General features: G+C 44.3%; 91 protein-coding genes and 1 riboswitch (2 of these 92 only partly in view). Of the genes, 77 read left to right on the plus strand and 14 right to left on the minus strand.

Annotated elements, in window-relative coordinates:
- Together AC3WTJ_RS02950 and AC3WTJ_RS02955 are read left to right on the plus strand one after the other, a co-directional pair.
- Positions 1 to 1,064 carry the 3' portion of a hypothetical protein gene (locus tag AC3WTJ_RS02950; protein ID WP_492520494.1) on the plus strand. It extends 232 nt beyond the left edge of the window, so 1,064 of the gene's 1,296 nt are visible here — the last part of the coding sequence; its start codon lies off the left edge, out of view; it ends in the stop codon at positions 1,062 to 1,064.
- Between the two features lie 170 nt (positions 1,065 to 1,234).
- Positions 1,235 to 2,038: a polysaccharide deacetylase family protein gene (locus AC3WTJ_RS02955; RefSeq protein ID WP_492520495.1), complete on the plus strand. Its 804-nt coding sequence runs from the start codon at positions 1,235 to 1,237 to the stop codon at positions 2,036 to 2,038.
- Between the two features lie 128 nt (positions 2,039 to 2,166).
- Here AC3WTJ_RS02955 and AC3WTJ_RS02960 read toward each other — a convergent pair whose 3' ends face one another.
- Positions 2,167 to 3,099, minus strand: coding sequence for a helix-turn-helix domain-containing protein (locus tag AC3WTJ_RS02960; protein WP_492520496.1), 933 nt, complete (start codon positions 3,097 to 3,099; stop codon positions 2,167 to 2,169).
- 358 nt (positions 3,100 to 3,457) lie between these two features.
- Here AC3WTJ_RS02960 and AC3WTJ_RS02965 point away from each other — a divergent pair, with 358 nt between their 5' ends.
- The 22 genes from AC3WTJ_RS02965 to AC3WTJ_RS03070 all read left to right on the plus strand — a co-directional run bounded on the left by AC3WTJ_RS02965 (position 3,458) and on the right by AC3WTJ_RS03070 (position 33,710).
- Positions 3,458 to 4,144, plus strand: coding sequence for a GntR family transcriptional regulator (locus tag AC3WTJ_RS02965; RefSeq protein ID WP_127454932.1), 687 nt, complete (start codon positions 3,458 to 3,460; stop codon positions 4,142 to 4,144).
- A gap of 18 nt (positions 4,145 to 4,162) precedes the next feature.
- Positions 4,163 to 5,323: a Gfo/Idh/MocA family protein gene (locus AC3WTJ_RS02970; RefSeq protein ID WP_492520497.1), complete on the plus strand. Its 1,161-nt coding sequence runs from the start codon at positions 4,163 to 4,165 to the stop codon at positions 5,321 to 5,323.
- Positions 5,324 to 5,378: 55 nt separating this feature from the next.
- On the plus strand, positions 5,379 to 6,338 hold the full coding sequence (locus tag AC3WTJ_RS02975; protein WP_492520963.1) for an ABC transporter permease: 960 nt from the start codon (positions 5,379 to 5,381) through the stop codon (positions 6,336 to 6,338).
- Positions 6,339 to 6,351: 13 nt separating this feature from the next.
- The gene (locus AC3WTJ_RS02980; RefSeq protein WP_157318891.1) at positions 6,352 to 7,212 is read left to right on the plus strand and encodes a carbohydrate ABC transporter permease; all 861 of its coding nucleotides are present in this window, start codon (positions 6,352 to 6,354) and stop codon (positions 7,210 to 7,212) included.
- Positions 7,213 to 7,290: 78 nt separating this feature from the next.
- A complete protein-coding gene (locus AC3WTJ_RS02985) occupies positions 7,291 to 8,922 on the plus strand; it encodes an extracellular solute-binding protein (RefSeq protein WP_492520498.1) in 1,632 nt (543 codons plus the stop codon).
- A gap of 231 nt (positions 8,923 to 9,153) precedes the next feature.
- Positions 9,154 to 9,915, plus strand: coding sequence for a GTP cyclohydrolase II (locus AC3WTJ_RS02990; protein WP_492520499.1), 762 nt, complete (start codon positions 9,154 to 9,156; stop codon positions 9,913 to 9,915).
- Between the two features lie 106 nt (positions 9,916 to 10,021).
- The gene (locus AC3WTJ_RS02995; protein ID WP_492520500.1) at positions 10,022 to 11,209 is read left to right on the plus strand and encodes a cation:proton antiporter; all 1,188 of its coding nucleotides are present in this window, start codon (positions 10,022 to 10,024) and stop codon (positions 11,207 to 11,209) included.
- A 257-nt stretch (positions 11,210 to 11,466) separates the two neighbouring features.
- Positions 11,467 to 13,296, plus strand: coding sequence for a cache domain-containing sensor histidine kinase (locus AC3WTJ_RS03000; protein WP_492520501.1), 1,830 nt, complete (start codon positions 11,467 to 11,469; stop codon positions 13,294 to 13,296).
- A 27-nt stretch (positions 13,297 to 13,323) separates the two neighbouring features.
- Positions 13,324 to 14,907 carry a response regulator transcription factor gene (locus AC3WTJ_RS03005; protein ID WP_492520502.1) on the plus strand — a complete coding sequence of 528 codons (1,584 nt, stop codon included), beginning with the start codon at positions 13,324 to 13,326 and terminating at the stop codon, positions 14,905 to 14,907.
- Positions 14,908 to 15,108: 201 nt separating this feature from the next.
- Complete coding sequence (locus AC3WTJ_RS03010) at positions 15,109 to 15,963, plus strand: ABC transporter permease (protein WP_379174195.1); 855 nt, start codon at positions 15,109 to 15,111, stop codon at positions 15,961 to 15,963.
- A 2-nt stretch (positions 15,964 to 15,965) separates the two neighbouring features.
- Positions 15,966 to 16,835 (plus strand): carbohydrate ABC transporter permease, encoded by an 870-nt coding sequence (locus AC3WTJ_RS03015; RefSeq protein ID WP_492520503.1) that lies wholly within the window; start codon positions 15,966 to 15,968, stop codon positions 16,833 to 16,835.
- A gap of 77 nt (positions 16,836 to 16,912) precedes the next feature.
- Entirely contained in the window at positions 16,913 to 18,493 is a 1,581-nt protein-coding gene (locus AC3WTJ_RS03020) for a type 2 periplasmic-binding domain-containing protein (protein ID WP_492520504.1), read from the plus strand.
- Between the two features lie 75 nt (positions 18,494 to 18,568).
- Positions 18,569 to 21,232, plus strand: coding sequence for a glycosylhydrolase-like jelly roll fold domain-containing protein (locus AC3WTJ_RS03025; protein ID WP_492520505.1), 2,664 nt, complete (start codon positions 18,569 to 18,571; stop codon positions 21,230 to 21,232).
- Positions 21,229 to 22,137: a nucleoside hydrolase gene (locus AC3WTJ_RS03030; protein WP_492520506.1), complete on the plus strand. Its 909-nt coding sequence runs from the start codon at positions 21,229 to 21,231 to the stop codon at positions 22,135 to 22,137. The genes AC3WTJ_RS03025 and AC3WTJ_RS03030 overlap by 4 nt, the downstream gene beginning before the upstream one ends.
- Before the next feature lie 245 nt (positions 22,138 to 22,382).
- Entirely contained in the window at positions 22,383 to 27,881 is a 5,499-nt protein-coding gene (locus AC3WTJ_RS03035) for a glycerophosphodiester phosphodiesterase family protein (protein ID WP_492520507.1), read from the plus strand.
- A gap of 104 nt (positions 27,882 to 27,985) precedes the next feature.
- The gene (locus AC3WTJ_RS03040; protein ID WP_315951944.1) at positions 27,986 to 28,534 is read left to right on the plus strand and encodes a glycerol-3-phosphate responsive antiterminator; all 549 of its coding nucleotides are present in this window, start codon (positions 27,986 to 27,988) and stop codon (positions 28,532 to 28,534) included.
- A gap of 220 nt (positions 28,535 to 28,754) precedes the next feature.
- Entirely contained in the window at positions 28,755 to 29,633 is an 879-nt protein-coding gene (locus tag AC3WTJ_RS03045; protein WP_492520508.1) for an HAD-IIA family hydrolase, read from the plus strand.
- A gap of 11 nt (positions 29,634 to 29,644) precedes the next feature.
- A complete protein-coding gene (locus AC3WTJ_RS03050) occupies positions 29,645 to 30,967 on the plus strand; it encodes an ABC transporter substrate-binding protein (protein WP_492520509.1) in 1,323 nt (440 codons plus the stop codon).
- A 124-nt stretch (positions 30,968 to 31,091) separates the two neighbouring features.
- Positions 31,092 to 31,985, plus strand: coding sequence for a carbohydrate ABC transporter permease (locus tag AC3WTJ_RS03055; RefSeq protein WP_492520510.1), 894 nt, complete (start codon positions 31,092 to 31,094; stop codon positions 31,983 to 31,985).
- A gap of 15 nt (positions 31,986 to 32,000) precedes the next feature.
- Complete coding sequence (locus tag AC3WTJ_RS03060) at positions 32,001 to 32,816, plus strand: carbohydrate ABC transporter permease (RefSeq protein ID WP_492520511.1); 816 nt, start codon at positions 32,001 to 32,003, stop codon at positions 32,814 to 32,816.
- 15 nt (positions 32,817 to 32,831) lie between these two features.
- Positions 32,832 to 33,566 (plus strand): glycerophosphodiester phosphodiesterase, encoded by a 735-nt coding sequence (locus tag AC3WTJ_RS03065; RefSeq protein WP_492520512.1) that lies wholly within the window; start codon positions 32,832 to 32,834, stop codon positions 33,564 to 33,566.
- A gap of 6 nt (positions 33,567 to 33,572) precedes the next feature.
- Positions 33,573 to 33,710 carry a hypothetical protein gene (locus AC3WTJ_RS03070; RefSeq protein ID WP_492520513.1) on the plus strand — a complete coding sequence of 46 codons (138 nt, stop codon included), beginning with the start codon at positions 33,573 to 33,575 and terminating at the stop codon, positions 33,708 to 33,710.
- Positions 33,711 to 33,779: 69 nt separating this feature from the next.
- Here the strand turns inward: AC3WTJ_RS03070 and AC3WTJ_RS03075 are convergent, their stop codons facing one another.
- Entirely contained in the window at positions 33,780 to 34,160 is a 381-nt protein-coding gene (locus AC3WTJ_RS03075) for a hypothetical protein (RefSeq protein WP_492520514.1), read from the minus strand.
- 148 nt (positions 34,161 to 34,308) lie between these two features.
- Here AC3WTJ_RS03075 and AC3WTJ_RS03080 point away from each other — a divergent pair, with 148 nt between their 5' ends.
- The 3 genes from AC3WTJ_RS03080 to AC3WTJ_RS03090 all read left to right on the plus strand — a co-directional run bounded on the left by AC3WTJ_RS03080 (position 34,309) and on the right by AC3WTJ_RS03090 (position 38,417).
- A complete protein-coding gene (locus tag AC3WTJ_RS03080) occupies positions 34,309 to 35,877 on the plus strand; it encodes a spore germination protein (protein WP_492520515.1) in 1,569 nt (522 codons plus the stop codon).
- Positions 35,867 to 37,057, plus strand: a complete 1,191-nt coding sequence (locus tag AC3WTJ_RS03085) for a Ger(x)C family spore germination protein (protein WP_492520964.1) — start codon at positions 35,867 to 35,869, stop codon at positions 37,055 to 37,057. The genes AC3WTJ_RS03080 and AC3WTJ_RS03085 overlap by 11 nt, the downstream gene beginning before the upstream one ends.
- A 247-nt stretch (positions 37,058 to 37,304) precedes the next feature.
- The gene (locus AC3WTJ_RS03090; protein ID WP_492520516.1) at positions 37,305 to 38,417 is read left to right on the plus strand and encodes a GerAB/ArcD/ProY family transporter; all 1,113 of its coding nucleotides are present in this window, start codon (positions 37,305 to 37,307) and stop codon (positions 38,415 to 38,417) included.
- Between the two features lie 3 nt (positions 38,418 to 38,420).
- Here the strand turns inward: AC3WTJ_RS03090 and AC3WTJ_RS03095 are convergent, their stop codons facing one another.
- Both AC3WTJ_RS03095 and AC3WTJ_RS03100 read right to left on the minus strand, forming a co-directional pair.
- Positions 38,421 to 39,980 (minus strand): response regulator, encoded by a 1,560-nt coding sequence (locus tag AC3WTJ_RS03095; protein WP_492520517.1) that lies wholly within the window; start codon positions 39,978 to 39,980, stop codon positions 38,421 to 38,423.
- Entirely contained in the window at positions 39,973 to 41,763 is a 1,791-nt protein-coding gene (locus AC3WTJ_RS03100; RefSeq protein ID WP_492520518.1) for a sensor histidine kinase, read from the minus strand. Before AC3WTJ_RS03100 ends, AC3WTJ_RS03095 begins: the two co-directional genes overlap by 8 nt.
- A 423-nt stretch (positions 41,764 to 42,186) precedes the next feature.
- Here AC3WTJ_RS03100 and AC3WTJ_RS03105 point away from each other — a divergent pair, with 423 nt between their 5' ends.
- The 4 genes from AC3WTJ_RS03105 (at position 42,187) to AC3WTJ_RS03120 (ending at position 50,535) form a co-directional block, all read left to right on the plus strand.
- Positions 42,187 to 43,380: an ABC transporter substrate-binding protein gene (locus AC3WTJ_RS03105; protein WP_492520519.1), complete on the plus strand. Its 1,194-nt coding sequence runs from the start codon at positions 42,187 to 42,189 to the stop codon at positions 43,378 to 43,380.
- An 84-nt stretch (positions 43,381 to 43,464) separates the two neighbouring features.
- Complete coding sequence (locus AC3WTJ_RS03110; protein WP_492520520.1) at positions 43,465 to 44,334, plus strand: carbohydrate ABC transporter permease; 870 nt, start codon at positions 43,465 to 43,467, stop codon at positions 44,332 to 44,334.
- 23 nt (positions 44,335 to 44,357) lie between these two features.
- Positions 44,358 to 45,179 carry a carbohydrate ABC transporter permease gene (locus AC3WTJ_RS03115; protein ID WP_492520521.1) on the plus strand — a complete coding sequence of 274 codons (822 nt, stop codon included), beginning with the start codon at positions 44,358 to 44,360 and terminating at the stop codon, positions 45,177 to 45,179.
- Between the two features lie 76 nt (positions 45,180 to 45,255).
- Complete coding sequence (locus AC3WTJ_RS03120; protein ID WP_492520522.1) at positions 45,256 to 50,535, plus strand: S-layer homology domain-containing protein; 5,280 nt, start codon at positions 45,256 to 45,258, stop codon at positions 50,533 to 50,535.
- Between the two features lie 60 nt (positions 50,536 to 50,595).
- Here AC3WTJ_RS03120 and AC3WTJ_RS03125 read toward each other — a convergent pair whose 3' ends face one another.
- Positions 50,596 to 51,876 (minus strand): voltage-gated chloride channel family protein, encoded by a 1,281-nt coding sequence (locus AC3WTJ_RS03125; protein WP_492520965.1) that lies wholly within the window; start codon positions 51,874 to 51,876, stop codon positions 50,596 to 50,598.
- A gap of 95 nt (positions 51,877 to 51,971) precedes the next feature.
- Positions 51,972 to 52,032: riboswitch (Fluoride riboswitch) on the minus strand.
- Positions 52,033 to 52,202: 170 nt separating this feature from the next.
- On the opposite strand from AC3WTJ_RS03125, the gene AC3WTJ_RS03130 reads away from it, so the two are divergent.
- From AC3WTJ_RS03130 to AC3WTJ_RS03145, 4 genes are all read left to right on the plus strand, one after another.
- Entirely contained in the window at positions 52,203 to 53,213 is a 1,011-nt protein-coding gene (locus AC3WTJ_RS03130) for a LacI family DNA-binding transcriptional regulator (protein ID WP_407868776.1), read from the plus strand.
- Positions 53,214 to 53,430: 217 nt separating this feature from the next.
- A complete protein-coding gene (locus AC3WTJ_RS03135) occupies positions 53,431 to 54,699 on the plus strand; it encodes an ABC transporter substrate-binding protein (protein ID WP_492520523.1) in 1,269 nt (422 codons plus the stop codon).
- Positions 54,700 to 54,764: 65 nt separating this feature from the next.
- Positions 54,765 to 55,631 carry a carbohydrate ABC transporter permease gene (locus AC3WTJ_RS03140; RefSeq protein WP_407868774.1) on the plus strand — a complete coding sequence of 289 codons (867 nt, stop codon included), beginning with the start codon at positions 54,765 to 54,767 and terminating at the stop codon, positions 55,629 to 55,631.
- Positions 55,631 to 56,452, plus strand: a complete 822-nt coding sequence (locus tag AC3WTJ_RS03145) for a carbohydrate ABC transporter permease (protein ID WP_127454895.1) — start codon at positions 55,631 to 55,633, stop codon at positions 56,450 to 56,452. Before AC3WTJ_RS03140 ends, AC3WTJ_RS03145 begins: the two co-directional genes overlap by 1 nt.
- Before the next feature lie 178 nt (positions 56,453 to 56,630).
- Here AC3WTJ_RS03145 and AC3WTJ_RS03150 read toward each other — a convergent pair whose 3' ends face one another.
- The gene (locus tag AC3WTJ_RS03150) at positions 56,631 to 57,095 is read right to left on the minus strand and encodes a VOC family protein (protein ID WP_492520524.1); all 465 of its coding nucleotides are present in this window, start codon (positions 57,093 to 57,095) and stop codon (positions 56,631 to 56,633) included.
- 93 nt (positions 57,096 to 57,188) lie between these two features.
- Between AC3WTJ_RS03150 and AC3WTJ_RS03155 the strand changes: the two genes are divergently transcribed.
- From AC3WTJ_RS03155 to AC3WTJ_RS03180, 6 genes are all read left to right on the plus strand, one after another.
- Positions 57,189 to 58,130, plus strand: a complete 942-nt coding sequence (locus tag AC3WTJ_RS03155; protein WP_492520525.1) for a helix-turn-helix transcriptional regulator — start codon at positions 57,189 to 57,191, stop codon at positions 58,128 to 58,130.
- Positions 58,123 to 58,728, plus strand: a complete 606-nt coding sequence (locus AC3WTJ_RS03160; RefSeq protein ID WP_492520526.1) for a pentapeptide repeat-containing protein — start codon at positions 58,123 to 58,125, stop codon at positions 58,726 to 58,728. Before AC3WTJ_RS03155 ends, AC3WTJ_RS03160 begins: the two co-directional genes overlap by 8 nt.
- Before the next feature lie 146 nt (positions 58,729 to 58,874).
- Entirely contained in the window at positions 58,875 to 59,972 is a 1,098-nt protein-coding gene (locus AC3WTJ_RS03165; RefSeq protein WP_492520527.1) for a sugar ABC transporter substrate-binding protein, read from the plus strand.
- A 75-nt stretch (positions 59,973 to 60,047) separates the two neighbouring features.
- A complete protein-coding gene (locus tag AC3WTJ_RS03170) occupies positions 60,048 to 61,553 on the plus strand; it encodes a sugar ABC transporter ATP-binding protein (RefSeq protein ID WP_492520966.1) in 1,506 nt (501 codons plus the stop codon).
- Position 61,554: 1 nt separating this feature from the next.
- Positions 61,555 to 62,541, plus strand: coding sequence for an ABC transporter permease (locus tag AC3WTJ_RS03175; RefSeq protein ID WP_492520528.1), 987 nt, complete (start codon positions 61,555 to 61,557; stop codon positions 62,539 to 62,541).
- A gap of 270 nt (positions 62,542 to 62,811) precedes the next feature.
- Positions 62,812 to 63,324 (plus strand): hypothetical protein, encoded by a 513-nt coding sequence (locus AC3WTJ_RS03180; protein WP_492520529.1) that lies wholly within the window; start codon positions 62,812 to 62,814, stop codon positions 63,322 to 63,324.
- Between the two features lie 207 nt (positions 63,325 to 63,531).
- Here AC3WTJ_RS03180 and AC3WTJ_RS03185 read toward each other — a convergent pair whose 3' ends face one another.
- Both AC3WTJ_RS03185 and AC3WTJ_RS03190 read right to left on the minus strand, forming a co-directional pair.
- Positions 63,532 to 64,509: a hypothetical protein gene (locus AC3WTJ_RS03185; protein WP_492520530.1), complete on the minus strand. Its 978-nt coding sequence runs from the start codon at positions 64,507 to 64,509 to the stop codon at positions 63,532 to 63,534.
- Positions 64,502 to 64,702, minus strand: coding sequence for a hypothetical protein (locus tag AC3WTJ_RS03190; protein WP_492520531.1), 201 nt, complete (start codon positions 64,700 to 64,702; stop codon positions 64,502 to 64,504). The genes AC3WTJ_RS03185 and AC3WTJ_RS03190 overlap by 8 nt, the downstream gene beginning before the upstream one ends.
- Positions 64,703 to 65,159: 457 nt before the next feature.
- Between AC3WTJ_RS03190 and AC3WTJ_RS03195 the strand changes: the two genes are divergently transcribed.
- The 11 genes from AC3WTJ_RS03195 to AC3WTJ_RS03245 all read left to right on the plus strand — a co-directional run bounded on the left by AC3WTJ_RS03195 (position 65,160) and on the right by AC3WTJ_RS03245 (position 75,240).
- Positions 65,160 to 65,453, plus strand: coding sequence for a DUF2325 domain-containing protein (locus AC3WTJ_RS03195; RefSeq protein WP_127454868.1), 294 nt, complete (start codon positions 65,160 to 65,162; stop codon positions 65,451 to 65,453).
- Positions 65,454 to 65,947: 494 nt separating this feature from the next.
- Complete coding sequence (locus tag AC3WTJ_RS03200) at positions 65,948 to 66,505, plus strand: helix-turn-helix domain-containing protein (protein WP_492520532.1); 558 nt, start codon at positions 65,948 to 65,950, stop codon at positions 66,503 to 66,505.
- 313 nt (positions 66,506 to 66,818) lie between these two features.
- Positions 66,819 to 67,799 (plus strand): Gfo/Idh/MocA family protein, encoded by a 981-nt coding sequence (locus tag AC3WTJ_RS03205; protein WP_492520533.1) that lies wholly within the window; start codon positions 66,819 to 66,821, stop codon positions 67,797 to 67,799.
- Positions 67,796 to 68,758, plus strand: coding sequence for an ABC transporter permease (locus AC3WTJ_RS03210; protein ID WP_492520534.1), 963 nt, complete (start codon positions 67,796 to 67,798; stop codon positions 68,756 to 68,758). The genes AC3WTJ_RS03205 and AC3WTJ_RS03210 overlap by 4 nt, the downstream gene beginning before the upstream one ends.
- Positions 68,758 to 69,639, plus strand: a complete 882-nt coding sequence (locus AC3WTJ_RS03215) for a carbohydrate ABC transporter permease (protein ID WP_492520535.1) — start codon at positions 68,758 to 68,760, stop codon at positions 69,637 to 69,639. The genes AC3WTJ_RS03210 and AC3WTJ_RS03215 overlap by 1 nt, the downstream gene beginning before the upstream one ends.
- A 35-nt stretch (positions 69,640 to 69,674) precedes the next feature.
- Positions 69,675 to 71,189 carry an extracellular solute-binding protein gene (locus AC3WTJ_RS03220; RefSeq protein WP_492520536.1) on the plus strand — a complete coding sequence of 505 codons (1,515 nt, stop codon included), beginning with the start codon at positions 69,675 to 69,677 and terminating at the stop codon, positions 71,187 to 71,189.
- A gap of 23 nt (positions 71,190 to 71,212) precedes the next feature.
- Complete coding sequence (locus AC3WTJ_RS03225) at positions 71,213 to 71,575, plus strand: cupin domain-containing protein (RefSeq protein ID WP_127454844.1); 363 nt, start codon at positions 71,213 to 71,215, stop codon at positions 71,573 to 71,575.
- 22 nt (positions 71,576 to 71,597) lie between these two features.
- Positions 71,598 to 72,359, plus strand: coding sequence for a sulfite exporter TauE/SafE family protein (locus AC3WTJ_RS03230; RefSeq protein WP_492520537.1), 762 nt, complete (start codon positions 71,598 to 71,600; stop codon positions 72,357 to 72,359).
- 32 nt (positions 72,360 to 72,391) lie between these two features.
- Positions 72,392 to 73,144 carry a sugar phosphate isomerase/epimerase family protein gene (locus AC3WTJ_RS03235; protein ID WP_492520538.1) on the plus strand — a complete coding sequence of 251 codons (753 nt, stop codon included), beginning with the start codon at positions 72,392 to 72,394 and terminating at the stop codon, positions 73,142 to 73,144.
- Between the two features lie 28 nt (positions 73,145 to 73,172).
- On the plus strand, positions 73,173 to 74,402 hold the full coding sequence (locus tag AC3WTJ_RS03240; protein ID WP_492520539.1) for a Tm-1-like ATP-binding domain-containing protein: 1,230 nt from the start codon (positions 73,173 to 73,175) through the stop codon (positions 74,400 to 74,402).
- 7 nt (positions 74,403 to 74,409) lie between these two features.
- On the plus strand, positions 74,410 to 75,240 hold the full coding sequence (locus AC3WTJ_RS03245) for a phosphoenolpyruvate hydrolase family protein (RefSeq protein ID WP_492520540.1): 831 nt from the start codon (positions 74,410 to 74,412) through the stop codon (positions 75,238 to 75,240).
- 114 nt (positions 75,241 to 75,354) lie between these two features.
- Here AC3WTJ_RS03245 and AC3WTJ_RS03250 read toward each other — a convergent pair whose 3' ends face one another.
- Positions 75,355 to 77,268, minus strand: coding sequence for an endonuclease MutS2 (locus AC3WTJ_RS03250; protein WP_492520541.1), 1,914 nt, complete (start codon positions 77,266 to 77,268; stop codon positions 75,355 to 75,357).
- 435 nt (positions 77,269 to 77,703) lie between these two features.
- Here AC3WTJ_RS03250 and AC3WTJ_RS03255 point away from each other — a divergent pair, with 435 nt between their 5' ends.
- From AC3WTJ_RS03255 to AC3WTJ_RS03315, 13 genes are all read left to right on the plus strand, one after another.
- Entirely contained in the window at positions 77,704 to 80,019 is a 2,316-nt protein-coding gene (locus AC3WTJ_RS03255) for an AraC family transcriptional regulator (RefSeq protein ID WP_492520542.1), read from the plus strand.
- A gap of 186 nt (positions 80,020 to 80,205) precedes the next feature.
- Positions 80,206 to 81,165, plus strand: coding sequence for an ABC transporter permease (locus tag AC3WTJ_RS03260; protein ID WP_492520543.1), 960 nt, complete (start codon positions 80,206 to 80,208; stop codon positions 81,163 to 81,165).
- 25 nt (positions 81,166 to 81,190) lie between these two features.
- Positions 81,191 to 82,072 (plus strand): carbohydrate ABC transporter permease, encoded by an 882-nt coding sequence (locus AC3WTJ_RS03265; protein ID WP_127454831.1) that lies wholly within the window; start codon positions 81,191 to 81,193, stop codon positions 82,070 to 82,072.
- Between the two features lie 64 nt (positions 82,073 to 82,136).
- On the plus strand, positions 82,137 to 83,279 hold the full coding sequence (locus tag AC3WTJ_RS03270; RefSeq protein WP_492520544.1) for an enolase C-terminal domain-like protein: 1,143 nt from the start codon (positions 82,137 to 82,139) through the stop codon (positions 83,277 to 83,279).
- Between the two features lie 53 nt (positions 83,280 to 83,332).
- Positions 83,333 to 84,859, plus strand: a complete 1,527-nt coding sequence (locus tag AC3WTJ_RS03275) for an extracellular solute-binding protein (RefSeq protein ID WP_492520545.1) — start codon at positions 83,333 to 83,335, stop codon at positions 84,857 to 84,859.
- 87 nt (positions 84,860 to 84,946) lie between these two features.
- Positions 84,947 to 85,798, plus strand: a complete 852-nt coding sequence (locus tag AC3WTJ_RS03280) for an aldo/keto reductase (protein WP_492520546.1) — start codon at positions 84,947 to 84,949, stop codon at positions 85,796 to 85,798.
- 117 nt (positions 85,799 to 85,915) lie between these two features.
- A complete protein-coding gene (locus AC3WTJ_RS03285) occupies positions 85,916 to 87,160 on the plus strand; it encodes an MFS transporter (protein ID WP_492520547.1) in 1,245 nt (414 codons plus the stop codon).
- Between the two features lie 547 nt (positions 87,161 to 87,707).
- Positions 87,708 to 89,021, plus strand: a complete 1,314-nt coding sequence (locus AC3WTJ_RS03290) for an ABC transporter substrate-binding protein (protein WP_492520548.1) — start codon at positions 87,708 to 87,710, stop codon at positions 89,019 to 89,021.
- Between the two features lie 97 nt (positions 89,022 to 89,118).
- Positions 89,119 to 90,039 carry a carbohydrate ABC transporter permease gene (locus AC3WTJ_RS03295; protein WP_492520549.1) on the plus strand — a complete coding sequence of 307 codons (921 nt, stop codon included), beginning with the start codon at positions 89,119 to 89,121 and terminating at the stop codon, positions 90,037 to 90,039.
- Positions 90,040 to 90,050: 11 nt separating this feature from the next.
- The gene (locus tag AC3WTJ_RS03300) at positions 90,051 to 90,869 is read left to right on the plus strand and encodes a carbohydrate ABC transporter permease (RefSeq protein ID WP_492520550.1); all 819 of its coding nucleotides are present in this window, start codon (positions 90,051 to 90,053) and stop codon (positions 90,867 to 90,869) included.
- Between the two features lie 18 nt (positions 90,870 to 90,887).
- Positions 90,888 to 92,711 (plus strand): sensor histidine kinase, encoded by a 1,824-nt coding sequence (locus AC3WTJ_RS03305; RefSeq protein ID WP_492520551.1) that lies wholly within the window; start codon positions 90,888 to 90,890, stop codon positions 92,709 to 92,711.
- Positions 92,712 to 92,721: 10 nt separating this feature from the next.
- The gene (locus AC3WTJ_RS03310; RefSeq protein WP_492520552.1) at positions 92,722 to 94,287 is read left to right on the plus strand and encodes a response regulator; all 1,566 of its coding nucleotides are present in this window, start codon (positions 92,722 to 92,724) and stop codon (positions 94,285 to 94,287) included.
- A 29-nt stretch (positions 94,288 to 94,316) separates the two neighbouring features.
- Positions 94,317 to 95,636, plus strand: a complete 1,320-nt coding sequence (locus tag AC3WTJ_RS03315; protein ID WP_492520553.1) for an ABC transporter substrate-binding protein — start codon at positions 94,317 to 94,319, stop codon at positions 95,634 to 95,636.
- Positions 95,637 to 95,674: 38 nt separating this feature from the next.
- On the opposite strand, the gene AC3WTJ_RS03320 is transcribed toward AC3WTJ_RS03315, so the two are convergent.
- Complete coding sequence (locus tag AC3WTJ_RS03320) at positions 95,675 to 96,340, minus strand: MgtC/SapB family protein (protein ID WP_127454815.1); 666 nt, start codon at positions 96,338 to 96,340, stop codon at positions 95,675 to 95,677.
- A 180-nt stretch (positions 96,341 to 96,520) separates the two neighbouring features.
- Here AC3WTJ_RS03320 and AC3WTJ_RS03325 point away from each other — a divergent pair, with 180 nt between their 5' ends.
- Together AC3WTJ_RS03325 and AC3WTJ_RS03330 are read left to right on the plus strand one after the other, a co-directional pair.
- Positions 96,521 to 97,186, plus strand: coding sequence for a methyltransferase family protein (locus tag AC3WTJ_RS03325; RefSeq protein WP_492520554.1), 666 nt, complete (start codon positions 96,521 to 96,523; stop codon positions 97,184 to 97,186).
- Between the two features lie 350 nt (positions 97,187 to 97,536).
- Positions 97,537 to 98,097, plus strand: coding sequence for a YdcF family protein (locus AC3WTJ_RS03330; RefSeq protein WP_492520555.1), 561 nt, complete (start codon positions 97,537 to 97,539; stop codon positions 98,095 to 98,097).
- 97 nt (positions 98,098 to 98,194) lie between these two features.
- On the opposite strand, the gene AC3WTJ_RS03335 is transcribed toward AC3WTJ_RS03330, so the two are convergent.
- Positions 98,195 to 99,064 carry an AraC family transcriptional regulator gene (locus AC3WTJ_RS03335; RefSeq protein ID WP_492520556.1) on the minus strand — a complete coding sequence of 290 codons (870 nt, stop codon included), beginning with the start codon at positions 99,062 to 99,064 and terminating at the stop codon, positions 98,195 to 98,197.
- A 113-nt stretch (positions 99,065 to 99,177) separates the two neighbouring features.
- Here AC3WTJ_RS03335 and AC3WTJ_RS03340 point away from each other — a divergent pair, with 113 nt between their 5' ends.
- Complete coding sequence (locus AC3WTJ_RS03340; RefSeq protein WP_492520557.1) at positions 99,178 to 100,701, plus strand: glycoside hydrolase family 31 protein; 1,524 nt, start codon at positions 99,178 to 99,180, stop codon at positions 100,699 to 100,701.
- Between the two features lie 52 nt (positions 100,702 to 100,753).
- On the opposite strand, the gene AC3WTJ_RS03345 is transcribed toward AC3WTJ_RS03340, so the two are convergent.
- Both AC3WTJ_RS03345 and AC3WTJ_RS03350 read right to left on the minus strand, forming a co-directional pair.
- Complete coding sequence (locus AC3WTJ_RS03345; protein WP_492520558.1) at positions 100,754 to 102,838, minus strand: acyltransferase family protein; 2,085 nt, start codon at positions 102,836 to 102,838, stop codon at positions 100,754 to 100,756.
- Between the two features lie 527 nt (positions 102,839 to 103,365).
- On the minus strand, positions 103,366 to 103,842 hold the full coding sequence (locus tag AC3WTJ_RS03350) for a glutathione peroxidase (RefSeq protein WP_492520559.1): 477 nt from the start codon (positions 103,840 to 103,842) through the stop codon (positions 103,366 to 103,368).
- 233 nt (positions 103,843 to 104,075) lie between these two features.
- Between AC3WTJ_RS03350 and AC3WTJ_RS03355 the strand changes: the two genes are divergently transcribed.
- Complete coding sequence (locus AC3WTJ_RS03355) at positions 104,076 to 104,528, plus strand: MarR family winged helix-turn-helix transcriptional regulator (protein WP_492520560.1); 453 nt, start codon at positions 104,076 to 104,078, stop codon at positions 104,526 to 104,528.
- A 112-nt stretch (positions 104,529 to 104,640) separates the two neighbouring features.
- Here the strand turns inward: AC3WTJ_RS03355 and cyoE are convergent, their stop codons facing one another.
- Complete coding sequence (cyoE, locus tag AC3WTJ_RS03360) at positions 104,641 to 105,561, minus strand: heme o synthase (RefSeq protein WP_157318808.1); 921 nt, start codon at positions 105,559 to 105,561, stop codon at positions 104,641 to 104,643.
- Positions 105,562 to 105,931: 370 nt separating this feature from the next.
- Between cyoE and AC3WTJ_RS03365 the strand changes: the two genes are divergently transcribed.
- The 8 genes from AC3WTJ_RS03365 to AC3WTJ_RS03400 all read left to right on the plus strand — a co-directional run.
- Entirely contained in the window at positions 105,932 to 107,467 is a 1,536-nt protein-coding gene (locus tag AC3WTJ_RS03365; protein WP_492520561.1) for an extracellular solute-binding protein, read from the plus strand.
- A gap of 128 nt (positions 107,468 to 107,595) precedes the next feature.
- The gene (locus AC3WTJ_RS03370) at positions 107,596 to 109,914 is read left to right on the plus strand and encodes a helix-turn-helix domain-containing protein (RefSeq protein ID WP_492520562.1); all 2,319 of its coding nucleotides are present in this window, start codon (positions 107,596 to 107,598) and stop codon (positions 109,912 to 109,914) included.
- A gap of 33 nt (positions 109,915 to 109,947) precedes the next feature.
- Positions 109,948 to 111,033: a mandelate racemase/muconate lactonizing enzyme family protein gene (locus AC3WTJ_RS03375; protein WP_492520563.1), complete on the plus strand. Its 1,086-nt coding sequence runs from the start codon at positions 109,948 to 109,950 to the stop codon at positions 111,031 to 111,033.
- A 20-nt stretch (positions 111,034 to 111,053) separates the two neighbouring features.
- On the plus strand, positions 111,054 to 112,007 hold the full coding sequence (locus AC3WTJ_RS03380) for an ABC transporter permease (protein WP_157318803.1): 954 nt from the start codon (positions 111,054 to 111,056) through the stop codon (positions 112,005 to 112,007).
- A 12-nt stretch (positions 112,008 to 112,019) separates the two neighbouring features.
- Positions 112,020 to 112,895 (plus strand): carbohydrate ABC transporter permease, encoded by an 876-nt coding sequence (locus AC3WTJ_RS03385; protein ID WP_127454788.1) that lies wholly within the window; start codon positions 112,020 to 112,022, stop codon positions 112,893 to 112,895.
- Positions 112,896 to 113,059: 164 nt separating this feature from the next.
- Positions 113,060 to 113,806, plus strand: coding sequence for an IclR family transcriptional regulator (locus tag AC3WTJ_RS03390; RefSeq protein WP_492520564.1), 747 nt, complete (start codon positions 113,060 to 113,062; stop codon positions 113,804 to 113,806).
- A gap of 157 nt (positions 113,807 to 113,963) precedes the next feature.
- Positions 113,964 to 114,731, plus strand: coding sequence for a fumarylacetoacetate hydrolase family protein (locus tag AC3WTJ_RS03395; protein ID WP_492520565.1), 768 nt, complete (start codon positions 113,964 to 113,966; stop codon positions 114,729 to 114,731).
- Positions 114,732 to 114,757: 26 nt separating this feature from the next.
- Positions 114,758 to 115,343, plus strand: partial view of a malate synthase G gene (locus AC3WTJ_RS03400; RefSeq protein WP_492520566.1) — the start only. Its footprint extends 1,598 nt past the window's final position; the window shows 586 of its 2,184 coding nt (coding positions 1-586); the start codon lies at positions 114,758 to 114,760; the stop codon falls past the right edge of the window.

Here is a 115,343-nt window from a genome sequence, read left to right on the forward strand (position 1 = left end):
GCACGGCAGCTTTCGACAAGTGTCCCGACATCGCGCTCGAACAGCTGACGAATCAAGTACTCGATTCCGCAAGCACATTAAGCTTGTTAGTTGCGTTGTTTGAAGTGGTGAAGCCGGCTCAGTTGGAGGCCATCGACGATTATTTGCAGCGAGCGCAGCCCCTTGTTGACGAGCCGACCATCATGATGCTCCGGCATCAGCAACTTGACCGGCAGATGCAAATCGACTGGGGCCAATCAACCGTCACGGAGCTGCTTCAATCCGCGTCGGAAGAGGAACGCCGGGATGCTGAGAAGTGGAGTTCGCTTCTCGAGAATTCGCTGCAGCGAGCTGGTGGCGTCAGTGGTACGGAGCCACGGACGGAGCATGAGCCCTCAATGCCCGAACCAGCCGTTTCGTTTGAGCTGCCGAATATTTCGATCCGGGACAGCCGTTTTAAGACAAACCGGCGCAAGTTCGACGGAATGACGTTCGAGGACAACGACGCAGGCCGGCTTGAGGCGATGATGCTGCACAGGTTTTATGAAATGACGGCAACCGAGGCGCTCGCATACATCTATTTCAGTGCGGATAGCAAGCCATGGGCCTTTCATTACGATGTGGCTCGCCATCTATGGGACGAGGCCCGTCATTCCTGGTTCGGGGAAGCTGCGTTACGGGCGAAAGGAAGGAATGTTTACGACATTCCCAATTGGATTGGTTTTTACGAAATGTGCGTAAACGAATTTGATAGTATTGACGAAGCTTATACCCACCTTACGATTGCCATAGAAAAGGCGGCCATGAAATATCCTCCGGGGAAGAGGGAAGAGTGGGAGTTTTGTCGCGATAAGGTTCAGGATCCGTTGATGACGACGTTTCAGGATTTCGATTGGGCAGACGAAGTCGTTCATGCAGGATTCGGACAAAAATGGATCATTCAAGATGTGCATCAAGGGGATCAGGATCAAGCGCAGTTGGCAGCAGCCGTTACGCAGGAGAAAAGAACGAGGTTTATGGAGCGGGCGGCGGGGCAGGCGGCTTCTGACAAGCAAGTCACCGACCGTTTTGCTGGTGGTTACTAGGTTAATACCAACTAAATTGTACCCTATCGAGAAGATACCTGACTCGATAGGGTCATTTTTTTTATACCATTTAAAATGAGAAATATAGTACATAAATATAAACATTTATAGTATATTTAATTAGTTGTCTGAGTTTAGCAATTAGAGTGGCAGAAAGAAGTGGTACAAAAATGAAAGTTAATCTAACAGCACTATTCCTATTTGGTATATTAGGAATGACCGGGTGCAGCCATTCCGTGCAACCTGAAAGTCTAGTTTCTTTACCTAATACACAAGTCATCTCACCTGTACACATAGAACCCCAACAAAAAGTGATAAAGAAAATAGATGATTCTAATAGTGAGCAAAAAAGTGAAAGTGCTGAAGTCATCAATAATGTGAAAAAAGACGGGCTTAAAGTGGCTTTAACTTTTGATGACGGGCCTGATGAAAAATATACGCCGCTCATCTTGGACATATTGAAGAAGGAGCAGGTGAAAGCGACTTTCTTCGTAGTCGGAGAACATGCGAAAGAACATCCGAAAATGTTGAAAAGGGTTGTAGATGAAGGTCACGCTATAGGTAACCACTCATGGGATCATGCCAATCTTTCCGAAGCGACTGCCGATAAGATTGAGAGTGAAATTGGATCAACGGATGATATGATTAAGCAAATTACCGGTGTGACCCCTACCTTATTCCGGGCACCTTATGGTGCGGTTTCTCCGCAGGTTCTTAACGCATCTATGAAATCTGGCCATAGAGTGATTGGTTGGTCCGTAGATACTTTAGACTGGGATGGGAAAAGTGTTCCGCAAATTCTAAGCAATGTACGAAAAGAAGTTGGACCAGGCGCAATAATTCTTCAGCACTTTGCAGGTGGGAAACATGGAAAACTCGGTAATACGGTTGAGGCGCTTCCTCAAATTATCTCCTATCTGAGACAAAAGGGTTATACCTTAGTGACAGTTCCAGAACTACTTGCTGCCAATTAATTTTACCTTATTTCAAGGCTGTTAGACTGCGATATTTAGCAGGCTAACAGCCTTTTGAGTCGTGTAGGAGGCTGCCGGTTATCGACATTGGGGAATGTAAATCATCAAGGCTTTTGTGGTCGTTGGTTTTAAGTTTTCTGAGGAGATGGAGGTTTCAGAGGGGGACTTTCGTCCATTTCGGCAGTGCCTCTATAAACAGATGGCGCAATCCCGATCCAACGCTTGAATTGACGGCTGAAGTGGGCGCTTGTTTTATACCCGAGTATCATGGCTATATGATCGATGGACAGGTCAGTCTGAAGCAGCAGGCGTTGTGCCTCGCTTAACAAAATTTCCGACATATATTTGCGGGGAGCTTTCCCGTATACCTGTTGAAATACCCGATTCACCTGGGAGGGACTGAGATTCAGGGATTCGGCAATATCTTGGACGAATTTTCTTTCGTTATCTTCGACTTGGCCATGAAGCAGGCTGCTTCGGATTGAAGATCCAATGTTTTCGGCGATGCGGCTGGCCAGTAATTCCTTTTTCGTAAGCACGACGTTGTCGGTTTGGGACAGTTGTTCCACCAACGTTCCCAAAAGCTCAAACACGGCTGCGTACATTTTCATGTTTTTTGCAGCAGAAAGCGATCGGTTTTTGTTTTCAGTGGCAAAATTGCATAATTCTGTTAAGAATGGAGCCAATTCTTTGACAAGGGGAGAGGAAGCTTCGTAGCAGGTGGCTTGACGGCGCTCCAGCTCTTTGGAGAAAGCGGGATCTGCTACGCTGAAATGGATGCAAAAATAAGTGAAGCCACGAGAGCCTGCGGACTTGCATGAATGAATGATTCCCGGACGTATGAAAAGCAGATCTCCCTTTTTTTGATCATAAATTTGACCTTCAATCATCATCTTCATGTCCCCTTCGATCACCCAATGAAGCTCGTACATCGGATGTTCATGGGATGGATAGGTCCAACTGGGACCCACATCGCGAACATGCAGCCCCATCAGGTGAAAGGACATTCGAACGTCGGGAAGCCTGCCTATTTCAACCATATCGGCGATCATTTCAGACATTGTATACGTCCCCCCTTGCTTTTCGATCTATTCTACACCATTTATACAGCGCTTTCAATCGGGAGGGAATGCAAGAAATGGGTAAATGTTGTAAACGATTAGCGCATCGTCAACTCCAATATAGTAGTGGTATGTTAGTATTATCACAGGTCAAAGGCAGCTAATTATGCAATCGCAAGGCATCGTCAGCATATGCTGGCTGGATGAACGAATCAGAGGGTGGCCGATTTAGTAAAGCGATCCGGCTCACTGTAATCAAGCTGGTATACTAGGGTAACTAGTCATCTTATATTTTTGTAAGCGCTTTTTTGAAAGTGCTTGAAAGATGAATGGCGGCTCGTCGGGCTGGAGGAATCTTATGAGTATTCAAATTGACATTTCAAGAGACAAAAGAGGACTAATCCGGGATTTCGTTTACGAAACCTTGAAAAAAAACATCATGGAGCTGCGACTCGAACCGGGACGGTTTATCTCGGAGAAAGAACTGGTCGAAATGCTCCAAGTGAGCAGAACGCCGATTCGGGAAGCATTGGTTAAGCTGACTCAGGAAGAATTGATTGAAACGACTCCTCAGAAGGGCTCCATCATATCGCTGATCGATTTGCAGCATGCGGAAGAATCCAGATTTGTCAGAAAAACTTTGGAATCCGCCGTTGTTAGAGAAGCGTGTGAGCTGCTTGACAAGGAACAGGTGCTTCATCTGCAAAATCTCATCTCGCTGCAAGAACTGTGCGAATCCGAACAAAATTATGGGCGTCTGTTTGAGCTCGATGAAGAGTTTCACAAATCGATTATGATCGGCTGCGGCCGGGGCCGTACGTGGGGACTTATTCAACAAATGGCAACGCATGACAACCGCATTCGGATTTTACGGCTTGCTTCCGATTCCGACTGGAAAATCATATTGGCCCAGCATCATGGCATTGTTCGTGCCATCAAGGAGAAGGATCCCGACCAAGCGGAGAAAATGATAAGAGATCATTTGGAGCTGCTCTTGATTGAAAAAGAAAATTTGAAGCTGAAGCACACCAAATTTTTCAAATAATCAAAGGAGTGAAAGACGATGATAAAAGTAGCCGTGATCGGTGCCGGCGGTATCGCAAATGCGCATTTGGAAGCGTATGCAAACTCGTTCAAAGGTAGATGCGAAGTCGTTGCGTTATGCGACATTTACAGGGAAAAGGCAGCCCAGCATAAAGAGAAATTTCAGCTCGATTGCAGAGTTGAAGAGGACTATCGTGAACTGCTGGACAGCGATATTGATCTGGTGTCGATCTGCACCCCGCCATATACGCATGCGCAAATCGCTATCGATTTTTTGAGAGCTGGCAAGCATGTATTGGTTGAGAAGCCGATGTCATCTTCCTTGGAAGAATGCGACCGCATGTTGGAAGCGGCTTCAGAGTCGGAGCGTATACTGTCCGTTATTGGGCAAAACCGGTTCAGGGATCCTATCATGAGGCTGAAGCGCACGCTCGACACCGGAAAGGCAGGCAAAGTCGTGCATGCACAGGTTGATTCCCACTGGTGGAGAGGGCACTGCTATTACGATTTGTGGTGGAGAGGCACTTGGGAAAAGGAAGGCGGCGGCTGTACGCTGAACCATGCCGTTCATCATATTGACATGCTGCAGTGGACGATGGGAATGCCGGATAAAGTCCAGGCGGTGATGAGCAATACTTCGCATGATAATGCGGAAGTCGAGGACATCTCCATAGCTATTCTTTCTTACGGTAACGGAAGTCTGGCACAAATAACAAGCTCTGTCGTGCATCACGGAGAAGAACAGCAGCTTATATTCCAAGGGGAAAAGGCGAGAATTTCCGCACCCTGGAAGGTTTATGCCTCCACCTCCAAGGAAAACGGATTTCCGATTCGGAACACGGATCTCGAGGAAGAGCTTGAGAACACATACAACAGCATGGAAGACCTCCCGTATACCGGGCACGCCGGACAAATTGACGATGTAATGAAGGCGATCGAAAGCGGATCACTGGAGGTACTCATTGACGGCCGTGAAGGACGCAAAACGCTCGAGCTCATTACCGCCATCTATGAAGCGGCGACTACAGGCAAGAGTGTAAGCCTGCCTTTAACGAAAGACAGCGTATTCTATTCAAGAGACAGCTTGCTCGCGAATGCACCGCATTTTTACGAGAAGACCTCATCGGTTGTTTCCTTCTCGAAGAACGACATTACTCTCGGCAGCGATTATAAGAAGTAACTGTTCTGGGCAAGTTGAGAAATCAGTGAAAGGGAGGTAGTCGTTTATGCAGGCAATGAACAGTAGTGTTGCTCTGGATAAGAAGGAAAGCGTTGCCATACCGCAGCAAAAAAAGAAAGGCTTATCGTATTATATAAGACTTGATTACATGCTTTACCTGATGTTGCTAGTTCCTATTGCATATATCGTGACATTTAAATATGCACCTATGTATGGCATACAAATTGCTTTTAAGGATTACAACATTTTTCAGGGCGTCAGCATGAGTCCATGGAATAATTTCGAAACCTTCAGGCAAATCTTTTCCTCACCACAATTTTTTCAAGTTGTTAGAAATACGTTGTTGCTGAACTTTTTGGATTTGCTGTTGGGATTTCCAGCACCTATTATTTTGGCCATTTTATTAAATGAACTGGTATGGAATAAGTTCAAAAAGATTAGCCAGACCGTATTGTATCTGCCGCATTTTCTTTCCTGGGTTATTATTGGCGGCATTGTTACTCAGCTGCTTTCTCCCACAGGTATGTTAAACTCCTTAATTGGCCATATGGGTGGGCAAGCGTTACCGTTCCTCACGAACAAATTTGCATGGGTTGCAACTTATTCTTTAATTGGCGTATGGCAGAACGCTGGATGGGGGACAATTCTGTATCTTGCTGCTATGACGGGAATTGACAAACAGTTATATGAAGCCGCAGATGCAGACGGAGCAGGAAGATTAAGAAAGATATGGCATATTACGCTGCCAGGTATCCGTCCAACCATTGCAATTCTTCTTATTCTGCAGCTCGGTAATATTATGGCTATTAATTTCGATCGTCCATTCAACATTCAAAACAACCTAGTTATGGATTATGGGGACGTTATCAGTACCTATGTTTATCGTGTAGGGATTCAATCTGCGAACTTTTCAATTGGTGCAGCTGTGGGCTTGTTCCAGTCTGTTATTTGCTTAATATTCTTGGTAACCTCTAATTTTATTTCCCGTAAATTAGGGGAAAACGGAATATGGTGAGGAGGCATCGACAATGTCACATACGTTTAAGAATAGAATGATTGACTATACAGCAGCAACGGTTATACTAATTGCGGTTTTTATATGTCTGGTTCCTTTTCTTTATATTCTCTCCCAATCACTTAGCTCTAACACGGCGATTATATCCCAAGCTGTTACCATCTACCCCATAGACTTTAATATAGAAGCTTATAAAGTTGTTTTCAGGGATGCTGGTATGTTGTACTCCTTGTTTTATACGATAATTCTGACGGCCGTATTTGTGCTCGTATCTTTGACCGTTACCATATTGGCAGCGTATCCGTTGACCAAAAAGAGGCTTAAAGGCAGAAATGTTTTATTGTTATTGATGGTGTTTACCATGTATTTTAGCGGCGGGTTGATTCCGGACTACCTCAATGTAAAGAATCTGAGCCTCTTGGACACGCCATTGTCATTGATTCTCCCGGGTATGATGAGCGTATATTACATGATCATATTGAAATCGTTTTTTCAAAGCTTGCCTGAAAGTTTGGAGGAAGCTGCACACCTCGACGGATGTAATGAGCTGCAGATTTTGATCAAGATCGTGCTGCCTCTTTCCAAACCGGCACTTGCTACGGTCAGTTTACTGTATGCCGTATTCCGGTGGAACTATTTTCAGGATGCTCTTTTCTACATTACAGACCAGAAATTCTATACCATACAGCTTAAGCTGTATAACGTTATCAATCTCTCACAGCAGATGTCCGGCGAGAATCTCATTGTAAATCTGCCTTCCGAGGCGTTGAAAGCAGCAAGTATTATGTTTGGCACAATTCCGATTCTTCTTGTGTATCCATGGCTTCAGAAGTACTTTGTATCCGGTATTATGATTGGTGCCGTTAAAGGCTGATATGGGTTTGTGAAATGGATGATTTCATCTATTTCGCGAGTTTATATACGATTAATTTAAAAAAGGGAGTTGGGTTCTTTGAAGGTAAAGACAGGAAGATCTATCGGTTTTTCTTTGGCCGCCCTATTGCTTGCTTCTACATTATCCGCCTGCACGAGTAGTTCACCAGCCGGCACAAACGCCACTGCTACAGCAAGCGCTGGCACACAAACGGCTGCAGCAGGTTCTACAAAAGAACATCGAACATTAACTGTCGAAGTTTTCGACAGAGGTAAACCCGGACAGCCGGATTTGAATGATAACTTTTGGACGAAGTATATCAACGATAATTTCGGCAAGCAGTTTAATGCCACAGTAAAATTTGTTTCCGTTCCTAGAGCACAGGAAGTAGACAAATTAAACGTGTTGATGGCATCCGGCCAGGCACCTGACATTACGTTCACGTACAACCAGGGTGTTGTTTACAATTATGTACAGCAAGGTGGCTTGGCAGAATTAGATCCAGTTCTCAAGCAGTATGGATCTACACTCACAAAATATCTGGGCGATGATGTATTAAAATATGGAAAGTTTAATGGCAAGCAATATTCTATACCGGGCAAGAGAACTGTTCTTGCAAGTTCAAACACTTTTATCCGTAAAGATTGGTTGGATAAATTGGGGCTTCCTGTTCCTACTACACCGCAACAATTCTATGACACCATGGTTGCATTTAAAGAGAAGAATCCTGGTAATGTAAGCGGCGTCATTCCGTACGGTTATTCCCTGCAGCCTTTAAATCCTGGATTAAGTTTCATACCAGAAGCCTTTAAACCATCTAATCTTACGGAAGAACAGTTTGCTACCCTTCAGCCGCAATCGATCTGGTTGGCCAACTGGAGTATGCCGGGATTTGATAAAGCGGTTGGGTATGTCAACAAAATGTATAATGCCGGCTTGATTAGCCCGAACTTTGCAACTGACAAAGATGGAAAACTGCTGGACGCCGATATTTCCAATGGAAAAGTGGGAGCATTCCAAACGAACTGGGATGGTCCGTACAGAACGGCTCCCGGCACCTATGCCAATTTGGTTAAAAATGTTCCTGGTGCTCAACTTGTTCCAATCGATCCATGGCAAAATGATGCGGGCAAACATCCTAAGAACGGGTACAGCCCAAATGGTATGTATATCATCATCCCTAAAACTAGTAAAAATGTTGACCTTGCCGTACAATACCTCAACTGGATGAGCGACCCTAAGGTAACCCTCTTCCTCCAGAACGGTCAGGAAGGCGTAGACTACAACATGGTGAATGACGTTCCAAAACAGACAGGGACGACAAATACCGGAGATAAAATGATGACGGTTGCTAACAACCTTGACTATGACATCCTATCCAATGGGATTGAACTTGGTGATCAGAAAAAGAATGATGCAGCCATTTCTACAGGATATCCCGGTTATGAAAAGGATGCAGAGAATGCTTTGAAAGTAAGTATGGTGGACTATTATGCCGGCTACTTCTATTCCATACCGAATGCAGCTGATGCCAAAAACAACGCAGCGCTTAAGAACCTTTCGGCACAAATGCTTGCAAAACTAATTGTTGCTAAACCGGCTGAAGTTGACGGCTTGTACAAATCATTGGTTCAACAGTACATGGATCAAGGCGGGAAGGCAGTTGAAGACGAATTTATAAAGAATTACAAGGCTCAGAATGGTAAATAAGTGAGAGTTTAAACGTGATAAAAGCCGGACATGGGATATACCCAAGTTCGGCTTTTATCTGTTGCTAGTTGTTGAGCAGAAACAGCAGGCTCAGTAATTGATAGTTCAAATCAAGCTTTTCAGAGCGGGGGGGTTAGAAAACTGCTTTTTATGAAAAATAAGAAAGCCCACCAAAGATCCGAATAATTTAGATTGGAAATGGAAAAATATAGGACGAAAGGAGGCGTGTCCATGCCAACCGTAAAGAACTTTGATCCTAAAGTGATTTCGCTCTTACAAGAGAAAATAAAACGGATCCAAACAAACAAAGGAGCTATCTATCTAGTTGGCCCCATAAAATTACCCGTTAACTTGCAGGGGGAAACCGTCGAGTTTAAATGGTATTGCTGGCTGAACTGCAATGAAGTGACGGAAGATTTTGAGCGTATAGTGGCCAAATTATCCGCTGCTAATTTAGCTGAGCTTCAACAATCGAGTGTACTTGTCCATGGGGATTTTTCAAATGCCGATCATGCCTTGATCCGTTTTCACTCGATCTGTCATACTGGAGATATTTTTGGCAGCAAGCGATGTGACTGCGGATACCAGCTCAAACAGTCAATGAAACATATTGCCGAGCATGGAAACGGAGCGTTATTTTATCTAGCAAACCATGAAGGAAGAGGCATCGGGCTCTTTAGTAAGGCTCTTGCGTATATTCTTCAAGAAAATGGATTTGATACCGTAGATGCCAATCTTCAGCTTGGTTTCGTGGATGATTCCCGTGATTACAGTGATGCCATCAGGGTTTTGCAGACGCTTAGAACAAAGCCCGTCACCTTGATTACGAATAATCCAAGGAAATTGGATGCGCTTAGAAAGGCGGGGCTGGAAGTAGAGGATCGTGTTCAGCTTTGGGGAGATGTCTCTGAATATAACGAGAAGTATTTGAAAACGAAAATCGAGCGAGCAGGACACTTAAACGAAGGTGAAGACTGTTGTAACAATGACTAACCGCGAATACGACATGAAGTTGCCCCTTATGCAAGAATGAAGGCGGATAGTAATAATAAGGAATCGGACTAGCATACCCTAATAAGGAATGGGGGGACTTATTATTATGGGGCATGGAGCGTTATTACCTCTTTTTTGGTTGTTTCTAAGTATATTTGTCGTACAAATGGTGCTGAGCAGAATGAAAGGAATCCGGATTCCTTCTGTCTTGGCCTATTTGATTATAGGCATATTACTTTCCAATTATGGCAAAGGAATGTTTCATCAGGAGCAATTGAAATGGCTGGACGGCCTAAGTGAGTTTGGGCTGTATTACTTAATGTTCTTGTCTGGGATGGAAATCGATTTAAAATTTCTTCGTTTTCAAAAAGGAGCTGAGCTCCGGCAAAATCCACTTATTATCGGATTGTTAGTTTTTGCGGGGAGCGCTTTGTTGGCATTTCTGTTAGGAACCAGGATTCACCAAATAGACCCCTCAATCCAATCCTGGATGGTTATGCTTATTCTTTTGACAACCTCGCTCGGGATCGTAATGCCAATCCTCAAAGAAACGGGAGTAATTAAAAGCCACTATGGGCAACTGCTTTTATCGTCCGCAATCGTTGCTGATCTCATTACCATGATCATACTCTCCATTATAGGAGGATCCTACTATACCGGATTTACCTGGCGTCAGGCATCTGTGGGACTGCTTCTGCCTTTATCCGTAATTATGTATCAAGCTATATTCAGACTGAGAAACACCGCATTTTGGCATAAAGAAATCCACAAAAATTCAGTAGTCCGTTTACAGGGATTGTTAGCTGTTCTCGGTCTATATGGAATCATCACCGATATGACGGGTTCAGAGGCTATTCTAGGCAGCTTTTTAGCGGGGTTTCTAGTAGCAAGTTTTCATCTTCATGATCATCATCCGTTTAAGGAACAGTTAGAAGTGATAGGTTATGGGCTGATTATTCCTATTTTCTTCGTTATGGTTGGTTTCCGTTTTAACATAGGGGAATTTGTAAGATCTCCCGAGGCGTTAGGTTGGGTCCCCCTGCTTCTCTCGACAGCTTATATCGTGAAAGTGCTCCCGATGCTGTGTCTCAGACCGCTCCTAGGTACGCGGAGGGCTCTGGCAGGGGGGGTCCTGCTATCATCCCGCATGACATTAGTTGTTGTTGCGGCATCGATCGGCATGAGATTGGGAGTCATTAACAAGGAAATTCAAGATGCTGTTATTGTAGTTGCCATCATTACTTCTTTGTTATCTCCAATGATCTTCTCCATGAGTATGACGGAAACGTCCTAGCTGACAATTTAGACAAATGAGAAAAGACGAATGATACTGAGCCTCTCAGTCCGTAACGGATTGGGAGGCTTATATTTGCTTTGTACGAAATATCCATGAAATGCCCCTCTAAATACTTTGAAATCCCCCCTTTATTAAAGTCATAGTTTTAGGTATATTGTCGTGTAAACGGAAACAAAATATCAGTTGCTTATAGGAAGTTTTCATCCAAGCATGTACAATAGTCGATAAGAAGTTTACAAAAGGATGGGTTCGTCATGATGAACAGCCGTTGGACACGAAAAATCGTTGTCATGATAAGAAATATGAAATTTCAAAACAAACTCATGTTCGGATATTTATTCGCTTGCGTTATTCCTCTTATCGGTGTAAGCGTTATCATATTTACTCAATCGGCAAAGGGACTTGAGGATTCTTCCCAGGAGTTTGCCTCTTTGTATACGTCTCAGATCAGGACCACTTTGAATCAGTTTATCGACGAATACGACAAAGTGACCAAATCGGTTCTTGTCGACAACGGTTTGATTTACAATTTGGCCGAAGAACAAAGCTTGTCCATGGAAGAGTTGATTAATCAAAAGGTCGCTGTTCAACGCATGCTGACGCGAGTCACCTGGCTCAAATCCGAAATCAGCACATTGATGCTGGTTAGTCGCGATAACAACGTGTATCAATATACGACGACAACAAGCAGAGTGAATGAGAACGCATTACTTGCCCAGGCCAAAGCTTGGAATAAAAAGTATCTGAATACGGATGATCCTTTTTTCATCACAGGGTTACACGATCGTTCCTACTACGAAGATAAAGGTGCTGGTGCGGTTGTGACCGTAGGGAGGGTGCTGTTCAGCTCCAATGGGGCCTATGCGGGCATGCTCCTGATTGACCTTGACCCTTTCACGTTGCTGCAGCTTGATCATGATTTTGTCTTGGCTCGTGATAAATATGGCATGAGTGTCATCATCAGCAATCGACAGGGAGAAATTGTTTATCATTCCGATGCGGCTAGCGGGCGTTTGTCTTGGCATCAGGTTTCCGAATCTGAAACGAATGCGATCAAGGGTACCGAAGACGAAAATCTGATTCTTTTATCAGGAAGTACCTCAAAAGGGGATTTGTCTATTAAAACGGAGATACCGCGTTCAAAGCTGCTGCAGAAAATTAATCGGATCAAAGGAATAACGGTCATCGTCATTCTACTAAGCTGCTTGATTATTACGCTTATTTCTTTTGGATTAAGCTACACGATCACAAGGCCTATTAAAGCACTTCGCAGAAGTATGAAGCAGGCGGAAACGGGACAATATTTGCCCATAGAGAAAGAGCAGGCGAACGATGAAATTGGAAGTCTTGTCTATAGTTACAATAAAATGATTTTAACGATTCGAACCTTAATTGAAGAGGTGTATATTGCGGAAATCAAGCAGCGCCAAGCGAAATTCATGGCACTTCAAAACCAAATTAACCCTCATATGCTCTACAATACGTTGGAATCCATTCGCATGAAGGTATTGGCTAAAGATGATGATGAAAGCGCTGAGATGATCATGATCTTGGCTCGCATGTTTCGGCTTGTCTTAGGCAAGGGAGGCCGACATCATTCGGTGAAGAACGAATTGGAGTATACAGCGAACTATCTGCAACTTCAAAACATCAGATTTGATAATATGTTCAGTTTGAAGATCAGGATTCCTGATGAGATGCTGGCATGCACGATTATCCCTCTCGTTTTTCAGCCAATCGTTGAGAATAGTATCAATCATGGATTCCTGGACTATACCCAGCCTATGCATATTGAGATTGAAGGCGCCTGGACCGAAGAAGGGGAGATCGTCATTCGAATCATTGATGATGGCGGCGGAATGTCCATCGAGAAGCAGCAGGAACTGCTTGCCGGATTGGTGGATGCGGAGCTCGACAAGTACAAACTCGAAGAGGACGTCAAATCGGAGCGCAGTGGACTAGGTCTTAAAAATATTGCAGAACGCATTAAACTCCATTATGGAGATCAGTATTATTTGACGATTCGTTCAGGGATTGAGCGTGGAACAATCGTTGAAATCTACATGCCGAACCATGTGGGTTAACGATGTGAAAAAGGGAGGTTATTTCGTATGAAGGTCATCTTGGTGGACGATGAGAAGAGCATTGTAGAAGGTCTCAAGCGAATGGTTAATCGCTATATACCGGAATGTGAGGTTATTGGTACAGCTCACAATGGCTTGGAAGGCTTCAAGCTTATTCAAACCCTGCAGCCGGATTTTGTTATTACGGATATACGGATGCCTCAGGCAGACGGACTCGAGATGATTTCCATGCTGAAGGACGAAGGCAGCTCGATTCCATGTATTCTTTTAAGCGGATATACAGATTTTGAATATGCTCGGCGCGGTATGCAGCTGGGTGTTCGCTTCTATATCAACAAACCGGTGGAAATAGATCAGCTTCGTGAAAGCGTGTATCAGGTTATGGACGCGATTCGGGCGGATAAAGCAAAAGTTCAAGAAGTAAATGAATTGAAGCAAGAGGTTCTTAGTCGTAAGCAGGAGAAAGCCTGGAGGGATGTTCTCGATCTAGGCAACGACAATTTGGAACTCGTGGAAGAACTGCTTCAGGTTGCCCAGATTCCAATAGAAGGCGCCTTTTTCGGAAGTGTTCTTCTTGAATTCGATAGCAATGTCGATGGAGGTAAGGAGTTCGGACTTCATCCTGTTTTTGACCATATTGACCGCGCCTTTAAACACTATCGCGGGGTTTTCCGCTTTCGCTATACGGGGGCCCAAGTGGCTGTCATCCTGGCCAATGACAAACTGATAAGAAATGAGGATGTAGTCCGGGCCTGTGATCTTCTCAAGCAGGCCGTTTATCAAGATCTGAAGTTGTCCATGACGATCGGAATTGGCACAATACAGAAACGTGCTGTCGGAGTCAGTCAATCTTTCGAGGAAGCGTGTTATGCATTAAGCTACAAAGTCATAAAGGGAACGAATGCTGTGATTCCGTTTCAAGAGATCACGAATCTAACAGGACCAAGCCACGCTGTTCCTGCAGAACTGATAGCCAAGCTGGAAACCGGACTCGATAACATGGACGAAGCGGGGTGTGTAGACATCATCCGGGAGATTTTCCGCAGGATGGAAGCCGAAAAGAGCATGAGACCGGCCGATCTGCAGTCGCAGTGTTTAAACATCCTTTTATCCAGTGTACGGAATATGTCCTTTCAACAGCTGCAGCAGAACGACTTCCTAGGCCGGCATATTCTGTCGCTAGATAGTATTTCCCGGTCTCGGACGTTAGAGCAGCTTGAGGAATGGACCGTGAAAGTGATTCGCGGAATTATTTCGTTCAAGTTGGAGCATAATATTCCAAAGAAGAAAGATATTATTACAGAAATCAAGGAATATATGACCAAGCATTATCATGAACCGATTAAAATTGCGGATCTGGCCGCCCGTTTTTTCATCAGCCCCTATTATTTAAGCCAGTTTTTCAAGCAAAAGACAGGGGATACCTATGTGAATTTTTTGACGCAGATCCGAATTAATAAAGCAAAGGAACTCCTGCAGAACACGGATCTCAAAGTATATGAGATATGCCAAATGGTCGGATATTCGGATACGCAGCACTTTGCCAGGTTATTTGAAAAATTAGCTGGATGCAAACCCAGGGAGTATAGAAAAAATACACCAACTCTGTAACGTATTTGGCCACTCCGATTAGGAGTGGTTTTTCAATATTCTAAGAAATGACCTTGTTTTTACTTGGATTTGCCCAATTGAGGGATATTCCTCCCGACGGTATAGTTATACATGTAAGCGATAACAACAGCAAGATACGGGGGGAATAAAGTGAATGTAATCTCATTAAATCGATTGAAGGTGTATTGGCCGTTGTATGTCATGGCGATTCCGGGAATTGTGTTTCTCGTTATTTTTAAATACATCCCGTTGGCCGGTGCTGTCATCGCCTTCAAAGACTATTCGGTTTTTAAAGGATTCATTGATAGTCCTTGGGTAGGTCTTAAACATTTTAAGACGCTAATTCATCATCCTGATTTCGTCAGGGTGTTCAGCAACACCATGATTTTGGGGCTGTTGAAAATTGTTTTAGTGTTTCCAGTAGCTGTCCTGCTGGCACTGATGATGAACGAAATTCGAAAATCGGCCCTGAAGAAAGGAATTCAAACGGCGCTGTACATCCCGCACTTTTTGTCATGGGTGATCGTGGCCGGTATCATTTTTGACTTCTTTTCCATCAGTGGATTGTTCAATATCGTCTTTGGATGGTTTGGTCATGAACCTGTGTTAGCGATGCAGGAGAGCGCGTACTTCCGGCCTATTTATGTCATCTCATCCATTTGGAGAGACGCTGGTTGGGGAACCGTGGTGTATATGGCTGCCATCAGTGCGATCGACCCGCAGCTCTATGAATCGGCCATGATCGATGGCGCATCGAAGTTTAGGCAAATCCGTCATATTACTTTTCCGCTTCTACTGCCTACCGTGCTAGTCCTGTTCTTGCTTGAAATCGGCAATTTCTTGGATCTAGGGTTCGATCAAGTTTTTAACATGCTTACCCCGATGACTTACAGCGTAGGAGATATCCTCGATACGTATGTGTTCCGAACTGGTATTCAGCAAGCCCAGTACAGCTTTGCAACGGCAGTTGGCTTGTTTCAATCCGTGATCGGATTCACTTTGGTGTTTATCTTTAATAAGCTGTCGAAGAAAGTTTCGGATGGGGGGCTCTGGTAGATATGTACGAATCACGTGGGGAAAAAATATTCGTATCGGCCATTACAGCCATTCTCATCTTGTTGTCTATTATGGCACTTATACCGCTGTTGTCGGTGATTTCCACTTCGTTAAGCTCGAAAAGTGCTGTCGATATGAACCTGGTCACCATCTGGCCCAAGCAATTTACATTGGATTCCTGGGGGCAAATGATTGACCGTCCCGACCTGTGGAAGTCGTTTTTTCTAACGCTCATCACGACGGTGATAGGCACGGGGCTTGCTTTGTTGATGACCGCTTTACTTGCCTACCCGCTGTCGAAATCGGAATTCAGCTGGGGACCTGTTATCATGGTCGGTGTGGTCATCGCGATGATCTTTAAAGCACCAATTATCCCTTACTTCCTGACGGTTCGAGGTGTAGGGTTGTATAATAACCCATTGGTACTCATCGTGCCGCACATTCTGAATCCGTTCAATCTAATCATCATGAGAAGCTTCTTCAAGCAGTTTGCGAAGGAATTGGAGGAAGCGGCATTTATCGAAGGCTGTGGATACTTCCGGATGCTCTTTCAATTCGTGCTTCCACTATCCAAAGCCGTACTGGCGACACTCGCACTCTTTTACGGTGTTGTGCTGTGGAATCAGTTCCAGCATCCGCTCTTTTTCTTGCAAGATCCGAACTGGTTCCCGCTGCAGATTAAAATTCGGCAGTTTATTACCGATGATAACGTGATTATGGTGGGGGCGGCTTCTACAGCTGGCTTGAATTATAACGAGCGAACTTTAAGAGCTGTCACGGTCATCTTCGCTATCATTCCAATTGTGATGGTGTATCCTTTCCTTCAGAAATACTTTGTCAAAGGAGCTATGATCGGCTCGGTAAAAGGGTAATCGAACATTTCTGGTTTATTGGCACCTGCCTTGAACATATGATTTCAATTATTTTCAATAAAGAGGGGGATTCACACATGAGTTTAAAAAAGCTAGGGTTGGTTTCTGCGGCATGTCTCCTTGCAATAACGGCTGTAACGGCCTGCAGTACAAAAAATGGCACCTCCGACAGTGCAGCACCTTCCGCGAAGGTTCAGGATGCGAATGGAAGTGAAGTTGTTGATATTGAAGTATGGGGGACCAACATCGGCTACAAACCGATAACCAAGGGAAGCAAGCTATATGAATTATATAAAGAGAAGCTTGGTGTAGGCGTTATTCATCCCTATGTAGAGTGGAACGGTGGCACGAACTACTTGAACCAGTTAAATCTGAAAATTGCTGCCGGTGAAATACCGGATCTATTCTTGCCGAAAGAGGGCATTGAAAATAGTTTGGCTAAAAATGGAGCGATCGCCGATCTGACAGATCTGCTTCCCAAATATGCGCCGAATCTTTGGGAAGCCATCCCGAAGGACATTTGGGATATTGTTAAAGCTAACGACCCTACCGGCCAAGGGAAAATTTATTTTATCCCCGGTGTAGTCGACTATGGCAGATACGCAGGAATGATTCGCAAGGATTGGCTTGATAAATTGGGCTTACAGATGCCGAAAACGCAAGAGGAGTACGTAAAAGTATTAGAAGCGTTCCGGGACAAAGATCCCAACGGCAACGGACTGAAGGATGAACTGCCAACAGGTGGCCGTCAGGAAGCGCGCTGGATGGATCATTTATTCGCGATGTATGGAGTGGCTATGTTCGAAGGATATCCCCAGTGGGATCTGTACGACGGCAAGCTGAGTTATGCTGCAGTCACACCGAACATGAAAGCCGCTTTGGAATTTGCAGCCAAGTTGTATAAGGAAGGGCTGCTGGATAAAGAGTCGCTGCTCAACGACAAGGCGAAGTGGGACGGAAAAGTAAATGACGGAAGAGCGGGGAACTTCTTCCACTGGGCAGAAACCAGCTATTTATACATGGAAAATACCTATAAAAATACAGGCGTAAAACCTGACTTTGCTGTCCTCCCAGTACCGGAAGTTCCCGGCTACAAAGGATTCTATACGTGGAAGAGATTTTTAGAGCCGCAATGGGTTGTCAAGAACTCGAAGGATCAGAAGAAGCTAATGGCTACGTTGAAGCTGCTGAACAATATGTACGACAAGAAAAATTGGAACGCGCTATTCCTTGGTGTAGAAGGTATGCACTATACGATGAAGGATGGCAAAGCCGTCAAACTTCCGGATGACAAGAGCACACAGGAGAACCTTATCCTTGATCCATATTCCAAACTGTCGACACTTGACTTTATGACGGAGTTAAACAAAAGTACAGCGTCAGAAGATCGGATGTGGGCTGTTGATCAGACCAACAGAAATATGCAAGAAGCACAAAAGTATGCGAAAACCATTGCCGGCGACGGTATACCAGCAAGCATCTATGACGGTTTCCCGGACATTAACAATCGTACTCTGTTTATCGAATATGCGACCAAGATTATTCTTGGGCAATACCCGCTCAGCAAATTCGATGAGTTTGTAGAGAAATGGAACAAAACGGGTGGCGAAGAAGTTACGAAACGTGCTAGAGAGTGGTATTCGAAGGTGAAGAAATAATTATTGCCAAGATAACCCGCCCAAAGTCGAGCGAAAGACGGGCGGGTATTTTGTTTACACAGGAGGCTACGATCGATGAGCAATCGTCTTAAGGAAGTGCTGGAGGGTCAGGAACACAATTACATCCTTCCATTTCTATGGCAGCATGGGGAGGAGGAGCACGTGATCAGGGAGGAAATAGCTCGTGTGCATGAAGCGGGAATTGGCGCTGTGTGTGTCGAGGCCCGTCCTCATCCGGATTTTCTCGGTCCACAGTGGTGGAAGGATATGGACATTATTATGGATGAAGCCCGTAAGCGCAGCATGAAGGTATGGATACTTGATGATGATCATTTTCCGACGGGACATGCAGCAGGTAGAGTAAAGGAGGCTCCCGAGGAGCTTCATCGCAAGTTTTTAGGCGAACGTTTCATCGATACCATCGGTCCTGCCAAGGATTCATCTTTTCTGTTGGATACGTTGCTGATGAGCGGGCTTCGCCCAACTTTTTCAGAACTCAACTATGCGAGCGGGAAGAACAAACTGATTTCCGTAGTCGCCGTCCGTCGCCATCCAACAAACGAAACATTAACAAATGACTGCATCGATATTACGGATCTCGTGCAAGACGGCATCCTCTACTGGGATATCCCTGCAGGCTATTGGCGTGTTTTTATTGTTTCGGAAAACAAGGATGGCGGCAGCCAACTCCAGGAAGATTATTTGAATCCGCTTGTTCGGGATTCTGTTCGAATTCTCATAGATACGGTATATGAAGCTGTGTACGAGCGCTATAAGGATGACTTTGGCAAGACACTTGCCGGATTCTTCTCGGATGAACCGGGATTTTACAATGATAAAGTGACCTTCGACTTCCATTCCAAACCTGGAAAACAAGGGGTTGTCCTCCCTTGGAGCAGCGAAATGCCGGCTTTACTTGAGCAGGCGTTAGGTGAGGACTACCGCAAGCACCTGCATCTCCTCTGGCATGAGGCCGGAGAACAATCAAATAGGGTGCGGTATGCCTATATGAACATTGTCAGTGCGTTATATGCGGAGAATTTCTGCAACCAAATCGGGGAATGGTGCAGGGCCCGTGGAGCAGCCTATATCGGACACGTACTGGAAGACAACAACGTTCATGCCAGGCTTGGCCCCAGTACCGGACACTTCTTCCGATCACTTTGGGGGCAAGACATGTCTGGAATTGATGTGGTGCTGTGGCAGATTGTCCCCGGTTTCGATGAGCTAACTTTCCGTAGTGCTACTGGGATCGCAGATGGTGAGTTTTATCACTATGGTCTTGCCAAGCTTGGCGTGTCGCTTGGACACATTGATCCCAAAAAGCTGGGCAGAACCATGTGCGAGGTATACGGAGCGTACGGCTGGGCGGAAGGCTTGAAGCTGATGAAGTGGATTACAGACCATATGCTCGTTCGCGGAGTGAACTATTTTGTCCCCCATGCCTTTACGCAAAAAGCTTTTCCGGACCCGGACTGTCCGCCGCATCTGTATGCGAATGGGAAAAATCCGCAGTTTCGTTACTATAAGTACTTGAATCAATATATGAATCGCATCTCTCATCTGATATCGGATGGCAGGCATGTGGCATCCGCTGCCGTCTTGTATCACGCTGAGGCTGAATGGTCCGGGGAAGCGATGGTTTTTCAAAAGCCGGTAAAACAATTGATGCAGCACCAGATTGACTGTGATGTGATTCCGGTAGATGCTCTTTTGGACATGGCACGTGTAAAAGACGGGAAGCTGCATGTCCATGTTGAGGATTACGAGTGTCTCATTGTGCCCTATGCGGAAGCACTTCCAGGAGCAATGATTAGGCGTTTGATCCAGTTTGCCGATCAGGGACTCATGATTCGCTTCATCGATGGCTTACCGCTACGGTCGAGTGAAGGCAGGGATGTTTCTGACGAACTGTCGTGTCTTGCCGCTCACCCGAAAGTGAACTTTACTTCCTTGGACATGCTGGCGCAAGATCTTATCGCAGAAGGGCACTATGAGATTCAAGTTGATCAATACCAGCCCTATCTTCGTAATTATCATTATGTGCACGAGAATTTGGATGTTTATATGTTCTTTAATGAACATCCCAATCAAGCCATTCAGACGAAAATTACATTGTCAGCCCATGGTGATGTATTCGCCTATGATGCTTTCTCCAATCGGTTGATGGATGTGCATGTCATCGAGGAGAACGGGGCACAAATGATTCAGCTGGATCTGTCTCCATACGAATCCATCATCCTGCTCAACGGCGCTGATTTAGGTGGTTATACAGCATCACCGCGTTACGCGGTTTCATCGGAAGTTGAGTTGCAAGGCGAATGGACGGTCTCTACCGCTGATGCTGAACACTACCCTCAGTTTACGGAATGGGGAAAACTTACGGCTTTAACGAATATGAGCGGGCCAGATTATTTACCGCGTTTTTCGGGAACTTTCCGCTATGAAATGGAGTTTGAATGGCGTGAGTCGACGAACAGTGTTTTGTTAGATTTGGGAGAAGTATATGAAACGGCAGAAGTATGGTTGAACGGTGAGCCTGCGGGAGTGCGTATCTGTCCTCCGTATCGGATGGAGATTCATGGACTGATCCAGCAGGGCGACAACAAGCTTGTCATTGAAGTGACGAATACACTTGTGAAGGATCAGCGCGACTATTTGTCGGCTTTCGTGCAGCAGGAACCAAGCGGTCTTATCGGTCCTGTTCGGGTGACGAGCGCTGAAGTGGAAGCTATATGAAATATGCAGCGGAGGTACCTGATCTTAAGAAGATTCGCTTAATTGTGAACAGTGATGCCAAAAATGAGGCCGACGACCAGTTTGCCATTGTTCATGCGCTGTTAACGCCTCAATTTATTGTGAAAGGCTTAATTGGTGCCCATTTTGGCGAGGACAGAAGCAAGACCTCGATGCTTGACAGTGTGAAAGAAATCGAGCTTTTGTTGGAACTTATGGATTTGCCGGGAGAATATCCGGTTCTATGTGGGGCAGAACATGCTATGAAAGACGAAACGACGCCTGTGCCATCAGAAGGTGCTGAATTCATTGTTCGAGAAGCTATGTCCGATGATAAAAGGCCATTATATGTAATTTTCCTTGGGGCCATTACAGATCTGGCAGTGGCTTATCTAAGGAATCCAGCCATTGCCGATCGTTTGACAGCCGTATGGATTGGAGGAGGGCCCTGGCCAAATGGTGGAGAGGAATTTAATCTGAAAGGCGATATTCATGCAGCGAACGTCGTGTTCCGTTCTCCAATCCCGTTATGGCAAATTCCCAGAAATGTGTACGCAAAGATGCGTGTCAGCCTTTCAGAATTAAAACAAAGAGTGGAGCCATGTGGTGCTATCGGTCAATATTTATATGACCAATTGGTAGAGACAAATCGAAAATGGGCGCACAATCTGGTTTGGCCGAGGGGAGAAGTATGGACGTTGGGAGATTCCCCTGCAGTGGGACTGCTGATGCACGATCAACCCTATGATTATGATTGGCAGCCAGCTCCGCGTATAGCCTCGGACTTGTCCTACATTCATTATCAATTGGAGAGAAAAATCAGGGTATATCGAGATATCGATGTCCGTTTTATTTTGGAAGACATGTATGCCAAATTAGCTTTTTACAATTTCTTATTGCATAGATAACACCTAATAAACAATCACTCGCTAGTATTGTTTATAGGACAACCCAATTGAATAGGCAGGGGTAGGAGACCAGGAGAAAACCCTTTAAGCAGCAATTGATTGGCTAGTGGAAGCTAGCTGTATCATTTGTTTGCTTGAAGGGTTTTTTGTGTTCTCAAAAAACAGAAAGGAGCAGCGAGGTAAGGGAAAAATGGTAAATGAAACACGGATTTATGCCATACCTATCAGAAGAGAGGATTGATTCTATGAAACGATATAAAAGGGTTATTCATCGTCTTATCGTAGCTGCACTAGTTGCCAGTTTCGTACCGCTTGGTCTCTCGCCTGAGCAGCAGGCTCATGCAGCCGATGACGTTAGAAATACATTAAATGTGAGGAAAACGGTGAATGCTCCGGTTATTGATGGGAAATTGGATGAATCACTATGGTCAATTAACCAAAGCTTAACCAAACAAACAGGCAGCGGTACGTTTAAAGATAGTAAATTCGGCATGCTCTGGGATAATAAGTATTTATACATAGGAGTCAAGGCGGATGATGATAGTCTGACTGCTGCGGGATCAGGCAATTGGTTTGACCAGGATAATATTAATTTCTTTCTAGATCCTACGATGCACCAATCGGCTCCTTATGTGGCGGATGATATGCAGCTTGGATTTGTGTATCAAGAGAATTCTGTGACACCAGAGTTTCATTTCGGAGCTGCAGCAAACGGCCAAAGCAGTAAAGATGCAAATAAGATTCTGAGAGCCATGCAGAAGACGGCGACGGGTTGGTCTTTAGAGACAGCTATTCCATGGGACATTTTAAAGATGGATCCTAATCTCACCAAGAAGTTGGGTTTGGAAATTGGGGTAACGGACCGTTATGGGGCGGACGCGACACAGCAGAGAAACAGCTACTGGAGTGCCTATCAGTCAAGTTCGTTCTGGAATGATACCTCCGGCTTCGGCGTGATCAACTTGATCGATAGCAATCCTGTGACAGATCCGGTGAATCCGGTGCTGCTTGAGGAAAATTTTGATACGATTCCGGCAGGAACCATACCTTATGGATGGATTAGTGATGTGAACGCAGGAAGCCCTTCCTTTACGGTTGTGCAGGATACTTATGGCAATGGCAGAGTCACTTTTGATGGGAAAGCTTCGGGTAAACAAGCTCGAGTTGTGGCGCCAGTCCAATGGGACAACTACACGGTTGAAGCGGATATCCGATTTGAATCGGTGCTGGATTCAGGAAGATGGGCTTCATTGATGTTCAGGGTGCCTTCTTCGGGAAAAGTGCCTTACAATCAAATGGCCATCCGTCAAAATGGTACCTATGAATTCGCCTATCGCAAAGCGGACGGCAACTGGTATTCACCGACGCCAATCTCCGGCACTTGGAGAGCATTGACCTTGAATGCCGACTATTCGATGAAGGTTCGCGTTTACGATAACAATGTCAAAGAATACATGAAAGCCAAGTCAGATCCAAGTTATACCATGGTAACGGATACCACCCTGCCAACAACGGTCGTGATGGAGAAAGGCAAAGTAGGGCTGCAAGCGGATCAAAGCAAGGTGTCATTCGACAATTTGAAGGTGACGCGAATTACAGCAGATCGCCTTAACCTCATTGTGCCTGGCTCGATTGAAGCATTGACGGGACCGATGAGTGTTACCGGCAGTGTGTACTATTCGGACGGTATCACGGAATCCATTGTAAATAAACCGCTAAAATATTACTCCTCGGATGAGTCAATCATCAAAGTCTCAAACAATGTGCTTTACCCTGTGAAAGCAGGGAGTGCAGAAGTTAGAGTCATTTATGAGAATGCGGAATACGTGCAACAAATAACAGTAACACCTAGTATGGTGCCGGCAAAAGTAAGTTCCCTCAAGCACAATGACAATTATTTTTTGGCCACAGTGAATCAGCCGGTAGATTTAACTTCAATTACGTTTAAAGCCGATTTTACTGATTTTACGTCAGGTACCGTGACAGGAAATGATTTGACCTGGACATCCAGCAGCCCTTCCGTTGTTGTGAATAGTGGAAGCCTGAACGTTCTTCAAAAAGGTGTATACTCCTTAACTGCCCAAAAAGACGGCGTTTCCATTTCAATGCTAGTCGTAGCGAAAGAAGCAGTGGATAGGGAGTATGTCCTCTATGAAGAAAATTTTGATCAGCTAACGGAAGGAACACTTCCTGCAGGTTGGACTCGCAAAGAAGGGACGACAGCCAGTAAAGCCGTTGTTAAAGCCGGAAGTTTCGAAATGGATGCGGCGGCATCGCCGGACAATCCTTCGCGCGTACTTTTGCCAGACTATCTAGGGACGTTTGGCAATTATAAAATTGAAGCGGATGTCACGCATTTGCAAGCGAACGATACGGCCAGATGGCATTCCATCATGTATCGCATTCAAAATAATGATTATCCTTACTATCAAATGGCGGTCAGAAAAGACGCTACAGCGGCCAATGGCGTAGAGTTTGCTGAAAGAACCACGGCTAACGCCTGGAACGTTATGGATACAGGTGCTTTTACGGAAGCCATAGATCCGAGCAAAATGTATCACTATACGGTCAAAGCATTCAACAATCGTGTAATGGAAATGATTAACGACAAGGTTGTCGTGGATACAGATAATGCAGGTTCGTATATGAAAGGAAGAATTGGCTTACAAGCGAACGGCAGCAAAATGAAGGTTGATAACATTCGGGTAACGCTGCAGCAGGAAGCCCTGCCACCAACGGCAACCGATCGTTATGCCAGTGTAACCGAGCCGGATACTAAAATTGCGATGGCTTCAACCATTGTGACTGAGGTTACGCAGGCGGCAGACTTGGCGAAAATGGCGGATGCGGCAACACCGGCTACGGCTATTTTACACGTGAACAACGAACTTAAAGTAACCAATCCAACAGGAGAAATAGTCATTGGAGATGTAGCAGCCATCTTGGATTCCTTCGGAACGAAGACGATGCCGGCATTTTATCTCAAGGATGAAGTAACCGTCGATAAACTGATCACTTATTTGAAAGATAATCGAATCGAAGATGTATTTGTAATGTCGGACAACGGTGATTTGGTTAAAAAAGCGAGAGTAGCGTATCCGATTATTCGCGGAATTGTAGATTTTAGCGCCATGTCGAATTTTAGCCAAGAACAATTGATGGAAATTCGCCAGAAAACGAATGCCAACCTGGCTCATATTGCTGTGCTCCCACAACAGGCGGCTACGAAAGAGAATACAGATTATTTGCAAATGAGAACGATCATGGTTTGGGCAAAAGATGAAGCGGCAGCCGCCGGAAAAAATCTGTCCATGCATACCTTGATTACGGCCGGAGTGAACGGCATCGTAACGGATACGCCATCTGCGGCGTTCACCGCACTGGGCGTGTATAACCAAAATAAAACGATGATCCGTAAGCCATATATTATCGGCCATCGTGGATTGCCTTCGGCTGCGCCGGAAAATACGATTGAAAGTAATCGGTTGGCACTCGATAACGGGGCGGATTTTATCGAAAATGACGTGTATATTTCCAAAGATGGTTATCTTGTCATTCATCATGATGGAGAACTGTCGGGTACGACGAACGGTACGGGAAATATCGAGAATTACACATTGGCCGAAATTAAGGCGCTCAATGCCAATAAATCTCATCCAACGGGCTATCCGGATGTGAAAATCCCGACCTTGGAAGAACAAATTGATCTTGTTCAACAGCGCGGGAAAATGATCATGAACGAAATCAAGACATCAACACCAGCGGCCATTGACGCTTTCGTCCAATTGGTGAATGCCAAAAATGCCGAAGCTGACATCGATAACATGTCCTTCGTTGCCGCTCAGATTGCGCGCACGAACAGCTTGATGCCGACGATGCCTTCAGGTCTTTTATCCAGCTTGTCCGGAGGCAGTAATGTGAAAGGGATGCTGAGAACGGTACTTAGTTCGATTCAGCCACTGAATGCTACCTTTAATAATGGATACGGCGGTATTTCGCAAAGTTTTATGGAAGCTGCTAAACATCGTGGCATCTTGATTTCACCTTGGACACTGAATGATCGAACGGCCTTTAATCAATTTTTCTTAAATGGTGCATGGGGATTAACGACCGATTATGCCAATTGGGCGGCAGATATGGCGGCAGGAATTAAACCGGAGAAAACGGAGTTTACGCTCAACAAAGATGAGCATCTTCTCCTTCAAGCGCAAGTGACATCGTACAAAGGTGATACGAAGACAATTGTACCGGACTTTATTTTACTTGATGGACAAGATGTATTGGATGTGAATGGCCGGGAGATTACTGCCAAGAAATCGGGGGTTGGGCACGGGCTTTTACGATACACCTATACGATGAACGACGGAAATAGGTATGACTTATATACACAACCAATCACGTTGAACGTATCTTCTGGAAATACAGATCCAGGGACAGATCCAGGAACAGATCCAGGAACGAATCCAGGAACAGATCCGGGAACGAACCCGGGAACGAATCCAGACCCAGATTCAGGTTCAGGTTCAGGAACAGACTCAGGAGCAGGTAGTGGCACAAACACAAACACAGGTACGGAAATTAAGAATCCTGTATATACAGTGACGGATGTGATGATTCAGTCGGCCGCCCAGCAATCGGGTACGAACGATAAGATGATCGTAACCGTGCCTCTGAATGGGCAGAAGGATCAAGCTGTTGCTTTCTTGTTACCATCTGCCGTTCAAACGTTGCTAGCAGCAAGCGATCAAACAGTCGATATTCAAAGCGAGCTTGGTTCCTATGAACTGAATCTGTCAGCTGTAGATCTGCAAGCTTTGGCAGAGAAGCTAGGGGTTTCTCAAGATAAGTTAAACTTCACGATTCAAATTAAAGTGAATGAAAAAGCGGCTGCAGAAGCAACGTCAGGCGGGAAAGCTGTCAAGAAAGCCGTTGACTTTACACTTACAGCAGGAGTAGGAACAGGAGAAGGGAAAAGCGTAGACGTTTCTGCTTTCAAAACATTTATAGCAAGATCGATCAAGCTGGATGCCGGAACGGATACCAAAGCTTTGGCCGCCGTACGAGAAGAGCAAGATGCCAATGGCCATACGGTCTATAACCCGGTTCCATTCATGATCCGAGGCAACGAAGTTGTTATTTTCAGCCGCACGAACAGCACGTATCTACTTATCGCGAACCCAGTGACATTCGGTGATTTAGAACAACATTGGTCCAAACAAACCGTTGAAGGAATGGCGGCAAAATCGATTGTCCAAGGTGTTGGGACATCAAGTTTCGCGCCTGATCGCCAAGTAACTCGCGCGGAATTTGCTGCTTTGCTGGTGAGATCGTTTGGCTTAACTTCATCCAAAGCCACAATGGCAAACAGCTTCAAGGATGTCAAAGCTTCCGATTGGTTTGCGGCATCGGTTGGCCTTGCAGCAGAATTCGGACTCGTTGGCGGCTATGAAGATCATACCTTCCGTCCAGATGCGCCAATAACCCGCCAAGAAATGGCCGTTATGATTGACAGATCCCTACGCTTCGCAGGCTACAACGCAAATCCGCAACCAAATAACTCAGCCACGTTCGCTGATGAAGCGAATATCGCCGAATGGGCCAAGGATGCAAGTAAAGTTGCTTCCACACTTCATATTATTAACGGCAGGGATGGCAATGCTTTTGCTCCGTTAAGTACAGGCACGCGTGCAGAAAGTGCTGTGATGCTAAGCCGCATGCTGCAAGCCCTAAACCTTTCTAATTAATGGACAGGTTAACATTCCCTCCGCCATCCATTTGACGGATGGCGGAGGTGTGTTAACACTTAGCAAATAAATGTTTGTTAAGGTGAAAGTGGGGGTGTATGCGCATGTCTAGTAAATATCCAATTATCGCATCAGTGACGAAAGACGATCAGCTCGCAAAGGTTTTAGAAAGTGATGTAACTCGCGTTAATTTAATGACAGGTCATATTGGCAATCTGGAATCTATTGTCGAACAGCTTCACCGAGCAGGCAAACAGGTGTATGTGCACTTGGAGATGGTGGGCGGTCTTGGCAGAGATGCACATGCCGTCGGGTATTTAGCTGAAAAGTTTAAAGTGGACGGGATTGTTACGACGAAATCCAACTCCATAGCAGCAGCTAGGCAAGCCGGCATAAAAAGCATTCAGCGAATCTTCATTATTGATACGGCTGCGCTGCAAACGGCAGTCCGCATGATCAACAGCATACAACCGGATGAAGTTGAGTTAATGCCAGGCTTAATGCCAAGAGTGATCAAGGAATTGAAAAACATGATTAAACAACCTTTGATTGTCGGAGGGCTTATTCGATATGAAAAAGAAATCGTAGAAGCGCTTGATAGCGGGGCTGACTTCATATCTATTGGTGATCCGAACATGTGGAGTTGCCAATAGATTTACAAAAGATTAAAATATCGATAATTTTCCGCTTACAATCTTCCTCTATAGTAGAACTATGATTATCACAAGAACTGATACTTAGGGTCGAGACCATGAGAAAACCCTTGTCCAGGAAATGTGAAAATAAGCAGGAGCATGTTTGTCATCCTCCGAGAAGGCTTGTTTTCGTGTTTTTTCGGATAAGGGTTATTTTTATTGAAAGCGAGGCAGTGCTGTGGCAGAAACATCCAGATTCCCTGAGCGTGGCACCGATGATAAAAGTGGTATCGTGCCTTTTCAGCGAAAACACGTGAAGAAAAGAAGTAAGGATTTGCATGCATTTAAAGGCTACTTATTCGATTTGGACGGTACGATCTACGCGGGCAGTAAGCTTTTGCCGGGTGTGTTGAATACGGTAAATTGGCTGCGTGAGCAAGACAAATCGATCATGTTCGTTACGAATACAACTATTCGTACCAAGGAAAGCGTGCAGATGAGGCTTAGCGAATTAGGCATTTCTTGCGAGGTGAATGAGGTGCTCACGGCCTTATGTGTGGCTGGGAGATTTTTTCAAGAGCATGAGCCGGATGCCTGCGTTCTCATGATTGGTGAACAAGCGATGGAACAAGAATTAGTGCAATATGGCGTCAAGATGACGATGGACCCGATGCTGGCGACACATGTCCTTGTCGGCTTGGACAGACAGTTTACCTTTGAGAAGCTAACTGCCGGCGTGAATGCTCTTCGAAACGGGGCCAAGCTGATTGCAGCTAATCCCGATCCTTTTTGCCCGATTGATGATGGGGTGATTCCGGATACATGGTCGCTTGTCAAAGCACTGGAGACGGCCAGCCTGCAGAAAACGGTTCGTGTGATTGGAAAGCCCTCCAAATATTATGCGCAAAAAGCTTTTGATCTGCTGAAAATCCCGCCGTCCCAATGCCTGATGGTTGGGGATCGCTTATCCACGGATATACAGTTCGGGAATTCAAACGACATGTACACCGCTCTTGTACTGACAGGTGCGGACTCTAAGAAAGACATTGTACAAACAGGGATTGAACCTGACTATATTTTAAATCAGCTTAGCGAAATTAAATCCAAAAACCTTTAGGAGGAAAAACAATGAAAAAAGCACTAGTCTCATTACTTATGGTCACGTTGGTTGCAACAGCTTGCGCGAAGGGAGAGAGCCCAACAGAAACCAAAACGGCAGCAGCACCGACAGCAAGCGCCGCAGCAACGGCGAGTACGAAACCGGTTGAATTGCAGTTTTACTTTCCAGTAGCCGTCGGTGGGCCAATTACGAAACTGATCGATCAGTTGGCTGACGATTTCCATAAAGAAAATCCGACAATTACTGTAAAACCTGTGTATGGCGGCAGCTATCAGGATACGATGACCAAGGTTGCGACAGCTGTACAAGGGGGGAACTCACCTGACTTAGCGGTGCTGCTCTCAACTGATCTGTACAGTTTGCTTTCCATGAAAGCCGTTGAGGATCTGACACCTCGCTTCTCCAAGGATTATTTCAATGGATTCTACGAAGCTTTTATGGGAAATACGAAGTCAGGCGATACGGTTTGGAGTGTACCGTTCCAACGCAGTACGATCGTGCTCTACTACAACAAGGATCTATTTAAGAAGGCAGGTCTTGATCCGGAGAAGGCACCGGCGAACTGGACGGAACTGAAGGAGTATGCAGCGAAGCTTACGACGAGTGACAAATCGCAGTGGGGGCTTGAAATTCCTAGCACGGGTTATCAATACTGGATGACGCAAGCTCTTTCCCTTCAAACCGGTACGAACATTGTTTCAGCCGACGGGAAGCAAGTATTTTTTAACAAACCGGAAGTTCAGGAAGCTTTGCAGTTTTACACCGATTTAGGACGCAAGGATAAAGTCATGCCGGAAGGCGCACTCGAGTGGGCAACCGTTCCTTCCGATTTCATTAGCGGGAAAACGGCCATGATGTACCACACAACAGGAAATCTGACAAAAGTCAAAACAGATGCGAAATTCAACTTTGGCGTAGCGTTCCTGCCAGCCAATAAAAAGTATGGTTCTCCGACTGGCGGCGGCAACCTGTATGTGTTCAAAAACATTCCTGAAGACCACAAAGCAGCATCCGTCAAGTTTATTCAATTCCTGACGCAGCCTGATCGTGTCGCACAGTGGTCAATTGATACAGGTTATGTAGGTACGACAAAAGCTGCTTATGAGACAGACAAGCTGAAAAACTACATTAAGGATTTCCCGCAAGCAGCCGTAGCAAGGGATCAACTGAAATATGCGGACAGCGAGCTTTCTACCTATCAGAATGGCCAAGTAACCAAGCTATTTAACGATAATATCCAGGCAGCGCTGCTAGGAACGATGACGCCGAAAGAGGCATTGGACAAATCGCAGCAGCAAGCGGATGACATTTTGAAAAACTTTCAAAAATAACAGCGTTAGATAGCGAAAACGAAAGGGAAGTGTTCGGCTAATGGAGGTTAACTCCCTGTTATTGGCCAACACTTCCCTTCCGCTCGCTTTCACGACTTTGTGAGATAGAAGGGGGATCTATTCGATGCAACCGGCACTTCGTACAAAAAGCAAGATCAACTGGAAATTACATGGTTTCGCCTATGCGCTGCTCATGCCCTCGCTCCTATTCTTAGGGGTATTTACGTTTTACCCTATTCTGAAATCGATCTATTGGAGTTTCTATAGCTCTGATTTCACTGACAAGACGTTTGTGGGGTTTGACCAATATGCGCATGTTTTTCAGGACGATATTTTCCTCAAGGTTTTGAGTAATAATGTACTGCTAGCTATGGGTACGGTTCCTGTGAGTATTTTTTTGGCCATGTATGCCGCCATCTGGGTGAACAATAAGCTCAGAGGCACAGGCTTGCTGCGTGCGCTATTTTTCTACCCGACGGTCATTCCGATGATTGCTATAGCAAATATATGGTTGTTTATTTATACACCGAGCTATGGGTTGCTTGATAAGTTTCTAGGTGTGTTTGGCCTACCTGCTCCGCATTGGCTGGGTGATCCGCAATGGGTTCTGTTTTCGATGATGCTCATGGTGATTTGGAAGGAAGCCGGCTTTTTTATGATTTTTTACTTGGCTGGTTTGCAGAATTTACCGAAGGAAGTCTACGAAGCGGCAGCCATGGAAGGGGCAAGCCCTTTGCAGACCTTCAGAAGGATTACGTTCCCGCTCTTAATGCCGACAACGCTATTCGTTATGATTATTGCCACGACGAATTCTTTTAAATTGGTGGATCACCTGTATGTGATGACGAAAGGCGGCCCGAACAACGCAAGCAACTTGCTGTTGTACCATATTTATGAGACGGCTTTTAGTTTCTGGGATATGGGAAAAGCTTCAGTCCTTACCGTCGTTTTACTCGTTATTCTACTGAGTATTTCGATCTTTAACTATGCAGTTCTGGATAAACGCATTCACTACTAGAGAGGGGTCAGCGTCATGGTCGTTAAGATCACCAACCGATTTGTCATCGCGCTGCTGGCTATCGTTTTTGCGGTTCCGCTCGTTTGGGCAGTTTTCACCTCGTTTACTCCGTCCAGCGAGGTCATCACCCGTGTAAATCCCTTTGCCATTGAGCATCCCACTTTTCAAAATTATATGGCCGCTTGGCACACGATTCCTTTTCTACGCTATTATTCCAATACAATCATCATCGTCTTCGGTGTGCTGGCTGCACAACTGATAACGGCAACCCTTGCCGCTTATGCGTTTGCCCGATTGAATTTCGCAGGACGAGGTCTCATGTTCATGCTGTTTCTTGTTCAAATTATGATTCCGCCTGACATTCTCATTTTTCCGAATTACACGATCATGAAAGAGCTGGGCCTTGTTGACACCAAATTAGCGATTATGCTGCCTTATTGGGCTTCTTCGTTCAGTGTGTTCCTGCTCAGGCAAACGTTTAAGCAAATCCCGATGGACTTGGACGAAGCTGCGAGAATGGATGGATGCCGTTGGTGGCAAATCCTCTGGCACGTCTATTTGCCATCAGCAAAGTCAACTTATTTGGCCTTTGGCTTAATCTCCGTCAGTGCGCATTGGAATGATTTCATGTGGCCGCTCATTGTTACGAATTCCATTGAAACGAGACCGTTGACGGTAGGGATTGCGATTTTTGCCCAATCGTTTGAGACGGGAGCGCAATGGGGGACTGTAACGGCGGCTACGGTATTGGTTATTTTGCCTCTTTTAACGGCCTTTTTCGTGTTCCAACGTCAGTTTGTGGAAAGCTTCATGCATTCGGGGATCAAATAATAGGGGGGAATTGAAATGAATTGGCTAAATGAAAAGACGTTGATCGTGGCTCACCGTGGGTCGGCAAGTGAAGCACCTGAAAATACGTTGGCTGCTCTTCGATTAGCACTTGAGCAGCAATGCGATGCGATTGAGTTGGATATTCATCTCACAAAGGATGGAGAAATCGTGGTCTGTCACGATGAAACGCTGGACCGGACCACGAATGTGCGCGGATGCATTGGCGAGATGACGTTGGCAGACATCCGGCAAGCAGATGCGGGCACTTGGTTTTCAGGTCAATATGCCGGTGAGCCTGTCCCTTTACTCCGTGAAGTCCTTGAGCTGGTACCTCCGGAAATCGGCTTGAATGTGGAGCTGAAGCTTAGCTATGGCGGCAGCATTGAGCACAAGGTCGTTGCCTTGCTGCGCGAATACGGGCGGCTAAGCTCAGTTATTTTTTCCTCTTTCGATCATTGCATGTTATACCGCCTCAAGCGGCTGGCACCTGAAGCCCGCATCAGCCTTGTCTATGCCGGCAAGCTGCTGCGTCCGCTTCGATTGATTGAGGATTTTGAATTGGAGGTAGAAGCGGTTTCTTTGCATCATGCGATGGTTGAACGTGAGGATGTCATCGCGATTCGCAACAGCGGCAGACAGGTCATCGTCTGGACAGTGAATGAGGAAGAAGCAATGAAACGGATGCTGGATTGCGGTGTTTCAGCAATTATAACGGATTATCCGGCGATCTTGAGGCGGATTGTTGGTTAGTTTGATTTGAACAGTACGTTGGATATTGAAAATTATCGGCCTCTTTACCAAGTGGAAGGCTTATCGGACGTCACGGCTGTTTTCTCTGGGAATCGTACGGATGCTGTCATCTACAACACGACGCTGATAGGTCGAATCAAATAAAAAGCGGCAGTCTAGAACTTTTTACAAGTCTCTAGCTGCCGCTTTTTATTATTAGGAATGGTTTATTTCTTATCTTATTCTGACTAAGTTTCGTTGGAGCACGGTATCTCCTGGTTGCGGGGTGAAAGGAGTATTCGTAACACCTGTTACATTTGTAATCAGTTTTGGATCTTCGTTTTGTTGTATTCGCACTTCATACTTAAAGCTTACCTTCGACACGTCAGCAAACAGAAAAACAGATTTATTGGGAGCAATCGTTACTGTACATATTTTTCTACCACAAGGACTTACCTTCAAAGGTACTGGAGAGCCGTTAGACCAGTCGAAAACTTGTACCGTCACTCTGCGGGACCGCATTTTATTTAAGTTAACGATGTCTATTAATGCAAATTTCGTTTTCTTAGGTCTGCGCAAAATACCGGTTGATAATGTAATTCGCCTTGTTGACATGAACAACCAACGCTCCTCTCCTCTAATAGTACAGTAGATGTCGAAACTGCTTGAATGGTATGTATAGTTGCCCTTGGGGGGATTTCCAAATTTATGAATAAATAACTCCGTTATATTGCATGCTAAAAAGAAAAAACTTGGAGTATTTATGCGCTTTCCCAGTTGGTTAAAAAGGCAGCGAAGTGCACGGCCAACCCGTTCACTCGCTAATTTGTCTCCCATACCTAATGTTGAGGTTGAGTTATCTTTAAGACGTCAATGGTTCCAAGAACAATTGAAAAATTGTGCTGATATTTGTTTTCATGAATGCCTGATAGGTGACATCTCTTGTGTATTTATTTTTATTGAGGGTCTTGTCGATCAACAAATGCTTCAGGAGCAAGTGATTGCACCGATGTTATATGAATTGAGCGCAGCGTCGACAGAGGAACTCGTTCAGCACATTCTTCAATTTAAGCAAATTCCGGTTTCCTCCATAAACAGCAGCAAGGAAGTAGGAACTGCATTACAGAGCTTGTTTGAAGGAACGATTGTTTTATTAATCGAAAATGAGCCTATGATGATTTTATTTCCCATGAAATCGGTCGAAAAAAGGGCGATTCAACAAGCGGAAAATGAGAATGTCATTCGCGGCCCGAAGCAGGCATTCGTTGAGGATCTATCGGTTAATCTGACAATGATCCGCAAAATCATCAAGCATCCGGCTTTGAAGGCTGAGAAGTTTCAATTTGGGGAATACACGAACACTTATGTAACCGTATGTTATATCGAAGGGATCTGCCAACAAAAATTGGTGGACGAAGTAAAAAAACGAATATCGCGAATAGAGATAGACGGTGTACTGGGAAGCAGTTACATTGAGGAATTTATTGAGGATAATCCCTTCTCTCCGTTTCCTCAAGTGCAGTATACAGAAAGACCGGATACCGTATGCGCGGCGCTTCTTGAAGGAAGAGTTGCTATTCTTGTTGATGGAACGCCTGTACCGATTTTGGTCCCTGTTACCTTGTATATGCTGCTTCAATCCGCAGAGGACTACTATCAAAGATTTGTAGCAGGTACATGGATACGATGGATTCGGTATTTCTTTCTGCTTATTTCTTTCTTGCTACCCTCCGTATACATTGCTGTCACAACGTTCCATCCTGAAATGCTTCCGCCCAATCTATTGATTGCCGTAGCGGCAGCAAGGGAAAATGTACCTTTTCCTGCTATTATTGAAGCGATTATTATGGAGATTACCTTTGAGGCGCTGAGGGAAGCGGGCTTGCGTATTCCGAAGCCAATTGGACAAACGGTATCCATTATCGGGGCATTAGTCATCGGACAGGCGGCTGTACAGGCGGGTATTGTTTCCGCTCCAATGGTCATTGTAGTCTCTATTACAGGTATAGCTTCTTTCATTATTCCGCATTTTGATTTGGGTTTGACTTTCCGTTTATTGAGGTTTCCGGTAATGATTCTCGCGGCGTCCTTGGGACTTTACGGCGTCATCTTATGCATTATCCTAATTTATCTTCACTTGGTGACCCTTCGCTCTTTTGGTACATCGTACCTTTCCCCGACAGCGCCGATAGTATTTCGGGATTGGAAGGATGTGCTGGTTCGGGTTCCCATGTGGATGATGAAGAGAAGGCCGGCGCTATACGGCACAGAAGGCGATCAAAGATTAACGTACAAGCCCAGACCGCAAATTCCTGAAGATGATGGTGATTAAACTGTGCTCGAACTTAAAAAGCGTAAGGTATTTTGTTATGTTTATCTCTTTATTACTTCTAACTGGCTGCTGGTCCAGGATTGAAATCAATGATCGTGCCTTTGTAACGGCAATGTATATTGATTATCCGGAAGATGGTGTATATGAAGTTTCACTAGGATTTCCTTTACCCAATCGAATGTCTATGGGTATAGGACTCAGTGGTGCTCCTAAAGGCAACCCCTATTCCATTGTGACGAAAAGAGGCGAGAGCATCCCTGTCGCTATTCGAAAAATTCGATCGGATTTATCGAGAGAAATATCCTGGGGTCACTGTCGCGTCATTGTTGTTGGTCGGAAAATGGCGGAATTCGGGATTAATCAATTGTTAGAGTTTACTGCACGTGAGCCGAATTTTCACACCAAATCTTTCCTATTCGTATCCCCTACAAAAGGTCTTGATATTGCCAAATTGACTCCTGTGTTTGAACGGCTGCCGTCAGAAGTGCTGCGTGAATATGCCCAGAGAAATGTGACAATGGGCGCGACAATCAAAGACTTTTTGGAAGCGGAGGCATCGGGCGGAGACATGGTGACCGGACTGCTGACAATTGGACAAACAGAAATGGTCAGTGAAGAAGGAAAGATGAGCACATGGGTTGGAACGGATGGTGCAGCACTTTTCAGAAGCGGTGCCATGGTTGGAACGTTAGATGTCATAGGTATGCGGGCAGGGCTATGGTTAAATGGAAAAATGAGCAGCTCTATGAACTCAATCAAATCCCCAACGGATGCCAAAACGATCAGTTTTCTCATTCAAACATCCAAAGCTTCCATCGAACCAATGATCAATGGTGATCAGATCAGTTTTGATATTCACATTGAAGCCGATGATGATATTCTGTCGTCTGAATCCAATATCGATCTGATGGATCCCGAAAAATTAAAAGTTCTCGAGGGGCTGCTATCGGAACAATTGAAGGGGAGAATTTTAAGAACGCTGCAAACTACGCAATCCAAAGAGGTAGATGCATTTAACTTTGGAAAAATTCTTAGCTGGAGATACCCCAAAGTATGGCAGCAAATAAAGGGGAATTGGCGTGAACAGTATAAGAAATGTGAGTTTCATGTAACTACCCATATTTTCGTCAAACGGACCGGAGCTGAAAAGAATGCAGTCATTCGGAAAAATGAGGAATAGGGGGGATTACTCTCGTGATTGGCATAACAGTTGTTTTTATAGGGATAACATCCTATGAGATGAGTTTCTTATTTCGACACAAGCGTAAACCGAGAACATATTGGATTACGGGCTCGTTTATTGTAGCGGCTTATTTGTATCTTACGGCTATTTATATGTTCCAGGATTTACCTAGCACTAACCAGTTTATTGAATACATATTTAACTTTCAATAGATATAATTGTTGACGAGAGGATGAAAGCAAGCATGCAACGGATTAATCAAGTGGAGCTAGGTTTATTGCTTGTTTTGTATAATTTCTCAACAGCCGCCGGATTCTTGATAGGTCCCCTTACAGCTTTGGCAGGTTACCAAGGGTGGTTAAGTGTATTAATCGCCCACGTCGGTGGACTTCTTATAGCCTGCCTATCGGTTTGGTATGCCAAGAAACGGCCAAACGAGTTTATCATTCATTATGGGAAAGAAGTGGTTGGTAAATGGCTGAATCTCATGATGATGATCATTTATTGTTTTTTCTTTATTCAGCTTGCAGGAATGGTACTTCGACAAGCCACAGATTTCTTGGTCCAGATTTATCTTCCTTCAACGCCAAGTTGGGTTATCGCAAGCTCCTTTGGACTCGTGATTTCCATAGCCGTGAGGTCGGGGATCGAAGCCATATTTCGATGTGCCGCTGGATTCTTTTTTGTCATCTTTTCCACAGCTTCTATTGTCCCTTTTTTAGTGGGAAAAGAATTAAACTTTGAGCGGTCCATTGCTTTAATAACTAGTCTTAGTTGGAGAGATTTGATCCATTCGAGTTACCCGTTCGTCCCTTGGTTTGGCGAAATGTTTTTAGTTATTTTTATCTTTCCCTTTCTTGCAAAGGCAGAGAAAACAGTTCGGACTTTATTATGGTCCTCGTTAATAAGTACCCTATTTTTTGAAGTCTACTTTTTGTTATGTATTTTGTTATTTGATGCGCCGCTAATGGCCCATTTCACGTATCCCATTTTGGAAATGCTGCGTTTTATCCGTATTGGGGATTTCCTGGAAAATTTAGACCCCATAGTAGTTGCTATCTGGATGGCAGGACTATTTATTAAAATCAGCATTTTACTTTACATGGCGGTGTTCATATCCTCTCAACTATTGAAGCTCAAAGACTCGCGGCCGTTATCCTTCTCTTTTGGCGCGATAGCGGTGGGAATGGCGATGCATTCCGTGAAAAACTTAATCGAACTTAATGAGTTCATCCTGCATTCCTGGACAAACTTTGCTTATTTTATTGAATGTTCCCCGCTTATTTATTGGGGAATTTCCATCATGAAAAGATATGTACAGCGTTCGCGAGCGGGCCGGAATTTAATGGAAAAATAGGCGTTATAGTTTTTCCTTAAAAGCCCTCGGACTCACCCCCGTATATTTCGTGAAAACATGAGTAAAATAGGCCGGATCCTCGATGCCAACCTCTTGGGCAACTTCGAATATTTTCAATGCTGAATTTTTGAGCATTCTTTTTGCCATATCTATACGGTATTTATTCAGCGTATCCATTAAGGCTTCCCCAGTTTCTCTTTTATATAGTCGGCTTAAGTAACTGCTATTGACATGTACGTATTCAGCTATGAACTGCAAATTAATTTGTTTGTTGAAATGTTCTCGGATACATTTGTTTACTTCCCTCACGATGTAATTACTATGATTGCCTTGGGAACTAAGGATGTTTATAGACGTTTGAATAAAAGTGCTTAAAATATGGAACAGATCACGCATTGACTTGCTTTGCTGGATTTGAGCGTAAGTTTGGGATTCATTGTTTACGAAAGAGACATCTGACCATTGGGGTTCGCTGAATAATTTAAAAGACATGGAGCATAGAAGCAACCCGCTTGCTTTCATATGCTCAATAGGTACGTCGTTTTCTTTATAGGAGTCAAAGAGATTAGATAATTTCAGAGAAGCTTCAACAACATTTTCTAGTTGCATGTAGGCCAGAATTTCATCTATATAAGTATGCGTAGGTACAGTTTTCAAACCGAAAGGCGTTGTCTCACTCGGATCATAGGAGGAAATTGGAATGTCATGATACAGACCCTTAGTAAGCGCTTTCCTGGCTTCGCTGAAAGCTTCGGGTAATTCAAGCGAAGAAGCATGTGGTTGACTAATGCCAACATGCACCGCGAAATTCATGAAATTGTCGACCATTTTCATAATATCCCTGCATTTATTTGGTATAAACTGCGTGTATTCGGCTTCGTTTGCATACGCAAAGGATACAATCGAAACAAGTTGATTTTTGCTTATGATTGACGTGTAATGTTTGGAATCTTTGAAAGCAAGGTTCGAAAAGTGTCTAACATGATGAACAAAATTGCTGTATTCGCTGGTGGTTGTTTCACTATGATTCTCAGTAGTGTCGTTTATTTCAAAAACCGCAATGATATAATGATCAAGCAGGATGCCATGTTCTTTCATTTTGCTTACAATGGCCTCAGGATGACTAATCATGTTGTCGTAAACTTCTTTGATAAACTTATCCCGAATCTCGGACAAGTGTTTCTGCTGCAAAGCGATTAATTCCTTTGCTTTATGCACAGCTTCCGGAATCTTCTCGGTTGGGTTGATTTTCACAAGGAAGTCAACGACGTTATATTTGATCGCAGATTGTGCATAAGCAAAATCGGCATAGGCTGTTAACAAAATGACTTTGGTATGAGGGTGATTTTCGTAAATATATTTGGCTAGTTCAATGCCGTCCATCCCGGGCATCTTAATATCCGTTATCACGATATCGATTGGCACGGATTGCAAATATTCCTTTGCTTCCGTGCCATTTGAAGCCAGAGCAGCCAGTTCACAGTCAAGCGACTTCCAGTCTACAAAGCTTTGCAGACCTTGCCTGATGACGGATTCGTCATCAACTACCATTACCTTATACATAACTGTTTTCTCCCTTATCTGCAGGAATAAGAACTGCAACCTTCGTACCTATGTTTAAATGACTCTGAATAGAAATCCCGTATGCTTCTCCATAAATGAGTTTAATTCTATGATTCGTATTATGTAAGCCAATATTGTTGTGACCTTTTCTACGATGCCCGCTATGTACCGATGAATCCAGATTGATTTGGTCTGTTTTAAATCCTAAACCATCATCTTCAATTTCGAAGTAGATAGAATTAGCAACCTCTGTAATGGTAATGGTGATGGTACCTTTATCTACTTTATTTTCAATACCATGAACGACTGCGTTTTCAACAATGGGCTCCAAACAAAACTTAGGTACGTATAAGTCCAAAAGAGCCTCGTCTTTTACATCAATACGAAAATCCAATTTATCTTCAAACCTCATTTTTTGTAAATACAAGTAAAAATTCACAATGTCCAATTCCTCGCGAATGGTTATTTTTGTTTTACTGTCCGTATACATACTCGCTTGTAGCAATTCGGTTAGAGACATAACCATTTTATACACCGTTTCATCTTTGGAAAACCGTGCTTTATAACCTATGGTAATAAGGGTATTGAACAGAAAATGTGGATTCATTTGCGATTGCAAAAATTTCAATTCCGTTTCTTTCAGTAAGAGTTGTTTCTCGTATACTTGATTAAAGAGATATTTGATCTCACTTGTCATTTTATTGAAGGTGTGGCTAAGCAAATTCAACTCCAAATCGGAATACTCGGGCATTTTGGCATCATAGTTTCCAACCTTCACCTGATTGATATTACGTAACAGATCTTTAATAAAGCGAGTAAATCGAAGGGATAAGAAAATACTGGATACAAGGAATACGAGCAGGATGAGTAACAAAAAGAGCGTGTAATTTTTCATATTGTCCGACAGCTTGGCCAGAATTTGCTTCTTCGGAATGCAGACTACAAAGCTAAGTCCACTCTCATTTATTTTTTTGGCTGCTGCCATGTAGGTCCGATTATCCAAAGTTATATGATTCATATCTGTTTTATCACTTAACTGTAAAATGGATGCATCCACTTTATTGCCAATCAAATGTTTATCCGAACTTGAATAAATGAAACCTTGTTTATCGATGAGATATGCCATCGCACCAGGAATCTCAAGTAATGCAGCATATTTATTAAATATTTGACTCTCGTCAATGCCGATAATTAAATACAACCGTTGTTCAGGATTATAAATGTTGGAGACATTTCTAACGTAATAAATTACATTGTCGTTATAAAATGCAGGCACGGGAACAATCCCTTCAATATTCATCCCTTTTTGCTGATTATAGATGTTTATATTATTTGCAGTAACGATGTTGACATCTTTTGTTGATCTTGAAATGGAAGAGAAATTCGATTCATTTTGAAAAATATAAACGGTTGAGATCAGTTTGCTAACCCAGGCCGTATTAAACATTAAACTATATTTAAGCTCCTCCTCCATATCGCTTTTATTAACAAACTGGCTGTAATTGTCACTTTCTGCGGAAGTATCTCCGGCTAACCACGTTCTAACCGACTTGGTAGAAAGCATATGCAGAGAAGTGTCTGTAATCAGTTTGAAAGAGCTTTCAATATTGTCGTTCGTTTGTTCCATCATTTGTGACCAATTGTTCTCTGCATTTTTGGTCAATTCAGAAGACATACTCCAATAAAAATACAGCCCCGAAACCGACATGGGGAATAACATCATAAAAACAGTAGTAACAATTATTTTATGCCGAATGGGTATTGCTTTCAAAAATGAGACCATAATCACCCTCCCCAATTTATTGTATCATGATCAGATGAAAGCGCTATTCGTTCATGCGAGGGAGTGGATATTTCTATAGAAAAGTCAAAATATCACAATAAAGTTCACAAAACTACATCATGGAAGCGCTTGAATATCGATATAAGTAAAAATAATGCAAGCTAAAAGCCGTTTTTTCACATTAACATTCCTAATTATAGGTAATAAGATGATGAAGTAAAGTTCTTCAGCTAAATAACATCTTGAAAGGGGATTCACAACGTGAGAAAGAGATATGTTCGTAAAGGAATTACAGTGATAACAAGCGGTTTGTTAGCTCTATCTATGGTTGCTTGCAGCTCGGTAAAAACAGTAGAAACAAAAGAGAGCGCGAGTTCGAGCCCGGCAACTGTACAGAATACGGCGGCGCCTAGTAAGGCGCCTGTGAAAATCAAATATGCAACATATCGGGTTGGTACCCATGTGTCTGCAGCTGCAGAAAAGAAAATTTTAGACGATTTCAAAAAGAAATATAGCGGAGAGATTGAACTGCAAGTCGAAGAAATTCCAGGTGATCAGGCCTATGTGGATAAGATTAAGGTGCTTGCGGCTTCAAAAGACCTACCCGATGTTGTTGAAGGTAAAAACGGTCTTAATGATTTGCTTATAAAAGGAAATTTAGCCACACCGTTAAATGAATATTTGGAAGCGGATGCTGCGTGGAAAGCGGAGGTTGGCAACGATGCAATCAATTCGAACTCACGAGACGGAAAAGTGTGGTCTATAGCCAACGGTGCACAGCTTATCGGATATTTCTACAATAAAGAGTTATTTGATAAAGCAGGAGTGAAACCAGCAGCTACGTGGGATGAATTTCTAACCAATCTTGAAAAAATTAAAACAACGACTGGAATTGCTCCATTAGCTATGATGACCGGGGAAAATGCTTGGACAACCAATCTACTACTGGGAGCTATTGTAGGGACAAGCGGAGATGCAGGAAATAAGTTCATGAACGCACCATTTCCCAAAAGCTTTGAGACGCCTGAGTTCATTGAAGGATTGAAGAAGATTCAAATCATCCTTCAAAAATATACGACAAAGGATGCACTTGGTGCTGGTTATGCCAATGCGGCCAACAACTTCTTGCAAGGCAAGGCGGCAATTATAGCGAATGGTCCATGGATGATCAGTGATTTCAGCGATAAAACAAAAGCGCTCGAAGGGTTTGATAAAAAGGTCGGCGTAGCGATGTACCCCAATTCCGGCATGTTTTCATCCTTTGAGGTCGGTTATATGTTAACGGCTAAAGATAAGGAAACGAAAGATGCAGCGATCAAATTATTGAAATTTTTAACGGATGCGCATGCGCAGCAGATTAATCTTGAGCTCAGCAGCACAATGCCTTTGACGGTAAATGTAAAGCCCAGTGATGAGTTTAAGCAAAAGAACCCGGTCTTTATGGCAAATGTGGAACTTGGAGGTCAGGCTAAAAACAAATTTGCCAACCTTGACGCTTTAAACTTTGCCAATGTAACGGAAGCTTGGAAAACGTTATACCCTGAACTTAACTTTAATAAAGCTACCGCTGAAGAAATTGCCAAGAGGTTAAGTACTACAGCAGAGAAAAACAAATAGAGTACATATCGGATAAAACAAGGAGTTGACTCCCCGTAGCTAACTTGTTTAGGGGAGTCGGATCCATATTTAAGGAGTCACAAGATGGCAAAAAATAAGTTGTATATTACGTTGTTCCTTTTACCAACTCTAGTTTTGTTCGCATTGGTTTTTGCCGCTTCATGTGTCATTTTGTTTGGAACCTCATTGACGGAATGGCGGATAGGTTCCAAAGTGTCTTTCATTGGCATACACAACTATGCGGAAATGTTCTTGGACTCGGATTTCTGGAAAAGCGTATGGAATACGATCCTATGGATGCTGCTCCAATCGACCGTCCATATTATGATTGGCGTCAGTTTCGCTCTCATTCTTTTGAAGAAGGAGTTCTATTGGAAATTCGCGAGAACGGTGTATATGCTGCCCAACATTATTTCTGGAGCTGCAATAGGCATGCTTTTTTTAAGTATCCTTAATCCTGAAATCGGAGCCGTGAACCACATTATTAGGTTGTTTGGCTTTGAGGACTTTTCACAAAACTGGTTTATGGATTATAACTCCGCTTTTTTCTCAGTCACGATGACATGGCTTCCATATGCAGCCGTTATTACGATTCTAGTACTGGCTGAAATTGAGGCTATTTCTGAAAGTGTATTCGAATCGGCAAAAATCGACGGAGCCAGTGAACTCAAAATCAATTTATATATTGTACTTCCCATGCTGAGGAATATTATTGGAACCTGCGTCCTTTTGGCAGGAACCAGCATTTTGCAGAAGTTTGACATTATTATGATGACGACAGGCGGAGGCCCGGGAAACGAAACAATGAACTTGCCTATGTATATATATAAAACAGCGCTGATTGACAATAACTTTGGCTATGCGAATGCAATCGGAGTATTTGCGATTCTACTTGGCATCGTGTTTGTTATGACAACGAAAGCTGTGTTTAAAATCGGAGACGCCTTGGAATAAGCAGGGTGGTGGAGATGAACATAATGAAATACGTACTATTATCGACTAAATATATGTTTGTAGGCTTAATTATTATCTTATCTGTAGCGCCATTCTTGTGGGTATTCCTATCCTCATTTAAAAGCAATCTGGAAATCATGGTTTCCTCCTTAAGCTTAGCGAGCCATTTCGATTTAAGCAATTACGAGAAGGCATTTAAGATTGCTCCTTTAGCTAGATTTTATCTGAATAGTGTCATTGTTGCGGTATGCGGCACTCTACTAAATCTGTTTATTCTTGGATTGTCATCTTATGTCATTGCACGATTCAACTTTAAAGGAAAAAATATCATCATCGGCATTTTGGCTTTATCTTTATTAATACCTGGCGCTGCGCTGCTGCAGCCATTGTATCTTACTGTAAAAACATTAGGTTTGTACGATCATTTATTTGGATTAATTCTTGTGTATGCTGGCTTCGGGTTGCCCACATCTTTGTTCATTCTTTCTAGTTTTTTTCTCACCATTCCCAAGTCATTGGAAGAGTCTGCATACTTGGATGGTGCCGGCTTCATCAAGACCTTTTATCGCGTCATTTTACCTCTTTCGAAACCGGGTTTCTCGACGGCGGCTGTTTTACAGTTTTTATTATGTTGGAATGAATTTCAATTTGCCCTTACCTTAACTACTGGAAGCAATAGCAGAACACTTCCTTTGGCGTTATATTATTTTAAAAGTCAGTTCGGAAGCGATTACGGTGTTATGTTCGCAGCTACAATTATTGTTATCATTCCTAGTATTATTGTGTACATGATCATGCAGGAACAAGTGGTCTCTGGTTTGACAGCGGGGGCAGTGAAAGGGTAGTCATTGCAAACGCATACATCGGTGGAGCTAAGTTCATGATGAACTACGAGAATAGTAATGGAGGTCGACGACTATCATGTTGAAAATGAAATTGAAAAAATTCACATCGGCATTATTGCTCATTTGTATGCTTGTAGCACCAACGGGCCAAGGTATTGTTGCATTTGCAGAAGATGCCAATGCAAATTCTTCTGCACTTGATGTCATAGAAAGCCAAGTAAACGGGGAATATTCGCTTAATTTATCACAACTGGGGAACGTTGATTGGTTGCATTTCAAAGGAAACGGCGCTAATAATCTGACCCCAATTAAAAAAGCAAACTCAAACGCTGTTACATTTAACGTATATGGAGATAACACGACAGGCTTCGAAGGCAAGATGGATAGAGGATCGGATGCTAATTATTTATCGTATACCTGGGATAACGGAATGTCTGGATATGAGACAGGCAATAAGGATACAGGGTTTGGGGTATTTTTCCCTAATAACAGGACTCCTGGAACCTATGACAATGTTGGTTGGACCTTTACGGTAGCGCCGCAACCTCAGGAGTCGACCGTTGTGTTTGGCATCGGCATGTGGCAAGCGAAAGTTGATGTGAAAATTTATGCGGATAATATGCTGGTTGAGACGAAGAAAATTAGTGCAGGCGGAACCTCACAGGTGTACAAGTATCAGATCAAAGTACCCGCGAATGTACAGTTAAAAGTAGAAGGTCTCCAAACAGAGACGATCAGTCAATGGGGGAACATGTCTTTTTCCGGATTGGCTGTCAGCAGCGTGGAGATTGCGGATAAACTTAATTTGCACAACGAGTATAACAACGTAAAAGATTGGACTCAAAAGTTATATACGGATGCATCATGGCAAGTCTTTGTCGCCGCTAGAGATAACGCAAATCGTGTGCTAGAGAAAGCAGATGCTTCGCAAGCAGAAATTAACGATGCATTAAATGCGCTAATAGCAGCAAAAACCGCCCTTACCAAAAAAGAAACGAATATGATGATCGATTTTACAGGAACTGAAAAAAATGAATATGCCTTTGGCGACGAGGTTGATCAACAGGCCAGATATCAAACGTTTAAGGTTAATGAAGGCTATGAAATGGAATATGTCCAATTTGTCATTAAACAAATGGCGAGCGATGCGAATGATTTGGTTGTAAAGCTTTACAACACCAATAGTAATGGATTGCCAATTGGTTCTCCGCTGAAAGAAGTTACTATCAGTAAAGATAGTGTGATAGATGGCGGTTTAACAACCGTGCATTTCGATTACACGCTAGGTAATAACACACGTTATGCGATTGTTTTATCACAAAATAATCTTGTTTCAGGCAAATACCGCTGGGTTGTCATGGATAAAAATGAAGAATCCGGCTCAGAGTTTTTTGGCAAAACCGTTTCAGGGAATTTCATCTCAGAAGCTCAGCTAGGAACGGGGATATTGCGGATTATTAAAAAGACGGCCGTAAATCGCAACTCCTTACAAACGTTGATACAGGATATTGGTAAGTACAATAGTAAGCTTTACACGGTTCAGTCTTGGTCTGCATTGACAACCGCGTTGTCTAACGCCAAAGGATGGCTGAACAATTTTGATGCAACCCAAATTGAACTTGACGGCGCGCAAAATCAGTTGCAAACGGCATTTGATAGCCTGGTTTTAAACAGGGATATAACCAGCTTTGTTAGCCAAATCGATGCAATTAGTCGTGCAGTTGTCAAAGGTTACACAGAAAGTTCAGTGACTGCTTTAAACAGTGCCGTTACAGCAGCCAAGGCATTAACCAATGATGCAGGAGTAAGTGAAAAAATCAAAGCATTTTCAGCGGTGCTAAATGCGATTGATGCTTTAAAAGTATCCGGGAAATATCAATATGAAACTCATGCAAACATGACGGCGGCCTTTGGTTTTGAGTCGGATAAAAATGCTTCTCTTGCGTTCTTGGACGGTTCATATCAAATTGGCGGGAATCGTCCGATGCAGCATGGACCCATTGCCCCAAAACAAATGGTAACTTTCGGTGTGACGGATACCAGCGATATTAAATGGTATTTAAATGAAGGGTACTTACCGGTATATGTAAGTGAATTTATCAATGATGATGTGCAGTACAAAATTGAGAATTTTGGCAACAAACATACGGTAGATAACAAAGATTATGTTATTGACTATTCTCGGATAACGGCAACGAATGTTTCGAGCGAGACTAGACTTTTACCCGTTGTATCTTCAAATTTGATTCCATTGAATGATGATACGAAGTATGTGTATGTTGTAAATCCTGGAGAGTCCGTTGTCAGAGATTATGCCATTGAGGCGGATAAATACGAATACTTTAATGAGGGTGTAACGAATTACACTTCATTAACCATGGAACAAGTGATTGGCCAAGGTTCCTTTGACGCAAATTACCGGGAAATGAGCACATACTGGAAAACAAGACTCTCTGATTTGGTGGATCTTGATTTACCGAATAAGGAGCTCGCACAAGCATTTAAAGCTGGCTATATTGATACTATGATTATCAAAGATGGCAATTTCCTACACGTTGGGGAGAATGGATACGCAAGATTATTTTCTCATGATACGATTGGTATTTTGGTCCAATTGATACAAAGCGGAGATTTTCAACATGCCAAAGATTATTTGAAAAGCGTGCCTTTAACAGGCGGAATCAATATTGAAACAGGGGTAACCGACGTAGACCTGTATTGGGATGCCAATTGGAAGCTTCCGTGGGCGTATGCTGTTTATTTGAGTAAAACGGGTGATACATCCATCTTTAAAGAATCTATGACTGCCGAAGATGGGACGGTAGGTACCGTGTTTGAAAAGAGAATCAAATATGGTGCGAAGAGAATTGAAGCCGATCGTGTTAATGGTATCATGAAAAACACGCTTGCGATTGACTCTGATGGCAATTGGACGATTGATAATTATTCTGCATTAACAGGATTGACGGCCTATGAATATATAACACGCGAGTTATATAGATTAGATCATGACGACTATTATTTGAAAGAAGCAGAATGGGCTAAGGCGCAATATGAAGATCTGTTAGCAAAATTCACAGCAAGACTACAACAAACGATAACAGAAAAAAAACTGGACTATATTCCAGCCTCTGTCGTACAAAGTAATGATGAAAACCGTATGCATGATTCCAGGGATGCGAACTGGGCCTCGATGTTCTTATTCGGTTTATGGCAGTGGGATGGATACTTATATGGAGCTAATCAACCCGAAGACAATATCAATTTAACTATGCTGGATGATACGTATTCATATGGAATAAACAGACGTGTTAATGAAAAAACAACGGATTCTCCCTACAACTTTGGAGGCTACCCACATGGATTCTATTCAAGTGCCTACAATGCTGGTTACGGAAGTGCAGCGCTGCGTGGTGAGAAGTATAGAGATATGGGAATTAAAGCCTACGAGTTCATGATTGAAAATTCTATGAGCGGGCCATTCAGTTGGTGGGAAGGTATCGCTTACCCGGAATCTAACAGTCCATGGGCGAAAACAAATGATAACCTGAATGTTCATAATACCCCAGGTGGCGGTGGATCAGCCCCTCATATGTGGGGACAATCCGTCAACTCCAAAGTATTGGTTGATTCCCTGATCGCGGAAAGAATTTATGAGCAAAACAAAAAATATGATATCATCGTGGGTCGCGGCATTCCTAATGAGTGGGTTGTTGATGCTGCGAAAAATGCAAATCTTGTTGCAAATGTTCAGAACTACCCTGCCCTACAAGGAGGCAGAGTGGGATACACCGTCGTCAGAGACGAAAACAAGCTAGTTTTTACATTTAATACGAAGCTAGATCAAGCAAAAATTGATGCAATCGGGGCTAATTTTAGCGTTCAATTACCGATTATGGTGAACAATATTCTAGACGCGTCGGTAGGAGTCATTAATCATGAAAAAGGCATTGTTACCGTTCCTGTAAGTACTAAAAATTTAACGATTTACTTAACAGAGTTCAGTAATAATGCACTGTTGACTGATTTGGCAGTTGATCAAGGTACGCTATCACCTGCATTTACGCCATCGACAATGAATTATGCGGTAAGTATTCCAAACGCAACTTCAAGTCTTAATTTCAATTTGACCAAAGCAGAACCAAATGAAACACTTACAGTTACAGGGGCTGTAAAAACTTCTGAGTCGGGTAATGTTCATTCCTATCGTTCATCCGGTTTAATAGTTGGATCTAACCCTGTTCAAGTTGTGGTCACTGCGGGAGATGGTAAGACAACCAGCACCTACAATATCACTGTAAACAGGGCTCAAGCGGAGACGCCGTCACATACGTCAGACAGGGATTCCTCTTCACAACCGATGCCAGATAACAACAAGGTGACTTCCACGGATGGCAAATTAACAGTTCCCGTAGGTAAAATTGGTGAGGTTAGTTTTGGAGGAGATGCGGTCACGGTCTCGATTCCGAAAAATGCATCGGATCAAGAAATAAAATTGACGATAGAAAAAGTAGTAGACACCGATAACCTTCTACAGAATAAAGAGGTTCTGGCTAGTCCAGTGTATGAGCTTTTGAAAAACTTCTCGGACAACTTCAGTAAATCCGTAACACTAACCTTTGCTTTTGATCCAAAAAGCGTGAAGAATAATCAAAAAGCAGCTGTATTTTATTATGATGAAGAGAAGAAACAATGGGTGGAAGTTCCAGGCGGTCAAGTTCATGGGAATTTCATTTCCGTGGAAGTCAATCACTTTACCAAGTATGCTGTTCTTGCCGTAGACAATAAAGGTGTAATAACAGAGAATCCTTCGACAAGCACAAGTACATTTCGTGATGTCGCGGGGCATTGGGCTGAGTTAAATATTAAGCAGGCGGTGAGTATTGGCATCGTGGGTGGGTATTCAGACGGGACGTTTAAGCCGAATCTTGCCGTGACTCGTGCAGAGTTCGCAGTCATGCTGATGCATACGCTTAAACGACAAGGAGAAGGTGCTCCGCTGACGTTCACAGATACGGCCGAAATTGGAAGCTGGGCACAAAAGGAGGTAGCACAAGCGGTACAAGCCGGCATTATTAGCGGCTATGAGGATGGTTCGTTCCGTCCTGATACGGAAATTACACGCTCTGAAATGGCATCTATGATTGCGAAAGCTCTGAGTTTAACGACTAATCTGAATACGACAACGAACTTCGCAGATGACCAAGATATTCCACAGTGGGCCAAAGGTGCAGTTGCCGCAATCAAGCAGCTTGGTATTATCGAAGGTAAAGGAGAGAACGAATTCGTTCCTGCTGCCAACACAACAAGAGCAGAGGCTGTTACGGTTCTTTTGAAAATGTCGTCCAAAAAGTAATAGAAATAAAAAGGAAACCCGCTCCGAAAATGAGTGGGTTTCCTTTTTTTGCGGCGGACATTACTTTTTATTGTAAAGTGAGCCAAGAGTAGCATTCTCATCAATCACCACACTCCTGCTTTTTGAAATACCGATTCTTTGGGCTGCATAAATTCCGCTGTGACCTGAAAACAAGAAGCTAATGATACAGCCGATGAACATATACAGGGCACCTTCCGCTCCGAATAGTTCGATGCCCATAATAAAACAAGCAATAGGCGTGTTGGTTGCGCCGCTGAAAACAGAGATAAAACCAATTGCCGCCAGGAATGGGGCAGATAGATGTAGGTATTGAGCTAGCGAACTTCCCAGCGTCGAGCCAATTGCAAATAATGGGGTGACTTCTCCGCCTTGAAAACCTGCGCCTAAAGTGACCGAGGTAAAGATGGTTTTAAGCAAGAAGGTAAGAGGGGCCACACTCTCGCTGAATGACTGCTGTATCAGAGGAATACCTAAGCCAAGATAATCTCTAGTACCAAAAAGGTAGACCATTCCGATAATGACGAATCCTCCACAAAAACTTTTTATGACGGGATTCTTGAAAATTTTCGTAAATAGTGCCTTTAGACGATGGGTTAATTCACTGAAGAGTAAGCCTGCCAATCCAAACAAGACGGATGCCATTACGATTTTCAACAGGAGAAGGGTACTAAAATCCGGTACTGCTCCCATGGAATAATGAAGATGGTGGATTCCCCAAGATGTGGTAACTTTATCCCCTACGAAACTTGCAATAAAACAAGGAATCAGTGCTTCGTACCGGATGAGGCCAATGACAAGAACTTCAAGGCCAAATACCGTGCCAGCCAGAGGAGTGCCAAAAACAGAGCCGAAGCCACTGCTTATTCCACACATCAAAATGATTTTACGATCGAGTGGATGGAGTTTGAGGACTTTACCAATCCATTCGGATAAACTTCCCCCCATTTGTACCGCTGTTCCTTCCCGACCTGCCGAACCTCCGAACAAATGGGTGATGAGGGTTCCAAATAATACGAGCGGAGCCATTCGGAAAGGAATCTTTCCATTAGCTTCATGTATTTGCTCCAAAATGAGGTTATTGCCTTTGGACGAATCTTTGCCGAATGTAACGTATAGGTAACTGACCACAGCTCCACCGATAGGCAAAAGCCATAACAACCACGAATGGTTCGTCCGTGTGTTTGTTGCCCAATCCAAACTCGCCAAGAACAGGGCAGACGCAGAACCAGTAAAAATACCGACAAGTCCACCAATTACAATCCACTTGAGCATGGAAGCAAGGATGCCAAAGTGAATCCACCTTGCTGCATAGCCCTTCATCCTTAACGTATGACCTTGGAAATAACGTTTCAACTTCTGTCTCTCCTTTATCGTGCAGGTATAAACAAAAAACTCCTACCAGTTTCATGCCAAATAAACTGGTAGGAGTTATTAGCGCAAAGGCGGTTAATGGCGAACTCCATCGCCTATAAAATTATTAGTGCTTTTATTAGTATACGCATATCCGGTATTTATATCAAGGTGTCGTCCAGTTTTTGTAAGCGATTTAAAAACTAATTGACAAATCCTGCACAGGCGACTATTCTAAAACTACTTAAACGTTTACGTAATCCATTAGATGTTATGCAAAGTAGGGAAATTACCGTATGAATCCTCCGACAATTAAAGATGTGGCCAAGGCAGCGAATGTTTCTGTCGCTACGGTTTCCCGGGTGCTTCATAACCTTGCTGGCTATTCGGACAGAACCAGACAGAAGGTTATGCAAGCGGTGGAAGAGCTGGGTTATCAACCTAACGCCATAGCAAGAGGGCTCGTTAATAAGAGGACTCAGACCATTGGCGTCTTGTTTCCGCATGTGTCCAGCAGCTTCTCATCCGATATTCTGCATGGTATTGAGGAGACTGCTCAAGAAAAAGGGTTCAGTGTCATTGTGTGCAACACAGCTGAAGAAGGCAAGCGGACCATGAAGTATCTGCAAGTTCTAAGGGAGAAGCAGGTAGATGGCATTGTTTTCACAAGCGAAGTGCTTAAGGATGAATACTATCAAGCAATCAAGGAAATGCGAGTTCCCGTTATACTTGTAAATACAATGTCCCAAAAACATATGATCCCGTATGTCAAAGTCGATGATCGCCAAGCGGCTTACCATGCGACCAACTATCTCATTCAAAAGGGACACCGAGAGATCGCCATGATCAGCGGATCGCTTAAGGATCAGATAGCGGGTTATCCACGCTTGGAGGGATACCGTCAGGCTTTGGCTGACAATGGCATTGAATACCTCGAATCGCGAGTAGCCATTGGCGGTTTTCAATTGGAGCGCAGCAGGGATGCTATGAAGAAGCTGCTGACTGAAGCGCCTCCTTTTACTGCTGTGTTCGCGGCTAGCGATGAAATGGCCATCGGAGCCATGAATTATGCCTTTGAACAAGGGATCAAGATTCCGGATGATCTTTCGATCATAGGGTATGATGATTTAAAATTTGCGAGAATGGTTTACCCGCCGCTGACGACCATCCATCAACCGCTGACAATGATGGGACGTTTGGCCTCAGAAAAGCTGATTTCTTTGATTGAACAAAGTGAAATGCAAGTGTCGAGCAGCATCGTAAGCCATCAATTGGTGGAGAGGCAAACCGTGCGATCCAAGCCTTGAAAAGGGCTTCTTTTTCAGAATTTTAAGTAAACGTTTAACCTAAATGGCTGCTTTATGAAGGTTTTCGAGTCATGAAATTGAACAAGACTCATTTCTTATGGGTGGTGATGTGAAGCAACCTGGTTCGTTCTTTTTTTTCTCCCTTAAGTAAACGTTTACTCTTACTGAAGCTTATTCTTACTCATATTTATTCTTTTATAAAATGGAGGTTTCACCGATGAAAAAAACAGTTACAACGATTTGTACAAGCGTCCTTGCTCTTTCCGTTCTTGCAGGCTGTGGTGGCGGGAAAACGAACAGTGAATCTGCTGCCAATCCGGCAACTTCAGCTGCATCCGGAGAGAAAGTCAAACTCGAGTTCTTCCAGAATAAAGCGGAAGCGAAAGCCTCCTTCGATGAGCTGGTGAAAAAGTTTAACGATGCGAATCCGAACATCGTCGTGACGCAAGTTAACCCGCCGGATGCGGAAACGGTTCTGAAAACGCGCGTTGCCAAAAAAGATGTGCCCGATATTATCGGTCTCGGAGCAACGGATACGTTTGCCCAGCTATCCAAGAGCGGATTATTTGCAGATTTTTCGAACGATTCTCTGACAGCCAATATCCAGCCTTCCTACATAAACATGTTGAAGAAACTGACAGGAAGCGATCAACTGAGCGCGATTCCTTTTACAGCGAATGCAAGTGGTGTTATTTACAATAAAACGATGTTTAAAGAACTGGGTCTAAGCGTTCCGAAAACTTGGGATGAATTGCTGGCTACTGCGCAAAAAGTAAAGGATGCCGGTAAAACTCCGATCTATTTGACGATCAAAGACTCTTGGACGGTGATGGTGCCATTTAACTCCTTGTCAACTAACATCTTGGGTATTGATTTCTATGACAAAAGATCCAAGGGCTCAGTGAAGTTCGACAGCCCGGAATTCCGTGAAGTAGCTGACAAGCAATTAAAGCTTCTGGATTTTGGTCAAAAAGATATGATGGGCAAGGGCTATAACGATGGTAACACGGCTTTCGCGAAAGGTGAATCTGCCATGTATCTGCAAGGTGTATGGGCTATTCCAGAAATCAAAAAAGCTAATCCTAGCATAGATTTGGGTGTATTCCCATTCCCGGCGACGAATGATCCGGCTAAAAATAAAGTTATTTCCGGTGTGGACACTTTGTTGACCATTTCCAAAAGCAGCAAGCACCCTGAAGAGGCCAAGAAATTTATTGAATTCATGCTAAAAACGGAAAACGTTCAAACTTACATTGATGAGCAAAAAGCGTTCTCTGCCGTGAAAAATGTAAATCAAACCGATGTCAGTGTACAGGATCTGAATGCTTCGTTCACGAGCGGCGCCATTGAGGATTTCTCCGATCACTACATTCCTGGTGCTGTTAAAGCGGATACGATTATCCAAAGCTACCTGCAAAAGAAAGATGTTAATGCTTATGTGAAACAATTTGATACCGAGTGGGATAAAGTTGCTAACCGCAAGTAAGCGCCGACACATGTAGAAGAGAGCGCCGTAAGGTGCTCTCTCCCTATTTATAAAGGAGGTTCATCATGGTTTCAAAAAAAGCGGCGTATTACAGTATGGCAATACCAGCGTTGCTGCTGTTTTTCGCTTTTCATACCTTTCCAGCTCTACAAGGCATTTATTACGCATTCACCAATTGGGATGGGTATAGTGAAGGGTACGATTTTATAGGCTTTAAGAATTTTATTAACCTTTTTCAGGATGACAATGTCATTAACTCCTATTTGTTTACATTTAAATACGCGATCGTCGTTACTATTTTCATTAATGTAATAAGCTTGCTCATTGCTCTAGGTCTTAATTCACGTATCAAATACCGTAATTTCTTCCGGGGTGTCTATTTTCTCCCTAACGTGCTCGGCGTGCTTATTGTCAGTTATATCTTTAACTACCTATTTTCCAACGTTGTTCCTACCATGGGGGAGAAATTAGGAATCGAGTTCCTTTCCACCAACATCCTGGGGAATGAACAATGGGCATGGATCGGGATCGTGATTGTAGCTGTATGGCAAGGTATAGCATTTAATACGATTCTATATCTCTCTGGACTTCAAACGATTCCACAAGATATCTATGAAGCCTCCTCTTTGGACGGGGCCGGCAAATGGCAGACGTTTTGGAAAATTACGTTTCCCATGATCTCCTCCTTTTTCACGATCAATATGGTACTTGCCATGAAGGGATCCCTGATGGTTTTTGACCAGATCGTCGCATTGACAGGAGGCGGACCTGGTCGCGCAACGCAGTCCATTGCTTTCTTGATTTATCAAGGCGGCTTCCAAGGCGGAGAATTTGCCTACCAATCCGCGAATGCCGTCATTTACTTTATCGTGATTGTCGTCATCTCTGTCCTACAGCTTAAATTTTTGCAGAAACGGGAGATGGAAGCATAATGACCAAACACTCCACGAACTGGATCGTTACAACTTTGATCGCACTGGGATCATTGCTTATTTTGTTCCCTTTATATATGGCGGTTGCCATTGCTCTAAAGAATCCGGAGGAAATGGCGATATCGGTCTTTTCGCTGCCGACGGGATTGCATGTTGAAAACTTCGCAAATGCCATTGAAGCGACCGACTTTTTCACGGCTTTTGGAAACAGCTTTGTGATCACTGTATGTTCCGTTGGTTTCATACTCTTGACCAATTCGCTCGTTTCCTATGCGATTGCGAGAAATATGAACAACAAGTTTTTTAAAGGCTTATATTTTTATTTCATCTCTGCGATGTTCATTCCTTTTCAGATTATTATGCTTCCAATTGTAAAGCTGACAACGAATCTGCATATGAACAACATGCCGGGATTAATTATTCTCTACATCGTGTACGGACTTGCTTTTAACATTTTTGTGTATGTCGGGTATATCCGCACGATACCGATTGAATTGGAAGAAGCCGCTACGGTTGACGGTGCTTCCACGTATGGCACCTTCTGGCGCATTATATTCCCTCTTCTTGCACCCATCAATGCGACTATCGCCATTTTAAGCTGCTTGTCGACGTGGAATGATTTTATGCTGCCGCTTATTATTTTAGGAAAACCGGAATCCTACACACTTCCTCTTGTGCAGTACGTGTTTCAAGGGCAATTCAGCACGGATTTCAACTTGGCCTTTGCCTCTTACCTGCTTGCGCTTGCCCCAATGGTTATCGTCTATCTAATTGCGCAAAAGTGGATTATTAATGGAATTACGCAAGGCGCTGTGAAGTAGAAAAAGATATAGGAAATGGCAGTGTCCCTACTTCGGGCACTGCCATTTTTTGATGAGCGTACATGCAACTAAATTGCCTAGAGCGTCTAATTATCTAGTAGACGTCCTTGATCATTCCATTGACCGTACAACCTTCTTCCTTCGTCCCTCATTAACCCCAACTTCTCGAGGCGGCGAGTTACCGTTTGCTGGAAATAACTTTATCGAGGAACTTATCTGCGTCACTATTAAACTTCCAAGCAACTCCAAACTTATCAACCAACATTCCGAAGCAGGAAGACCAAGGCATTTCTGATAATGGCATGATAACATGACCACCTACAGACAAATTAGCAAAGTAATTTTCTAGTAGCTGCGTATCATCGATAACGATAGTAATCAGGATATTGTTGCCTTTAACCAACTCGCCCGTTACACGCTTCATCGAAGGCAATATATCCGACATCATGATTTTCCCGCCTGCAAATTCGATGGAAGACTCCATAATCATAGTTAATTCATTTTCTGGCAATGGGTAGTTTGGATCTTGCGGGAGATCGCTGAATCTTACTTTTTTTACCTCGGTTGCATGTAAAGCCTTCGAATAAAATTCAATCGCTTGTTCTGCGATTCCATCAAAGTTTAAATAGGCAATAGCTGCCATAAAACCACTCCTCTTTTTTGTGATAAATGAAGTATACTAGATAAGTGGTGACATACGTATGTCACCTTTTAAAATAAAAATTGAGGGGGAACTATGGAGAAGGTTGAAAGATTATTATCGATCATCATGATATTGCTGAAAAAAGATGTCGTCTCAACAAAAGTATTTGCACAATTATTTAACGTTTCCAAAAGAACGATTCTTCGAGATATGGAAACCCTGAGTTTATCGAACATCCCGATCTATTCGGTCAATGGAATTCATGGCGGCTACGGCATTATGGATGAATACAAGGTTGATAAACGTCTTTTAAGCACTTCAGATTTGGAAAATATATTGACTGCTCTCGGTGGATTGGGACAAATTCTGATTAGCGAAGAAGTTGAAGTGACCATAAAAAAAATAGAAGCGATGGTTAGCCCGTTGTCTCCGAAAAGTTCAATCCAACTGTCCTTTTATGAATGGGAGGGACGGTCTGAGATACTTCAAACCTTGAAGATATGCCAGGAATCGATATTAAAGAAAAGGTTAGTAACCTTTGATTATATAGATAAAAATGGCACCACAACGAATAGAGTTGTCGAGCCCTATCAGCTTCATTTTAGTGAATCGAGTTGGTATCTGAAAGGATTCTGTTTACAACGACAGAGTTATCGAACTTTTAAATTATCACGGATCGATCATCTTCTTATGGATGAAAATACCTTTAGCCCTAGAGATTATTTATTGGAGCAGGAACATGAAGCAAGCTATCAACCGGAATTAGTCGCTATTAAGGCGTTGATTTCGCCGAGTATAAAAGATAAACTTCTTGAAAGGTACGGTCGAAAGAGCATTGAAGCCTATAGTTCTGAATACTTCTTGGCCACCATCTATGTTCCTCAAAATAGTAATGGCTTTCAATTTTTAGCGAGCTTCGGGACAAATTTGGAAATCGTAGAGCCGAAAGCCTATGTTGAAGAGTTTCGAGATTATTTGAAAAAAATGGTAGAGAAGTATACGTTAAAAGATATAAAGGAGGATTACTATGTTTGAACATATCAATCAAACTTATGAAGGAATAGACTTTAGCAATCAAGATTTGAGGTATGGGGAGCTAATCAGCTGCACTTTTCATCGGTGCAAATTTGCTAACGGATCGTTAGAGGAGATTACAACGAGGAACTGCCGTTTTGTCGAATGTAATTTTCGGGGGGCCTCGTTAAATAGCTCCGTTCATAAGGAATCCGCGTTTGAAAATTGTAATTTTATTGAAGCAAATTTATTTGTCGCGAAGTTTGAAACCTGCAAAATGACTGGTTCAGATTTCTCAAGTGCTCAATTAGATGGAATCACCATTTTCCAAGGAGATTGGTCTTATACGAATTTGAGAAGTGCCAGATTGGTTAAGCAAGATTTACGTGGGATTAAATTTTTAGAGTCAGATTTAACGGAAGCCAACTTAGAAAAAGCCGACTTAAGAAATTGTGATCTTACGAGAACATTGTTAGCTAGAGCAAAATTACAGGGAGCTGACGTAAGGGGAGCTAAGATGGATGGCGTGGATTTCAAAAGCATTACGCTCAAGGGGGTACGCATGGATACAGAACAAGCCGTGTTGTTCGCAATCTCGCATGGAGCCAAAGTGAATTGATCAATGGACAAATTTTAATCAAAACTATTGACGAGATATTCAACCGATGCTAATATAAATTAATTCCTAGTGGATAACTCGGTATATTTTATCCGACAATTGATAGGGGAAATAGGAGAAGCAAGGATCGGGAGGGTAATGTAATCATGAAAAAAGTAAGATTGATCAGTTTATTTGTTATTTTAGCTGTGTTCGGTAGTTTGCTTGCAGCCTGCGGACAAAAAGAGAGCAGCAGTGCGACAGCAAGCCCAGCGGCAAGCGCGAAAGCAACGGAAGCGGCGAAAGGTGCTGCGGATTTAAGCGGAAAGAAAATTGCACTTATTATGCAATTCAATACAGGCACGTTCTCATCTCAATATGTTGAAGGTGTGAAGGAGCAAGTGGAAAAACTAGGCGGGAAAGTTACGGTATTCGTTGCCGATACGGACCTTGCCAAAATGGCTTCCAATCTGGATGCAGCCATTAACCAAAAATTTGATGGCATTTTAATTGACCACGGTACAGCTGAAGCACTTGAGGCTGGCGTGAAGAAAGCCGTCGAGAAGAAAATTCCAGTTGTTAGCTTCGATTCTATCCTCACAGTGCCAGGCGTAACTTCCCTGGAGCAAGGCGACCAAAAAATGGCCGAAGCAACCTTGGAGCAATTGGCCAAAGATGCAGGCGGCAAAGGAAACATCGTGAAAGTATGGGTAGCCGGTTTCGCCCCGATGGAGCGCAGACAAGAAGCATACCAAGCTTTCCAGAAGAAATATCCGGATATTAAAGAAGTAGCGGCATTCGGAACGGCCAAGGACCCAGCTTTGGATACCCAAACACAAATGGAAGCTATTCTTAAAAAGTACCCGAACAAAGGCGACATTACAGCGGTATGGGCAGCTTGGGATGAGTTTGCCAAAGGTGCTACTCGTGCCATTCAACAAGCAGGCCGTACGGAAATTAAAGTATACGGTATCGATCTTAGCGATGAGGACTTGCAGCTTCTGCAAGATCAAAAAAGCCCTTGGGTAGCTTCTGCTGCCGTAGATCCAAAAGATATCGGACGCGTTCAAGTCCGTTACTTGTACCAGAAGCTGCATGGCGATCAAACGCCGGAGAAAGTTGTTCTAGATCCAGTATATGTTTCCAGAGAGCAACTGCCGAAAGACAAACAAGTGAATACAACGCAGCTTAGCGAATATGTAAAAGGCTGGGGCGGAAGCCAACAAGGCTACACGGATTGGTTGAAAGCAGCAGAAAAAAAATAATCGGAATAACGGGGTCCCATCGCCAAATCTGCGATGGGACTTTCAGATTGCCAAGAGAGGTGAAGGCGGATGTCGATGAAGGATAGCGCAGCTTTATTACAAATGAGTGGCATCTCCAAATCGTTTGCCGGCGTGAAGGCGCTGCAGGAGGTTGATTTTGACCTGCATGCAGGTGAAATTCATGCCTTGTTAGGTGCGAATGGAGCTGGGAAGAGCACATTGATGAAAGTTTTGTCCGGTGCCTACACGTACGACATCGGCCAAGTTGCCATAGGCGGTCAAACGCTAACGATCCAAACACCTAAGGAAGCCATGGCTCAGGGCATCTACTGCGTCTATCAGGAAGTGGATACCGCGCTGGTTCCTGAGCTTACTGTCACCGAGAACGTGATGATGGACCGAATGGTTCATGGCGGCGCTTGGGTTAGCTGGCGCAAGCTGCATAGCGAAGCTGAAGCGATACTTGGGAAGATCGGCGCAACGTTCTCGGTGCGGCGCAAAGTGGATGAGCTGAGCATTTCGCAGAAGCAGCTTGTTTTGATTGCCAGAGCGATGGCGCACAAGGCGAAGATCATGATCTTCGATGAGCCGACGGCCCCTCTCAGTCTGGAGGAATCAGAGCGGCTATTCCGTATTATGGATAGCCTGAAGCAGGAGGGGGTGGGAATTGTCTTCATCTCCCACCGATTGCAGGAAGTGTTCCGGGTGTCCGACCGGATCACGATCATGCGCGACGGCCGCCAGGTGCTCACGCAGGCGGCCGCTGCCATGGACATCGCCGGCGTGATCGAGGCGATGCTGGGCAAGACCTTCACCGAGGAGTTTCCCAAAGCCAATGTGCCCATTGGCGAAACGCTCCTCGAGGTGAAGGGACTGCGCCGCGGCACGAAGGTGCGCGGCGTCAGCTTTGCCCTCCGCCGAGGTGAAATCCTCGGTGTCGTGGGGTTGGTCGGCGCCGGCAAGACGGAGCTGAGCCGGCTGATCTTCGGCGCCGATGCCGCGGACGGCGGCGAGGTGTGGCTCAGCGGCCGCAAGCTCGCGCTGCGCCAGCCGGAGGATGCCGTGCGCGCCGGCATCGCGCTAGTGCCCGAGGAGCGCCGCAAGCAGGGCGTCCTTGTGGAGGAGACCGTGAAGCGCAATCTGTCGCTGCCGATATTGCGCAAGCTGAGCTCGCTGGGCTTCGTGCGGCAGCGCGAGGAAAGCGAACACGCCGCGAAGATGGTGGCGCAGCTCGGCGTGCAGCCGAACGACCCGAACCGCGTCGTCAAACATTTGAGCGGAGGCAACCAGCAGAAGGTTGCCGTAGGCAAATGGCTGCCCACGAATGCCGATGTCTATATGTTTGACGAGCCGACCAAAGGTGTTGACGTTGGCGCGAAAAGCGATATTTTCCGCCTCATCGGGCAGCTGGCGTCAGAAGGCAAAGGCATAATTTATTTATCATGCGAGCTAAATGAAATTATAGGAATTGCTGATCGCATTATCGTGATGAGTTATGGTTCAGTCGTGAAGGAGCTCACCCGAGAGGAAGCGACGCAGGATCTCATTTTAACGTATGCGAGTGCGGGGGAGGCCGAATAACATGAAAGAAAAAAGCTTGGATTTTTCCTTTAAATATGGCGCGTTATTCATTATTGCTTTGGTCATCGTTGTTTTTTCGATTATTAATGAGAATTTCATGACCTACGATAATATCGCCGATATTTTGCGTTCCATTTCAATTGTCATGTTCGTTGCTATCGGTGTGACGTTATCGCAAATTGTAGACGGTTTTGACTTGTCCGTAGGCTCGACAGTTTCGTTGGCGACGGTAGGTGCAGCGGCGTTAATGGTCTGGTACCAACAGCCTTTGGTTATTGTCATTATCGTTCCGATTATCATTGGAGCCGTTATTGGGCTTTTGAATGCACTCTTGATTGTGAAGGTGCGGATTCCGGATTTGCTCGCGACTTTGGCTGTGATGTACATCATCGGCGGTGTCCAAAAGACCTATACGAAAGGCTTCTCCATCTATAACAATATGCGTTTCCAAGATGGGACCGTAGCCAAAGGGAAGTTCACGCCGGAGTTTCTATGGATTGGCCAAGGCAAGCTGCTCGGTGTGCCTGTGCCGGTTATTCTCATGCTGGTGGCTGTAATCGCCGTACATATTTTTCTGACGTATACGCGTTGGGGTCGGCAAATGTATATGACAGGCGGAAATCGTGAAGCTGCCCGTTTATCAGGCATTTCCGTAAATAAAATTCGTCTGGCTGCGTACGTGCTATCGGGGATTTTTGCCGCGTTCGGAGGGATTCTCTACGCTTCTCGTGTAGGTTCCGGTCAAATTGACGCGGGTGCTCCTTTGTTGATGGAAGCTGTTGCTTCCGTATTTGTGGGTTATTCCGTGCTTGGCGCTGGAAAGCCGAATGTGATCGGGACGTTTTTCGGAGCGGTTTTGATCGGTATTTTGCTGAATGGTTTGACGATGCTGAATGTCCCTTATTTTGGCTTCGACATTGTCAAAGGCGGCGTGCTGGTGCTTGCTTTGGCGATTACGTTTGTTCATTTAAATCGTAAGAAAGCGTAAGAGGAATCATTGCACTATTAATTCGCATAAGAGTAACAAAAACAAGTCTAGAGGGAATGTTCTCTATTAGGCTTGTTTTTTTTATTCTTGAGTAGCTGAAACAAGTGGAATTTACCATATAGCTATTTTAAAGGGTTGATTTGTATCGTAAAAGAGAATATATTATAATTACTCAAATGTAATAATATGGAATTTAAATCTAATCTGCTATTCTAGCTCATAATGAAATGATATTGAAACCAATGGGTTCAAAAAAGATAACGAAAGGAGTTGAACCCGATAGCGAAGTATTGGTTAATATTATTATTATTTTTTATCCTTATCACAGGATGCGAAAATACCCAATCAATTAATAAGATGATAGAAGAAAAGGGTATAAATCATGTTCTACATATCGAAAAAATATCAAATGACCTATTTATAGTCTTCGATCTAAGGAAATCAGATAAAAATAATACCATGTTAGGTTATTATGTATTCAAAAAAAATGTAAATAGTTGGGTAACCCTCGATAGTGGTGCATCTCCAATATCTAATTCAACAAATCCAATAGTATATGATTCTTTGACTATCAACTCTATAAATCAGGGTCTCATATATGGTTTTATAAATACCCCTGAGATTAATAATGTAGTAATCAATGGCGATCATATAGCGAAAATATTACAAAAGGATAATTATCGTATTTGGTTTTCAATTCTAAACCCAAAGGAACTTAATGTTCCTGGATTAAAGATACAAGCAGTAGATTTCATGAATAAGATCATTTATCAAGAGCCTTAAGAAATTCAATTTATGGTAATCGACAAAAATGTGTGACTGATGGGGGATATAATTTGTGATGTTGGTTAATTAAATTTTTTCTGTAATTAACCTTTTCATTGTAGAAGTAATCAACCTCTTACGAAAGGATTAATAAATAATTAGATAAACAAAGAACTCGAGTCTATGAAAGTTTCTCGGGTTCTTTGTTCTTTATCACTATGACTATTAGTTATAATCGTATGTTACAGGGAAACTCTGTGTTAATTCTTTATAAGTGGAGCCATAATAAAAACTTGCAACATTATATAAATTTATAGTTGCATATGTACCCGATGAAGCCCAAGCTGTTCCGGGTTGAAGCCTATTATAATCACCACTAAAATTATATCTTAAGCCAGTAAATGCATAGTTTGTAACATCCCAAGTTACCGTATCGGTTGTCTGGCTTCGACTTGTGGCGATATCAAGACCATTGCCTACAGTAAATTGCCATTCCACTCCCCATGGAATAGTAGCAGTTACACTAGAAGCATTACTTGTAGAGTCTGGTCCCCAATCAAGTACATTATCGGATGTACTATATGGTAATGAATGCTTAACATGAATTCCATATCCATTAGTTGCCTTAGAACTATTTGTGTAAAGTTCAGTATTATCTCTTACATAAAAATAATCGTAATTTGGATCTGAATCATTAGAGGTGTTTCTTTTTAGTATCCAATCTGTATTCAGTGAGGCGCGTAGTATTGGATTTCCAGAGGCATCATTAGCATAATATGTGCTCATATTGTTGTAAGAAGATTTTACGGTTGTGTTCGAACTGTAATCTAATGCTTCAACTATTCCTTTTTCATCTCTCCGTGTATAGGAAATTGGTTTACTTTTAGATTTTTCTTTATTTCTAAGTATATCACTTAGAAATAGTTCAACAGTAGGCTTCAGATTTCCCACGTTAGAATCCTCACTTATTACATTACAAGTATAATTTATTACTCCATTAGCAAATCCGATAATATTATATGTTGGATCAATAATATTCTTTTGTAATGAATCTCTCTGTATTTTTATATCGTTTGGCTCTTTTGAATTAATTCCCAATAGGTTAATAAGTTCTTTTTGCTTTAACTTATCACCAAAAACATATACCTCTTTGCCTTCTGAAATTAGTTTGCTTATCTGACTTGAAATAGTTGATTTACTCAACTTTTCTATTGAAATAACAATAGGATTCGATACTAGCTAAATAATTGAATTTCTTAATATAAGCACTAGCATTGTCATCAATTACCTCTAAACTTTGTTTTTGTTTTTCGCTAGACACATTGTCAGCAGCAAACCCAGATGAAGATACAGATAATAGTAAAACCATTGATACAGTTGCGATAAGTTTTTTCATAATTATTCCATTACTCTCATTTAAAGTATATTTCATTTTGGATTATATCATATAATATGGAATTTATTAGATATATTTGTAAAAAATATTTTGTGTTCTGTTATTGTTTATTTAGATGCGCACTTTCTTGCTTTGGCACCGTAGTGTTTTCGCGATGATTTGGTTGCTGCACATAATGCCTTAAAGGCGCAGCGAGTGCACCTAGGCGAAGTTGCCAATCGAAAAGTTCGGCACGGCAAGATCGTAAAACAGAACAACTAAACGAAGCGTTATGGTGACGAAACTTTTACGCTTCTATTAATTAGTTTATAAGTCCTGACTTCTAAAGGAGTCAGGCTTTCTCTTTTTAAAATAATTCCGAGTAAACCTATTGACATTATTGTATAATCGGTTAGGATATTTATAACAGATAATAGAATCGTGAAGCGAAGATTCGAATTGAATGGAGGAGTCGAACATGAAGACGGTTGCGATTATTGGTGGAAGTCAAACGAATACTTTCAAGAAAATGGGTGAGAAGCGAGGTCTAATTGTTGAGCACCATACAGGTAAAACGGGTGGAGGCTCCGTCGAAAATCATTTTAAACGAATCATTCATCAGGCGGATGTCATTATTATTTTAAAAGGAGCAATCAAACATACTTCGATGTGGGCGGTGAGAGAGCTCGCAGAAAAAATGGGCAAAAAGATTGATTACCATGATGGTTTTGGGGCAACCGGAGCGATCGAGAAGGCTTTACAGTTAAGCTGAGTTACACCTATATATTTCATTCTGAACAGGAAGCATGGATGCTTAATCCATGCTTTTTTTGAAATCTTGGAGTGATGTTTGTGGGGGACAACAGTTTACCGAATGAGCGGCCTTTTTACCTGCCATTTAGTCAATAATCAACAGGCCTGCACAAAGTGCAACATAGAACAGCTTTAAGACCCCTCACCCCGATCTTCATTGCATAAAGTACATTGAATTCAATCTAAATAGCGTGAAAATCGCTCAATTCTGCCTTCTACGTTGTATTTTGTACATCATAGAAGGCGACAGCGGCCGATCTGAGGCTTGTATGATGCACAAAGTGCAACATACAGAAGGTACCGGCCATTATTGGGGCTGACATTGGACTTCCTCCAATGCCACACACATCCACAGCGCTTCTGTGCCGTGTAAATCGCCAGCAGGCTTGACTGAACAGACAAGTTTCGTTAGAATAAACCTAGTTGAATGACATTAAATTAGGGGACAACCATATGATGGATCTAGGGAATAAAATCAAAAAGCTCAGGACGGAACAAAACCGAAACTTGATGGATATTGCCAATGTTTGCGGGTTCTCAAAAAGTTTATTATCCAAAATAGAAAACGGGAAAACCATTCCCCCCATCTCAACGTTAGTGAAAATTGCTGATGCGTTAGGTACAAAAGTGTCCATTCTACTGGACGACCAGGAGCAAGCGGGAACGATTTATACGAAAAAGGAAACATGCGAAGCAAGAATGACCAAAACGGATAAAGGGTATTCTTTCTTTACTTTTGCCGTTGAACGCGGAGAAAAGCTGATGCAGCCTTTTCTGTTCATATCCCGGAAGGAAGATAATGATAGCAAAAATGAATACAGCCACAATGGTGAAGAGTTTATATACATTTTGGAAGGCGAAATGAAGTACAAAGTGGGCAGCGTGGAGTATACATTGAAGCCAGGAGATAGTCTTTACTTCGATTCTATTGAGAAACATTCGTTAATGGCAATCACAGATGAAGTGAAATATGTGGCTGTATTTACACAATCAAAGGTAAGCGATGCCTAGTCATTTTCGGAGTGTCAGTTTGATGAGAAGCCAGGTTTTCTAATAAAACAACAAATAACGGACTATGTATTCTACCTTAGAGTATGTGGTCTTTTTTTCTGCCCTAAATTTTAATTTTTTGAAAAGAAAGCGATTGCATTAATTGGCGGGGTGAGGTATACTGAGCTTATTCAACTAAGTTGAATTTAATACAATTTAGGTGACTTAAAGTAAATTCATTTAACTTACAGGCAGCGTTGTTTCTTCACATGAAGTGGTTAGAAGGGTTAGTCATGGATTGTTGTTCAAAACCAAATCAGGAGGCTGGAACGTAATGAAAAAGTACAAAGTTGGTATTGTTGGTGCTGGTGGAGTAACTGAATTGCATTTCGTGGGGTATAAAGATCATCCGGAACGAATCGAGGTAACGGCACTTTGTGATCCGAATCCCGAGGCGTTACATGCCAAAGCTGATAAATATGGGGTTGCTCAGCGATTTACGGAGTTGAACGATTTTATCCAAAATAGTGGTGTTGATGCCGTTGTTGTGTGTACACCTACTTCTATCCGCAAAGAAATCCTGTTCCCAATTATTGAAGCGGGAATCCCCATCTTCTGTGAAAAACCTTTTTCCGATACATTGGCTGAAGCAAAAGAGATTACAGAAAAGGCGAAGCAGCATGGCGTACCCATCTCGATTAACCAAAATTTCCGGCGCCATTTTCCTTTCGAGCTGGTAAAGGGGATTGTTGCCGAGGATCGGATTGGGAAAGTAACGTCCATCTTGTTTACAAATCTCATGTTTAGACAGGACGCAGGCTGGAGATTGGAAGAAAGCCGCCACGCATTATCCGTTATGGGCATTCACTGGTTTGACGGATTCCGCTTGATTCTTGGCTCCGAAGCCAAGTCGGTCGTTGCTCAGAACCGATCTTCCTCTGCAATTGATTGTGCCGGGGAAACGGATAGCACGGTGCAAGTTGTGTTTGAGAACGACGCGGTCGTGACATACATCCAAAGTTTCTCTAGTGCAATAGGCAAAACGGAAATGATCGTTATTGGTGAAAAAGGGACGATCCTTGCAGCTGACGGAAAAGTTCATTTGTATCGTCCCCGTGAAAAAACGCCTGAGCAATCATGGGAAAACCATGTATCCAGAGAAACGGCTACTTTCGAAGGGATAAACCATTTGTTTACCTCCATTGAAACAGGCGTGGAAGCACCGAACAGTTCTCAAGATAATTTGAAAACGGTTTCTCTTCTGGACGCTGCTTATGTATCTGCTGAAGAACAGCGCATTGTTCATTTCATATGACCACACAATCCTCCTCTTTAAAAACATCCGTTAGTGTGGATACAAAAAAGAAATCCAGGCCTTTTATTTTAGATATTAAACGAGATCGTTACCTTTATCTGCTGGTTTTACCCGGCGTTCTGTTCTTTATTGTATTCAAATATCTTCCCATGTGGGGCATTGTAATTGCCTTTCAGGAATACTCGCCTTATGCGGGAGTTTGGAAGAGCGAGTGGGTAGGGTTGGAGCATTTTATACGCTTTTTCTCCAATCCTGATTTCTATCTTCTTTTTCGAAATACCATGGTCATTAGCTTATTAAATCTGGTGTTTTTCTTTCCGTTACCTATTGTGCTGTCCTTGCTGTTGAACGAGGTGAACAATCAATTTTTTAAAAGAATCATTCAATCGATTGTCTACCTCCCGCACTTCCTGTCATGGGTCATTATTGTAGGAATCTCATTCCTGCTCCTGTCTCAGTCGAACGGCATCATAAACCTGATGATCGAATCCTTGGGCTTTCACAAATATGATTTTCTGACAAATACAGATACCTTCTGGGGAATGCTCGTTGCACAAAATATTTGGAAAGAAACCGGCTGGGGAACCATTATCATTTTGGCGGCGATTACAGGTGTAGACACGCAGCTATACGAAGCTGCCAAAATAGACGGGGCCAACAGATGGCTGCAAGCCTGGCATGTAACGCTCCCCGGCATCCGAAGCGTCATCCTGGTTCTGCTCATCTTGAGACTTGGACATATTATGGACGTAGGCTTCGAGCAAGTTTTCCTGATGAATAATGGCGCTGTCGCCAAGTATGCGGATGTTTTTGAGACGTATGTATACCGTAATGGCATCCAGAGCGGGCAATTCAGTTACAGCACGGCCGTTGGTTTGTTCAAATCAGTGGTAGGTCTTGTGCTCGTTGTCTTGGCAAACAAGATGGCCAAACGGATTGGTGAGGAAGGTGTCTATTAATGAAAGTAAGCCTCGCAGGACGGCTGTTTAACGGCTTTAATACGATCTTGCTAGTTGTCATTGGGCTCGTTACATTGTTTCCACTGTATTATGTATTCGTCATTTCTTTCACCGAACCTCATGAGTATTTGATGAAAAATGGTTTTGTCTTGTTTCCCCAGAACTGGTCGCTGGTATCCTACAAATATTTGTTGAATACGGATGCATTTAAAGTCGCGATGTTGAACAGCACCTTTCTTGCCACTGTCGGAACCGGATTAAGTTTAATATTCACAGCAGCAATGGCGTTCGGGATGTCTCGGAAAAGGCTCAGAGGCAGAAAAATCATGATGATGATGGTCTTATTGACGATCTTGTTCAATCCGGGCATTATTCCGAACTACATTGTGGTTCGTGATTTTGGCTTAATCAACAGCATTTGGTCGCTTATTATTCCGGTGCTGGTTAGCGGTTGGAATGTCATCCTGATGAAAAGCTTTTTTGACAGCATTCCGGTAGAACTGGAGGATGCGGCCATGATTGATGGCTGCACGGACCTGGGTACATTTTTCCGTGTTGTGCTTCCCCTATCGGCTCCAGCTTTAGCTGCCTTCGGTTTGTTCTACGCAGTAGCGTACTGGAACACGTTCTTTAATGCTATTTTGTATATCAATGATTTCGCAAAAGTGCCTTTACAGGTTGTACTGAGGAACATGTTAATTGAATCGGATACAACGACAGGCGGAGCAGCAGCGGTTGAAATGATGTCCGAGAATCAACTGCCGACCCAGACGCTTAAGATGGCGGCGGTGGTTATTGCGACGGTTCCTATTTTGGCTGTGTATCCGTTCCTACAGAAGCATTTCGCCAAAGGCGTCATGCTCGGTTCAGTCAAAGGCTAACCCAAGTATATATTTATGAAGGGGGTTTAGGCGGCATGAAGATGGTTCCAAAGAAGAGTGTGCTTATCGCGACGTTATCCGTTTTAACGGTATTGACTGCAGCGTGTACCGGCAATAGTTCAGAAGTTTCGGCACCGAAACCGGGTGAAACCGGTAAGGAGTCCGCACCTGTAGCTCTCAATATTTTCGCGAATTTCTCGATTACTCAGCCTCCGGGGCCGGACAATCCGGTTATCAAAGAATTCGAAAAAAAGACGAATACGAAGCTTAATATTACATGGGTTTCAGATCCTGTATTTGATGACAAGTTAAACGTATTGTTGGCTTCAGGCGACCTTCCGGACGCGATTCGACTTCCAGATTCGACCGTTCCCCAGTTTCAAACGATGGTGAAACAAGGTGCATTTTGGGACTTAACCCCTTATCTCAAGGACTACAAGAACTTGCTGGATTCCCCAAAGGCGATTTGGGACAATACGAAAATTGGCGGCAAAAATTATGTCGTGCCCATTGTGCGCCCGCTGGAGGGCGGGACTACCTTTTACATTCGCCGGGATTGGCTGGATAAGCTTGGATTGAAGATGCCTACAACTTTAGATGAGTTATACAACGTAATGAAGGTCTTTAAAGAGAAGGATCCTGATGGCACGAATAACCCGGTTGGCTACACGATGCGCACACACGATCAAATTGAATTTATTTATGCCGGAGCCAGCAGCAAATGGAAACCTGTGAATGGGAACCTTATTGACATTACATTAGAGCCTGAGATGAGAGAAGCGCTGCTTTATAAGAAAAAGCTGTATGACGAAAAGCTCATTCCAGCGGATTTTGCTGTCATGAAAAGCAATGATATTACGGATCTGGCGACAAGCGGAAAATCGGGCATAACGACGGAAACGATCGAGGCCATGTGGCGCTGGCAATTCGATCAATGGAAGCGAAATCCAAAGGTGAATTGGGAACCAATCGTTTCGTTAGAGGCGAATAAAGGACCTTTCCAACAGCAAAATAGCGGCTTCATCGGCGTTTATGCGATTCCCAAAAGTGTTCCGGAAGCGAAAATGCGTAAAATTTTATCGCTGCTCGATTTCGGCGCTTCCGAAGAAGGCCACATTTTATCCAATTATGGCATTGAAGGTACTCATTACAAAAAAGAAGACGGATTTTATGTCACTAATGACCAAGCGGTTAAAGATAGCCTGGGGCCTGGAGCAATGGGCAAGCTGTTTATGAAGCATGATCCTTATATGTATGCCTATGCGCCTGGCATGCCAAAGGAAATATTTGAAAGAAACAAAAAAATTATTGATGCCAAAGCGAAAATCAGCACACCAAGAGTGGATATCGGGTTGTACTCGGAAACGAATATAAAGTATGGTGCCGATTATACCAAGAAGATTAACGACATCAAAACACAGGTTGTCATGGGAAAAGTAAGTATAGAAGAATGGGATAAATTTGTTGCAGGTCTAAAAACAGATGCCAACTATCAGAAGATCATACAGGAAATGAATGCGTCCTATAAAGAGCGTATGGCAGCTAAGTAAACCAACAAAAGGAGAATGAGCGAATGGCGACTATAACAGATTTGAGAAAACAGGATGAATCACGTGTTTTGAACCAAAGTTGGGGGAAGATTCAATGGCTTTGCGGCCAGGATATCGATCCAGCCAGTGAAATGACTTTCGGTATGGTCTATATTCATGCGGGGGATTCCAATCCAAGACACGTACACCCTAATTGTGAAGAAGTCATTTTCATTCTTTCCGGTGAGTGTGACCATACACTTGGCGATGAAACCTTCCATTTGGAGCCCGGCATGATGCTGCGCATCCCACGGAATGTGCCACATAATGCAACAACCACAAGTTGGGAGCCATGCCGTATGATTATCGCTTACTCGGCTCCTGACCGTCAGACGGTAGGGGAATAATTCCTTATAACGGAGTAAATATATGTTTGAACTGAGCTATATGCAAATCGTCATCCTTATTTTTGCCGGTATATTTGTTGGATTCGCCAAAACCGGTATTTCGACCATGGGCATCTTTAACGCGATGTTATTAACCATTATTTTTCCGGCAAAAATGTCTGTGGGCATCTTGCTGCCAATGCTGATTATAGGTGATTTCATTGCGGTTGCATATTACCGCAAAAATGTAATTAAGAAGCATTTGATCAGCCTGATGCCTTGGGCACTTATCGGAGTTATAGGTGGTTATCTCGTACTGCTAAAGGTCGATAACAATCAATTGAAGCTTCTTTTGGGTGCGCTTATATGCGGATTGATCCTTCTTCAAGTCCTTAGGGATTTCATGGGAGCGAAATTTGATTCCAGGTTTCCATCTTCCATGTGGTTTATTGCATCGATGGGGATCCTTGCCGGCTTTGCAACGACAATTGGCAATGTTTCCGGCGCTATCATTGCTATCTACCTATTTGCAAAACAAGTGCCTAAACAAGAATTTATAGGCACGGGCGCATGGTTCTTTTTACTCGTGAACCTCGTGAAAGTACCCTTTTTCATCCATCTGGGAATGATAACGTCCGATTCTCTCCTTATTGGGATTTGGACCATTCCCTTAATCGCAATTGGAGCTTATGCAGGTATCAAGCTGCTGCCTTTAATTCCTCAAGTTTACTTTCAGCGGCTTGTTCTTTTACTTGGCGCCTTTGGAGCAGTGAAGTTGCTGGTTGAAGGCATCATGATCAATTGAATCGATGAGATCTTGCTAGAAGGAGAATAGATATGACGATCAAATTGGCGTTTTCCAGACCTACCTCCACGATGGAGGAGCAAACTTTGCTTTTTGAACAGTACAGAGCCGTTGGTTATGACGGACTTCAATTAAAGGAAGCGCAGTATGCCCCTTTTTTGCTAAAACCGGAAAGTTTCATAGAAGCTTGGGGCGGTTTATCAGGCAGCAGTTCGGCATTAATAACAGGCGGAAATTTGGATGATGCCAATATTGAGCGGCTGCGTAATGTGTTTCGTTTCGCTTCGGCGGTCGGCACGGAACTTATTGTTTACTGCCATGGAATTCCTAGAGCCAGTGTGACCCCGGCTGACATTCGCAGATATGCGGACGTTCTTTCGGATTTGGGACTTGAGGCGCAACAGAAGGGGCTGAAGCTTTCACTACACCATCATTTTAATAATCCCGTTATGCATCGCGATGATTTTGATATCTTTTTCAATCAAATTAAAGAGCGCTCCATTGGACTCACAGTAGATACAGCTCATTTGGTGAAATCCGGTATCCATGATGCGGCAGAAATTATACGCAGCTTTGGGCATGTCATCGATAACTTTCATCTTAAGGACTTTGAACAAGGGGAATGGAAAGTGCTCGGTCGGGGTTCTATTGACTTCGGCCCCATTTTCGAAGCGATTCACGAGATCGGCTATCAAGGATGGATTTCTGCGGATGAGGAAAGCGGTGGCAGCGTGGCCGAAGGTATGAAGGACTGCTACGCATTTATGAAAAACGGATTGAACTGAAAATCAGTTCGTGGAGGTGCTGGTAACGATGGGTAAAAAGGCAGTTCTTATCGGAGCCTTGGATACGAAAGGTCAAGAGTTTCTATATGTAAAAGACAAACTGGAAGCTTGCGGGGTGGAGACGTTCACGGTAGATACCGGTGTACTTGGCAAACCGTTGTTTCAACCCGATGTATCCGCCGATGAGGTTGCAAGAGCTGGCGGTTCGAGCATTGAGGAGCTAAGAAGTGGTAAGGATCGGGGAACTGCGATAGCCGTTATGACCCGAGGCGCTGCTGAGATCGTCATCGGTCTCGAAAAGCAGGGAAGTGTAGGCGCAGCCTTCGGAATGGGGGGGACGGCAGGTACGACAGTGGCGGCAGCTGCTCTGCAGGGATTACCCATCGGGGTTCCGAAGCTGATGGTTTCCACAGTGGCATCGGGCAATACGAAACCCTATATAGGCATCAAAGATGTAACCATGATGCACTCCGTTGTTGATATAGCCGGAATAAATCAGCTATCCCGTCGAATACTGAGCAATGCAGCTCACGCGTTGGCCGGAATGATCAATCATATGGAGACGGAACAGGGGACTGCTGAAGATAAGGTTACGCTTGGCATCACGATGTTCGGCGTAACGACTCCATGCGCGACACGCGTACGAGACATCCTGGAGGAGCGTGGTTACGATCTGCTTGTCTTCCATGCCACCGGAACAGGCGGATTGGCGATGGAGGAGTTAATCAAAGCGGGGTATATCCAGGGCGTTGCGGATATAACGACCACGGAATTGGCGGATCATTTGGTTGGCGGTATCTTCGATGCCGGACCAAACCGTCTGGAAGCAGCCGGAATAGCGGGTATTCCGCAGGTTGTTTCGGTTGGGGCGCTCGATATGGTCAATTTCGGTCCACCGGAGACCGTACCGGCGCAATTCAAGGAGCGAATCTTTTACCAGCATAACCCGACAACAACCTTGATGAGAACTACCGTTGATGAGAACAGAGAATTGGGCCGGTTATTGGCGACAAAACTGAATGCGGGCACGGCTCCGACGATTGTCGTGTTTCCTAAAGACGGCGTTTCTCTGCTGGATATGAATGCCAAGCCTTTTGAAGGCAAGGAGGAGCGTCAGGCGTTGTATGAAGGAATAAAACAGCATCTCAGATCGAACATTCCGATGATTGATATGGAGCAAGATATTAATGATCCGGCAGTTGCAGAAGTAATTGCGGAAAATTTACTTCAATTATTAGAACGAAATAAGAGAGGGTAAGCAAACAATGGCGATGCAAAGACAGGAAATAGTAAGCAGGTTGCGGTCGCAAATTGAACAGGGCCGTTTCATTGTAGGAGCAGGAGCGGGAACGGGTTTATCGGCGAAATGTGCGGAAGAGGGCGGCGTCGATCTGATCATTATTTATAATTCCGGGCGTTATCGGATGGCAGGCCGGGGATCATTAGCAGGATTAATGCCATACGGGGATGCTAATCAAATTGTTAGGGAGATGGGCGGCGAGGTTCTGCCTATTGTTAAGAATACTCCCGTATTAGCCGGTGTTTGTGGGACAGATCCCTTCCGTTTGATGGATGTATATCTAAAGCAGTTGAAAGAGATGGGTTTCTCGGGTGTACAAAACTTTCCTACCGTAGGTTTGATCGACGGCACTTTCAGGCAAAACCTGGAGGAAACGGGGATGGGCTATGAGCTGGAGGTCGAGATGATTCGTAAAGCTCATGCCTTGGATTTATTGACTACACCTTATGTATTCAATGAGGACGATGCGATTCAAATGGCGAAGGCCGGTGCGGACGTGCTTGTCGCTCACGTTGGACTAACGACGAAGGGCAGCATCGGAGCCAAGACGGCGCTTTCACTTGATGAATCGGCGGATCTCATTCAACGTATTTATGAGGCCGGTAAGTCTATTAATCCGGATATTTTGGTTATTTGTCACGGTGGTCCGATATCTGAACCGGCGGATGTTGAGTATGTACTAGGCAAAACCAATGGGATAGCGGGTTTCTTCGGGGCTTCCAGCGTGGAGCGCTTGCCTACCGAGATTGCCATTACCGAGCAGGTAAAAAGATTTAAGAGCTTGAGCAAGTCATAAACTGCAGACTAAACAAATGTTTTATTTCCAATTATGTAATATTTTAACACGAGTATGAAAAGCCCGAGGAAAAAATCCTCGGGCTTTTCTCTATCCAGTTAAAACGTGCCCCGGCTACTCATTCTCCTTATACGCAATCGTTAGCCCCTCAACATGACGTTTACTCATCTGCTTTCGCTTCTTTCGGGTGTCTTTCGATTCGAACACGATATCCATATCGTAGTCTCCCTCCGGATATAGCTTGCTGCGATCGATATAAAGCGACATTCTCTTGCGGTGGATGCGCACCTTCTCCTTTTGGATTTGCACCGTAATGTTTCCGCGATGGTCCGGTTCGCTGCACACAATGCCGGTGCGGCGAAGCGAGTGCACCCAGACGCAGTCGCCAATAGCGAAAATCGGCACCGGCGCTCGCTCTTTTTTTTCTTTCAACGGGACGTTTACAGGAGGTGTTTCTTCTGTAAACGCCGCAGCTATTGCTGGCGCTTCGGGCAAGCGCTGCGTCGCCTCGTAAGTGATCATCTTCGATCTTTCGATCAGCGCAGACGGCATACCGAGTTTTTGCGCGATATAGAAGGCATAAGAGGAACCGGCTTGACCAATCGTCAGCTTGTAAAGAGGCTCAAGCGTTTCCGAATCAAATTCCATACGCGCATTCTCGAAGCCGGGCGCAGCGTCGGCAAATTTCTTGATCTCGTTAAAATGTGTCGTCGCCATGACCGTAGCCCCGCGGCGGTACAGTTCCTCCAGCACAGCGATCGATAGGCCAATCCCTTCGCCAGGATCGGTTCCTGAGGCAAGCTCGTCGAGAAGGACCAACGACGAGGGTCCAGCCTCTTTGAGGATGCCGATCACGTTCTTGACATGCGAAGAGAAGGTGCTGAGCGAATTCTCGAGACTTTGTCCGTCACCGATATCGACCATAACGGATCTGTATACAGCGAATTCGCTTCCTTCTCCTACCGGAACGAGCAGACCCGACTGCACCATAAGTGTTAGCAGTCCGACGGTTTTCAGTGAAACGGTTTTGCCTCCCGTATTCGGTCCTGTAATAACAAGCGCGCGATACTCGCCGCCGATGCGGATATCAAGCGGCACCGAGTGCCTGCCGAGCAGCGGATGACGGCCGCCATGTAGGGAGATCCGGCCGCGATCGTTCAGTTTGACCGTTCGTCCGTCGATTGTTTTCGCATATTTAGCCTTTGCGAACATAAAGTCGTAATGGCCAATCGTTTCCAAGTTGATTGAAATTTCATACTTACTATGCTCAATCAGATCCGTTAGATCGCTGAGCACTCTTGTTACCTCCGCAGCTTCCTCGGCTTGCAAGTGTAAATGCTCGCCATGCAGATCGGCGATATCAGCCGGCTCAATAAAGACAGTCTGCCCGCTTGCCGACTCATCTAGCGCCGCGCCGCCAACTTGTTTGCGGTGTTCCTTCTTCACGGACAACACGTACCGGCCTCCTCTTGTCGAGATGACGCTATCCTGCAAATAGCTGCGGTATTTGGACAAAGCGGTGTCCAGTTTCTTGCGCATGCGGTCGTCGATGATGTTCATTTTTTTGCGGATACGCGATAAGGCGGAGCTCGCCTCGTTATCGACTTGACCGTTGCGGATACAGCGCCGAATCTCGGCCAGCGGCTCATGCAATTCGTATAAGGATAGCGCATAGGAAGCGATGCGCGGACTGACGGATTCCTTCTTTTTCATAAAGTTCTTAAGCTGCTGTGAACTTTCCATGAATCTGGCGAAGTGCATTAAGTCCTGTGGTGTAAAAATAAATCCTTTCCCGAAAGTGCCTATAAGCGGCTCAATGCCTTCCAGGGACGGGATCGGCACACTGGCTCCGTGGGCGATAACACTTAGCGCTTCTTCGGTCTCTTGAAGCAAGGTTGCGACGAGGGCCATTTCAATGACTGGTTCCATGTTCTGAATGTGGGCGCGCCCCAAATAACTCATGGCAAAGTCGGCCAAACGCTGTTTAATGCGGTCGTATTCCAAACGTTGATAAGTGGACTTGTTCAAATGAATGCCTCCTTTTGGGTACAAAAAAAAGCGGACTGGAAACAACAATCGTTTCCAGTCCGCTTAGGGAGAAACTGATGTTCTTAACAGCATCACATGCAACCTGTCCGTAGCGCACGACCAAACAAACCTGTCCTATTGAACGGTTTACTCGTGTACGCGAAACAAACGGGTTGCATTATGAAATTACTGGTTAAGAACGACCTCAGACATTAAAATCTCTCCTTTATAAATCTATACAGCTAATATACCCTTATCTTATGCGAGTCCAGTCTGAAAATCGTGGGATAAAATAGCTTAAATCAAACTTTCCATAAGAAGTTTGAATGGTATAAAAAGGGAACTATTGGAGGAATATGTACAAGCGTGACGAATTAATTGTTCAATACAACCAAAATAGGCGATGGGTGTGAAGATGAACGGATGAATAAGCAAATGAGTAAAAGCAGGGGAACTATATTTTGGAAAAACCTGGGTATTGTACTGTTGATTACTTGCATTCCTATTGCTTTTATAGGCGTCATTATTTACTATATCGGAACAGATCGGATCGAAACCGAAGTGAATAAGGCGCATCAGAATCAGCTCCATTCCTCGATCCAGCAATTGAATGACTATATGGCCAATCTGGAACATTCCGTTGTGCGGCTTGCTTTCGACCGGAGTTTGGACGAGACTCTGAAGGAGTTGGATTTCGTTCAGGATTTTCAAAAAACAAACGAACTTATGAAATCGTTTTCACTTATTACGGAGTCGAATTCCCTTATTAACAGTGTAAGCCTGTACTTGCGTGATTCAGACAAGATCATCGGTGATGAGGCCGGGTTTGAATCTGTGCGAACCGATGAGGATCGCGAGCTGTTGAATTCTTTGCTGGATCAAGAGCGAACGATCTATTGGGATTATTCCTTGAAAAAGATAAATATGCCTGACACGATAAACAAAGCGATCATAATTAAGCTCCCCGGTGGACAAATGTATGGTTCCTTCGGGATGTTCATTATTTACCTGGACCAAAATAAATTAAACACAATGGTTCAGAAACTCGTCTCAGGCGAAGGAGTCGCTTTTCTTTTTAATGAAAATGGGGATTACTTAACGACCCCGCCAAGACAAGAAGACAGTCAAGAGCTGCTGACGCTGGAAGATGCATTAAAAAGTCAAATATCTGTAGAAAATGCCAATGAGAATATGTTCAAATTCGATTGGAACCACAAAAAATATAACGTCTCGTATGGGAGTATTTCTAAGTTAGGCAGTAAATGGACGGTTGTCACTGCTACTCCTGTATCGCAAATCGTAGCGCCTGTAACTGCCTTATCTACTCTTATTGTCTGGATTAGTATGTTTGGCTTAATCATCGGGTTGCTGCTTTCATGGTTTGCCTCCAACAAAATATACGATCCCATTTATCGGGTAAAGCGTCTTTTTGAAAATTCCAGAACAAACCGATCGAACGAAAAAAACGAAATTACGTATATCGAGCATCAATGGAGGCTGCAGCTTCAAGCAGAGCAAGAGCTTTCTATCCAAATTAAGCAGTCCATTCCTGCGCTTAGAGAAAGTTTTTTACTGCAATTTTCACAAGGTAATTTGTACTCACACACGGAATCTGAGCTTATTCAGAAGTTAAAGCAGCTGGATTGGGATGTTGAATCGAAAAGATTTGCCATTATGGTCGCCCAGTTTCACGGTATTTCTGAATTAGGCGGTAAATTTTCAGAGCGGGATGCCCAATTGGTTACCTTCGCGGCTTCTAATATCATTAAAGAGCTGTGCACGGAGATATCGGAAATGGTGCATATCATTAACTTTCAGGATTTATCCATTGGTGTATTTTTCGTTCTGGATCCTGACAAGTCCAATGAAGCGATTAAAGCAAATTTCAACAAACTTGCCCATGACTACATCGTGGCGGTTAATAATGTTCTGCATATGAAAGTTACGATTGTGACTAGTAAAATATCCGACTCGATAAAGGACATCCCCAAGATTCTGGAGCAGACAAGAAAAGCTCTCCGTTTTCGTGACCACCATACGTCCAATCAAATGTTGGATTTGAATCAGTTCATGCTGACGAATACAAGCCAGAATCAGTTCCCTTTTGAGCTGGAAAGAGAGATTGTGCATACCGTCAGTATGGGGCTTGAAGAGGAGGCCATGCGGCTCATCAAGCAATTCATGCTTGAACTGCAAACCAATCATAGCACTGAATTCATGGTTCACCAAGGGATGATGAAACTGCTCGGAACGATCCATAATGCGATGATCAAGCACGAAGTGGATCTATTCTCCCTCTATGGAGGGGTTCATCTTTATGAGCAGCTTATGCAGTTGTCCGAGCCGGATCAAATCCTGGAGTGGTTTCAATACAAGCTGATAAGACCTTTTGTTAAAGCGTTAACGATAACCTACGATAGCAATTTGAGGGAAATGATCGATAATCTGCTTTTGCAAATGCAGAAGGACATCTTACTCGACGTTTCGCTTGAGATGTACGCGGATCAGCTGCAGATGAGCCCCTCTAAGTTAAGCAAGGTGTTCAGGCAAATCAACGGAATCAATTTTATCGATACGATGGTTCGGATGAGAATTGAGAAATGCAAGGAGCTGTTAGTGACAACGGATATGAAAATCAACGATATCGCGGAGCAATTGCACTATCAACCGTCCTATCTGATCCGAATGTTTAAAAAGAGTGAGTGCATCACTCCCCGGCAGTATCGGGAAAAGCACACGCAATCGATGTAGTAAAATATCCATCTCAAAGCGGCCCTTCTTCATGTTTGAGGGGCTTTTTTTGTTCATTTCAAAAAAAGACGATAGCCGGAAATTTTTCGAGACATAGTAAAAATTTATTATTATTGCGGTAAATAGGCTGGTGATTTACATTTAGGCCATCAGCTGATCACAAGCATTGTAAGGGAGGATTGGTACATGGGCATCCAAGTGACGAAGGAGAATCACCAGCAACTTATACAACGGAAGGCAAGAACTTCACTATGGTCCGAATTCAAACGTGACAAGTATTTATATCTGCTGGTCCTTCCAGGCATCCTGTATTTTCTTGTTTTCAAATATTACCCGATGTGGGGGCTGGTTATCGCCTTCCAGGACTATTCCCCCTATATGGGCGTTTTTAAAAGCACTTGGGTAGGCTTTGAAAATTTTGTTCGCTTTTTTACAAATCCCAGCTTCTTTCTATTATTTCGAAATACCATGATGATTAGCTTGTTGAGTCTGGTCTTTTTCTTTCCACTTCCTATCTTATTGTCGCTTTGCATGAATGAGGTAACCAACAAATATTTTAAACGCATAATTCAATCCATTGTCTATTTACCGCATTTTCTTTCGTGGGTTATTATCGCAGGGATTACCTTTTTATTGCTTTCGCAATCGAATGGGATTGTGAATATGCTGCTCGAACATGTGGGTTTTCCCAAAATGGATTTTTTGACGAATGAAAATTATTTCTGGGGGCTGCTTACCGGCCAAAACATTTGGAAAGACACAGGCTGGGGAACGATTATTTTCCTCGCAGCCATGACAGGCATTGACACGCAGCTGTATGAAGCAGCGAAGATTGATGGCGCCAGCCGGATCCGACAAATGTGGCACATCACCTTACCGGGTATCCGTAACGTCATCATTATTCTTTTAATTCTGCGTTTGGGGCAAATCATGGATGTTGGTTTTGAACAGGTGTTTCTGATGAGCAATGGCGCAGTTGCGAACGTTGCCGACGTCTTCGAAACGTATGTCTATCGAAATGGGATTCAACAAGGACAATTCAGCTATACAACGGCAGCGGGTTTGTTTAAATCCGTGATTGGACTTGTGCTTGTTATCGGGGCTAACTGGCTGGCCAAACGCTTCGGTGAAGAAGGTGTGTATTAAACGAAAATTCCGAGGAGGGAAGGCAATGAGAGAAAGCTTTGGAGACCGAATATTTGGGATGGCGATTGTTCTGCTGCTTGTTGTCATTGGCATTATTACGTTATTTCCCTTGTATTACGTATTCGTTGTTTCCTTTACGGAACCTAGTGAATACATAGAGAAATACGGCTTTGTCCTGTTCCCGAGCAAATGGAGTGTGGGCGCTTATGAATATTTGCTTTCCACTTCCGCTTTCATTCGTGCAACTGGGGTCAGTGCTTTTCTGGCAACAGTGGGAACCCTGTTAAGCCTCATGATAACAGCAGCCTTCTCATTCGGATTATCCCGTAAAAGACTGCGCGGAAGAAAAGTCATGATGATCATGGTGATGGTTACGATCCTTTTTAATCCGGGCATTATCCCTGTTTATTTATTAGTCCGCGATTTGGGGCTCATAAACAGTGTGTGGGCGTTGATTGTCCCTGTTTTGACTAGCGGCTGGTACGTGATCTTGATGAAAAGCTTCTTTGACAGCATTCCTGTCGAGTTGGAAGAAGCTGCAATGATTGATGGCTGTAATGACCTAAGCATCTTTTTCCGAATTATTTTACCGCTTTCTGTCGCATCGCTGGCCGCATTCGGATTGTTTTATGCCGTGGCCTACTGGAATACGTTCTTTAGTGCCGTGTTGTATATTAATGATTTTACAAAGGTGCCTTTACAAATTGTCCTGCGCAACATGCTCATTGATTCTGATACTTCGGTCGGCGGAGCACTCGCGGTAGAGATGGCTTCGGATAAGCAGCTGCCTACTCAAACGATCAAGATGGCCGCAGTTGTCGTGTCTACGCTTCCTATTTTGATGGTCTACCCGTTTTTGCAAAAGCATTTTACCAAAGGTGTTATGTTGGGCTCTGTGAAAGGATAATCGTAACGGATTATTCCGGCAGGCTTGTTAAACCAATAAATATAACTAAAGGAGACTAGCGTGTATGAACAACTTTTCTGACTTGGATAAGAATTGGAAGATTGAGAAAATCGAGCAAGTGATAATGAAGGGTGAACGCAGAAGGTTGGCTGGCTGCAATGCAAGGCTTGGTATACACGGAAAGGAAGTAAGTTTTCCGCTAGTGCGAATTACAATTGGGGGTATCATGGGTTACAGCTGGTCACGCGTTTCTCGGGAAGCTGCTGAAGCCATGATCGGAGCCACAGTCAGCGAAATATTTTGTGAAGAACAATGGATCAAAGACCGGTTCCAAAGCATTCAATTCCCACTGTTTGATTGGCTGGCAAAGGTAAGAGAAGTGCCTGTGTATAAACTATTGAGCCAAAAAGAGTGGACATCCCCACTAACGGTTCCTTGCTATGATACATCCTTGTACTTTGATGATTTGCACCTGAGTTCAGAGCGGGACGCGGTCGCATTGCTTCAGGAAGAAGCCATGCAAGGCTATAACGAAGGTTTCCGCGGTTTCAAAATTAAAGTAGGCCGTGGCGCGATGCATATGGATTTAATGGAAGGCACCAAAAGAGATATTGCTGTTGTGAACGGGATCAGGGATGTGGTCGGTCCACAATGTAACATTTCCATTGACGCGAACAATGGGTACAATTTGAATCTGACCAAACATGTGCTGAAAGAAACGGCACAGTCCAACCTATTGTGGATAGAGGAAGCTTTTCACGAAGATGACAGGCTCTACCGCAATCTGAAGGAGTGGCTGCGCGAGGAGAAATTAAACGTGCTGATCACAGACGGCGAAGGGTTAGCGGCTGATCCTATTGTGGAATGGGCGGAGCAAGGCCTGATCGACGCAATTCAATACGATTTGAAGGACTATGGCATTGTGAACTGGTTGAAATTAGCGAAAAGATTGGCTAAAAGCGGAGTAAAAGCAGCACCGCACAACTACGGTGGTTTCTATGGTAACTTTGCTTCCGCTCAGGTATATCCAGCCATTGAAGGGTTTATGTTTGTTGAATGGGATGAGGCGCAGATTCCAGGTATCGACACTTCCGGTTATAGCATCAAGGATGGTAAAATCACCGTTCCTTCGACTCCTGGCTTTGGCTTGCACATTGACGATGCTTATTATACAAGCAAAGTTAGTGAAAGTGGCTGGACGGTATAATTCAGGCAAGGTGAACCGGTCTATCAACTACATTTATGGGAGATGAGTAAAACATGAAAAAACTTCTCGTTTTATCTACGTTAGTTGTATCCTTTTCCCTTACAGTCGCCTGTTCCTCTGCACCTTCTTCGGCTCCGGCGAAAGATGGAGGGACGACTACAACGAAGGAAGAGACGAAAGCGCCAGCGAAGCCTACCGAAATTAAAGTCATGACCGACTTTACGATTACCCAGCCGCCGGGTGCTGATAATCCGGTTCTGAAAGAATTTGAGAAAAGAACGAATACAAAGCTGACGGTTCAGTGGATTCCAGGGAGTGATTACGCGGACCGGGTCAATGTGGCACTGGCTGCAGGCGATATTGCCGATTTGATCAAAATCCCGGATATCACGACTGCTTTATTCCGGCAAATGGTCAAACAGGGAGCATTCTGGGATTTGACGCCGTATATCAAAGATTATCCAAACCTGGTGTCCATTAATCCGAAAACGTGGAGCAATACCAAAATTGATGGCAAAAGTTATGCCATTCCAGCAGGACGGCCGTTGGATGGAGGCGGATTCTTCGACATTCGTAAAGATTGGCTGGATAAGCTTGGGCTGAAGATGCCGACCAATATGGATGAGCTTTATACGGTAATGAAAGCGTTTAAGGATAATGCGCCAGATGGCAAAAAGGATACAATCGGTTTTACGATGCGGGGATCAGCAACCATTGACGAAGTATTCCTGGGGACAGTTGGCATGTGGAAAGCTGTAGACGGTAAGCTGGTTAACATGTATCTTGAACCGGAAATGAGAGAATCGCTGGTCTACCAGCGCAAGCTGTATCAAGAAGGATTAATTCCGCAGGACTTCCCGGTTTTGAAAGAAAATCAATATTGGGAGCTCGCTACAAGCGGTAGAGCCGGAATTACGAATGAGACGCCAGAGGCGTTGTTCAGATACACAATGGACCAATGGAAAAAAGATCCGAAGGTCGAATGGACGCCGATGGTTTCTTTAGCTCCCAAAGCGGGAGGCAAGCCTTATGTGCCCCAAGGTACAGGGATGAATGGTGTACTGGCGATACCGAAATCGGTCTCGGAAGAAAAAATGAAGGCCATTTTAAACTTCGTGAATTACGGTTCCGGTGGCGAAGGGCTGGATTTAACCTTGTATGGGATTAAAGATGTTCATTATACGCTTACAGATGGTTTAAAAGTATCGAATGATAAAGCGGTGGCAGACAGCGTAGGAACAGCAACATGGGGGAAAATGTTCAGTACGCCAGTTGTTGATTTGTGGCAATATGCGGCTGGCATGCCCAAAGAGGTTTATCAGAGAAACATGAAAATCACGGAAGAAAGAGCGAAGGTTTCCGTTGGCAATCCGGCAATTGGTCTTGTATCGGATACGGATATTAAGTTGGGTGCCGACTACAAGAAAAAAATCGCCGACATGAAAACGCAAGTCATCATCGGGAAAATTGCATTGGAAGATTGGGATAAATATATTGACACGTTGAAAAAAGATCCGAACTACCAAAAAATCACAGAAGAATTTAATGTCGAGTACAAAAAGCGTCTAGCTCAGAATTAATATTATTTGCAGGAGGTAAGGGGTATCCTTGCCTCTTTGTTTTTTAACCGACGTTGGGAATACACCTTAATAAGGAGTGTAAAAAACATGGAATATGTAGCGTTCGGAAAAACAAATGTCATGGTAAGTCGGATTGGCTTTGGCGGAGCTCCAGCGGGACTAAGGAATTATTTGCGGGAGTACAATCCTGATTTGCCGGAAAACAATAACCACATTATCGCAGCGATTGATGCCGCACTTGAAGCAGGCATTAATTATTTCGATACGGCACCAGGATACGGAAACGGAAAAAGCGAAGAGCTGCTTGGATACGCCTTGAAAGGCAGCCGCAACGCTGTTTTTTTGGCAAGCAAGGCTAAAATATGCCCTCCCGATGATCTGAGGCGATCCCTTGAACAGAGTTTGCAGCGCCTGCAGACCGACCGATTGGACTTTTTTCAGCTTCACGGTACCAGTTACAAGGATCAAGATGTGCAACAGGTTTTGCACGGCGGGATATTGGAGCAACTGCTGCAATTCAAAGCGGAGGGATTGGTTCGTTTTATTGGCTTTACGAGTGAGGATTCGAACAGAGCTGTTTATGATTTCATCCAATGCGGGCAATTTGATATCATGCAGATTTGTTACAATATCTTGATGCAGCATCCCTATGATCCGAATAGACCCTTTGGCAGTATACTTGAAGCGGAAAAAGCAGGCTTGGGTATTGCAGTTATGCGGGCGTTTACTTCGGGTGTTTTTCAACGTTGGATGGCGATGGTGCATCCGGAAAACCATTTTGATTATACCGAGGCATTAATCCAGTTTGTGCTTTCTAATCCTCATGTCGATGTCGCCCTGATCGGTATGCGAAATGCGGAGGAAGTCCGGAAAAATGTGGCTATTTGCGATCATCTTTCGGGCAGGGTGGATATTAGGCAAATGTTTACGTATTATTGATGGATTGGGTAAAAGAGGGCCGGGACTCCGTTGGGGTTCCGGTTTTTATGATTCATGTTGAACCCCGCGCCCCTGACATGTAAGATAGGTTCATACAGCAAGAGGAAGGGAGCAGCTATGTGGTCGTACACAGTCGGTTTATTCCGTGATTTATCCCCTGGCGTCAAACGATTTATTGCCACTGAAAGCTTATTTGGCATCGGCGCTGGTATTTTTAACTTGATTTTAAACTTACATCTGCTGGACCTCGGCTTCTCCAAAGAGGACGTCGGGCGCATCACCTCGCTGGGAGCGCTGACCGTGGGGCTAACCAGTCTCCCGGCAGGGATCGTCGTCAAATACATAGGCCGTAAAACGATGCTTGTTATCGGCATGCTGCTGGCTTTTTTAGCGTTAATCATCTTTGGATTCGGCACGAGTGTCAGCATGATAACCACCGCACAGCTCACTTGGTCCCTTAGTATTAGCGCCATTGTGAATTCGGAAATCCAACTGATTTTTCAATATTGCCGCACGAAAAAAGAAGAGACCAGCGCTTACTCGCTGCTGTTTGCAATCTTTACCTTATGCACCGGCATCGGCACATGGTTGGGAGGCTATCTCCCGTTGTGGCTGCCAGGGCACAGCACGCTGTACCAATACGCCTTTTTCGTGGCTGGCGGCTGTTTGGGACTATCAGGTATTCTAAGGGGCTTGCTGCTTCCGTCTGCCAACGACCGATCCGTTGCAACCGAGAAGTCAGAGACTTCCGCAGCTCCGTCTTCAGTCAAGCACAAGAAAGCGCATGCCTATTCGCTCATGTTCCTGCTTGCGCTGCTTATCTTTAATTCTGGCTTCACTTTTGGTCTGTTGAGCCCGTTCCTCAACGTCATATTGAAGTTTAGATTTGGGATGGAGGACGGCAGCATCTCCGGGCTGCTAGCTCTCTCCGGTGTGTTCTTTTTTGTCGGCTCGCTTCTCGTTCCGTACCTATTGGAGCGTATGGGCAGCCGCAATGCCTTTGTATTCCTGTTTCTGTACAACATCGTAGTGGTAGGGCTGATGGCGCTAACTATGCCTAGTTCTGTCTTTGCCGTGCTGCTGATGATTCGAGGCACAGGCTTTACGATGCTGAACAACATGATGGACAGCGAATGCATGTCCGCCGTTGCCGAAGAAGACCGCAATGTGTTTGCAGGGATGAGGACGGTTTCACGGAGTATCGGCAATACGATTGCGTCGTATTGGGCGGGGTACATTTTGGCTGGCAATCATTACGCCTTGCCATTTTTGTTAACAGCCGTAGCGCTGCTCACAGGGTTTGCGGTGTATGCTTGGTTCGTGCAGGGCAAGCTGGCTCAGAGACTGCAAGGGCAGACGTGAGGTTAGTAACTAAAGATGATCCCTAATTGTATAGGGGTCATCTTTTTTGTTGTTCGTTGGCGAAGTAACAGGAGGGACGAGCATAAGAAGGTTTATGCTGCATTTTATACAACATAACGGCGTGTTCTGACCGTGAATCCGGTCTTTCGTTGCACAATATACAACCATTTGCTGCGAAAAGGTGAGAAATAAGCGGTTTAGCGCATGAATGGTTGTACTATGTACATTATAGAGACGATCCGACCCCCAATTAAAGTCAAATGGCTGCACAAAATACAACATAGGATGCTGCTGCAGCCATAACTCGGTGAGCGAATGGTGGCAAACGATGCATCAGGTTGAATTCATATCGTACATTTGAACACCCATCGTAAGATCGTCTACTTCATTTCATCTGCATGCGCTTACAATCTTAAATTTGTTCCCCAATGATCATCCTTTTATCGGTTTAGACCGGGGCGTTAACCCTGTAAAGTAATAACCAAGGGAGCCAAGTGAAAAGGCTTTCGCAAATCATCCATCAATCAGAGAGAGGGTTGTACGTACGATGAAAAAGAAATTAACCAGTTTGCTGATGGCAAGTGTAGCACTTACCTTAGTCATCTCCGGTTGCTCGAGCACAAAAGAAAGCGCTGCCACCAACGCGGCATCGACAGCAGCAGCTACAGAGAAAGCAGCGGCGAGCAAACCGGCAAGCCCGGTCGAAATCACATTTTGGAATATGTTCGGCGGTGGAGAGGGCGATTTCGTCGACCAAATCATCAAAGGTTACAACGAATCCCAGAAAGAAGTCACCGTGAAGCAGCTCCGTCTTGAGTCCAACGAATATTATGCAAAGCTTAGCACAGCGTTATCCTCCTCCAAAGGACCGGACGTCGCCGTCGCGCACGTGGACCGCATTTCACCGTTTGTGAAAGCGAAGCAAATTGTCCCGGTGGATCAGTTGGCCAGCAAGGTCGGTTTTGATTTAAAACAAATTTCCGACTCGAATATCAAAAGCGTCTCTTACGATGGCAAGCCCTACGCAGTTCCGCTAGACACGCATTTCCATATGTTCTATTACAATAAAGATTTGCTGAAAAAAGCGGAACTGCTGAACGATGACGGCACGCCTAAGCTCGGCGATCTATCACCGGAGGGCTTCAAGAAGACACTCGCACAAATCCATGCGAAAGTGCCGGACGTGCAAGCACTTGCTGTGAATACGCCGTATTTCCAAGAGCCTTTCTTGAACCTGTACTATGAAGCGGGCGGCGACTTGCTGAATGCGGAAGCGAACAAAGCGGCCATTAATAATGACAAAGCGCTTAATGTTTTGAAATTCTACATGGACCTTTACAACAACAAATATACGGATCTCAATGATAAAACCCCATGGGATTCGTTCCACAACGGTAAAGCGGCATTTTGGTTCGGCGGCGTGTGGGAAGCGGGTCTACTGCTCGGAGAAAAATCGCCAAACATCGGCGCTATGCCGCTCCCGGCCATTTTCGGAAGCCAAACGCATTGGGGAAGCTCTCATTTGCTAGTCATTCCTAGCTACGTAGCACCAGAGAAACAAGAAGCGGCAGCCAAATTCATGAAGTACTTCTCGGAAGTTGGCGGCAAAACTTGGGGGCAAGCAGGCCACGTGCCGGCGAACAGCGCTGTAACAACAAGCGACGAATACAAAAAGCTGCCTTACCGCAATTACTTCATCGAAGCTCAAAAAACGGTGAAATTCGCACCGAAAACCGATAAATACACGACGATCATCACGACAGTTTCGGAATCGCTTCAAAACATTATTTTCGGCAAGCAATCCCCTGAAGACGGGCTGAAAACGTTGGATAAGCAGATTAACGACATTTTATCCAACTAGCCTGGAGTATGCCAACCGGTGAGGCTGCAACAAGAAAGGCGGCTTCACCCGGTTTTTTAGTTTGGAGTATAGAGTAAAGATTGAAGGAGTATACCCTATGGAGACTAAAGTGAGAGAGAACGAGGGGACGGTTGTCCTTCGAAAAACCTACGTTTGGCCTTTTCTTAATGACTGGAAAGCGATTTTGTACCTGATACCGTTCCTCCTTCCCTTTACGATTTTCTACCTCTGGCCGGTATGTCGGGGGGCGTGGATGAGCCTGCACGTATGGAACATTCAAGGCATGCAAAAGTATGTTGGTTTGGCGAATTATAAGAAAATTTTCACCGATTCTGACTTTTATTTGTATATGTGGCACTCGGTTTACTTCGTTTTGATTTGTACGCCGGCCGTTATTGTACTAGGGCTCGTATTGGCGCTGCTGATCAATCAAAAAATCCTATTCCGAACAACGATTCGTTCGATTTTTTTCTTGCCGTATGTGCTTTCGGTTTCTGTTATCAGTTTTATTTGGCTGCGTATGTTCGACTCCAAGTACGGACCGATCCATGCTTTTTTAAAGCTTATTGGCATCCCTGGAGAAATTCACTGGTTAACGGATAAAAATTTTGCTTGGTGGGCAATTACGATAACGACCAATTGGTGGACGGTTGGGTTCGTCATGGTTTTGTTTCTAGCTGGGTTACAAGAAATTCCCACGGATCATTACGAAGCTGCGAAAATAGATGGCGCAGGCGCCTGGAAGCAATTTTGGCATATTACGCTCCCAGGTTTGTCTAGAGTCATGAAAATACAGGTGTTTTATCAGGTTATTGCGTGTCTGAAACTGTTCGGGCAAGTTCAAATCATGACAGGCGGCGGTCCGGGCGATTCGACGAATACGATGATCAGATACATTTATGTGACAGGGTTTAAAAAGGATATGTTCGGTCTTGCTTCCGCTCAGTCTATTGTCTTTTGTCTCATGATGCTGCTCATCGCCTTGATTCAATTTAAACTGACAAATCGTCAAGACTAACGGAGGTCCCAATGCCATTAAAACGAATTACGCTGAATGTCGTCGCCGTCGTTCTTGCCCTGTTGTTTATTTTTCCCCTCATATGGATGCTTCTGGTGTCATTAAAGCCCAATGGCATCAATGTCTATACCTTAAGCGATTGGATAAAATGGTCTGATTTGACCTTCGCTAACTATGCCAAAGTGATGAAGGATTCCCAGATCCTGAGATGGACCTGGAATTCCGCAGTGATTGGTGTAATAACCACCGTGGTCTCCTTATTATTCAGCTCGCTGGCTGCTTTCTCTTTTTCCAAATTGCCTTTTAAATCCAAAGGCTTGTTCTATCTGCTTATCGTTTCAGGATTGCTCATCCCGACGGAAGCCATCCTGATTCCGCTATATGAGACTACGCTGCACCTGAAACTAATCGATAATATCTGGGCGATTATTCTCCCTGGCTTGACGAATCCTCTTGGAATTCTGCTGCTGAAGCAGTTTATGGACGGTGTCCCTAAGGATTATATGGAAGCAGCGGAGATTGACGGCTGCAGGAGTATCAACTTGTGGCTGCGCATCTGTTTACCGCTTACGAAATCGGCGATGGTGTCCGTCGGCATATTTTATTTCATCCTGTCCTGGAACAACTTCTTATGGCCTTACCTATCCATTACTTCGCAAGAGAACATGATCCTTTCGGCAGGACTTCCAACGTTTTTGTCGAATAATATAATGTCCCTGAATATGATCATGGCGGCAAGCTCAATTGCAGCAATCCCAACCATCGTGGTGTTTATTCTGTTACAAAGACACATTGTTCAAGGCGTGGCGATGTCAGGGGTTAAAGGATAGATAGAAGGGATTTCCATCATGGCGAAACGACCTGAAAAGAAAAACAAAAGGATACTCATATGGACAAGCAGCATACGTTATAAATGGATGCTGCTTTTATTTCTGTTCTCATTGACGCCTCTGGTTGCAATGGGATTTATTTCTTATTCCATCTCGAAATCAACCATCAACAATAAAGTCACCGAATATTCCGAGCAGCTGCTCAAGCAAACGGCCGATAATATCGACACACGGCTTGGCATCTATAAAGACATGATGATGCAAGTCGTAAACAATAATGAAATCGTTTCCATGCTGCGCACGCTCGATCGGGTTGACAATGGACAGTATGATTTGGACAGCTTATCCTTAACGACGAAGCTATCGACCATTATAGCGATTAATCAAGATTTTCAATCGATCTCCTTTCTAACGAAAACGCACTATATAAAGGGTATTTACCGCTGGAGCGACCGTTCCGCCGGCATCGTAACTCCGTTTCTCAAGACCCTTGAGGATGGCAGCAACTTCCGATGGTTCCCGACCCGTTTCGGAACGTATGTGGACAGTTTGAATTCACAGAGCGTCCACGTGTTCTCATTGGCTAAGCAGATTTATAAAACCTCTGACGACAGCCCTGTTGGCATCATCGCCGTGCTTGATATTCGCGAAGATGTACTCAAGGAAATCGTCAGCAAAGTGACGAAGAGCTCCTCCGATCTTCAAAGTTTCATTATTGATGGCGGCGGTCAAATTATATCCTATCCAGACAATCAATTTTTAGGGAAAAATGTTCGGGAAGTACTGGGGGAACAGGGCTCAAAGCAATTGCTGCAGTCTTCTGACGAAACCAATGGTTTTCCACTTAAGCATGCAGGGCAGAAATGGATCGTGAATTACAAAAAGCTGCATACCAACGACTGGATGGTCGTAAATGTCATTTCGGAGTCTGCCTTGTACAAAGACTCTAACCGCATGCTGCAAATCATCATCGTGATTGCGCTGATTTGTATCGGCTTTTCGATTGTGACGGCGATGTTTCTGGCCAATTCGATTTCGAAACCGATTTTGAAAATGATCCGTTTGATGCGTCAGGTGATGTCTGGTGATCTGACCGTTCGCTTCAAGGCCAAGCGGCGTAATGACGAGTTTGATATATGGGGTGAAAATTTCAATTACATGGTGACCCGGCTTGACGAGCTGCTTAAAGCGGTCTATGAGGAGCAAAGCCATAAGCGCGCAGCGGAGTTGAAAGCGCTGCAGGCGCAGATTAATCCTCACTTTTTGTACAATACACTAGACATAATTAAATGGACGGCTCTCCTGCAGAAGGCGAACAATGCTGCCGAGATGGTCAGCTTGCTTTCGCGGCTCCTGCGGATTTCACTGGGCAAGGGAGAAGAAACAGTCACGGTCGAAGAAGAAATCGAGCATGTCCAATGCTATCTGGGGATTCAGAAATTCAGGTTCAATTTCGACATTCAAACGTATTTTCAAATTGATGAAGAGGTCCGTAATCTGAAGACACCTAAGCTTATTCTGCAGCCGATTGTGGAAAATGCGATACTCCATGCGTTCACCGACCGCGAGTCCGGAGGAGAAATACACATCCGCTGCTCACTGCATCCGGACGGGGGCATTCGTTTTCTAGTGGCAGATAACGGAAGAGGGATGGACCCGGGTCTCGTGAAGAGTTTGCAGACACCGTTTCAAGAGGTATCCGTTGATAAAATGGGTGGTATTGGTTTAGCCAATGTGGATGAGCGAATCAAGCTGATTTGCGGAAAGCCGTACGGCTTAGATATTCAGAGTACGCTGGATGAAGGAACGAGCATCGGGATTTGGCTTCCCGTGATCGAGTAGGAGGAATAACATGTTTCGAGTCATCATTGTAGAAGATGAATATATCGTTAGGTTTGGCATTCGTTCGATGATCGATTGGGAGAAACTTGGCTTAATCGTTATGGGAGAGGCTTCCAATGGCCATGAAGCGTTGGAACTCATGAGTAAGGAAATGCCGGATATCCTGATTACCGATATTAAAATGCCGCTCATGGACGGAATTGCCCTCATTTCAGAGGTGCGTAAAATAAACCCTCACATGAAAATTCTCATCCTCAGCAATATCGAGGACTTCGGGTATGCCAAGGAAGCGATTCGCAACGGCGTTTCGGAGTACTTAATTAAATCGGATATGATGCCACGAGATTTTGAGCAAGCTTTGCTGAAGGTCAAGGAAGCCATGGAAATCACTTCACCAGCCGGAGCGATCCATGAGGAACCGGCCGTGGAGCCGTTGTGGAAGGAGAAGCTTCTACAGGATCTTGTTGAGGGGGCTCAGCGAGATATAAGCAGTCTCCAGAGCAACTTTGGAAATTCAGGACGAGCTCCCTTTTATTTGCTTCACATGGGGAAGGATGCGACGAATGTGAACGTCGCGGAAGAACAGGCCGCTCTGCGAAAGGTATTAGATAGCGTGCTGCAAGCCCGGGAGCTTGCCTATGAGGTGTTCCCCGATCGGCAAGGGGAAATCAATGTGCTGCTGTTAAGCGGCATGCCCCATCGGCAAGGCCAAAAGGCTGCCCGTGAGGCAGCGGAGGCATGTCTGACTCAGCTTGACGCCAGTTATGGCCTGAGCTTCACCGTCGGAATTAGCGGAGAATTTCAAGAATTAACCGAGCTGCATACCGCATACGAGCAAGCAAGAGCGGCCGTTAAGTTTAAAATGTTCGTCGGCAGCGGTAAAGTGATCGCCTATGGCACCGATGATGTGCCGGGAATGAACCCAGCAGGTGAGCCGATAAAAATAAGCACAAACCATATTCATTCGATGGTGTACGCTTTTCAAACCAAGGAATTGCAGACCTACCTGGAAGAACTGTTCGAGCAGTTGGACGCCCGCAAAGATTATGACATTGTGCAAATTATTTCGCTGGAGCTTTTGATTATGCTGACGACGTTATGGTCCGATGTATCCAGCGATCAGATGAGTATCATGCAGTTGAAAAAGCAATATTTTGACGAGTTATCCAAACTGGAAACACTAGGTGAGAGCAAAAACTGGTTTATGGGAGCTTATCAAGAGCTGCTTCAGCATATGATTCAGATTTATAACAGTGACCGAAACAGCATCATTAAAGCTACACAGTATATCCAGCAGTATTATCAGCAGGAAATTTCGCTTCAATCGATCTCGAATCTTGTCCATTTGAGCAAAAATTATTTTGCCAACTTGTTTAAAAAGGAGATGGGCGAAAGCTTTCTGGAATATTTGACACGCATCCGCATTGAAAAGGCGAAATCTCTACTCACAGGGGAGCTGAAGACGGCTGATATCGGTCATCTGGTAGGTATTGCCGATCCGAAATATTTTTCCAAAGTGTTTAAAAAGAATGTCGGTGTTTCTCCATCGGAGTATAGAACTCGCGCTAAGAGATAGAGGTGAGATGCCATATCAGGGGGAATGTTATGCTAAATCATAGAAACAAGGGGCGGTTCTTGCGTGCTTTGTGCATAGGGGGGATCGCCCTGACCTACCTGACTTTCACAGGATGCTCGAATGCGTTGGAAACCAATGCGCCGCAATTGGCTAAGGAGAAATCGATGGCACAAGGGGACATACCTCCAGTCGAAATTTCCTTTTGGAATCCATTTGGGGGCGGCGAAGGCGATTATGTCGAGCAGATTATTCGGAGCTTTAACACTTCGCAGAAATCGGTTTTTGTAAAGCAGCTTAGGTTGGAGTCCAATGAATATTATGTAAAACTGAGCACGGCGCTCTCTTCAGGAAAAGGGCCGGACGTCGCCGTGGCGCACGTTGATCGCATTTCTCCTTTTATCAAAGCCAAGCAAATACTAGCGTTGGATGCTTTGGCTAACGAAAGCGGTTTCCATTTTGATGAAATTGAGAGTTCTAATGTACAAAGCGTAAGCTTTAACGGAAAGCCATATGCAATTCCGCTGGATACGCATTTTCATGTTCTTTACTACAATAAAGAGATTCTGAAACAAGCAGATCTGCTGAATGAGGATGAGACCCTTAAGCTCGGCAAAACATCGCCGGAAGGCTTTATTCAGATGTTGACGCAAATTCAGGCGAAAGTGCCTGGGGTTCAGCCCATTGCGGTGAATACACCTTACTTTCAGGAACCTTTTCTGAACTTATATTATGAGGCTGGCGGTGATCTGCTGACGCCGGATCTTTCCAAAGCCGCGATACATAATGATAAAGCTTTGCAAGTGTTGAAGTTTTATCAACTGCTGTATGCGAAGCGTCTGGCTGACTTGAATGACAAAACGCCATGGGACTCCTTTCACAACGGGAAAGCGGCGTTATGGTTCGGAGGTGTTTGGGAAGCAGGACATCACTTGAGCGAAAAATCGCTGTGGGTCGGCGTTGCGCCGCTTCCGCCCATATTCGGCAGCCCGGTCCATTGGGGCAGCTCTCATACACTGGTCGTACCGAGTTACGTGACCAAAGAGAAACAGAAGGCGGCGATGGCCTTCATGACCTATTTTTCAGAAGTAGGCAGCACCCTCTGGGGGCAAGCAGGGCATGTTCCCGCCAATCGGGCTGTCGTGCAAAGTCAGGCCTATCAGCAGATGCCTTATCGGGATATCTTTATTGAAGCTCAGCGCCAAGTTAAATTTGCGCCGAAAACGGATAAATACGCGACGATCTTCACAACGTTGTCGGAGGATTTGCAAAGCATTATTTTGGGCGGATTGGACCCGGAGGAAGGTTTGATTTCGTTAGAGAAGAAGATAAACGATATTCTTGCGAACTAATAAAGAGGCCGGGACCCGCAGGGGTTCCGGTCTCTGCCTTACTGGACTTCAACGGCATTAACGAAGGAGATGTTGTGAAAGAGGGATATCATTTGTTCAAAATCTAATTCCGCAGGCAGCTTAATCGTAAGATCCAAAAGAATTTCGGAGGTTCCCCTTAATTTCTCACTTTGAAAATTTACGATCCTGATATTTTTTTCTTTCAGTGTTTTTTGCATATTTTCTAAAGAACCTGCTTCGTCAATGATACGTATAATCAGGTGTTCTGATTTAGGCGCAGCTAGCCAAGTAAAACGCCTGTGTAACACGATTTGAGCAATAAGAATTAAAACGGTAACCCCGATTCCCAGAACATATAAGCCAGATCCGATCGCCATCCCAATGCCTGCTGTTGCCCAGATTCCTGCTGCTGTGGTAAGACCTTTGACCGTATGACGCTGCATAAAGATCATGCCTGCTCCTAAAAAGCCCACACCACTTACAACCTGAGCTGCTATTCTTGATGGATCAAGTGCTATGCCAGTTTGTCCTAGTTCATCATAAAAGCCATATTTTGAAACTAACATCATCAAAGAAGCGCCAATAGCAACAACAAAATGAGTTCTAATTCCGGCTTCTTTCATTCTGTTTTTACGCTCATATCCAATGAATAGTCCGCAAATTCCGGCAATCATCACTTGAAGTAAATATTCGAATCCCATCATGTAGATCCCATCCTTTTCACGAAAATATTGAAAGCGCTTTATCGGAAATTTTACCCTACTGCGTAGAAAAGATCAATTTCTCATTGTTCCATAGAGAGAATAGGTATGCAAATAAAGGGAAATAAACCCAATAATCGAATATCTATTTAAACACGATTTGAGAACTTTGGAGGTGCTGTGGTGTTAAAGAAAAACGTTTATATGAGAACGATTTTGTTTGCAATCGTTTTTTTTGCATTTTTATTTTTACCCGCGGGGTCTTTATATTTCTCTGAAGCGTGGATTTATTTTGCCATCTTTTTTGGATCAACGATGTACATCAATCGTTATTTCTTGAAAAGAGATCCTGAGCTCATAGAACGAAGAGTTCATGCGAAAGAAGTAGAAAAGGAACAAAAGATTTTCCAATCCATTTCTGGCGCTATATTTTTTATTGGATTGTTAGTCCTACCTGGTTTAGATTATAGATTTAATTGGTCAGATGTTCCTTTGTATCTTGTATTCGTTGCGGATTTCTTCGTCTTGTTAGGTTTTATTATTGTCTTTCTTGTTTTCAAAGAGAATTCGTTTACATCTGCCATCATTGAAGTGACCGAGAATCAAAAAGTTATATCAACAGGTCCTTATGCCTTGGTACGGCATCCGATGTATACAGGGGCGATATCCATTATCCTGTTCACTCCTCTTGCATTAGGTTCAATTTGGGCATTGATTCCCTCAATTTCAATCATTATTTTTATTGTGCTGAGGCTGTTAAATGAAGAAAAAATATTGCTAAAGGAATTAGCAGGGTATGAAGAGTACTGTAAGAAGATACGTTATCATTTAATTCCTTTTATTTGGTAATGGAGGTGAACTCGCTGTTTCTTTTGAAGAAATTTACATTTTGGCTCAGCTTGCTCAGTATCCTAATCTGCTTAAACAATGACTGGGGAAACGATGACAAAAACATACTTCTTATTGGGTTAAATCCTATCTTGAATAACATGGTGTACAAGGAGCCATTCCGACACTGGATTTTTAATTTTGAGAGCGCAAAACTAGCTGCTGATAGTTCAAGTATCAAGGTGTATTATCCTGCCTACCTTATACACTTTTTTTCATTCTTTTTGCTTGGGATTATCATTGATTTTGTTATTCACTTAGTAAGACGTAAAAAAGCAGTTTAATCTGATACTCATGTTTAGGGGGATTTTATGCCTTTTCCATTCGACTGCATTAGCGATTTTATGTTTTTCGAAACGGAGCTTGCTCAATCAGATGTTATTTTAATACCAGGATCTAGCCATCCTCAACTAATGGAAAGGGCTGCAACGTTATATCATCAAGGCATTGCTCCATGTATATTACCTTCAGGTGGATCTACTCCGCATGTTGAAACAACGGAATGGGAATACCTGAGAAATGTTGGAATGTCACTAGGAGTTCCTTCGGAATCAATATTAAAAGAAGATCAAGCAACGAATACCTTTGAAAATGCACGTTTATCACTGGAAGTACTACAACAACAAGGAATTCACCCCAAACACGTTGTTCTAGTCTGTAAAAATTATCACGCTCGTAGAGCCCTTTTAACGTATCAATTCGTTTTTCCAAAAGAGACTGTTTTTTATGTAAGCCCAGTAATCGACAAAACAGGAACTTCAAAAGATAACTGGTTTAAAGAAGAAGAAAAGATAAGGGTTGTAATGAATGAGCTTGAGAAAGTAGGGAAATATTTCAGACCTGCCATATTCGAGTTGGGATCGAATAGCTAACATCAAGAGACGGCAAACGGACCCAATTGGATCCGTTGCCGTCAGGGAGCAGATCACCGCGGCAGCTAGGCTTTACGAATAAATATACTTCCCCTAATCACTCCAAATAAATGGCATCATAAGGAAACTCCAGCTTCTTCATCCGATATTCCTTTGGTGTCATATTCATGTATTGGCGGAAGATTTTGCCGAAGTAGCTGGGGCTGTCAAAGCCGCATGTTTGGCCAATGTCCTGAACAGGCAGGTCAGTGGTTCGGAGAAGGGCGATGGCGGCCTCGACTCTCCGGTCCCTTAGGTAAGCCAGCGGCGAGGATTGCTCAGACCGCTGAAACAGCCTGCAGAGGTAATGCTTATTAATTCCGCAATGCTCGGAGATCATATCCAATGTGAGCGGATCTGCAAAATGATCTCTCATATATTTTTTTGCTGTCTGAATGAGCGTGCTCGAGCTTGCGCTAACGTCATTTGTCATTTCTCGGCTGGATTGCACGAGTGTGAGCATCCATTCATATACGCCGAGGGACAGGTGATATTTGTCGGTGACCTTATCTTCGGCGACCATGCGCATCAGCTTCCAAAGCCCCTGAATAAGAGGCGTATCCGAATCTCTCTGGATAATTGGCCCCTCCAACGCCATCACGTAATCCCATATCCGATTCGCCTCTTCTCCCCGCAAATTCAGCCAGATGATCTCCCATGGTTCCTTTTGATCCCCGTAAAAGTATGTATGGCTGCTAGGCACTTTCACTAAAAAACCCGTTCCTTTCGTCAAAGGGAAGCGTTGCTGTTCATACTCAAGATAACCTTGTCCACGAATCGTATATTGAAAAATGACATGCCCGCAGTCGGGGCGCTCTTCTCCGCTAAAGCTGTATTCAGGGGTATTGATCATTTGCCATCCAATGGAATCGAGCGTGAGAATGGAGGTATCATCGTTTCGAAATCCGTATACGGCAGGCTTGAGCATTGGAATTCTCCTTAAGAAAAGTCAATTTTGTTATATTATAAGTCATTACATTAAGATTGTCCCCCTAATACTTCAGGAGATACAATGATTATAAAGAGGGGAGCGAATGTTGGATGGTTAATAATGAGTTAGTCATTGAATTATTGCCTGACGAGTATTGGTGGGGAGGCCGGGTCGCGGACGGAAAAAATATGCCGTATGGCACATCGTTGTTTTGTGTTGACTTGGCAGCGAGCAGCGGAGGCAATCAGGCTTGCCCACTGCTTGTATCCAGTAAAGGGCGATACGTTTGGAGCGAGGAGCCGTTCGCTTTTCAGATTGATCCTAAGGAGTTAAGGGTGATCGGTGAGGTTGCCTTGCTGAAAGTGGAAGAGGGACATGAGACTTTAGCCGGGGCATACTGTCATGCGGCCCGTGCATTCTTCCCGGCAGTTCCAACATTGCCAGAAGAGCTGTTGTTTACTGCACCGCAGTATAACCTGTGGATCGAGCTGCTCTATAATCCAACGCAAGAGAAGGTATTGCAATATGCAAGAGATGTGCTCGCAAACGGCATGCCGCCCGGCGTCATCATGATTGATGACAATTGGCACGAACCCTACGGCACCTGGACGTTTCATCCAGGACGTTTTCCTCAGCCTAAGCAGATGGTTGATGAACTGCACGCCTGGGGATTTAAAGTCATGCTTTGGGTTTGTCCGTTTATTAGCCCGGACTCCAGCACATTTCGTAAACTCGAACCGACTGGGATTCTTTTGAAAGATGGTGAGGGGAAAACGGCGATTCGCAAATGGTGGAACGGATACAGCGCCGTTCTCGACTGTACGAATCCGCAAGCTGTTGCGTGGATTCATGAGCAGCTTGATTCCTTGCAGTCGCAATTCGGAATTGATGGTTTTAAGCTGGATGCCGGCGATTTAGAGTTCTATGAGTCGGATGATTTGAGTTATGAGAAAACAACACGCAACGGTCATAGCGAAGCCTGGGCGAAAGTTGGACTGAAATATCCGCTCAATGAGTATCGCGCTTGTTGGAAGCTTGCAGGGCAGCCATTGGTCCAAAGGCTGAAAGACAAGCAGCATAGATGGGAGGACAATGGGCTTGATTGCTTAATTCCGGATGGATTGGCACAAGGACTTCTCGGCTATGCGTATACGTGCCCGGATATGATCGGCGGAGGCGAGTTTACGAGCTTTTCAGTTGACCGATTGGATTCGGAACTATTTGTCCGTTCGGCCCAATGCTCGGCTTTATTTCCCATGATGCAGTTCTCGGCAGCGCCTTGGCGGGTTTTGGATGATGAGCATCTGCGCTATTGTGTAGAAGCAGCCCGACTTCATGCCGCCTTTGGCAAAGAAATCCTTGATCTTGCCAAACATGCCTCACGGACTGGGGAGCCAATCCTGCGTCATATGGCCTATGAGTTTCCCGGAGAGGGTCTGGAAATGATTCAAGATCAATTTATGCTGGGCCATTCACTTTTGGTTGCTCCTGTTGTCGTCCAAGGGGCGCGAGCTCGCCAAGTCATTTTTCCGACGGGCACATGGGTTGGAGATGACGCTACAACAGTGTCAGGTCCTGCTAAGTTGGAGATTGAGGTACCGCTGGCCAGGTTGCCTTTTTATAGAAAACAATGACGATAAAAGCCGGAAATCCTTGACTTGACAAGGGTTCCCGGCTTTATACCTATCATATCTTTTTTAAAGAAGTAACAGAATCAAGAATAAACTTGGAGTAAGCTTCAGCACCTTTGGTCGTCAAGTGAACGCCATCGCTGGCGAACCAGTCCGGCTTGTCTTCACTAAAAGAATGCCAGTCGAGCAGTTTGACATTCGGATATTTTTTACTTGTATCGGCTAACGTATCATTTACCGTATCTTGCCATTTTCGAGGCACACGTGTATTAATGAGAAGGATTTTTCGCTCTTCCCCAATCGTTTCGAGAAGTTTTTCAAGCTGATCTGTTGTAAAAGGGCCGTTCGTTCCGAGGTGAATGACAATAATTTGGCCTAGTGTCTTATCGGACTTGAATTGCTTAATAATGTCCGTAGCCTGCGACAGTTGCCGACCGACTTTCCCGTCTACGACACTCCCTTCAAACATTTTCTCCAGAACCGGGGCTGCGCCCAACATGACGGAATCTCCCACAGCTGTAACCCTCTGGGTTAACGGAACACGTGTATAAGCGCCGGATGAGTTCGTCGAGGTCGCCGTCTTTTTCTCACTCTGTGTGATGTTATCCTGTTTTGTTGCCCCAGGGGTAAGGGGTGCCAGAGCAGCTGAATTTTCCACTACTGGAGTTGCTGTCGGGACAAGAATTGTCTGTTCCGGCGAAGGGGGACCTTCAGGAGAAGCTGTCGGGGCAGGGCTTGCCGAAACAGGAATATGCTTGCCTTTGGGAGAAGGCGTCGGAACAGCATTTGTTACATCAGGTTTGGGATCAACGGTTGGAGAAGCTGTCGGGATACTGTTTGTTACATCAGGTAATTGATAAGAAGGTGAAGAAATCGCATTATTGCTTGTCGGACTTTGAGAATTGAGTGCCACCTCGGTGCTGCTCCGATTGAACATGCAGGAAACGAAGATCAGTATGAGAATGGCAATCGGTACGAGTCGAATAAAATACTTATATTGCAGCAGATTTGCACGTCCCTCCGACCGAAATGCAGGAATTTTGGTCCATATGCGCCAATTGCCGCTTCGGAACGGGTTTTCGATGAAGGTGTAAGATAAAGCCGCAAATCCGATACTAAGTATTAACTGTATGATTTGAAGAAAATAGCTTGCATCCGTATTAGGGCTAGTCGAACTTGTTAATACGATCACAGGATAGTGCCAGAGATAAATGGAATAAGAACGAACACCAATCCAGCGTAGAGGCTTCCAACCGAGAATTTTGCTAACAAAGCTAGAGGGGCTTGCTGCTGCTGCAATAACGAAAGAGACTGCAATCGAAAGGACAAGCATACCGCCGGTGTACAGCGATTGATCGTATTCTCCAGTTCGAAGAAACATGTAGATAATAACTAAAAGGCCAATGACACCCGTCCAATTTACCCATGAACGATGTTTGCGTGAGTTAGGGTCAAGAAGTTTGCGGCTTGGGCATATAAAAGCAAGAGCTGCACCGATCAAGAGCCCGAATGCTCTTGTGTCTGTCCCGTAATATACCCGGCTAGGGTCAGTACCGGGCTCATATAAAAGCACCATAGCGAGATATGAAAGGACAGCACCAGCGAGGGTGAGTAAGACAAACTTGCCGCGAGTAGGGCTAAAGAAACGACTCAAGCCAATGATAATCAGAGGCCATAATAAATAAAATTGCTCCTCAATGGCGAGTGACCAAAGATGCCCGAGCGGTGAAGGAGGGCCGAAGCTCTCAAAATAGGAGACTTGGTGAAAGATGTTGTACCAGTTGCTAGTATAGGTTACCGCCGACCAAATATCCCCCTGTATGGATATGAGTCTGGCATGATTCGAAATCGCCAGAAAGACGGCGACAGTGATGATCATTGACAACATGGCTGGAAGCAATCTGCGAATGCGGCGGATCCAAAATCTTTTCAGATCGATGCGATTTTTATTTTTGCGCTCTTCTAGCAGCATATCCGTTATCAGGAAACCGGAGAGTACAAAAAATACACTTACTCCCAGGAATCCCCCTGAGGCCCACCCCCAGTTGAGATGATAAGCAATTACAGCAAGGACCGACAGTGCTCTGATCCCATCCAATCCAGGCATATAGCGCGGATGATTTTGTTTCACTTCCTTCATGATGCTAGCTCCCCTAATGTGTCGATTCCTGAAACAAATACTTAGACTCAGATCTACGATTAGGAGTTCAAATTTTCATAAACATTTACTTAATGGAGCATTTTTAGCACAGAAAGTTATTTGACTAGTATTGACGGTTATCGCTGCTATGATTACGAAAAGTCTATGCTTGTTTCTTTAGGTACTTAAATAAACAAAAAACCACCATGAAGGTGGTTTTTTGTTCGTAGGAATTTATATGTTTGGGGGAAGTGAACAGTGAACCTTCCCCTTATTTATGTTGAGGGAACTATGAACCTCTATTGTATCGAAAAGGCACACTTTCCACGAGGAAGTGGAACTACAGTCCGCTATGTTGCAGGTTTCAGCTGTATAATGCGCTATCGCGGACAAATAAGAGCCTGTAGTTCCGCTCCGAGAGGAGAATACCCGTTTTTCTCAAAATAGGGGCCTCTAGTTCCCTTGAGTCGTAAAACCATGCATCCAGAATAAAAAAGGGTTTCTTCCAGAGATCAATCACCGCTTAATTACAGCAGTTTCTTCATATCTTCTACGATCGCCATAGGTTTGTCTGTGGAACCGTAGCGTTTTATTACATTACCCTCTCGGTCAACAAGAAACTTCGTGAAGTTCCATTTAATTGATTCAGAACCAAGCACACCTTTGGCTTCTTTTTTCAAAAAGCTGTACAGGGGATCAGCATTGGAGCCATTCACATCGATTTTGTCGAAAAGCTCAAAGGTTACGCCAAAGTTAATCTCGCAAAAGCTATGAATTTCTTCGTTGTTCCCTTTCTCGCCGCTGCCGAATTGATTGCTCGGGAAGCCGAGAATTTCAAGGCCATCGTTTTTATATTGCTTATAAATTTCTTGAAGCTCTTTAAATTGTGGCGTAAATGCGCACTTGCTGGCTGTATTCACAATCAGCATGACTTTACCGCGGTAATCACCGATTGATTTCTGAGTTCCTTTAGCTGTTTTAACATTGAAATTATAAATGGACATAGGTCACGTTCCCTTCAATTTGAATTTTGTAAAATTTAATTTTTCAAAACCTTATGTCCCTGAGTATAAACCCTGAACTACATTTCTGTCAATTAGATTGTGCTAAATATAGTTTTAGTAAATTTAGGTTTGCTCTATGTAAAAGGGAGCTTATATATTGTTTGAAATTAAATTTTGAGAAATACGCAGGTTGAGTTACAATGTACAATATCGAAATAACAGGGGGAATGAGGATGAAAGAGGAAGCTGTCATGAAACTAGAGGATATGCTCTGTTTCACGGCCTATGCAACTTCCCGTGAATTAACGCGCATATATCGGCCTATTCTGGAGAAGTTTGGGCTTACGTATCCACAGTATTTAGTCATGGTCGTGTTATGGGAAAGAGGGACCAGCACGGTGACAGAGCTTGGCGACAGACTGCTGCTGGATTCGGGGACGTTAACACCGCTGCTGAAGCGGCTTCAAGAAGCGGACTTGGTTGTTCGCAAACGTTCTGTGGAGGATGAGCGGAAGGTTGAGGTTGCATTAACGGAAAAAGGTGCAGGGCTGCAAAACCAAATGCAGAGTGTATCCGTAGACATTTTTGCAGAAATTTGCGGGTCATTTGAAAAATATGTAGAATCGCTAGGCCAGTTTAAAGAGCTGCTGGCAAAAGTAAATGAAGTTGCACGCCGATCAGAATAATTGTGGGCAAGCGAAATAAAAAGAATGGCCGGAGTTTTCTCTGGCCATTCTGGGATGCAAGTCCACACACACATAGAAATTTAAATGAGTGAAGATAATATTTCATATTAGGTTATAACAAAAGAGCGCCTAACGAGTAGCAGACAATCATCAACAGCAGCACTGTGATATGGTTAAGCGAGAAGATGAACATCGAACGGGCCCACTTGTCCTCTGGTTTCCGCTTATATCCGTTGATGCTCATCACTAACCAGACCAGGCTTAAGATCGCATTCGCTATAGCGATATACGGATTAAAGGACCAGAACAAAAAGCTGACCAGGAATAACGCAACCAGATATACGTTCATCTGCACGTAAGTTCTGCGAATGCCCTTGACCACCGGCAGCATGGGAATGTTAGCCGCTCGGTATTCCTCCATGCGCCGAATTCCGATTGCATAGAAGTGAGGCATCTGCCAGATAACCATCAACAGGAACAGCGCAATGGCATGGGGATGTAAAATATCCGGTGAGATCGCGGCCCAACCGATTAACGGAGGAATCGCTCCAGACAAGCTGCCAACCTCTGTATTGTAGATCGTTCTGCGTTTTGTCCACATCGTATACGGCACGACATATAAAAATAGCCCGAGGAAACCTACAAAAGCAGATAGCGGCGACGCCAAGTACAAGGAGACAAGACCGCCGATTGCGATCCAAATCCCAAGGAACAGTCCGCTTCGGATATCAATGATGCCGGAAACCGTTGGCCTGTTTTTCGTTCGTTCCATGATGCGATCGATGTCGCGGTCGTATAAATTATTAAAAATACCGGCCGCTCCAATCACCAGAGAGGATCCGATCAACGCCAACGTCATGTTGCCGATTTTATCCATTAGCGGTATTTGATGTACGAACAAGGCCACACTAAGCCCTGCGATCATGGCGATGAGGTTGGATTTGATAATGCCAATCTTTATGGTTTCGAAGAGTACCTTCGTGAATGAGATTGGAACTGTTTGGATGCTAACCGTATTGCTTTGGACTCGCATTCGCTAACACACCCTTCCAAGTAAATTAACCTATGTATAGGTTACCATATAGAAGTCACTCTTGTGTCTTGCTTCTGCAAACACTCATGATTCTGTCAAAAATCTTTGTCTCTTTCGTGAATGATGCAAAAGTGGAGGATGAGGACCGGGACCCGGGGGTTCCGGTTTTTTGTCTTACGTCTGGCAGCTGGAATCCAGCGCTGGCTTGCGATGTGACAAAATTTGATATGCTGCCTACAAGGACAACAAGAACAAGAATTGTCACTTACTTGCAGTAGGCGATGCTCCTATAATAAAGCCTAACACGTTGTCTTGTTAGTTCCGGACACTTGAACAGCGGCGATACACAAACATCAACAGGGAGGCTATTATGAAAATATTGACAACAAAAAGGGTCAGCTTGACTATGCTCGCTCCGCTTTTATTAGGAGTGTTGGCAGGCTGTGGAGAGAGTAAGGAGACGCCCAAGGCTACTTCAGCTGCAAAACCTGATCTGAAAGTTCAGTTTATGGTACCGTCATTTGCGGACATTCCAGACATGAACAATGAGTATTGGACCAAGTTTCAAAAAGATAATAAAGTTCAACTGAATATAGATTGGATCCCTTCAGGGGACTACGATACAAAATTTGACCTGGTCTTGGCATCCGGCAACATTCCTGAAGTTATTGTTGCGAACAGCATTACGCGTCCTACGCTGCAAAATGCAGTGAAGCAAGGGGCATTTTGGGATTTGACGCCTCTCTTGGGTGACTTCAGCAAGTATCCGAATTTGAAGAAAAACGGATATAAAGACGTGTGGAACTATGTGCGTACGGATGGCAAAATATTCGGTGTTCCACGAAATCGTCCGCATATTGACCTCAGCCTCAAAATGAGAAAGGACTGGCTGGATAAATTCAATTTACCTGTGCCGACTACATTGGATGAGTACGCAACTGCCCTTAAGACAATTGTGGACGGAGACCCCGATGGAAATGGTAAGAAAGACACGGTTGGTTTGATCGGCCAAGGCAACACAGGCAACTTCTTTGCCGACAGCGATGGAAGCTTTTTGGCGGCATTTGGAGGCCTTGATCCGATTTATGGGAAAGACGGAGGTATGATTAACAAGTATTTGACACCGAATTACACGGATATGGTTTCCTATTTCCACAAATTGTATACCGACGGCGTTCTGGCCAAGGACTTCTCTGTCATTAAACAAACCCAAGCAGAAGAAATGTTTACCACAGGACGGGCCGCTTCTTATGGCAGAAATACATGGCGCGATTTCAACTTTGAACAAACGATCAAGAAAGTGCAACCTGACGCGAATGTCATTTCTTTGCCGCCGATGAAAGGTCCAGGAGGTTCCAGTGTTCAGCTGTCGGTTCCATTCTCGGGAGCGTTTTATATTTCGAAACAAGTGCCGGAGGAGAAAGCAAGACAAATCCTGGACTTTTTCGAAAGAACAACGACGCCGGAACAAACGGACTATAACTACTACGGAATCGAAGGCGTCGATTATACGATGGTAGATGGACAGCAGCAGCTTACTGAACTTGGTGTAAAACAAGTAACCGCTAACGGCACAGGAGCTATTTTCCCACTAGCCTATAATAATAAAATGAAAGTTATTAATCCTGCCGCTCCTAAAGCGTATAACGATGCCAAGGAAAAATCAGTGGCTGTTTATGCAGAAGTAGGGAAAATTGATCCGTTTTCTATCATTAATTCGAATACGTGGACGTCAATTTGGCCGAAGTTCCAATCGGAATGGCAGTCGATGGTCGTCAAAGCGATCGTAGGGCAGATTTCAATGGATGAGTACAAGGCTTATATTGAAAAGCTGAATGCGAATCCGGATTTCCAAACGGCCTATAAGGAATTCGCAGCAGATTACAAGGAGAAGTTTCCCAAATAAACAGCCATAGGTGAGTTTCTTTCCGCTTGCTTTTTGCGGCTCCGCTCCCTATGCTTAACACACAAACCATCAGTGTGAATGAGTGAGTGGTATGACAATGGGGCTTCTTAAGAAGACGGGGAGGACTTATGGCTAACTGGAGCAGCATGTTTCTGAATAAACTAGGCAAAAAGAGGCGAACGAACACGAGAACGTATTTCTTCAAGCTCATTTGGCTTGGCTGTATTTCCGTATGTATTCCGGTGATATTGGCTAGCGTAGCTTATTATCAATTCTCTACACATCGGATGCAGAAATACATACAGGCGGAAAGCGACTCGTCCTTGACGATTATGAAGGACCGCGCCGAAACGGTTTTACAGGAAATTGAGCAGGACTCGCTCCAGTTAGCCAATGATCCTTTTATTCAGCAAGAGTTTACGAACCCTCAGGATGAAAGCGGTCTTTTGAAGCTTGATATACTGAAAAAAATTGCTTTGGTTAAAAATTTCAATAGCTTCATTAGCGAAATTTATTTGTATAACAGTACAAACAATGAGGTCATTTCCAATGAATACGGCTCCATTGAGAAAGAATATTACAAATATAAACAAAATATTGACGAATTGCTCGCAATCAAACGTCCTACGCAATGGACACAGCTGAAGGGCAAGGAAGGATATATCACCTTTTACAGACAGCTGCCACTCATTGGTACGGAAGGACCCAAGGGTGTCCTCGGCTTTGAGATTGAAGCTGCCAAGCTGAGCACATTTATGGAAACAGATGCGGTCATGTTGACCGGCGATCAAGGTTTAATGATCGTGAAGCTGAACGACCCTTTTGGGATCGAGCGAAACCCCCAAGTGAACCAGGCCGAAGAAACGGCCAGATTACAAGGGATTGCGATGATCAAGGCATCGGATCAAAACTCGGGCATATTTGTAGCGGAGGGTATTGATGGGAAGCCGGCACAGTATCACTACGTGAAAAATGTATTTTCCAGAACTTACGTATCTGTGACGCCTGAACAGGTCATTACCGATCAATTAAGCTGGATTCGTGAAATGACGGTGCTTATTGTTCTTGTATTTGTAGGTGTCGGCATTCTTCTGACGTATATTACCTCCAAGAGGGCTTATACGCCCATCGGGCAACTGATTAATCACAGCCGTTCTCTGCGTGGCCATGGTGTCGAGCCGAAGGAAGACGAGCTGGATATCATTAAAGAGTCTTTGGATTATTTAAGTAATGAGACGGAGAAATTGGAAAGTTATGTGCAAAATATGGAGCCGTCCTTGCGCGAGAAGTTTCTCTTCAAGCTGCTAAGCGGTGATTATACGGCTAATCAGACGCTGCTTCAGGATTGCTTAGCGTATGGCATTGGTGTTGGATTTACAAGTGTCGTACTGGTTGTCGATGCCGACCATATTTATAAAGAAAAGCGTTTTTTGCCGGAAGAGAAAGGAATAGTCGCGTTTTCCTTGGCCAATGTCATGCAGGAGTTGCTGAATCAGCATAGTCTTGAAGGTTACGTGATTCCTTATCAAGGCAGAGGCGTGGCCATCCTGCAATTCAAGCCCGAGATGGAGCAGCAAACCATGAAGGAGCTGACCTCGAACTATGCTTATGCGATGATCGAGGCGTTTCATAAGTATTTGTCCTTTGAAGTCAACGTGTGCATCGGACGGTTCTATCCTTACATTGCGGACGTTCCGGTTTCCTATAAGGAAGCGATTCATGCTCTGCAATACCGGATATTTCGGGACGCAGAACCGTTATTATTTATTGATGATTTCGAGCACGGGAAAACGCAGTCACTGCTTCGGTACCCGGTAGAGCTGCAAGAAGCGATTCTTCATGCCCTTGAGCAGGAAGATTTGTCCTCAGCGATTCAGCATTTTGAGAAATTCACGGAAATCTTGCGCCATTCACAATCCTATGTATTTATTTATCAAAGCTATCATATCTTCCTATCGGCTTTTATCGTGTCTGTGGAGAAGCAGGGTGCGAATGTCGTCGACATTATGGAGCATAATTTTTTCGGGCAGTTAAGAAACAAGCAGACGTCGAAGGAAATGACCGATTGGTTCGAGGAGTCGTTATTTCCGGTGTATCTGTGGTTGACGAAAAATGATCGGGAAGCATCCGGTGAATCCGCGATCCAGTGGGTGTGCCAATACATTCATAACAATTACGGGAATGATTTGTCCTTGGTGCATTGCGCCGAGCGAGTAGGTGTAAGCCCTTCTTATCTGAGCCGATTGTTTAAGAAGAAGGTAGGAAAGAACTTTTTGGAGTATGTGGTGGAAACGAAGATTGGTCAAGCTGAGCGCCTGTTAAAAGATACGGATCAAAGCATCAGCGAAGTAGCCACCGCGATCGGATACTCCGAGCGCAACTTTATCCGTATTTTCCAACGACATGTACGGATGACACCGGGGCAATTCCGCTCCCAGTTCAGGTAGGAAGAGATTCAATGAAAAGGGGAGAACGATAGGATGAAAATTAAGCGTATCGAGACTTTTACAACCCGCCAGCTTTCCGTTGTCCGCGTCACTTCGGAAGATGGGCTGCAAGGTTATGGGCAAATCGCGCCTTACCACGCTAATATTTCTGCGCTGGTGCTGCATCAGCAAGTAGCTCCGCACGCACTTGGTGCAGATGCGAATGAAATCGAAGCCTTGGCTGAAAAGGTTGTTAGGGAAGAGCATAAGTTTCCCGGTTCCTATATTTGCCGAGCAGTCGGAGGCTTGGATACGGCTTTATGGGATTTGAAAGGGAAACGCATGGGCAAAAGTGTTAGTGAATTGCTTGGAGGAAAACCCGGCAAAGTTAAAATTTACGGCTCCAGCATGAAGCGCAACATTTCACCGCAGGAGGAAGCTAACCGGATCTTGCGCCTCAAGGAAACGCAGGGGATCGAGGCTTTCAAAATCAGGATTGCCAACAACTTTGCGAGTGATGTGGATGTCTATCCGGGCCGTTCGGAAGAGGTTGTCCGGGCTGTAAGGGCTGCCATCGGTGACCAAACGCAGCTGTATGTCGATGCGAACAGTGGATTTACGCCGGCTAAGGCGATTGAAACAGGCAAGATGCTTGCCGAATACGGGGTATGTCATTTTGAAGAACCTTGCCCTTACATGGAGCTGGAGTGGACGAAGCAAGTAGCCGACGCCCTGGATATTCCGGTAACCGGCGGGGAACAGGATACGGATTTGGCACAGTTCAAACGGATGATTCAGATGCGAGCCGTCGATATCGTCCAACCGGATATTTGCTATGTGGGAGGTTTGAGCCGCGCACTGGAAGTCGCTCGAATGGCCGAAGCGGTAGGAATGACTTGTACACCGCATGCTGCGAATTTATCGATGTTGACCGTTTTTACGCTGCATATGGTCTCAGCTATTCCGAACGCAGGGAAATACATGGAATATACGATTGAAGAGGATGCTTGGACGAATGGACTTTTTGCAGAGCCGTTGAAAGTTTCGGACGGTGCGGTGCAGGTTCCGCAAGGACCAGGCTGGGGCATCACGGTACGGCCGGAATGGCTGGAAAAAGCCGAGTATCAAGTGAGCGAATAAACGGGCGAGGTGCTTCACACATGCAAACACAGGTACAAACAACTGTAAAAAGTACGCGCGTTCAGGAACGGTCGCGGTTATGGGCGGCCATGGTGCAGAGTAAATGGATGTACGCCCTGGCTGCGCCGGGCATCCTGTACTTTTTAATATTTAAATTCGCGCCATTGTGGGGGCTCTTGATTGCCTTCAAGGAATACAATCCTTTTAAAGGCCTCTGGGGGAGCGAATGGATTGGTTTTACCAATTTCACCGAGTTATTTCATAGTGAAGTGTTCTATCTCATGCTGAGAAATACGTTTGCGATTAATATTTTCGGCATCATATTCATGTTCCCGCTGCCGATTGTACTGGCTTTGATGCTCAATGAAATCCGGCATGAAACGTTCAAACGAATCAATCAGTCGATCGTCTATTTGCCACATTTTTTGTCATGGGTCGTTGTTGCTAGTATGACGTTTTTTATGCTCTCTACCGATGTAGGGCTAATCAATAAACTGATTTCGAATATGGGCTTCGACACGGTATCTTTTCTGTCTAACCCGAACTTTTTCTGGGGGCTGCTCACCGCCCAAAGCATGTGGAAGGAAGTCGGTTGGGGGACGATTATTTTCTTGGCCGCAATGGCAGGCGTTGACCCTCAACAATATGAAGCAGCCGTCATAGACGGGGCGTCGAGAATGAAGCAGATCTGGCATGTGACGCTGCCGGCTATTCGCCCAACGATTATTATTTTGCTGATTTTAAGATTAGGGCATATGGCAGATGTCGGTTTTGAACAAATCTTATTGATGAACAATCCGCTGGTCACCTCGGTTTCCCAGGTGTTCGACACGTATGCGTATACGATCGGTATCCTCGGAGGGAAAATCAGCGTTGGTGTGACGGTGGGGATGTTCAAAGGTGTTGTGGGCTTAATCCTTGTTATGCTGTCCAACTACGTCGTGAAGAAGCTAGGGCAAGAGGGGATTTATTAAGGAGGAGTACCCATGAGTTTCGTAAAAACGAAGAAAATGACGATTTTCGATTATGTTAACTATTCGCTGCTTGCAATCATTTCTATAGCGTGCGTATTTCCATTTATTTATGTATTCAGCGTTTCCTTCACCGATCCGGAGGTCTACGTGCCATTGCAATTTTATTTATTCCCGGAAAAATGGTCGCTGTCTGCGTACAAATATATTTTATCAACGAATAGCTTCGTCAATGCCCTGAAAAGCACCGTATTCGTTACAGGAATAGGGACTGTGCTAAGTATTCTCCTCTCGTTTACATTTGCGTATGTCTTAACCAAGAAACATGTACCCGGCAGGAAATGGATGCTCGGCGGCGTTATTTTTACATTGGTGTTCAACGCAGGGATTTTGCCTAACTACTTATTAATGAAGGATATGAACCTGTTAAACTCGCACTGGTCATTAATTTTGTCGGGTCTTACGAATGCATGGAGCTTGATTGTGATAAAAGGATTTCTGGATTCATTGCCTCCAGAGTTGGAAGATGCTGCCCGGATTGACGGTTGCTCGGATATCGGCGTCTTCTGGCGCATTGTCATTCCTTTATCCATGCCGGCGATTGCCGCTTTTGTTCTGTTCTTTGCCGTTTCGTATTGGAATACGTACTTCAATGCCCTGGTTTATTTGAGCGATGCCAAGAAATGGACCTTGCAGGTGCTGGTCAAGTCGTTGGTTATCGATTCCGATGCCAGCGGTGCAGGATCTGTCGGCAGTGATGACAGAGTATTGCCGCAGGAAACGATTCGTATGGCCTCGATTGTGCTGGCCATGGTGCCGATTTTAATCATCTATCCCTTTTTGCAAAAGCATTTCGCCAAGGGAGTTATGCTAGGCTCCGTCAAAGGTTAACTGATTTAGGATGTGCCCATTCATTCACCGGCTCACAGGCAGCGGGGGAAGGAATGGGCACTTTCTGTTATTCTACATTGACTAGGGATTACACGCATGGTAGCATCTAGGGATAATACGATCAATATATCGAACGATGTTTATCATATAAAGGACGTGACAAAATGGAGCAAAAGTATTCTGTCCCAGCGCTGGATCGGGCACATGCTGTACTTACCTTACTGACGGAGGAGCCCTACAAATGGAAGTTGTCCGAGTTGTCCAAGCACTTGGGGATCAGTAAGAGTACACTGTACTCTTTACTTCAGACCATGGAGCGGCTGCAGTGGATCAATCGAGATAGAAACGAGACGTATGCTCTCGGAAGCGCGGTAGGCGATCTGGGCAGCGCTTATTTTCGCCAGTACGACCTGATTGAAGAATTCAGACGAATGGCTGAGCCGGTTATGCGCAAGCTGCAAGAATCTGTGCAGCTGGCTCGTTTGGATGGCAGCGAAGTGCTCTACCTGACAAAAGTGGAAGCACCGACGCCGGTTCAGATGGTTTCGGGGCCGGGCGTTCGTATCCCTGCTCATGCGACCGGTCTTGGCAAGTCGCTTATGATCGATATGGATGCCGAGCAAGTCAGCCGGGTATTCCCTCAGGAATCGCTCCATAAGATAACCGTTCATACCATCGGTTCCCGAGAAGCATTTTGGCAAGAATTGGAGACCGTGCGTCAAAGAGGGTATTCCTTGGATATACAGGAAGGCGTCATGGGGTTCTGTTGTGTGGCTGCACCGATTCGCCGACTGGGTACCGTAGTTGCAGCGGTAAGTTGTTCAATGCCCATCCATCATTGGGAAGGGAAGAAGGACGAAAGCATCCATGAAATTTGCTCTTTGGCAAAACGATTGTCAACGAATATATGAGGATAGGGGTCCCGGGTCACTTAGGTGAATCGGGATTTTTTGTGTTTTATACCGGCAAAATCCCATTGACACAAACGGAAAACTATGGGAAGATCAATTTACAAACAAAATATAGAACGTTGTTCAAAATAATGAACAAGAAAGGCGGCTTTTAGATATGAAACTAGCTCGTTTTATCGTTTCTGGAGAATCAGAGTTACGCAGTGGAATCATAGAAGAATCTAATATTCATGAATTTACAGGTGATATCTTCACCTCCCGTATTCTTACCGGGAAGACATTCTCATTGGACAATGTTCAACTGAAAGCCCCTCTGACACCAAGACACATCATCGGTATTGGTAGAAATTTTGTTGGCGAAGGTGCGCCAAAACCAGAGGTACCGGAAATGCCGATTCTGTTCTTCAAGCCATTGACCACTGTTGTCGGACCCGGAGACGCCGTGGTTCTGCCACTTGGAACGGACGATATCAAATTCGAATCGGAACTTGCCGTCATTATCGGGAAAGAAGCGAGAAACATAGACCCGAGAAACATCCACGAAGTGATCTTTGGTTACACGGTAGCCAACGACTTGGGCGCCTTCAATTATTTCCATCCGGAAGGTCATTGGACGATCGGCAAATCCTTTGATACATTTTGCCCGCTGGGTCCTGTGATTGTAACTGACTTCGATTACCACTCGGCTCGCATTCAATCCACCGTGAACGGAATCGTTAAGCAGGATGCTCTTATGGAACGCATCATTACGCCAATTGATAGCATGATCGCGTACATCAGCCGGTTCATGACCCTCATGCCAGGAGATATCATTCTGACTGGAACACCTGCCGGTGCGGATCAAGTCCGGGATGGGGATGTTGTGGATTGTTACATTGAAGGCATAGGCCACTTGCGAAATCCTGTCATTGCTCAAAAATCATAATCCACACTTACAAAGGGGACATCCAAATGAGCGAATATGTAAACGTAGGAAGCCTACAAGTTGCTGAGGTACTTTATCAGTTTATTAATTCAGAGGTACTTCCTGGCAGCGGGCTAAAAAGTGAAAAGTTCTGGGCAGATTTTAATACGTTAATTCACGACCTTGCCCCTCATAATAAAGCTTTATTAGCTAAAAGAGATGAGCTGCAGAACCTTATTCATGGATGGCACATTGAAAATAAAGAGAATTTTAACGCTGAGAGTTATCAAACCTTTTTACAAGAAATTGGTTATTTGGAACCGCAAGTCGAGGATTTTCAAATTACAACCCAAGGGGTAGACGAGGAAATTGCCCATCAAGCAGGCCCTCAGTTAGTTGTTCCCGTCAACAATGCCAGATATGCCTTAAATGCTGCGAACGCCCGTTGGGGAAGTCTTTACGATGCTTTATATGGAACGGATGTTATCGATGAAGAGGATGGTGCCGATCGTTCTGCTGCATACAACGCCGTTCGTGGAGATAAAGTTATTGCGTATGCCAAAGGTTTCCTGAATCAAGCAGCGCCTCTGTCCAACTTCTCCCATCATGATGCTGTTCGGTATTCGATCGTGA

The organism is Paenibacillus sp. FW101-FHT12H11, assembly GCF_058790355.1.

Bases quoted from the DNA above. Each gene is read 5' to 3' on its own strand.
- AC3WTJ_RS03035 (WP_492520507.1), top strand. From the start codon at position 22,383: ATGAAACGATATAAAAGGGTTATTCATCGTCTTATCGTAGCTGCACTA.
- AC3WTJ_RS03260 (WP_492520543.1), top strand. From the start codon at position 80,206: ATGGGCATCCAAGTGACGAAGGAGAATCACCAGCAACTTATACAACGG.
- AC3WTJ_RS03055 (WP_492520510.1), top strand. From the start codon at position 31,092: ATGCAACCGGCACTTCGTACAAAAAGCAAGATCAACTGGAAATTACAT.
- AC3WTJ_RS03095 (WP_492520517.1), bottom strand. From the start codon at position 39,980: ATGTATAAGGTAATGGTAGTTGATGACGAATCCGTCATCAGGCAAGGT.
- AC3WTJ_RS03115 (WP_492520521.1), top strand. From the start codon at position 44,358: ATGAAATACGTACTATTATCGACTAAATATATGTTTGTAGGCTTAATT.
- AC3WTJ_RS03020 (WP_492520504.1), top strand. From the start codon at position 16,913: ATGAGTTTAAAAAAGCTAGGGTTGGTTTCTGCGGCATGTCTCCTTGCA.
- AC3WTJ_RS03280 (WP_492520546.1), top strand. From the start codon at position 84,947: ATGGAATATGTAGCGTTCGGAAAAACAAATGTCATGGTAAGTCGGATT.
- AC3WTJ_RS03395 (WP_492520565.1), top strand. From the start codon at position 113,964: ATGAAACTAGCTCGTTTTATCGTTTCTGGAGAATCAGAGTTACGCAGT.
- AC3WTJ_RS03340 (WP_492520557.1), top strand. From the start codon at position 99,178: ATGGTTAATAATGAGTTAGTCATTGAATTATTGCCTGACGAGTATTGG.
- AC3WTJ_RS03165 (WP_492520527.1), top strand. From the start codon at position 58,875: ATGAAAAAAGTAAGATTGATCAGTTTATTTGTTATTTTAGCTGTGTTC.
- AC3WTJ_RS03005 (WP_492520502.1), top strand. From the start codon at position 13,324: ATGAAGGTCATCTTGGTGGACGATGAGAAGAGCATTGTAGAAGGTCTC.
- AC3WTJ_RS03245 (WP_492520540.1), top strand. From the start codon at position 74,410: ATGGCGATGCAAAGACAGGAAATAGTAAGCAGGTTGCGGTCGCAAATT.
- AC3WTJ_RS03025 (WP_492520505.1), top strand. From the start codon at position 18,569: ATGAGCAATCGTCTTAAGGAAGTGCTGGAGGGTCAGGAACACAATTAC.
- AC3WTJ_RS03075 (WP_492520514.1), bottom strand. From the start codon at position 34,160: ATGTCAACAAGGCGAATTACATTATCAACCGGTATTTTGCGCAGACCT.
- cyoE (WP_157318808.1), bottom strand. From the start codon at position 105,561: ATGCGAGTCCAAAGCAATACGGTTAGCATCCAAACAGTTCCAATCTCA.
- AC3WTJ_RS03135 (WP_492520523.1), top strand. From the start codon at position 53,431: ATGAAAAAAACAGTTACAACGATTTGTACAAGCGTCCTTGCTCTTTCC.
- AC3WTJ_RS03120 (WP_492520522.1), top strand. From the start codon at position 45,256: ATGTTGAAAATGAAATTGAAAAAATTCACATCGGCATTATTGCTCATT.
- AC3WTJ_RS03285 (WP_492520547.1), top strand. From the start codon at position 85,916: ATGTGGTCGTACACAGTCGGTTTATTCCGTGATTTATCCCCTGGCGTC.
- AC3WTJ_RS02990 (WP_492520499.1), top strand. From the start codon at position 9,154: ATGCCAACCGTAAAGAACTTTGATCCTAAAGTGATTTCGCTCTTACAA.
- AC3WTJ_RS03290 (WP_492520548.1), top strand. From the start codon at position 87,708: ATGAAAAAGAAATTAACCAGTTTGCTGATGGCAAGTGTAGCACTTACC.
- AC3WTJ_RS03300 (WP_492520550.1), top strand. From the start codon at position 90,051: ATGCCATTAAAACGAATTACGCTGAATGTCGTCGCCGTCGTTCTTGCC.
- AC3WTJ_RS03030 (WP_492520506.1), top strand. From the start codon at position 21,229: ATGAAATATGCAGCGGAGGTACCTGATCTTAAGAAGATTCGCTTAATT.
- AC3WTJ_RS03230 (WP_492520537.1), top strand. From the start codon at position 71,598: ATGTTTGAACTGAGCTATATGCAAATCGTCATCCTTATTTTTGCCGGT.
- AC3WTJ_RS03265 (WP_127454831.1), top strand. From the start codon at position 81,191: ATGAGAGAAAGCTTTGGAGACCGAATATTTGGGATGGCGATTGTTCTG.
- AC3WTJ_RS03375 (WP_492520563.1), top strand. From the start codon at position 109,948: ATGAAAATTAAGCGTATCGAGACTTTTACAACCCGCCAGCTTTCCGTT.
- AC3WTJ_RS03385 (WP_127454788.1), top strand. From the start codon at position 112,020: ATGAGTTTCGTAAAAACGAAGAAAATGACGATTTTCGATTATGTTAAC.
- AC3WTJ_RS03060 (WP_492520511.1), top strand. From the start codon at position 32,001: ATGGTCGTTAAGATCACCAACCGATTTGTCATCGCGCTGCTGGCTATC.
- AC3WTJ_RS03235 (WP_492520538.1), top strand. From the start codon at position 72,392: ATGACGATCAAATTGGCGTTTTCCAGACCTACCTCCACGATGGAGGAG.
- AC3WTJ_RS03015 (WP_492520503.1), top strand. From the start codon at position 15,966: ATGTACGAATCACGTGGGGAAAAAATATTCGTATCGGCCATTACAGCC.
- AC3WTJ_RS02975 (WP_492520963.1), top strand. From the start codon at position 5,379: ATGAACAGTAGTGTTGCTCTGGATAAGAAGGAAAGCGTTGCCATACCG.
- AC3WTJ_RS03100 (WP_492520518.1), bottom strand. From the start codon at position 41,763: ATGGTCTCATTTTTGAAAGCAATACCCATTCGGCATAAAATAATTGTT.
- AC3WTJ_RS03295 (WP_492520549.1), top strand. From the start codon at position 89,119: ATGGAGACTAAAGTGAGAGAGAACGAGGGGACGGTTGTCCTTCGAAAA.
- AC3WTJ_RS03195 (WP_127454868.1), top strand. From the start codon at position 65,160: ATGAAGACGGTTGCGATTATTGGTGGAAGTCAAACGAATACTTTCAAG.
- AC3WTJ_RS03110 (WP_492520520.1), top strand. From the start codon at position 43,465: ATGGCAAAAAATAAGTTGTATATTACGTTGTTCCTTTTACCAACTCTA.
- AC3WTJ_RS02955 (WP_492520495.1), top strand. From the start codon at position 1,235: ATGAAAGTTAATCTAACAGCACTATTCCTATTTGGTATATTAGGAATG.
- AC3WTJ_RS03275 (WP_492520545.1), top strand. From the start codon at position 83,333: ATGAAAAAACTTCTCGTTTTATCTACGTTAGTTGTATCCTTTTCCCTT.
- AC3WTJ_RS02970 (WP_492520497.1), top strand. From the start codon at position 4,163: ATGATAAAAGTAGCCGTGATCGGTGCCGGCGGTATCGCAAATGCGCAT.
- AC3WTJ_RS03225 (WP_127454844.1), top strand. From the start codon at position 71,213: ATGGCGACTATAACAGATTTGAGAAAACAGGATGAATCACGTGTTTTG.
- AC3WTJ_RS03345 (WP_492520558.1), bottom strand. From the start codon at position 102,838: ATGAAGGAAGTGAAACAAAATCATCCGCGCTATATGCCTGGATTGGAT.
- AC3WTJ_RS03170 (WP_492520966.1), top strand. From the start codon at position 60,048: ATGAAGGATAGCGCAGCTTTATTACAAATGAGTGGCATCTCCAAATCG.
- AC3WTJ_RS03270 (WP_492520544.1), top strand. From the start codon at position 82,137: ATGAACAACTTTTCTGACTTGGATAAGAATTGGAAGATTGAGAAAATC.
- AC3WTJ_RS03380 (WP_157318803.1), top strand. From the start codon at position 111,054: ATGCAAACACAGGTACAAACAACTGTAAAAAGTACGCGCGTTCAGGAA.
- AC3WTJ_RS03150 (WP_492520524.1), bottom strand. From the start codon at position 57,095: ATGGCAGCTATTGCCTATTTAAACTTTGATGGAATCGCAGAACAAGCG.
- AC3WTJ_RS03085 (WP_492520964.1), top strand. From the start codon at position 35,867: ATGGTGATTAAACTGTGCTCGAACTTAAAAAGCGTAAGGTATTTTGTT.
- AC3WTJ_RS03080 (WP_492520515.1), top strand. From the start codon at position 34,309: ATGCGCTTTCCCAGTTGGTTAAAAAGGCAGCGAAGTGCACGGCCAACC.
- AC3WTJ_RS03390 (WP_492520564.1), top strand. From the start codon at position 113,060: ATGGAGCAAAAGTATTCTGTCCCAGCGCTGGATCGGGCACATGCTGTA.
- AC3WTJ_RS03175 (WP_492520528.1), top strand. From the start codon at position 61,555: ATGAAAGAAAAAAGCTTGGATTTTTCCTTTAAATATGGCGCGTTATTC.
- AC3WTJ_RS03190 (WP_492520531.1), bottom strand. From the start codon at position 64,702: ATGAAAAAACTTATCGCAACTGTATCAATGGTTTTACTATTATCTGTA.
- AC3WTJ_RS03315 (WP_492520553.1), top strand. From the start codon at position 94,317: ATGCTAAATCATAGAAACAAGGGGCGGTTCTTGCGTGCTTTGTGCATA.
- AC3WTJ_RS03200 (WP_492520532.1), top strand. From the start codon at position 65,948: ATGATGGATCTAGGGAATAAAATCAAAAAGCTCAGGACGGAACAAAAC.
- AC3WTJ_RS03330 (WP_492520555.1), top strand. From the start codon at position 97,537: ATGCCTTTTCCATTCGACTGCATTAGCGATTTTATGTTTTTCGAAACG.
- AC3WTJ_RS03210 (WP_492520534.1), top strand. From the start codon at position 67,796: ATGACCACACAATCCTCCTCTTTAAAAACATCCGTTAGTGTGGATACA.
- AC3WTJ_RS03155 (WP_492520525.1), top strand. From the start codon at position 57,189: ATGGAGAAGGTTGAAAGATTATTATCGATCATCATGATATTGCTGAAA.
- AC3WTJ_RS03000 (WP_492520501.1), top strand. From the start codon at position 11,467: ATGATGAACAGCCGTTGGACACGAAAAATCGTTGTCATGATAAGAAAT.
- AC3WTJ_RS03365 (WP_492520561.1), top strand. From the start codon at position 105,932: ATGAAAATATTGACAACAAAAAGGGTCAGCTTGACTATGCTCGCTCCG.
- AC3WTJ_RS03010 (WP_379174195.1), top strand. From the start codon at position 15,109: ATGGCGATTCCGGGAATTGTGTTTCTCGTTATTTTTAAATACATCCCG.
- AC3WTJ_RS03370 (WP_492520562.1), top strand. From the start codon at position 107,596: ATGGCTAACTGGAGCAGCATGTTTCTGAATAAACTAGGCAAAAAGAGG.
- AC3WTJ_RS03050 (WP_492520509.1), top strand. From the start codon at position 29,645: ATGAAAAAAGCACTAGTCTCATTACTTATGGTCACGTTGGTTGCAACA.
- AC3WTJ_RS03305 (WP_492520551.1), top strand. From the start codon at position 90,888: ATGGCGAAACGACCTGAAAAGAAAAACAAAAGGATACTCATATGGACA.
- AC3WTJ_RS02960 (WP_492520496.1), bottom strand. From the start codon at position 3,099: ATGTCTGAAATGATCGCCGATATGGTTGAAATAGGCAGGCTTCCCGAC.
- AC3WTJ_RS03310 (WP_492520552.1), top strand. From the start codon at position 92,722: ATGTTTCGAGTCATCATTGTAGAAGATGAATATATCGTTAGGTTTGGC.
- AC3WTJ_RS03215 (WP_492520535.1), top strand. From the start codon at position 68,758: ATGAAAGTAAGCCTCGCAGGACGGCTGTTTAACGGCTTTAATACGATC.
- AC3WTJ_RS03255 (WP_492520542.1), top strand. From the start codon at position 77,704: ATGAGTAAAAGCAGGGGAACTATATTTTGGAAAAACCTGGGTATTGTA.
- AC3WTJ_RS03130 (WP_407868776.1), top strand. From the start codon at position 52,203: ATGAATCCTCCGACAATTAAAGATGTGGCCAAGGCAGCGAATGTTTCT.
- AC3WTJ_RS02965 (WP_127454932.1), top strand. From the start codon at position 3,458: ATGAGTATTCAAATTGACATTTCAAGAGACAAAAGAGGACTAATCCGG.
- AC3WTJ_RS02980 (WP_157318891.1), top strand. From the start codon at position 6,352: ATGTCACATACGTTTAAGAATAGAATGATTGACTATACAGCAGCAACG.
- AC3WTJ_RS03145 (WP_127454895.1), top strand. From the start codon at position 55,631: ATGACCAAACACTCCACGAACTGGATCGTTACAACTTTGATCGCACTG.
- AC3WTJ_RS02995 (WP_492520500.1), top strand. From the start codon at position 10,022: ATGGGGCATGGAGCGTTATTACCTCTTTTTTGGTTGTTTCTAAGTATA.
- AC3WTJ_RS03220 (WP_492520536.1), top strand. From the start codon at position 69,675: ATGAAGATGGTTCCAAAGAAGAGTGTGCTTATCGCGACGTTATCCGTT.
- AC3WTJ_RS03335 (WP_492520556.1), bottom strand. From the start codon at position 99,064: ATGCTCAAGCCTGCCGTATACGGATTTCGAAACGATGATACCTCCATT.
- AC3WTJ_RS03090 (WP_492520516.1), top strand. From the start codon at position 37,305: ATGCAACGGATTAATCAAGTGGAGCTAGGTTTATTGCTTGTTTTGTAT.
- AC3WTJ_RS03240 (WP_492520539.1), top strand. From the start codon at position 73,173: ATGGGTAAAAAGGCAGTTCTTATCGGAGCCTTGGATACGAAAGGTCAA.
- AC3WTJ_RS03350 (WP_492520559.1), bottom strand. From the start codon at position 103,842: ATGTCCATTTATAATTTCAATGTTAAAACAGCTAAAGGAACTCAGAAA.
- AC3WTJ_RS03160 (WP_492520526.1), top strand. From the start codon at position 58,123: ATGTTTGAACATATCAATCAAACTTATGAAGGAATAGACTTTAGCAAT.
- AC3WTJ_RS03355 (WP_492520560.1), top strand. From the start codon at position 104,076: ATGAAAGAGGAAGCTGTCATGAAACTAGAGGATATGCTCTGTTTCACG.
- AC3WTJ_RS03040 (WP_315951944.1), top strand. From the start codon at position 27,986: ATGTCTAGTAAATATCCAATTATCGCATCAGTGACGAAAGACGATCAG.
- AC3WTJ_RS03065 (WP_492520512.1), top strand. From the start codon at position 32,832: ATGAATTGGCTAAATGAAAAGACGTTGATCGTGGCTCACCGTGGGTCG.
- AC3WTJ_RS03320 (WP_127454815.1), bottom strand. From the start codon at position 96,340: ATGATGGGATTCGAATATTTACTTCAAGTGATGATTGCCGGAATTTGC.
- AC3WTJ_RS03140 (WP_407868774.1), top strand. From the start codon at position 54,765: ATGGTTTCAAAAAAAGCGGCGTATTACAGTATGGCAATACCAGCGTTG.
- AC3WTJ_RS03125 (WP_492520965.1), bottom strand. From the start codon at position 51,876: ATGAAGGGCTATGCAGCAAGGTGGATTCACTTTGGCATCCTTGCTTCC.
- AC3WTJ_RS03205 (WP_492520533.1), top strand. From the start codon at position 66,819: ATGAAAAAGTACAAAGTTGGTATTGTTGGTGCTGGTGGAGTAACTGAA.